Below are 115,343 nucleotides of genomic sequence, written 5' to 3'. Positions count from 1 at the left end.
TTCGCCGGCGAGGAGGTCAAATCAATTATGATTTGGGACGCCAACCTCTTAAAGCAAATAATCAATGACCGCGACAATTCGGAAGAGGCGGTTGATGTTTTGGCTCGTGTAACAGATACTATCACAAAAAAAGAGGCTGCGGATAAACATTATTTCAAGGTTATTCTTGAGAATGTAACTTCTGACGAATTACTCAATGTTGAGCGCGTCAAGAATTATCTCTCTATGGTCGCACCAGTTGATATATCTTCGCAATTCATATATCGCTCTCAGATCAATAAATTCATAAAAGACAATGGATTAAAAGTTGATACATATAATATATACGTTAACGAAGAACAGATTTATAAGCCATATACAACACATATATACAAAGAAATTCCAGGAAGCAAAAAAGCGGTCGATGACATACTTGGAGTCGATTTCTTACTATCAAAAGATAGTGATGGCAATATAGTCTATTGGGGCTGGTATTCACTATCTCATTTGGGTGGACAAATGGAGCGAATAAATATTGCACGAGGTATTCGTTTGCGGAAAGAAAATATTCAGATTGGTGATGAGGAAATCTGTAAGAAATTTTTTGCAACAACTGATCAAAGATTCTCTTTTTACTATTTTGGCGAAATTCACGCCACAAGCAAATATCTTATTCCAAATTCTCGTCGAGATTATTTTGGAGAGAACACATATCTCTATGAGTTCGAGAAGCGCGTGAGATATGATTTTATGCATCTTAAAGATATGTGTTATGATGCATCTGACATAAGAAACAACCTGAAAATTATTGACAAGGCAGAGGAACTTGAAGAGAGATTAAAAGACAAGAGTGATTATATTTCAAAAAAAGAGCATGTTGATTTAATGCAACAGCTCGAAGAATATAAGAAGAAGTCCGAAAAAGCTATAAAGCAATTAGAGAAAAGACGCGCTAAAATTGAAGATTCAGATTCTCCGTTGGGGAAAATTATCGACAAGTTAATACCTACTTCTGATAAATTGCATAACGGATTATCTTCAACAAAAGCATCACAAGCAAACGAGCCTGAAACAGCTCCTAAAACAAAATACAGAACAGATAGTCCTATTTACTCAAAGTATAGTAAGGCTGAACGGAAACTCATTGGACGAATATATGCGTCTATTGCAAACGCTATACCTGATGAACGTCAGAGAGAGGCTATGATAAAAGTTATCGAGGAGGATTTGACGCGATGAGTCGCCGGGTATTACTGCTTGAGCCCAACTACAAGAATAAATTCCCGCCAATTGGGCTAATGAAACTCGCAACCTATTTTAGGTTGCGAGGAGATGATGTTGTCTTTTACAAAGGAGATTTGAAAGAGTTTGTTATCCATCAAATCACCGAGGAATGCGTGGCAAAACTGTCATATCTTGACGGCTCCATAAACTGGAAACTACGCTCAGACAAAATCGCTCTATACATTAGGTATAGGAAGCATGAATATTTAAAACAAGTGGGCATTGAGGATTCTGAGATTGCACCGATATTAGAGCCTTGGGTCGAATATTATAAGAAATTCTATCATTCAGGAGAGTATAAGAAATACCCTCGTTGGGATTGGGTTGGAGTAACAACGTTATTTACTTTCTATTGGGATATCACCATTGAGACTATTGAGTTTGCAAAATTGATGGCGAAAGATCCGAAAAACATTATGGTTGGAGGTGTAATGGCATCTATCCAACCCGATGAGATTGAAAAGGCGACAGGTATTCGTCCTCATATCGGCACACTCCATACACCATATAAAGACATTGACAAGGACAATCCTTATATCATTGATGAACTACCTTTGGATTATTCTATTCTTGACGAGATAGATTATGCTTATCCCGATAGTGGCGCATATTACAGTTACTCTACAAGAGGGTGTATACGAAAATGCTCCTTTTGTGCCGTTTGGCGAATCGAGCCGGAATATCAAGAATATTTACCTTTACGGAAACGTATCGACCGAACACGAAAGTTATATGGCGAGCAGCAGAATCTTTTGCTGATGGATAATAATGTGTTAGCCTCTAACAGATTAGAAGACATCATTGAAGATATCAAATCTTGCGGATTTACCAAAGGTGCTAAATATTATGAGCCAAACTGGTATACAATTGCTACCAGAAATCTTCGTTTGGGAATCAATAACCGTGCATATATTCGCAAATCATTCAAGTTACTCCAAGAACTGAATAACTATAAATCGTTCAACGAGAAAACAAGGACTGAAATATACGCATTACGGGAAAAGAATGGTTTCCTGCATCCCGAAACCTGCACGCGAGAAGCTTTGATCGCCACATACAAAGATTTTGCACCCTATTTCGATGTCAAGTTCAAGAAGCGGTTAGGTCGTCTGCGTTTCGTGGACTTTAACCAAGGTGTTGATGCAAGATTATTCAGTCGTCGCATTGTTAAACTATTAGCAGAGATCCCAGTTCGTCCTCTTCGTATCGCTTTCGATAACATTAAAACGGAGCCGGAATATACTAAAGCGCTTACGATGAGCGAGGAGTATGGAATGAAAGATTTTTCCAATTACCTTCTCTACAATTTTACCGATAAGCCGGAAGAGTTGTATCATCGTATGCGAATAAATGTGGATTTATGTGAGAACCTGAATGTTAGCATATACTCATTCCCGATGAAGTATCACCCGATTACAGGTGAACATAGCCACGACAGAGATTACATAGGCAAATATTGGAATCGTAAGTATATTCGCGCAGTTCAGGCTATTCTCAATGCTACAAAAGGGAAAATAGGCAGAGGTGTTTCGTTCTTCGAGAAAGCTTTCGGTCGAAATGAAAGGGAATATATGGAGTTGCTCATTATGCCTGAAACATTCCTGTTGTTCCGATTTTTCTTTGAGCATTTGGGATATACACAGGAATGGCGCAAAGCCATGTTGGAATTGACTGATGAAGAACGAACGGAGCTATATCCGATAATTTTCAAGAATGATTTCAATCATATAGAAGAATTGACAGACAATAAGAAATATCTGCATATATTACAGTTCTATAAGAATTATCGAGGCGATATTGCAGACCCTAAATCAGAGTTATACAAACTTAAAAAAGAATTTGATGAATCAATGAAGCATAATTCATATAAAGATTCTAAGTAAAGAGGGTTATTAATTATGAAAATAAAAGATTTTTCTGATGCAATGATTAAAGTCGCATCAATTAATGATGACCGCATAAAGGCATGGGATGATTTTAGGAAAGGAATGGAGTTGTATGATAAAATACGACGTATACTGAGTATTAGGAACCAATATCAGGCAATCGCTAATTGGCTCTTTTGGAATGAACTTACCAAAGGCTATTACACGTCGGAAGATAGTGCATTAGGAAGGAGTTGCCTTGACGGAATTTCTGTTTGCGACCAAGAATTAAATTCAATATGTGGCAAAGCTATCACAGACAAAGTGCAGTCAGAAATTTTATCAATATTATTCCATCGTTAAGATGTAGAGTAAACTGAGTAGAGAATCTGGGGGCATTAAAAGAATGGTCATTATTTCATATCAAAAATTGTCTGGCAGAATTGTGAATGGAACTTTCGTATTTCTGATCTTATGCTATAGAAACGATATATAACCTTTGTTGCCTTGAGTTGGAGCTTGCCACTCTCGCTTCGAGATTCAACGGCCACAAAAGACTTTCTCTGCTTGCAGAGGATAGGCAATTTGCCCGATGGCGCAAGCCGACTGGGGTATTAGGCTACCCCGAAAAGATTTCAGTGGACAATGGGCTTGCCCGTTGTGCTTATATAATCGGCAAAGATGCTAACCAAAATCGGAAGAAATTGCACTTACAGTGAAGAAGTTGTCATTGTACTTGCAGTGCCCCCAAAACCGGCAATGGCCGATATATAAAGAGGGTTGGAGAATTGCGCATTCCCCAATCCTCTTTTCAATTCTAAGAAGACCTACTGTTTCTCGCTTAACTCCTTATAAAGTTCGAGCCTTAGTCCAGCTCAACCCTCGATATGTGGATGATTCCATGAAAATATGGAGTATCGTTAACAAGATTGCAGCGAAAAGAGAAAATACGCAGAAATATTGTCTTCTCTTTTGGCTGTGCGTTTTCAGAAAGCAGAGAGGAAAGAAGCCGGAAATTCGGTTTAGTTTGGTCGGTTAGCCATATATATGCTAAACTGAAGTAAACTATATTTAGAAAGGCATATTTGTTTTTCGGTATGCCTATGCCGTAAAAAGCAATCATAGCCGAGAACAAGATGATGTGGAGAATCCGAGATGAAATAGCGCTTTGTCTCCTTTCTCTTTTGGATGCAATAATAGGCTATGCGATTTTGCAGTCGTAGCCATGAAACGAAAATGAGCGTATGCAAGTCGAGCATCATTGCTAAAAAAGTCTGCGAATGCCAACAAGTGAAAAGACAGAAAACAACTGCAAAGTAAAAAAGCAATTAATCGCTTAAATCCTTAATTTTGTGTCTGTATTGTTGCTTATTAGAGCGATATTTCGATTTAAATTTCTGAATATTAACAGATTAACAAACCGTCATCTAAGACTTCCTACATTTACGCAAACAGCAACGCGATTCACGCCTTTACAGCGGATCGCTTGTCCCAAAGGTAGCACAAAAAATTCGAATCCGCAATATGTTGCGGGCACTTTTTGTGCCGTAGGGTTTATGCCGCCCGAATAGCCCATGTTCTGGCTTTAACGGAATACGCCGTCCTAAAACAACAACGGGACGGCCTTTTGGTTCCGTCCCGCTCGTGGTTACATCTTCATCCCGCGCCTTTGCTCCGTTTGTTCGATGTCAATTCCTATCCGCTCGTAAAACTCCTTTCGTTGCTGTCTGAACCACTCGTCGCAGTCCTTTCCGTTTATGGTGAACTGGAACCCGCTCGGCCCGTCCTTGTCGGGTTTGAATTGGAGAATGACATCGTTCGCCCGAAACGTATGATTATACCTTATCGAATGCAGCTCGCCCGTATATCTGTAAGGTTGCATCGTAAACAACGCTTTGGTCCGCTCCTTGTCCAACCCGACATCCTTGCAGTAATTTTCCCATTTCAACAGCCCCTTTACATAGGGACACAACTCATCGACACGCATCAAGGCTTTTATGACTTGTTGTGCTTCCTGTTTAAGGTTGGCCACCTCTTTATCGTGTCCGGCCTGCATGGTCTTGATCTCTTGTTGCAGTTGCCCGATGCACTTATCCTTGTCGGCAATTACCCCTTGCAAATCTGCAATCTGTTTTTCATACCTCGCGGGCTTGGGGTCGTGGAATAACGCTCCGATCCTTTCTACGGCTTTCGTCGTGGCATCCACGGCCACGCCTTTGAGTTTGTCGGTCTTGATCTCCCGCCGCGTCTGTGCCAACTCCGTTTCGGCTTTCTCCAATTCTTCTTTCTTCTTCCTCCGCTGTTCGTCGATAATGTTGCAGTCTGTCTGCGCGGCTCGTTGCTGTGCTTGGAGTGCGGCAATATCTACCGTGAGCGTCTTTTGCTGTTCTTTCAGATTCTCGATCTGTTCGGCCATTTCATTTTTCCGGACGAACACCTCGCGGTAATACTGCTGCGTGGAAATATGTTTTGCTTCCGATCCCTCGACGCCGCGTTGCAGTCCGTATTTGGCCATCGCTTCGGCATAGGTGGTCTGGTAGGCTTTGAGTTTGTCCCGTGCCATCACATCGTCGGCACATAGACGCGGGCGGTCTTTCTTAGTGCGATAGGTTCTCTTTCCGCTTTGGGCGTTCTTCTCCCGCTCCAGCTTGGCTTTTCTGCGTTCGCCCCGTGTGATCGGCACGACGGTCGCGTGTATATGTGGTGTTTTCTCGTCCAGATGCAGGACTGCCGACACAACGTTTTCCTTTCCGAAGGTCTTTTGCAGCCAGCCGCAGGAATCCTTGGCCCAAGCATCCAACTGTCCGGCCTGCCGGATACGCTTCATATCTTCGGGGCTTCCGGAGAGCATGACACGCAACGCCCTTACTTGGTTCTTTCCGATCTTGCGTTCCAGTCCTGCATTGTCCAGCCGGTGCTGGATCGCTTCGGTACGGTTGGTAACTCCTTTGGGGAACTCTACTAATTCTTCGTTCAGGTAGGTAAGTGTCGTTATGACGTTGGCGGGTGTTATTCTCCGCTCGACGTGTCCCGACATGGCGGCGTCCGTTCCGGCTGCCTTCTCGATATGCAATACGACATAGCCCATAGCGGTATAGTTTCAGGTGGTTTGGATAATCTGTTCTCGGCGGCATCGGAGCGAAGCGGATAAGGATTCGGAGTTGTCCCGGCCGTCCGGCTTGCGGAGTTGCCGCCGCAAGGGGTGTCCAGAGGGGCGCCGCCCCTTTGGCCTAATGGGGCATTTTCAGCGTTGCGGAGCAATGCGGAAAGAAAATGCCCTAATAGGCTATGCCTTTTGTAAAAAGGCGCGGGCGCGAAGCGGCCGATGGGTGGGCGACGGTGCCGCCGTCATGTCCGTCAGCAGGGGAAGCCGATGAAAGCGAACCGACGGCCCGGAAGCCCGTGCCCCTGTGCGCCCGGAGGGATCCTCCGTAAATCCCGAAGGGCGCACAAGGGCGGAAGGGCTGTTACTCCGCCAGACGGTATTTGTCGCCGAGGCGTTCGGTGAGCGCCGACATGTCGCGGCTTATCTTTTCATTGGTGATCTTCGCGTAGATTTGGGTGGTCTTGATGTTCGTATGCCCCAACAGGCAGCTGACGGTTTCGATAGGCATACCCTGCGAGAGCGTGATGGTTGTGGCGAAGGTATGCCGCCCGACGTGGAAGGTCAGTTTGTTTTTAATGCCGCATTGCTTGCCGATCTCGCGCAGGATGTCGTTGCAATGGCAGTTGCACGGCATATAAAAGACATGGTTGTCGAGCCGCTGATCCGCGTATTTCTCGATGATGCGTTTGGGAATATCCAGCAGGCGGATACGGCTTTCGGTATTGGTTTTCTTACGTCGCGTGATGATCCACAGGTTACCGTCGAACATAGTTTGAAGGTTGTCCGTGGTCAGCCCTTTCACGTCGGCATAAGCCAGCCCCGTGAAGATGGAGAAGACGAACAGATCGCGGATGCGGGCATGCGCCTTGTTGGCCGTTTTATAGTTCATCACGGCCTTGATCTCCTCTTGCGAGAGATAACCCCTGTCCACGCTTTCGGGAGAGTTGATATAGCCCGAAAACGGGTTGAACGGCAGGCGCCCGTCGTTGCGGGCAATGGCGACGATATGTTTCAAGACGATCATGTAGCCCCACACGGTATTTGTGCGGCATTTCTTCTCCGTGCGCAGGAAATACTCGAAATCGTTGATAAAGGTAAGGTTCAGTTCTTTCAGCGGGATGTCCTCCCGGTGGTAGGTATGGGCGAGGAACTCCCGCACGCGCTTACACACGCAGCAGTACTTTTTCCACGTGGCGATCTCACGACTGAAACCTACCTTTTTCCGGTATTCGACATTGTGCTGTTCGAAGAGTTTCAACAGCGTTTCCTGCTTTACTCCGATACCGAGGTAGGCATCCCGCAGTTTGGCGGCCGTGACATAGCCGTCCGACTGCATCAACTCCTGATAGCGGCGGTTCACCTCGACGCGGATTTTATCGACGGCAAGATTGATTTGCATGGCCTCGACGCTCTTGCCCGTCGCCCGGCCGTTCTTGACATCCCATAAACGCGGAGGAACGTCCATTTTGCAACTGAATTGTTTGACCTCGCCATCTACTGTAAGACGGCACATCAAAGGCAGATCGCCGTTGGGGCGGGCGCTGCCTTTCTTCACGTAAAATAAGACCCGAAACGTGCTTCGCATAATAAACCCGATTTTTGGTTACAAAGTTAATACCTGTCGGGCCGTTTGTCAAGATGTAAAATTGTGCAAAACACAGAAAAAGAATGTGTTACGCTTCAATAGCGAAGTAAATTCCGCGTAATGATCTGGTAACGATTCTTTGTCGGCGATAGGCTGTAAAACCGTATCGAACCAATTTCCGCATAACGCAAATTAACGCGCTATTAATTACAAGCCAACACTTTACACCTCTCGTTGCGCTATCCTGCTAATCCGCTGAAAGTTTATTTATACCTTGGGTTTCCTACGACCTGTTTGACTAAATAAGTTTTCGGCACCACGCTTTCTGTTTCATTAAATCCAAAAATTAATCGTCGCATAGGTGCAAGAGCGACAACCTAAACTTATTGCAACTATGAAAAAGTTGTTTCTTATTGTGGCCGCTATGTTTGTGGCTGTTTCTTTCTCGGCTTGTTCCGATGATAAGGATGAAGCGTCCATTGTCGGAGAATGGCAATTAACCCATTCTGTCGGTTACGTAATTGAGGCAGGAGAACAGTATGATTTCGACAAGACATTTCCCGACGATGGTTACTACACAGGGTACATTTTCAATGAAGATGGCAAGGGAACGTATTATGCAACATATACCAATTCCACCACTCCCGAAGAATCAACCCCTATTACCTACTCTATTTCGGGAAAGACGTTAACAATAACTGCATCGGGCGATACACAGACCTTTGAAATTAAAGAACTATCCTCTGCAAAACTCGTTTTATATGAGAATAATTTAGATGCAGAATATGTTGAAACAAACACCTATAAAAGGGTAAAGTAAAGTATTCGCATAATTAGGGACAGACTTGTGCAGACGGTCTATATTATACCGTTCTGCCCAAGTTTGTCCTTTTTATATTACTTGCATATTTCATAAATTTTTTGTATATTTACATCATAATCAAACATTTAATAACAATATAAATTTTAGCTAAAATGAAAAGAAAAACACCAAGCATTAATTGAAAAACGGGCACAGAGACTATCGACGATGTTCAAATATCGTATATCTCCAAAGGGGTATCTTATGATAATATTTACGGCGTCTGTCTGTTCGTAGGACGTAGAACTGATGACCCCACACCACGAGAATTTCACTATATCTTTGAACTCGACATCGACCCTGCGAAAGATATGACCATCTGTTTTCAGAAACGAGGTCGTTATATGGCAGGATTCTCCTATCTGCTAAATCCAAAAGCCGTAGAGGAGGGTTGTTTCGCCATTGTATTGCCCAACATGGTAGATATTCCCAAGTCCAATTGTATGCTCAATCTCTTTGAAGCCCATATAAAGAGTGATACGGTCATATTCGACTATACGACAAAGGAGGGCAAACAGAATGTATTCAAATTCCCGCTGACTGGATTCAACGAGAAATATTTAGAGCAGTTTATATAAAAGATAAGAGGACAGACTTTGACAAGGGGTCTATAATTAGACCGTTTGACAATGTTTGTCCTTACTTTTTCAACTAATAACAAAGCAACATACACTCTCTTAAAAGGAGAGAGCAGGGGAAAATTTTCCCGCGCGTTTTTCTCCACGAGTTACGAGGACAGACTTTGCAGTTTTGCAAGGTTTGTCCTTTTTCTTTTTCAAACAGATGTCGGGGTCTATGAACATCTAAAAATCATCACAAATAACTAAAAACGAATCAATTATGACAAACCACAAGGGTAAAACACATTGAACAATGTAGAGCCATGCTCTTAATTAAATGACAATTAACAAATTACAATTCTATGTTATTCACTCGCAGTTGGCAAAAGGCTCTCCATAGGGTACACATTAAAGGGAAAATCAATCGCACTATCATTCGTAACTACCTGATATAACGATTGATGCCTCTTTAGCTCAGTTGGTAGAGCACGACACTCTTAATGTTGGGGTCCAGGGTTCGAGCCCCTGAGGGGGTACAAAGCAAAAGACTGATAATCAATGATTATCGGTCTTTTTGTTTTTGTGTTCCGGCCCTGTCGTCGGGCATTTTCGGGCGGGAAAGAGGGCCTTTTCGGGGAAATGTTTAACACTTTGTTTAACACTAAATCGGTCGGTTAAACTTGTTTGCGCAAAACAATGCAAACAAATGAATATCAGCATCAGCGCCGTCTTTCGCAAAGACAGACTGAACAGCCAAAACGCCGCGCCCGTTCACCTGCGTTTAACACAAAACCGAAAACTTAAACACATCAGCACAGGTGTAACACTCAACATTAACGAGTGGGATTTTGAAAATCAGCGTGTTAAGGGCCAAACTCCCGAATTGCAGGCGTTACAACTCCGCATCGACACCAAAATCGACGCACTCCGCCGCAAAATCAAACGCTTGGAAGCATTAGAGGTAAAGGTTACTCTCGACAATCTTTTAGAAACCAACGGACGGAAAATAAACTGCACGGTCGGTGAATATCTGAAACAGACCATCGAACGGCTGGAAACACTCGGCAAATACGGCTCGGCCTCCAAACACCGCTCGTTGTTATCCCGTTTGTCGCAATTTCGGTCGCTGAATATCCGATTTGACGAAATAGACCTTGCATATCTTCACGACTTTGAACTGTTCCTGCGTAAAGAGGGCAACACAAACAACAGCATAACAACATAAATTTTAGCTAAAATGAACAGAATACCAAAAACAGAATGACGGCAGAGCAGCGATGAACAGCGCATGATGATTTGAAAAGTCGTTGCCTATGATAACTTTTACGGGATGTGCTTGGCTATATCACGCAAACCCGATGAATTTACGCCCGCGATTTATGTATACATGCCTGACGATACAGATAGAGATATACAACTTTTCAGCGCAAAGGGCAGATAACAGTACAGATGCAATGTACATTGACTGAATCCAACGCAGAAATATTGCTCCTTATGCCGAATATCCTTGAATGGGGACACGATAAGATAAACCTATTCGAATTGCATATAAAAAGCGATACGGTTATTATCAACTATACGACAACAGAGGGGAAGCAAAGAGATTTTAAATTCCCGCTGGCTGGGTTTAAGGAGAAATATTTGGAACAATTTATATAAATTATCTATCTTTGCTCATACGATATGCCGAAACTATATATCATAGCGGGTTGTAACGGTGCAGGGAAAACGACTGCATCCTACACCGTATTGCCCGAAATGCTCGGTTGCAAAGAGTTCGTCAATGCCGATGAAATTGCAAAAGGGCTGTCGCCGTTCAATCCCGAAAGCGTGGCAATCGAAGCAGGGCGGCTGATGTTGCAACGTATGGATGACTTACTTGCCGAGGGCGCGGATTTTGCATTTGAAACGACGCTGGCAACTCGTTCCTATGTGAAATTTATCGAACGGGCAGATGCGAAAGGCTACTTTGTAACTCTACTTTATTTTTGGCTACCGACTCCTGAACAAGCTATCGAGCGTGTTGCAACACGCGTGAGCGAGGGCGGCCATAATATCCCGTCGGATGTCATTCGCCGTCGTTATGCGAACGGGATTAGGAATCTTGTAACACTTTACACGCCGATTTGTAATTTCTGGACGATATACGACAATAGTTCGGCGGACGCAGAAATTAAAATCATCGCGTCGGGAGAGAAAAACACAACAATCCAAATAGAAGATACGTTATCCTACAAAACAATTGCAGACTATGAGCGAGATTGAAATAAAACAAATGCAGGAGAAAATCAATGCAGGGATTTTACTTGCCCGAAAGCGTCTGATTGAGAAAACAAAAAAAGAGGACGGCGAATTGGTGGTTGTGCGAGATGGAAAGGTCGTACGCATCAAAGCCAAAGACCTTAAATAATTCTGTCTAATTGAGAAATATATCCTCGGCCATACGGTCGGGGATTTTTTATATAGAAATCAAAGCTACTGAAAATTGCCGAAAACAGACGAACGGCGAGAGGGTGATTCATCTTTAAATCAGTTGGTTACGGACAAAAACTTCGTTTTTGTCCGCGAAGTAGACACAACACTCTCAATGTTGGGGTTCAGGGTTTGAGCCCCTGAGGGGGGGGCAGAAAAGCAGTTGAAAGATACTGCAACAAACAGAAAAAACCTTGGCTAAATCTTTCTTAATCTTTGATTGAGCACATGCACTTCTATGCCCGGTATCGATTCGATAAACCGGCTTCCCAACAACATGGAGGGCGTGTAATATCCGCCCGGGCCGGTATAATCCAGACAATATTGCGCGATCCGGATGCCGACCGTGGCGGTCAGAGCGTAGACATTGGGGGTGGACATCGTCATCTCCAGCTTTTCGCCGTCCGGAGCCTCGGCCTCGCCCCAGAATTGTCCCCGCTCGGCCTCCAGCGCTTTGGCGTCAGGCCCTTTTTTCATCAACCAGCCAGCCAGACGCTTCGTGATCTTCTGCCCGAGCTGGGTATTCAGAATCCCTTTGACCGGGTTGGTCAATCGTATCATATAGATGCTCATTCTCGGCATAGCCATATAGACTGCGCCATCGGGAACTCCGGTAGATATTCCGGAGGTGAAAACATCCCCCCAGGGGATCGTCATTGCCCACTGGGGCTTATTCTGAAACGGGATTTTCCGCATCTGAAAGGCATTCGAAACGACTTTCAGCATACCGCCCTCGCGGATCAACCCGCCTTTGCCGAAACTCTCGATCATGGTGTTGACCGTGCCGATACTCGGATTGGTGCCGAACGAGAGAGCCAGATCGATGCGCGTGGCGACGGGCAGTTTCTCCTTAAGCATCGCCGCCAGACAGTCGGTTGGCACGATGTCGGTTCCGGCACCTGGCAAAATGAGGACGTTTTGCTGCCGCGCCTCTTCATCCAGCGCATGGCATTTCCGGAAGATGTCGATCTCGCCCGTAATGTCGAGGTAGTGGATCTGTTGCGCAAGACATGCTCGCGCCAGCGGCTCCGCCGTGGCGGAAAACGGCCCCGCACAGTTGAGTAGTACGCTTATATCCTGTAAATTGCTTCCGGTATTCCGTACACCGAAAGCCCGGCATTCGAGGCTCAGTTCCGTAGCGATAGGTTTCAGCTTTTCGGCATCTCGCCCGGCGATAATAGGGCGGAGCCTCTGTGCCACAGCCTCGCGCACCATCAGCTCTCCGGCATAGCCGTAGGCCCCGTAGATCATCAACTGGTTATTTTTCATCGGATCTCCCTTTTAGTCAGGTGATTCAATACGACTTTCGCCATTTCCTTGGAGCTGAGCGGATTCTGGCCAGTGATCAGGGTTCCGTCGACAACGACTTTCGAAGTCATCGGAATCCATGCTTTCCGGTAATCGGCACCCCGTTCTTTCAGCACCGCTTCGAGGTCGAAAGGAACAACCTTTTTGCGCCGGGCAAGGGTTTCCTCGAACCAGCTGAATCCGGTGATCTTTTTACCGGCTACCAGCAACTGCCCGTCGGACAGCCCGACGTTCAGCAATCCACATACGCCGTGACAAATCGCCGACACGATTTTGCCGCTTTCAAAATGCATTTTGAGAATTGCCTGCAGGACGGCATTGTCCGGGAAATCGTACATGCTACCATGTCCTCCAGCCAGATAAACACAGTCGAACCGTCGCCCCGCAACTTCATCGAGACTTTGGGCATGATGCAACAGCTCCCGAAATTCGGGGTCGTTCCAATATGCTTTGGACATCTTATCGAGGGTGAACGGCTTCAAACTCTCGGGATCGACCGGTATCTCACCGCCTTTCGGACTCGCGATCGTTATCTTGCAGCCCAGCCCTTTCGCTCGGTGATAGATGTGTGTCAGTTCGCTGAGCCATAATCCGGTGGGTAGAATTGCATTGGCATAGGCTCCGATTCCGGTCGCTACGATCAAAATTTTCGGCATAATCATGGTGGTGGTTTTTGATAGGTAATGCTGCAAAAACTACTCCGTATTGCGATTCGATCTTCTTCCAAATCACCGACCGTTTCGCCCACACCGAAGAGCCTTTTATGGACATATCCGTTGATTTAAAGAATGGCCTTCGGCCCAACATATTCCGCTGCCGTTTCACTTGGCGTATCTCGCGGAGCATTTCGTGAACCATTCGCCGGATTTCGATTATCACTGCACTGTTCTCGCTTTCGTTCATAACCGTCAGGATTACTGACTGCAAAGGTCGGATCGGTCTTTTGCTTCGCAGGATAGATACCGGCACGCATTTTAGGGTATGCGTGGCCCCAAAAGGCAATTCCGGTTATTCCCTGCCCTGGCGGTCAGGGCTGTCGGAACCTTTGCGGCCTGCCTTTTTCAGGGGAAGCCGCGGGAAAAGTTTTCTGAACCGCACTATGTAAGCCGCAACCCGGTTCCCCGCGACGATCAGGCTCACGGCGATGATAATCAACAGGATGCCGCAGCATATCCGCAGCGTGAGGGTCTCCCCAAAGATCATCACCCCGAAGAAGACGGCCGTGACGGGCTCCAGGGCGCCGAGGATTGCCGTCGGCGTCGAACCGATGTACTGGATGGCGCTGGTAGTACACAAAAACGAGATCGCCGTCGGGAAAACGGCCAGTGCGAGCAGGTTCCCCCAAAGGTACCATTTATCGGGCACATGGACTGCCATGCCGAAGTCCAGCCGGACAACGTAAAGCAGCAACCCGAAAAGCAGGACGTAGAACGTCACCTTGAGCGTCGCAACGGATTTCAGCACCGGGCGGTTCACGCCGACGATATAAATTGCGTAGGACAAAGCCGAAACCATCACCAGAACCGTTCCCGTGATATTGAGCGTCGAACCATCGCTGCCTTTGAACAACAGCCCGATACCGGCCAATGCCAGCAAGATGCACAGCGCTGTCTGCGGAGAGAGTTTTTCCCGGAAGCCGAAAGCCATGATCAACGCCACGAAAATAGGATATACGAACAGTAGCGTCGAGGCGATACCGGCGTCCATGTAATTGTAGCTCAAGAACAAGGACAGCGACGAGAGGGCAACCAGCAAACCCAGGAGCACCAGCGGCACGATCTCACGGCGGTGCAGCTTGAAATCCCGGCCGCGCGCCTTGAGCATGGTACCCAACAACGGGATGGCGAAAAGGTACCGGAAGAACAATACCGAATCGGGATCCATCCCCGCCTTGTAGAGCGGAAGGGCAAAGAGCGGATTCATGCCGTACGTGGCGGCGGCGACAGCTCCCAGGAGGTAACCTTTGGCTTTTGTATTCATACGGTCGGATTTTGCGGCAAAAATAGCATTTATTTCGGCTGCAAATGCAGACCGGACAAAATTATCACGCAATCGTTAACCGGTAGCGCACACGTCCCGCACCGGCACATCCCCTCCTACGGGTGAAGCTCCTGAATATTGCCGACCGTTCGATGCGAAACGATCCCTACCGGGGCAAGGCAGCCGGTACGACTTCCCTGCGGATCAAAGCCGCACGGACGAAATATTCGGGGATGCAGGCCTCGTCCAGCAGCCACTTGGGCGTGGCCGATTCGTCTTTCTTCCCCGACCAGTCGTTGTAAAACAACCCGGCGGCATCCCGTGCGTTCCGGCGCGCCCAATCCATCCAGCGGATGAATATATCCACGTATTTCGGATCGCCGTCGAGGTCGTAAAGCGCCTGGTAGCCCCGCAACAACACCAGATAGAACCACGGCAAATCACGGTTCGCGGCCGCGCCGTCCGGCGTCTCCGGCAAATAGAATTTCCGGGCTCCTTCGGCCAGCCGGCGGGCATTGTCCAGATAAACACGATCGCCGGTATACCCATACAACGCGACGGCACCCTGCAGCAGCAACCCCGTATTATAGGAATAGACCGCCTTGTCCAGACGCGCTTCGGGCTGCGTGAGCCAGGAGTTCCAAACGATATCCAGTTCCGGATCGTGCAGGTAGGCATCCATCCAGTCGTAGAAACGGCGCCCGGCAGTCAGGTAATAGGGGTCTCCCGTCGCCCCGTACAGGTTGAGCGCCAGCAGCATCGCCTTACCGTTGGCGCACCCCGGCTTCTGGTTCTCTACCCCTTCGAGCCACGACACGGCGCCGTCGTGGTCGGGGCGCCAGCCGCTCAGGATGAAGGTCATCACCTGCTTGGCTTTTTCCAGGTGCGCGGGATTGCGGGTCACGCCGTAGGCCGCGACGTAGGCCAGGCCGAGCAGCCCGTTGTCGTCGTAATAACGGTCGACCTTGCCCATCCTGACAGGATAGGCCTGATACCCGGCGGGCATGCGCCCGTCGTCGTAATACTGCTCAACAGCCATCACCATCGAATCAACATAGCTGCCGTATTTCACCGGATCAACTTCGGCCAGCGCGACCGCCGAGGTGAACACCCCGTCCATGGGCCACAGGAAGGAAACCTCCTGCGTGCTTTTCGCCCCGTCGTCGAAATAATTTACATCGGGACGGTAGCTATTGGGGTAATATTCCGAAAACAGGCCGTATTCCGGCACCCGGTACATGTCCCACACCTTGCGGAACATCTCTTCGGCAAACGCATAATGCTCCCCCGTTGCGGGGGTCGCTGCCTCCTGACGGCATCCCGACAGGCAACACGCAGCACCGAAGAATGCGGCAAAAAATACATTTTTCATCTTATCGTTACATTTGAATCAGTCCCTGCCGGAACAACCTCCTCAGAATTCGAGCCGCACGACGACCGGGAAATGATCCGACGGCGTCCGCGCCTCATAGCTGTGCAACGACACCTCCTTGGGGAATGCTCCGGACTTGATCTCCTCGTCGCTGCGGGTGGTCTGCGAACGGTAGGTGTCCGTCAGCACCCCGTAATCGTGCACACGCACCGAAGGCGACACGAAAATATGGTCGATACGGCTGTCGGTTTTCAGCGTGGGGTTGAAATTGTTGAACGTCCCGTTCGGGGCATAGCGTCTGGCCGCGGTTTGATACGAATCGGCCAGTATCCCCGAGGTGGTGAAGGTCGTATAGATGGGGTTGTTCTGGTCGACGTTGAAATCGCCCGAGAGGATCACGAACTCCCTGGGGCCGCACATTTCGCGGATCTTCGCGACGACCAGTTTGGCGCTCTCCTCGCGCGCCCGGACACCGACGTGATCCATATGCAGGTTGAAGAACCAGAACCGGCGCCTGGTCTGCCTGTCCAGGAAATGCCCCCATGTGCAAATGCGGGGCAGCGCGGCGTCCCACCCCTTGTTGGGACGGCCGGTAACTTCCGAGAGCCAGAAATGGCCTTCGTCCAGCAACCGGAAACGCTTCTTTTTATAGAATATGGGGGAATATTCGCCTTTGGCCTTGCCGTCGTCGCGCCCCACGCCGATATAGGCATAGTCGGGAAGCTGCGCCAGCATATCGTGCAACTGCCCGTCGAGCACCTCCTGGCTGCCGAAAATATCGAACCCCTGGAATTCGATCAGCCCGCATACCCAGGGGCAGCGGCGTTCCCAGCCGTTGCCTCGTTCGGCGTCGCCTTTATTGGCGTTACGGATATTGTAGGTGGCTACGGTCAGTTCCTGCGCAACGGCAGGGAGCAGCAGCACGGCGAACAGGGCGAGGGTCAGCAATCTTTTCATAGTAATGTTTTCGGGTTAACGGAATAATTATTTCGTTGTGCAAAGATATAAAAACGGGACTGGAATTCCTCAGTCAGGATCGGTGGTATAGCAATCCGGCAGGGAGAGGATGCCGTCGATCCGGTAGCCGTCCTCCCCGTGCCTGAGCAGCAATTCGGCTTTCCGGTATTTCCGGTTGAAATTATCCCACAGCAAGATCCGGTAAACATCCGTCCGAACGGAATCCTTTTCGATACGGAGATTTTCCAGCACACTTTCATCGCAGTCCTGCGCCTCCAGGAACGGATCGTAATCCAGCTCCATTTCCGCATACATCCGCTGCAACCGGCCGAACAACCGCGGGGTCAGGTATCGCCGCAGGATCGCCAGGCCTTCTTCATTATCACCATTCCGCAACCACGCGGCTATGTATTCCGCGTAAAACCGCCGCAGCATCCCCAGGGCGGAATCCGGCATGTTTTCCCCCGCATGCACGCCGTGCACCTTGTCCGCGGAATATCCCGTCCGGACAGCATTGCCGGCCCGTATCATCCCCGCAGGGCAAGGCGGACGGACGGATTCCCGGCTGCTGCTCCGGGCGCTTATTTCCGCGCCGACAGCCAACAGAGCCACCGTGGCTAAGAACATCATTATCTTGATTTTCATAATATTACGATTTAATTCCGGAATACGGCGCCCGGTGCCGCGCGGCTACCCCACATCGAACTCCCTGTGGCCGGGCACTACCGTGCGTAAAGGTAATAAAAACACCCGGAAAACAGCAAGGTTGACAGCCGGAAAAACAGCCGGCAGGCACAAAGGCCCGGATATTCGCGCCCGCAACACAAAAAATCGCACCAGACATGCATACTTTCAGGCCGCAGGCCGCATCGTTCGGTTATTTTTACTATCTTTGCTGGGCTAAATACCGGTACCGAATGCAACCAGTGAACCGAACCTCCGACTCCCAAGGGCAGCCAGTCAGCACGAACCTGTCCGCAACCGGATTCCGGGAGCCGGGGTTCCGCAACCGGGTGCAACCGCAGGATCGGGGAAGGGCTCGCACCGCATGAACCGCACGCACCGCATGGCCGATTCCTGCGCAGAAAAATGCTGAAACCAACAAATAAATAGCAACCATGTACAGATACGACAACCGGGTGGTCATCACTCTCGATGCCGGAGGTACGAACCTCGTGTTCGGAGCCATGCAGGCCAACAAATTCATCGTCGAACCCATCACCATGCCGTCGAATGCGGACGACCTCGACAAATGCCTGGCAACGATGGTCGAAGGCTTCCAGGCCGTGATCGACAAACTGGAGGCCAAACCCGTCGCCATCAGCTTCGCATTCCCGGGCCCGGCCGATTATCCCAACGGCATCATCGGCGGTTACCTGCCCAATTTCCCCTCGTTCCGCGAAGGCGTGGCGCTGGGGCCCTTCCTCGAATACAAATTCGGCATTCCGGTATTCATCAACAACGACGGCGACCTGTTCGCCTATGGCGAAGCACTGGGCGGCGCCCTGCCCGAGGTAAACGCCAAGCTCGAAGCCCTGGGCTGCCCGAAACGCTACAAAAACCTGGTGGGCTACACCTTCGGCACGGGCTTCGGCATCGGTGTGGTGGTCAACAATCAACTCAACCGCGGCGACAACTCGTGTGTCGAGACCTTCTGCCTCAAACACAAGAAGATGCCCGACATCATCGTCGAGGACGGCGTGGCAGTACGCGCCATCAAGCGGGTCTACGGCGAGGTCTCGGGCGACGTAAAACACGCGTTCGAGCCGAAGGACATCTGCGAGATCGCCGACGGCAAACGTCCCGGCGATGTCGAAGCGGCCAAACAGGCCTTCGCCGAGTTGGGCGAGATCGCCGGCGACGCCATGGCAACGGCCGTGACGCTGGTGGACGGGCTCATCGTCATCGGCGGCGGCATCACCGCAGCCCGCAAGTACATCATGCCCAGTCTGCTGAAAGAACTGCGCGGCAAGATGCACACCATCACGGGCGAGGAGTTGAACCGCGTGCAGATGAAGGTCTACGACCTGGACAACGAGGAAGAATTCAAGGAGTTCGCCAAGGGCGACCAGCGTGCGCTGAAGGTTTACGGCACGGATCGTTACGTGGCATACGACCCCCAGAAACGCATCGGAGTCATGATCTCGAAACTCGGGGCGAGCAATGCCATCTCGGTGGGTGCCTACGCATTCGCCCTGAGCCAGCTCGACGCACAGAAACAACAATAATTCTTTACAGCATCAGGGAATAAAAAATTATGTATAAGTTCCAACCCATTCTCAAATCGACAATCTGGGGCGGCGAAAAGATCGTCCCCTACAAGCACATCGCCTCCGACCAGAAGCAGGTCGGCGAAAGCTGGGAACTTTCGGGCGTCAAGGGTAACGAATCGGTCGTAGCGGGAGGCCCCGAGGCGGGCACCACCCTGCCCGGGCTGATCGCACGCCACGGCGCGGCATTGCTCGGCAAGGCCAATGCAGCACGCTTCGGGCAGGAGTTCCCGCTGCTGATCAAGTTCATCGACGCACGGCAGGATCTCTCGATCCAGGTGCACCCGAACGACGCACTGGCATGGGAGCGCCACAAATCGAAAGGCAAGACCGAGATGTGGTACGTCGTGGACGCCGACAAAGGCGCACGCCTGCGCTCGGGATTCGCCAAGCAGGTGACGCCTGCCCAGTACGAAGCCAGCGTCGCGGACAACACCATCACCGACCTGCTCGCCGAATATGAAATACACCCCGGCGACCTCTTTTTCCTGCCGGCCGGACGCGTTCACAGCATCGGAGCCGGGGCGTTTATCGCCGAGATACAGCAGACCTCAGACATCACCTACCGCATCTACGATTTCAACCGCAAGGATGCCGACGGCAACACCCGCGAGCTGCACACCGAACTGGCGAAGGGCGCCATCGACTACACCGTACTGCCCGATTACCGGACGCATTACCAGAAGGCGCAGGATCGCGAAGTGGAACTGGTGTCGTGCCCCTATTTCACCACCTCGCTCTACGACCTGACCGAAGCGCAGACCATCGACTATTCGGCATTGGATTCGTTCGTCGTCGTGATCTGCGTCGAAGGCAAGGGAACACTCTGCGACGACTCGGGCAACGAAATGCCGATCCACCAGGGAGAGACCGTGCTGCTCCCCGCCACGGTAAAATCGCTCCGCGTGATTCCAGGGGGAAACCTGAAAATGCTGACCAGCTACATCAAATAAACAGGCAACACCCGTCGTCGAAAAATCCCCGGCAGCCGATAATTGCCGGGGATTTTATTTTCGGTCAAGCGGCATAGTTGTAAATTCAATGAGCAACAAAACATCCGATCGTAAAAATACTTACTAAAAACCTCATCAAAAGAAAAAAGTTTTATTTTTACGCGATTCCGTTGCAGGACTGCGTTCTTTTTAGTACCTTTGGGGTGTGCAACCGTAATAGCGCGGAAACAGCAGAAAATCGTACGCCATGAAGGAGAATTTAAGAGAGATCGCATCGCATTTCGCCTTGGAAGGCCCCGTCACGGCCATCGACTCACTGGGCGAAGGATTCATCAACGACACATTCATCGTCCGCACCGAAGCAGATGCCCCCGACTACATCCTCCAACGCAAGAACAAGGCCGTTTTCCCCGACGTGCCGGCCATGATGGACAACATCCGCCGGGTCACGGAACACATCCGCCGCGGCGTCATTGCGGCCGGAGGCGACCCGCGGCGCGAGGTGATGACCGTCGTCCCGGCAAAGGACGGGCACCTGTACCACGTCGACGCGGAAGGCGAATACTGGGCCGCGACGGTCTTCATCGACGACACGATAGCTTACAACAAGGCCGACTCCCCGGAGCTGGCCCGCAAGGGCGGCGAAGGCATCGGGAAATTCCAGTCCCAGCTGGACGATTTCACCGAACCGCTGGCGGAGACGATCAAAGGGTTCCATAACATCCGCCACCGTTTCGGACAATGGGACGCCGCCCTGGCCCGCGATGCCGCAGGGCGCAGAATACACCTCGCGGAGGAGATCGGCTGGATCGAGTCGCGGCGCGCCGAGATGCTCTCTTTCTGGTCGAAGGTCAAGGACGGTACGATCCCTACGCGCGTGACGCACAACGACACGAAGATCAACAACATCCTGTTCGACAAACAGGGCGAGGTGCTCTGCGCCATCGACCTCGACACGGTGATGGCCTCCACGTCGCTCAACGATTTCGGCGACGCGATCCGCTCTTACGCCAACACGGGCGACGAGGACGACCGCGACCTGTCGCGCGTCGGCATTTCGCCCGAAATGTTCAGCGCCTACACCGACGGATACCTCTCGCAACGTGCGGCGCAGCTCACCGAGACGGAAATCGGCCACCTGGCTTTCTCGGCACGGTATATCACGTTCGAACAGGTATTGCGCTTCCTGATGGACTACATCGACGGCGACACCTATTACAAGATAAAATACCCCGACCACAACCTCGTACGCACCCACGCCCAGTACCGCCTGCTGCAAAGCATGGAGGAACACTACGGCGAAATGTGCCGCATCGTGGACGGGATCGCGGCGAAATACCGCAACGCATAAAAACGCATAAACCGGAAAAGACGATGCAGCAAAAGAGGGAGGGGAAAACAATCATGGAGATACGGAAAATAACAGGCGTCGTCCCGGCCGACAAACGGGCCGTCGAGACCGCTTTCGGCAGCATCGAACCGCAGCCGGTAGCTTGCTGCAACTGGCCGGAGCAATATCCCTATGCACCGGAGGTTTCGTTCCGCATGTTCCACACGGGCGCCTATCTGATGCTGCGCTTCGACGTCAGGGAACAATGGACGATGGCCCGCGTCACGGAGGATAACGGGGAAGTTTGGACTGATTCGTGCGTGGAGTTCTTCATCGCCCCCGACGACAGCGGCTACTACTACAATTTCGAATGCACCTGCATCGGGCGTCTGCTCGCGGGGTTCCGCAGAGAGCGCGAACACGCCACACATGCCACGCCCCGGGTCATGGAAAGCATCCTGCGCAACCCGAGCCTCGGGCCGCGCCCCTTCCCCGAACACGAGGGCGACAACCGCTGGTCGGTAGTGCTGGCCATCCCGCCGCAGGCGTTGTTCATGCACTCGCTGACGGACTGGAGCGGACTGAAGGCGAAGGTGAACCTCTACAAATGCGGGGACAAACTCTCGCAGCCCCATTTCCTGTCGTGGAAGCCGATCGCGGCTCCGAAGCCCGACTTCCACCTGCCGGAATTTTTCGAACAAATTAAATTTTCAAAGATATGAACAACAAATATTCACTTCCCAAAGACGGGGGCCTGATCGAAGTATCGGCTCCGCGCGACATCATCCACCGTTACGAAAAGATCCACACGACGGTTTATGAAAACGAGTACCTGGGCGTGCAATACGTCGCCGACACCATCGTGAAGGCAATCCGCACGTATAACGAAATCCACTGCTCGAACGAGGTTTACGAGGAGTCGCAGCCGTTTGTGCTGGGGCTCACGACCGGGCGCACCCCGCTCGGGCTGTACCGCGAACTGGTCAAACGCCACGAGGAGGGGATCGTCAGCTTCCGCAACGTGGCGGTATTCAGCCTCGACGAGTTCTACCCGATCCGCTCGACCGAACAGCAGAGCCGCAATTTCCGCATCCACGAGGATTTCCTCAACCATATCGACATCCTGCCCGAAAATATCCACATCCCCGACGGCACGGTACCCGAAGCCAGGATTTCCGAATACTGCGCATCGTACGACCACTCGGTGCGCAAGATCGACCTGATGATCATCGGCGTCGGCGAGGACGGGCAGATCGGCTTCAACGAACCGGGATCGTATGCCAAATCGCGCACGCGGCTGGTTCAGCTGACCCACAACACGCGCAAAATCCAGTCCGGGGCGTTCTTCGGCCTGGAAAACACGCCGAAGATGGCCATCACGATGGGTATCGACACGATCATGCGCGCCGAGAAGATCATCCTGATGGCGTGGGGCGAGGAGAAAGCCAAGATCGTCCAGAAGGTCGTCGAAGGCGAAGTCACCAGCCAGGTGCCTGCCTCGAACCTGCAGATGCACCCCAATATCGAGGTGGTGATCGACGAAAATGCCGCACAGATGCTTACGCGCGAGCAGACACCGTGGCTGGTAGGCCCCTGCAAATGGACGCCCAAGTTCACGCGCAAGGCCGTAGTATGGCTGTGCGGCGTGGTACAGAAGCCGATCCTGAAACTCACCTACAAGGATTATATCGAAAACTCGCTGGGCGAGCTGCTCGAACAGGGACGCGCCTACGACCAGATCAACATCGACGTGTTCAACGACCTGCAGCACACCATCACGGGCTGGCCGGGCGGCAAGCCCAACGCCGACGATTCGACACGCCCCGTACCGTCGGAACCGTTCCCCAAGCGCGTGGTGGTATTCTCGCCCCACCCCGACGACGACGTCATCTCGATGGGCGGTACCTTTATCCGCCTCGTGCAGCAGGGACACGACGTACACGTAGCCTACGAAACTTCGGGCAACGTGGCCGTACACGACGACGTCGTGCTGCAGAACATCGACACGGCCCGCGAACTGGGCTTCGGAGACCACTACGCCGAGGTCGAGAAGATCATCGCCGGCAAGAAGAAGGGCGAACCCGAACCGCGTCCGCTGCTCGACCTCAAGGGTGCCATCCGCCGCGCCGAAGCACGCGCCGCCGTCCGCTCGTTCGGCCTGAACCCCGACACGAACGCCCACTTCCTCAACCTGCCGTTCTACGAAACGGGCGGCATCAAGAAGGGACAGCTTACGGAGAAGGACATCGACATCATCGTCAAGCTGCTGCGCGAGGTGAAACCCCACCAGATTTATGCCGCAGGCGACCTGGCCGACCCGCACGGGACACACCGCACGGCCATGGAGGCCGTACTCGGCGCCCTGGACGTAGTCAGGGACGACGAATGGCTCAAGGAATGCCACCTGTGGCTCTACCGCGGTGCATGGATGGAATGGGATCTGGGCATGGTCGACATGGCGGTGCCGCTGTCGCCCGACGAGCTGATCATGAAGCGCCACGCCATCTACCGCCACCTCTCGCAGAAGGACATCATGCCCTTCCCGGGCAGCGACCCGCGCGAGTTCTGGCAGCGCGCCGAAGAGCGTACGCAGAACACGGCGCAGCTTTACGACAAGCTCGGCATGGCCGAATACCAGGCGATCGAGGTGTTCGTCAAGATGTTCTGACGCCCCGTCCGAATGAAGAATGAACAGACAAACCGATAAACCGAAAAATTTATGCGACTCATTATCGAAGACACACAGGAAAATGCCAGCCGTTGGGCGGCGCATTACATCGTCGGGCAGATCAACAAGAAGCAGGCTGCCGGAGGCACGTTCGTGCTGGGCCTGCCGACGGGTTCAACCCCTCTGACGACGTACAAGGAGCTGATCGCCCTGAACAAAGCCGGGAAAGTATCGTTCAAGGATGTCGTCACGTTCAACATGGACGAATACGTCGGGCTCCCGGAAGAGCATCCCGAAAGCTACCATTCGTTCATGTGGAACACCTTTTTCAACCACGTTGACATCACCCCGACCAATGTCAACATCCTCAACGGCAACGCCCCCGACCTGCAGAAGGAATGCGACGAATACGAGGAGAAAATCCGCCGCGCAGGGGGCATCGACCTCTTCCTGGGCGGTATCGGCGAAGACGGGCACCTGGCCTTCAACGAACCGTTCTCGTCGCTCAACTCGCGCACCCGCGTCAAGACGCTGACCTACGACACGCTGGTCGTGAACTCGCGTTTCTTCGACAACGACGTGAACAAGGTACCCAAGCAGGCCATGTCGGTAGGCGTAGCCACCGTGCTCGATGCGAAACAGGTATTGATCCTCGCCCTCGGGCATAAGAAAGCCCGTGCCCTGCAGCAGTGTGTGGAAGGCCCTTACTCGCACGTCTGCACGATCTCGGCCATGCAGGTACACCCCCACGGGATCGTCGTATGCGACGAACCCGCGACCGCGGAACTGAAGGTCGGCACCTACCGTTATTTCAAGGACATCGAAAAAGACAACCTGATCTGAATCCGGACTGACTCTGAATAACGAATCCCCGCGGGCATCGGCCTGCGGGGATTTTTTTCGGTTCCCGACGGCGGCCCCGGCCTGCTGCTGCTATTGCGCCGGACGTCCCCCGGCAAGCCCGGCCGACAAGCACCCGGACAGCAAGCACCGATCCGGTAACAGCCCACCGAACAACAGTTCCGGCCGGCAACCGCCCGGTCAGCAAACACCCGTCCGGCAACCGCCCCGGCCGAAATCAGACACCGGCGAAGCGGCAAAAAATTCCCCGCACGGCAGGCAGGCCGTACGGGGAATTGCCAGAGCCATACTAATCTCCAAATAGCCGGGCCCAAATTACATGGCATCGGGTTTCAGCAACCCGATCTCGTCGACACAGAAATAGGTCGGATCTGCCAGATAGTCGCAGACCGCCTTGAATACCAGCTTGTCCACCGCACCCAGCGACGACAGGTCGACTTTGCGCCATCCGCTCAGCTTCGATTTCCCGGCGACGAGCGTTTCCGTGATGCTCCCCTTTTCCACACCGCCGAGCGACCCCGTGATCTTCACCTGGAAACTGTCGGTATCCGCCCCCGTGAAATAATTGTATACCCAGGTCGAATTGGCGATGTATAGGTGGGCGACGATGCGCGGCTCCACCAGGTCGATGGTCGGATAACCCGACTCACTCAGGTATTCGGGATACATTTCCGTCGGCGAGTTGGAATCGTAAAATACGGCATAGGTTTCCGTACCGTTGGCACCGCCGTCCGCCCACACGGAGAACTGCTGCTTGCTGGAGGGAGCGGCCGCATTCCGGTCGGGCATCCGCGAAAGCCCGATGCCGCCCCACCCGTCGTATAGCGATGAATAATAGGCGTTGAAAACCAGATTCTGGTCTGCCGTCGAAAAGAGCATGCCGTCGAAATCCGCACCCACAGCGTATTGCTTCGCACAAAAAGCGTTCGCATAGGTATAATCCCCCATTCCCATCAGGGACATCGTAACGGGGCCGAGCTTCACGTCGTCGCCGGTCATGGCGTCGAGCAGATGTTCGGAGGCCTCGAATGATACTACTTCGCCGTCAAAGGGTTTCTCGCACGGGCCGTCGTCGTCCGAGCAGGCTACAAAGGCAAATGCAGCCGCAATAATCCAAAAAATATTTTTCATCTCAAAATAGTTATTCGGTATAAGCGAAATCATCAATACAGAAATAAGTCGGCGCCATCACATCATCGCACTCAACAGAGAAAACAATTTTGGTCACGGCTCCCAATTTATCCAGCCCTACGTTCTTCCAATCAGCTACGACCTTGTTGTCCGATGCCAACGGCACCTCAATCATCCCCGTTTCGGTTTCACCGTTGAAACCGATAATCGCAACACTGAAGTCGCTGTATTTAGTATCGGTGAGGTAAAGATATGTCCACGTATTATTGGCAATACGAAGCGACACGGGAGTAATAACCGTCGAAAACTCGATGGCCGGGCTGAACGAATAACCCGGGCCCATACCTTTCATATCGTATGCAACGGCGAACTTGTTCTGGCCGTCATCAGCCGTCGTATAAACGCTGAACTGGTTATCCGTCCCGAAAGTCGTTTTGTCATGACAGGCAGACATCGCGAATTTGCACCACGTGTCCCAGACACCGCCGAAATCCGAGAAATAAGAGAGGAACGAAGCAGTTCCTTCTTTGTAAATCACGCCTTCGAACTCCAACGAGCCGTCTACATCCGTTGCCAGAGTTTTACCCCACAGGTATCCGTCGGCACCAAGTTCCACCTCACTGAAAGATATTGTTTCGAGCTGGGGGGGGGTCGGCATCTTGTCGTCGTCCGAGCAGGCGGCTAAAGCCGAAGCCGCAAAGGCTAAAAGGAGAAGTTTTTTCATCTTTCGTTTGTTTTATGTGCATAAAATAAAAAAATCCGGTTCCGAACCCCGGGAATCGAATCCACCATTTTACGCAACCGGACTGCACATATATATAATATGCCTGTCCTCACAACAAACGTCCGGCACTGCCGTGCCTCCGTCCGAAGCGCTCCGTTCTCCGCAGAGCCAGCCCGAAAATAAGGATCCTCCCACCGGGAGATGCAAGGCAGGTCTTCTGGCTCGTTCCAGCCGCAACGCCTTCCCGGCCGAAGCCAGTGGCTAAAGAGTGTGCGGCAATAGACGGAACTTACAGCAGCGGGAACTGCTGCCGAATTTCACGGCATTCCCATTTAATCACACGGGGCCTTGCCCGGCCCTTTGTGAACCATTGCGGTGCAAAGTTAAAAAATAAATTCGTATCTTTGCCGGCGCTAACAAAAATTCAGCAAAAAATTATGAAGCACGCATACGTATTTCCCGGACAGGGTGCACAGGCGGTCGGTATGGGCAAAGACCTCTACGACAACGTCCCCGAAGCAAAGGAACTTTTCGAAAAAGCCAACGAAATCCTCGGTTTCCGTATCACGGACATCATGTTCGCCGGCACAGACGACGAACTCAAGCAAACCAAAGTGACGCAGCCCGCCGTATTCCTTCACTCGGTAATCATGGCCAAGGCGCTCGGCGTGAAACCCGACGCTGCCGCAGGACACTCGCTGGGTGAGTTCTCGGCCCTGGTCGTGGCCGGTGCCCTCTCGTTCGAAGACGGCCTGAAGCTCGTCTCGAAGCGTGCCATGGCCATGCAGGCCGCCTGCGAGGCACAGCCCGGTACGATGGCCGCCATCCTCGGCCTGGAAGACCACGTAGTCGAAGAAATCTGCGCATCGGTCGACGGCATCGTCGTAGCGGCCAATTACAACTGCCCCGGCCAGCTCGTGATCTCGGGTGCCGTGGAAGCCGTCGACGCAGCCTGCGAAAAAGCCAAGGCCGCCGGTGCGCGCCGCGCCCTGCGCCTGCCCGTAGGCGGCGCATTCCACTCGCCGCTGATGGAGCCTGCCAAGCAGGAACTGGAAAAGGCGATCAGCGAGGCTCCGTTCCAGACACCCGTATGCCCGATCTACCAGAATGTCGACGCGAAGCCCTACACGGATCCCGCCCAGATCAAGGCCAACCTGATCGCACAGCTGACCGCCCCGGTACGCTGGACATACATCGTAAAGAACATGCTCGCCGACGGCGTGACGGAATTCACCGAGCTCGGCCCCGGCACCGTATTGCAGGGCCTTATCAGGAAGGTAAACCCCGAAGCCGTCGTAGAATCGAAATCGGCATTATAGTCTAAAAAGCCGCAAAACAAAAAGGAACGGACTGAAAATCAGTCCGTTCCTTTTATTTTAATGTGTTTTGAAACAAAATTTATTAAATTTTATTAAAAACATGTTGCGTTTTTTAAATATACTTATTATATTTGCAAAGGTTTAGTTAAAAATGAGACAGGACGGATGACATCACTCACCGAATTTTTCAACAAACACGAAGACGATGCCCTGAAGGGTATTTCGCACAAGAACAGTATCATCAAGCGCAACATCATCGCCTACATGGCGGTGAACGGCGAATGTACGCTCTCGGAACTGACCAAAGAGCTGCATATCAGCGTCCCGACCATTACCAAGCTGGTGCAGGAACTGGTCGATGAGAACATCGTAACGGATCTGGGCAAGGTGGAGACCCCGGGCGGACGCAGGCCGAACATATTCGGCCTGGCCAATTCGGCAATCTATTTCGCAGGCATCAACGTCGGGCGCGACAACATGACGTTCCTGATCACCGACCTGCAGAACAACATCATCAAGGAGGAATACGACTACACCTTCGAGTTGCAGGATCGCCCGCAGTGTTTCGAGCGCATCTGTTCCAACATAGAGAACTTCATCGCCACCTGCGGCATCGACCGGGGCAAGATCCTCGGGCTGGGCGTCTGCATGACGGGGCGCGTGAATCCCGACACGGGCCGCAGCTACAAATATTTCACCTCCAGCGAACAGTCGCTGCGCGAAGTGCTCGAAGAGCGCGTCGGGCTGCGCGTGCTGCTCGAAAACGACACCCGCGCCCGCTGCTATGCGGAGTACACGTGCGGCAAGTCGAAGGATGAGAGCAACGTGCTCTACCTGCACATGGGGCGCGGCGTGGCAATCGGAATCGTTGTGGACGGGCAGCTCTACTACGGGAAAAGCGGGTTCGCCGGTGAATTCGGACACATCCCGTTTTTCGACAACGAGATCATCTGCTCGTGCGGCAAAAAGGGCTGCCTCGAAACCGAGGTTTCGGGTATCGCCATCGAGGACAAGATGTGCCACCTGATCGAGAAAGGCGTCAATACGATCCTCAAGGAGAAGTACGACCAGCAGAAGAGCATCCATATCGACGACATCATCGCCGCGGCGAAGAACGACGACAACCTCTCGATCGAGCTGATCGAGGAGGCCGGCGAAAAAGTCGGCAAGGCCGTGGCCTTCCTCATCAACACGTTCAACCCCGAGACGGTCATCGTCGGCGGCAACATGGCCGCCGCAGGCGACTACATCATGCTCCCCCTCAAGTCTGCAACCAACAAATATTCGCTCAACCTCGTATACAAGGACACCAAATTCCGCGTATCGAAGATGACCGAGAACGCGAACGCATGGGGTGTGGCAATGCTCATCCGCAACAAGATCATCGGCATCTGATGAACCTCGAAGGCCGGACAACGCGGCTGCGAGCCCTCGAACCGGGAGACATCGAGCTGATGTACGCCTGGGAAAACGACACCCAGATATGGGGCGTCAGCGGTACGCTGGCGCCTTTTTCCCGCCATACGTTGGAACGGTTCATCGAAGGGCAGCAATTCGACATTTTCCAAACCCGCCAGCAGCGGCTTATCATCGAAACCCCGGAAGGCCTCCCCGTCGGGGCGCTCGACCTGTTCGACCTGGATCCGGTGAATCTCCGTGCGGGCGTCGGCATCCTGATCCACGATACGGCACAACGCGGCAAAGGCTATGCCGCCGATGCGGTGGAGACCGTATGCAGCTATGCCCGCGACATGCTGCACCTGCACCAGTTATGGTGCAGCGTCGAAGCCGGAAATGCGGCGAGCCTCGCACTTTTCCGCAACGCCGGGTTTTCAGAAACGGGGGTCAGGAAGGAGTGGCTGCGGCTTGCCGACGGATTCCACGACGAGGTTTTCCTGCAAAAAATATTATGACCTGCGCCGGTTCCTGCGGCACCACAAAACAAATCCGCCGCCGATAAACACCAACAGCTCCGGAAAATGCTCCGAAGCCAGTCCCCGGCTGCCGATGTGCCAAATACGCATTTTCTCAACCGTAGAGACAGGCACTACCCTGCCCGAAGAGGTAGCGTACACCCGGATCGTATCCCCGATGGCATAACGTGAATACGCATCGTATCCGACACGCATATCCGCATTGCGGATTTCAGGATACAACGTCCCGTACAGCCGATAGGTATGCACCTGGGAACGCCAACGCTTCGGTTCGGTATTACGGTGGTAAATTTTAAAATCGGCCGGATCGCAAAGATCCAGCCGATTGTACAAAAAGGTATCGCGCGCGCACAGGAAAACTCCCCGCAGGACATACGCCGCAATAAGAAGTACGAATCCTGTCCACACGGGATGCAGAAACCTGCGAAACTTTTCCATAACGATTATTCCAGACGGCGCGAACCGTCAGAAATCACGACCTCGTACACCTTGGGTTCATGGCCGTACTTCTCGTTGAACCTCTTTTTCGCCGTGGCGATGAAGTTGTCGTAAAGTTCGTCCTTCACCAGGTTGATCGTACAGCCGCCGAAGCCGCCGCCCATGATGCGCGAACCCGTCACACCGCACTCCTCGGCAACCTCGGCCAGGAAATCCAGTTCCTCGCACGACACTTCGTAATCCTTCGACATGCCCCAATGGGTTTCGTACATCCGCTTGCCGACCGTCTCGTAGTCGCCCTTTTCGAGCGCATCGCAGACATCGAGCACACGTTTCTCCTCGCCGATCACGTAGCGGGCACGCTTGTAGTCCTCGTCCGAGATCTTATCCTTGATGGCATCGAGCTGCTCCATCGTAGCGCCGCGCAGGAACTCCTGCCCGAGCATCTTGGCCACCCGCTCGCACGAAGCCCGGCGGTCGTTGTAGGGCGAACCCACCAGCTCGTGCTTCACGCGCGAATCGAGCAGGACGAGTTTGTAACCCTTGGGGTCGAACGGGAAATAGGCATACTCCAGCGAACGGCAGTCCAGGCGGATCAGGTTGCCCTTCTTGCCGAAAACCGAAGCGAACTGATCCATGATGCCGCAGTTCACGCCGCAATAGTTATGCTCGGTGGACTGGCCGATCTTAGCCAGTTCGAATTTGTCGATGCCCAGCGAATAGAGGTCGTTCAGCGCAAAGGCGTAGGTCGACTCCAGCGCTGCCGACGACGACATGCCGGCACCCAGGGGCACGTCGCCCGCAAATACTGTATCGAAACCGCCGATCTTACCGCCCCGCTTCTGAATCTCGCGGCATACGCCGAAGATATAGCAAGCCCAGCTTTGGGCGGGTTTATCGGCTTCGTTCAGCCCGAACTCCGCGCTTTCACCCAAGTCGAGCGCATAGGCCCGCACCTTGTCCGTGCCGTTGAGTTTGATGGCCGCCACGATTCCTTTGTCAACCGCCCCCGGGAAAACGAAGCCCCCGTTGTAATCGGTATGTTCCCCGATCAGGTTGATACGCCCCGGCGAGGCGAACAGGATAGCCCCGGAGCCGTAAATCTCCTGGAACTTTTTGCTGACTTTTTCTTTCATGGTCTATTCTGGTTTTAAGTTAAGGATTCCATTTCCACATCATACGAAGATAGGAAAAAATCCCGAAACTCCGATATATTTCGCCGGGAAATCGTACATATCGTTCCGCTCCGTGTTTCGTTTCAAAATCACAAACCCTTCCCGTATGATGACATCATCCTGAAAAAACACCTTTTGCACCCCACGGGGCTTGTTATTCCGGAAATGTTTACTAACTTTGTTGAAGTTTCGATTTATAAGCACTCAACCAACATTTCAAACGATATGACAAAAAAGCTCATCTTCGCCGCCGCCCTGCTCTTCGCAGGAACTGCCGCGGCTTTCGCTCAGCCCAAAGTTATCGCGCACCGCGGCTACTGGACGGCGCCCAATTCGGCGCAGAACTCCCTGGCTTCGTTCTCCAAAGCCGATTCGGTCGGGGCCTTCGGCTCGGAAATGGACGTATGGCTGACTGCCGACGACAAGCTGATCGTAAACCACGACCGTATATACAAAGGTACCGAGATCGACATGGAGAAAAGCACGCTGAAGGAGATCACCTCGATCGTGCTTCCCAACGGCGAGAACATCCCGACGCTGGACGCCTATCTGCGCCTGGTGGCCGGCAAACCCGACACCCGGCTGGTGCTGGAAATGAAATCGCTCTCCGACCTTCGGCGCGAAGACCTCGCGGCCGAGAAGATCGTCAAGGCGTTGCGCAAGTACAACCTGCTCGACCGCACCGACATCATCGCCTTCTCGATCAATGCCTGCCTGGCGTTCAAGAAACTGCTGCCCGACGGGCGTATCTTCTACCTGAACGGAGACCTCTCCCCGCGCAGCATCAAGGGGCTCGGCCTCACCGGCATCGACTACTCGATGCGCGTGCTGCGCAAGCACCCCGAATGGGTGGAACAGGCAAAAAAGCTGGGACTGGAGGTGAACGTATGGACGGTCGACGAGGAAGAGGACATGCGCTATTTCATCGACCTGGGCGTGGACTACATCACGACGGATTACCCCGAGCGGTTGCAGGCCTTGCTGAAATAACAGCGGCAATATAAATGGCTTGCCGTTTAATTCAAGCCGTCCGATTATTATAGGCAGTCCGGATTTCCGGGCTGCTTTTCTGTTACAGCCTGTCTATCGGCGGCCATATCCGTCCAAGACACTGAGCGCTTGCTGCTGCGCAATGAAATTCACCTAAATATTACACTGACTTCCGTAAAAACAAGTAACTTTGTAAAAATTCGGGCTACCCGAACATAAATACAGAAATATGAACATAAAAATTCTTTTAATGCTTGTGTTGTTGATTTTCAGCCCCTTCAATGGCATCGAAGCACAAATAAAACAGAAAACCCACGCAGAATCCCCCAAAAAGCGCCTTACCATGGAAGCTATAAAAAACATACCGGAAGAATTCTGGAAATCGGGATTCGTCCTCAACGGCTGCAAAATCACATTTCCATGCAAACTTATAGATTTGATGCAGGCCGGGAACTACAAAAGCCGTGCTGGCGTCGCAATGATCCCTCCCACTGCCAAAGATGAATACTGGGGAACAACGGTAAAAAACGAAAAGGGAGAAATCATCAACGCGGTGATATTTAACCCCACGGCCCAAGCCCTCCCTGAAACCGATTGCATTGTGAACAGCATCAGTATTACGCCGCGATCCGATAACTGGCATAATATTTCCGACTTCGCTGTTTTTGGATTGGCAAGCAAAATAGCCACACGAGAAGAAGTCGTAGAAACGGTTGGAAAATATTGCGGAGCCCCGGCGCAAGTCATTGATTTGCCGATAATAGATTACTATGATTTTTACGACAAGAAACCTTCGGAAACGAATCCGCCCCATTACGGCAATATAAAAATCAGTATAACAATCTCCAAAATGGACAGTATCTATAATGAACGAATGATCGGATTTGAATTTAAACATGCAGGCGATTTTTACCGCAGGCAGAAATAAATATTTGCAAGCATCTTCCGACTGGGTTCTCCTTCAAAACCTCCGGCATTCGCATCTCCGCAAAACACAAGTCCAGCTGCAAACGCAACGTACGGAATTACCTTTCGAACTGGAGGGGGAGGGTATAATAAAGGCGACGGTGAAAATCACCGTCGCCTTTATTTGACCGGCACCTCACAAGAGTCTGATCGCAATCGGGCTGAAAGAGTCCCTATATTTAAGGTATATCATGCATCGACGACGATCACCTCGATGCCGCGCTCGCGCAGCCGGTCGAGGTAAAGGGGCTGGATGCCATTGTCGGTAATGATGCGGTCGACAGCCTCCAGGTCGCAGATCTTGCTGAAGCCGCGGCGTCCGAATTTCGAACTGTCGGCCAGTACGATAACCTTCTGCGCGGCGTTCATCATCACACGGTTCAGCGCCGCTTCGAGCATGTTGGTCGTCGTAAGCCCGAATTCGAGGTCGATGCCGTCGACACCGACGAACAGCTTGCTGCAATTGAAGTTGCCGAGCATTTGTTCGGCAAAGGGCCCCACGACCGACACCGAACTGCTGCGGGTAATGCCCCCCAGCTGGATCACGTCGACGTTGGCGTCCTGCGAAAGGATCGATGTCACGGGAACGGCCGCCGTGATGACCGTCAGGTGCCCGACGGGCTTGATTTCGCGCGCGAGGAAGGCCATGGTCGTGCCCGACGCGATGATGATCGAATCGTCCTGCGCGACAAGGCTTGCGGCCTTGGCCCCGATGGCCCGTTTCTCCGCCACGTTTTTCTTCTCCTTCTCGTTGACGTGGCGGTCGCTGATATAGGGGCTGATAAGGATCGCACTGCCGTGCGTGCGGTAGAGTTTCTTCTGTTGTTCGAGGAAAGAGAGGTCTTTGCGGATCGTGACCTCCGAAACCTTGAACAACTCGGCCAGCTGCACGACGGATATGGAGCCGTTCTGCTGCAACAGTGCCAGGATCCGGTTATGACGCTCCGGAAGGCTCAAAATAGTCTCTTCGCCGGATTTATTCATAGGTCGATTAAAAATTTGGTTTTATAATGCAAGATACGAAAATAATCCGAAATTAGATCGAAACCTTCCGGAGAAATATTTTTTTCGGCAATATATTGTGCTCCGAAACGAAATATTATGAAATAAAACATATTTTATTTTGAAATACAAAAAATCATATGTAATTTTGTTGCGAAACGAAATTCATGAATTTATGGAAAGACTTGCACAGATCAAAAAACTATCCGAGAAAGACAAGGTTTGGGATATCGTAGTGGTAGGCGGGGGCGCCACGGGCCTCGGCGTGGCGGTCGACGCAGCGACCCGCGGGCTGAGCGTAGCGCTGCTCGAAAAGACCGACTTCGCCAAATGCACATCGAGCCGCAGTACGAAGCTCGTGCACGGCGGCGTACGTTACCTGCAGAAGGGCGACGTCATGCTGGTGCTCGAAGCCCTGCGCGAACGCGGCCGCATGAAAGCCAACGCCCCGCACCTGGTCAAAGACCAGGCATTCGTGATCTCGAATTACAGTTACTGGGATAATTTCCTCTATTTTTGCGGTCTGACCTTCTACGACATGCTTTCGTTCGGTTTCGGTTACGGCCGTTCGAAATTCATCTCGGCAAAAAAAGTAATGAAATACATCCCCACTTCGGTCGAAAAGGGACTCAAGGGCGGCGTCGTATACCACGACGGGCAGTTCGACGACTCGCGCATGGCGATCAACCTCGCGCAGACGTGCATCGAAAACGGCGGCACGGTCGTGAACCAGGCGAGCGTTACGGGGATCGTACACGACGATGCGGGACGTGCCGCCGGCGTGAAATTCGTGGACAACCTCACGGGCGAAGAACACACAATCAAGGCCCGCAGCGTGGTGAACGCCGCAGGGTGCTTCGTGGACGACATCATGCACATGGACAGCCCTACGCACCGCAAGATGGTCACTCCGAGCCAGGGCGTGCACCTGGTGCTCGACATGAAATTCCTGCAGAGCGACTACGCCATCATGGTACCCAAGACCTCGGACGGCCGCGTGCTGTTCGCCGTGCCCTGGCACGACAAGGTCGTGGTCGGCACCACGGACATCGTACGTCCCAAGGCTGAAGAAGACCCGCGCCCGCTCAAAGAAGAGATCGACTTCATCCTCGGCACGGCAGGACTCTACATGAACCCCGCGCCGACCTACAAGGACATCCTTTCGGTCTTCGCAGGGCAACGTCCGCTGGCGGCGCCCAAGAAGGAGGGCAAAAACACCAAGGAAATTTCGCGCAGCCACAAGATCATCGTTTCGGACAACGGGCTGGTGACGATCACGGGCGGCAAATGGACGTCCTACCGTCTGATGGCCGAGGATACGGTGGACAAGGCGATCGAGGTCGCCAAGTTGCCCGACCGCAAGTGCGTGACCAAGAAACTGCGTATCCACGGCTACCGCAAGAATCCCAACCTGGCGGATCACATGTACGTCTACGGCAGCGACGAGCCCAAGATCCTCGACCTTATCAAGCAGCAGCCCGAGCTGGGCGAGAAACTCTCGCCCAAATACGGCTATACCTATGCCGAGGTGCTGTGGGCTGTACGCGAGGAGATGGCCATGACGGTCGAGGACGTGCTTTCGCGCCGTGTGCGCCTGCTTTTCGTCGATGCCCGCGAAGCCATCGCGGCGGCGCCGAAGGTAGCCGCGATGATGGCCAGGGAGCTGGGTCACGACCAGGCCTGGATCGATACACAGGTAAAGGATTTCACGGATTTGGCGAAAACGTATATCTTTGAACAAAACTGATCGCTGAACCATGTGGAAAATACTACGACCCCCTAAACACAAACCGCCCGTCGCTGCGGAAAAAATAGACAAAGAGTACAAGCGGCTGCGGTTGCAGGTATTCATCGGCATCTTCATCGGATATGCCGGTTACTACCTCGTGCGCAAGAACTTCACGCTGGCCATGCCCCACCTTGTCGAAATGGGATTCGACAAGGGCGACCTGGGCATCGCGCTCTCGGCGAACGCCATCGCCTACGGGCTTTCGAAGTTCCTGATGGGCGGCGTCTCCGACCGCAGCAACGCCCGTGTCTTCCTGCCGCTGGGACTGGTGTTGTCGGCGCTGGTGACGATGTTCCTCGGGACATCGGCCGGTATCTCGTCGATCGTCATGATGTTCATCACGCAGTTCCTCATCGGCTGGTTCCAGGGCATGGGCTGGCCCCCGTGCGGACGCGTCATGACCCACTGGTTCTCGCAGAACGAACGCGGCACGAAAATGTCGGTCTGGAACGTCGCCCACAACGTCGGCGGCGGCATGATCGGCCCGATGGCGGCCTACGGACTGTTGTGGTTCGGGTCGTGGCAGATCGGTACGTTCTGGTTCCCCGCCGTGGTGGCCATCGTGGTCGCGATGCTTGCATTCCTGCTGATCCGCGACACGCCCCAGTCGACCGGGCTCCCGCCCATCGAGAAATACCGCAACGACTACCCGAAAAATTACAGCGAGAAGTCGGAGCAGGAGCTTACGACGAAGGAAATCTTTTTCAAATACGTACTCAACAACAAGATACTCTGGTATATCGCCTTCGCCAATGCGTTCGTGTACCTGGTGCGTTACGGCGTACTGGACTGGGCGCCGACCTACCTGAAGGACATCAAGGGTTATGACATCAAGGATGTGGGCTGGGCCTACTCGGCATACGAATGGGCAGCCATCCCCGGCACGATCATCTGCGGATGGTTGTCGGACAAGGTCTTCAAAGGACGCCGGGCCATCACGACCATGATCTACATGGCACTCGTCGCGGTCTTCGTCGTGATCTACTGGAAAAACATGGACAGCGTACTGCTGGACAACATATCGCTGATCGCCATCGGATTCCTGATCTACGGCCCCGTGATGCTGATCGGCGTTCAGGCCCTCGACCTCGCACCCAAGAAGGCCGCCGGGACAGCCGCCGGGCTGACCGGATTCTTCGGATACTTCTTCGGCACGGCCATCCTCGCCAACATCGCCATGGGTTCGATCGTACAGCACCTGGGCTGGGACTGGGGATTCATCATGCTGCTCGCGGCGTGCGCCCTGGCCTTCCTCTTCATCAGTTTCACCTACCGGGAAGAACAATATCTGGTTAAACAACGGAAATAGCAAGGCTTCACGGCGGCCCGGACGGCCGCTGCGGAGCGAGGGGTTCCTTTTATAGGATTGTTATGTTTGGGTGGGGCGTCAGCCCCGAATCGAAAAAGCCTTTAACTCCCGGTTAAGGGCTTTTTCATTGCCCCCGACCAGCCGGTCGACCAACGCATGGAACTTCGGGGAATGGTCGTGGTGAACGGTATGGCACAACTCGTGGACGATGACGAAATCGCGCAAATGCTCCGGAAGCGTCATCAGGAAAAGGCTCAGCGAAATATTGTTCGTCCCGGTACAGCTCCCCCACTTCGTACGCGAGGCACGGATCGTCAGCTTGTTGTACTTCAGCCCCGTGATGCGGGAGATCCGCCCGATACGGTCGGGCAGGTCGGCTTTGGCGGCGCGCCGCAGCTCTTCGACGCGGGCTTTTTCCGCGGCAGGCGGCAACTGCGGCGGGAGTGCCGCACGCCGCTGCGCAAGCCGTGCCCGGGCCGCCTCGACCCATCCGGCTTTGCACTCGAGAAACTCCATCGCTCGCCGTGCGGAAACCCCGCAAGGAAACGACAGGCGGACACACCCCGTCCCGCGCACGCTGATCGAAATACGGCGTGCGCGGCGCGACTGGGAGAGGACGACCTCACCCAACCGGGGATGTTCGACGGTCGTAATCATGCCTAACGGGCCATAATGGCCGAGATATCCACATCGTCGAGGCGAAGCGCAGAATCCCGCCGTTCGATGCTCATACTGAAAAAAAGGATCAACAACTCTTCATCCGAATAGGTCAGGAGTTCATTGGCAGCGTTCTCCAGCTCAGAGGGCAGGGGATAATCCCCCTTGCCCGCACGCCGCAGTTGCCGCTGCAACAGGGCGGGTGCGGAAATTACGAATTCGGAGCGTTCCGTGCCGAAGTCGATCCGCAGCGTATCGTCCGCGAACCGGTAATACGGCCTGCGGCTCCGGTCGTAACGATTGTACGAAAGGTTGGCATACAGCACCCGATACCCTTGGGCAAGGTCGATGCGTCGCACCCCGTCCGGGTACACCGACACCCAGTTGTCGTTGGTACGGTAATCGTAGCCGTAGACCACATAATCGCGGAACAGATCCGGCACGGCCTCCCGGACTTTGCCGATCTCCACCCCGAACCGGGCGAAGGCCAGCGTATCATGGTCGGCAACATAATCGAGCGCCTCGTAAAGGCGGCGGTAATCCCGGCGCAGCAGGGTGTCGGGGACAAAGGCGTCCAGTTGCAGCCGGCCCTCGCCGTCGAGCATGTTAAGCTGTTTTGCCACACGGACAGCACGGCGCACCTGCGAGCCGGTCGCTATGCGTTGCGGTTCGAGCACAGGCAGGTAGGCCAAAGCCGCAAAGCAGACGAACCCCGCTAGGCCGACGTACAGGTAGCGCCCGGTACGGCGCGAGAGGAACAACAGCACGCAGAGCGTCATCAGCCCGCCGCAGACAAGCAGGTATACGCGCGGTTCGGTAAGCCCGTATTCGTTCGTACGACGCAGGACGCCGATCCAGAACAGCAACTGCGTAGGCAACGACACCAGGCTGAAGCGGTCGAAGAACCAGTCGTACATGCGTTTCTGCAACAACGGCTGCAACGCCTTGACCGCGATGGCCAGCAGTGTGAACCCGAATACCAGATAGGCCACCCCACCCTCGGGCAAAGACCACGTAACGAGGATCTTGACCATGTAAAGGCAGAGTATGGCGGTGTAGATCAGCAGTGCGGGCGTCACGATATAGTTCAGCAACACGTCGAGGATGCGAGTGCCGCGGCATTCGGCACCGGCCCAACGGTCGTACATCATCAGGAAAAGCACCGGGCCGACGAAGGTCTCGAAAAGGATCAGCGCATATATCCAGACATGCTCGATCCAACTCCCTTCGAGCCCGAAGATATAGGTCGTGGAGAAGAGGATGGCAGAGAACAACCCCAGCGCCACATTGGCGAAGAGCGCAGCGAGGATGCCCGAACGCAGCCACACCATGATGTCGTCGACGAACCGCTTGTTGCACGCGGCACGGCGGCAGAGCAGCAGCGCCAGGGGCGCCAGGATGCCGAAGGTGATGAACGACGGCTCGCTGGCGAGCCAGTCCTCCAGACCTCCCCAGAACGCGAACGGCACGAAAGGCGCCCAGCATACCCAGTAGACTTTCCGCCACGGCCCCGTCCCCGCAAGGTTATTGAAGGCCAGCGCAACAGCGAAGGCCAGCGGCACGAGCGCCAGCCTGACCAGGGTGTCGTCGCTGTCCGTCTCGTAGGCGACGAGGCAGCCGATACAGCCGAGGGCAATCAATCCCGCCTCCACAGGGTGCAGGCGCAGCATTTGCAGGAACCCCTCCCGAAGCCACTGCACGTAATGTCCGAGTTTCGCTTTCATGGTTTTCGTTTATTGTCCGATACGCTGGCGCACGACCTCGAAAAGCATCACGGCCGCTGCGGCCGAGACGTTCAGCGATTCGATATGCCCGATCAGGGGGATTGCCAGCTGTTCGTCGCAGAGTTTGAGCACCTCTTTCGAGATGCCCGTATCCTCGGCACCCATCACCAGGGCCGTAGGCTTGCGGAAATCGGCATCGTAGAGCAGTTTGCGGCTCTTCTCGGTCGCGGCGACGATCTGAAACCCTTCGGTCTGGAGCAGTTTTATCGTATTGCGGATCGACCCCACGCGGCAGACCGGGATCGTCGCCAGCGCCCCGGCCGACGAGCGGATCGCCTCGGCATTCACGGGGGCCGAGTTCTTCAGCGGCGTCACCAGGCCGTGCGCCCCGGCGCACTCGGCCGAGCGGGCGATGGCGCCGAAATTGCGGACGTCGGTCACCCCGTCGAAGATCACCACCAGCGGCGTCTCGTCCTCGGGCACCCGTTCCAGGATGTCGGCCAACTCGACATATTCGATGGCCGAAATCTGCGCCACGACGCCCTGGTGGTTGCCGCGCGTGAGGCGGTTGAGCTTTTCGACCGGCACCTCCTGCATCCGCACGCGGTGACGGATGCAGAGGTCTTTCAGCTCCGTCATCAACTGCCCTTCGGCACCTTTGCGGATGTAAAGTTTCTCGATCTGGCGTCCAGCCTCGATGGCTTCGGCCACGGGACGTATCCCGAAAATAATGTTGTCCATAGCAGCTTATTTTTCATTTGCCCCGGGGCGGGCGGCACAAGGTTCAGCCGGGTTTCCCGGAAATCACTGTTCCTCGGTTAATTCGAGTTCGTACGATGCCTTCTCCCACTCGTGCATCTGGTGGTCGTAACGGGCTTTCAGGTCGTTGTAGGCCTTGTAGTCGGCTTCGTCGTAGGTGGTCGCCACAGCGAATTTCGCATCGTAAGCGGCGATCTGTTTTTCGATCGCGGCAAGTTCCGCCTCAATTCCCTCGACCGCCCGGCGCAGCTTGCGCAGCTGTTTCTCCTGCTCCTTGCGCTGCTCGTAGGTGAGTTTGCCGCAAACGGCCGCCCCGGGGTTCGGGGCTGCCTGCACGGCGGGTTTCTGCGGGGCCTCCCTGCGTTCGATCTCCCGGAGCGACTCCAGCTTCCGCTTTTCGAGGAAATAGTAGATCCCTCCGAGGTACTCCTTCACCCCGCCGTCGCGGAACTCATAGACCTTCTGCACCATGCCGTCGAGGAATTCGCGGTCGTGCGACACGACGACGACCGTGCCGTCGTACTTCATGATGGCATTCTTGAGGATGTCCTTCGAACGCATGTCCATGTGGTTGGTCGGCTCGTCCAGTACCAGCAGGTTGCGCGGTTCGAGCATCATGCGGGCCATGGCCAGACGTGCCCGCTCGCCGCCCGAAAGCACCTTGACCTTCTTGTCGATATCCTCGCCGCGGAACAGGAACGCCCCGAGAATATCGCGCAGGCGGGTACGGATGTCCCCCACCGCCACGCGGTCGAGCGTATCGTACACCGTGAATTCGCCGTCCATCAGGTCGTCCTGGTTCTGGGCATAGTAGCCGATATTGACGTTGGCACCGAGCCGCACCGAACCTTCGGTCGGCGTCAGCTGCCCGACGAGCATCCGCGCCAGCGTGGTCTTGCCTTCGCCGTTACGGCCGACAAGGGCGATTTTGTCGCCCTTCCCGATGATGAAATTCGCGCCGCTGAAGACATGCTTCGCCCCGAACGACATCCCGGCTTCGTTGATCTCGGCCACGATCTGTCCCGAGCGGGGTGCGGGCGGGAACTTGATATTGAGCGTCGCCAGGTCTTCCTCCTCGACCTCGAGCCGTTCGAGGCGTTCGAGCTGCTTGATGCGCGACTGCACCTGGTTCGACTTGGTGGGTTTGTAGCGGAACTTCTCGATGAACTCCTCGGTCTTTTCGATCATGCGCTGCTGGTTTTCATAGGCAGCCATCTGCTGCGCCCTGCGTTCGGCGCGCAGCACGACGTATTTCGAATAGGAAACCTTGTAATCGGTCGCTTTGCCCAGCGAGAGTTCGACCGTGCGGTTGGTGACGTTGTCGAGGAAAGCTCGGTCGTGAGAGATCAGCAGCACGGCGCCGCTGTAATTCTTCAGGTAATCCTCGAGCCACTGGATCGACTCGATGTCGAGGTGGTTCGTCGGCTCGTCGAGCAGGAAGATCGAGGGACGGCGCAACAGTAGTTTCGCCAGCTCGATACGCATGCGCCAGCCGCCCGAGAATTCGCTCGTCGGGCGTCCGAAATCCCCGCGTTTAAACCCGAGCCCCAGCAACGTCTTTTCGATATCCGCTTCGCGGGTCTCGCCGCCGAGGATATGGTAGTGATCCTGCGCATCGTTCAGGCGGTGCAACAGCTGCGCATAACCGTCGCTTTCGTAGTCGGTACGCTCCGCGATCTCGCGCGTCAGATGCTCGATCTCGGCCTCGAGGCGCAGCACCTCCTCGAACGCCTTGGCGGTCTCCTCGACGAGCGTCGTCGTATCGGCCACACGCATGGTCTGCGGCAGGTAGCCGATCGTACAGTCGCCGTTCAGGGTCACGCTGCCCGAGGTCGGTTGCTGCTCGCCCGTAATGATGCGCAGCAGCGTGGTTTTGCCCGCCCCGTTCCGGCCGACGAGGCCGATGCGGTCTTTGGGGTTTATCAGGAACGATATGTTGTCGAAGAGCGTCCAGCCCCCGTAACTTACTGTAAGGTTGTCAAGAGATATCATGGTCTGTCTAAAATCACGGCAAAGTTAGTGATTTAATCCGACATATGGTATCTTTGGAGTTCGAAACAAACACTGCCATGGAAAAGTCGGAACGCCACCTGCGGTTCATCCGCGAGGCCGAACGCAGGTTCAGGCGTTGAGCATCCGCACGATTTCGGCCTGCGGGTCTGCGGCACCGAAAACGGCATTGCCGGCAACCAGCACGTCGGCACCCGCCTGATAAACCTCGCGGGCATTGTGCGACGAGATGCCGCCGTCGACCTCGATGACGGTCTGCAAGCCCAGCTCCCGGGCCATCGCCCGCAGGGCTTCGATCTTCCCGATCGAAGCCGGGATGAACGACTGCCCGCCGAAACCGGGTTCGACGCTCATCACCAGCACCAGGTCGACCAGCGGGAGGATATCGCGCAGCACCTCGACCGAAGTCGCCGGCTTGATCGACACCCCGGCCTTCGCACCGGCCTTGCGGATCATTTCGATGCACCCCCTGGGATCGTACGTGGCTTCGTAATGGAAGGTCACGATGTCGGCGCCCGCCTCGGCGAAACGCGCTACGTAACGCTCCGGCTCGACGATCATCAGGTGCACGTCGAGGCACTTTGCGGTCACCTTGCGGATGGCCTTCAGCACCGGAAACCCGAAGGAAATATTGGGGACGAACACGCCGTCCATCACGTCGATATGTACCCACTCGGCCGCACTGCGGTCGACCATCTGCGTGTCGCGTTCCAGGTGGCCGAAATCGGCCGAAAGCATCGAAGGTGCTACGATTCTGTTCATGGTTCGAATATTACTTACGACAAATATAGTCATTTCCCGGCAGTTTCCCACGCTTCGGAGCGGGATTCCGTCCCCGCAAACCCGGGTTTTGGGGTTCGGGGTTGCAGTTCGGGATTCCGAATGCCGGTTCCCTGTCGCACGGTCTTTCCGGGGATTCCGTCCCGAAAGAACTGCCGGTCAGGATCTTTTCCGGTTCAGGGTGTCGATCCTCCGGCGTATCGCAATGCCGTTGGACAGCGAAAGCAGCAATGCAAGCCCTATGCCGCATACCCATGTAACGCCGACCCCGGAGGGGGCATACCCCTCCTGCAATGCCGCCAGTTCGGGCAGGTACCACATACGCACCAGCCACGACAGCACCACGGCCACGACGAGGACACCCAGGTTGAGCCACAGGGTCAGCAACCAATACGGCCGTGCCACACGCCCCGGTGCATAACCCAGCAGAAGCAGGGTCTCCAGTTTCGCGCTGTTCTTCTGCAAAAGCAGGAAAATGCTCAGCATCAGAATGTAGAAAGACATCACGCTGAACACCAGTCCCACCCCTCCGAGCCCTCCGGCCGCAAGTTGCAGGAAATAGGCAGCCTTCCCACTGTCACGGCGGTCGCCTTCTGCCTCATAGCCCTTGCCGTCGAGGTAAGCCGAAATCGCGGCATCGACAGGGCGGTCGGTCTCGACGATGACCCGCGATGCCTGTTTCTCCCCGCCCTGGCCGAACCGCCCGTTCGACCAGCGGATGAAAGACTCCGGGACGAGGATCGTATTGAGGCGGTTCGACAACCCGACGATACGGCCCCGGAACTGTTCCGTGCGCCCGTTGCCGGCGACCTCGATGCCGAGCGAAACCCGCTGGAATATCCCCTCCGAAATCTGCGGCAGCCCCTGCGACTTGGCAAACCCGTAATTGTAGAGGTTCAGGTAATTGCGCGGGATGATGATGGGGATATCCCCGTCGCCGGGTTCGTATTTCCACTTCCCGGAGGCGACATCGAGAAAACGGTCGGGCACCGCCTCAAAAAAGAGGTAGGTAGAGAGCTGTACGCCGCCCATGCCCACCGTCCCCTTCACCCGGTAGTCCGCCGGCGTGAAAGCCCCGACGTCCCGGACGAAAGGCTGTTCCTTCAACTCCTCCAGCTCCGCGGGGGTAAAGTCGCTGCTCCCCAGCCCGATCGTCTGGAGTGCGCCGACCCGTTTCGAAAGCACCAAATAATCGCCCCGCATGAACGAATCGGGGGCATCGAAGACCGGCATGACATCGCGGTAAGCCTGCACCGAGGTGAGCACGATGGTCATGCCCACGACCCCGGCGAGGGCGAAACCTACGGTCTGCGCGACGCTCAGATGGCTGCGCAACAATTTCCAAAGCAGCGTCATAGCGTAAGGGTTTTATGGTAGGGAAGCCCGAGCCGGCTGCCCACCGAGGTGACGACGATGCCCGCCCCCTGCGCCTGCGCCTCTTCCAGCAGCATCCCGCTGAGCAACTCCCCGTTAGCGGCATCGAGGTGGCTGACAGGCTCGTCGAGCAGGATGAAATCGAACGGCTGGCACATGCAGCGGATGAAGGCCACGCGCTGCTGCTGTCCGAAGGAGAGCTTATCGACCGGGGCATCCCGCTTGTCGGCGATACCCGCAGTCTCGAGCATTCGCCCGATCTGCTCCTGCGTCTTGAAATGCGTGAGCTCGTTTTTCAGGGCGATATTCTCCGCGACGGTCAGTTCGCCGAAAAGGCGCAGATCCTGGAAAAGCATACTCAGCGACCTGCGGCGCAGGGCACTCCACGCCGCGGCGGAAAAGCCGCGGCAATCCGCCCCGTCGAAGAGTATCCGCCCCGCGTAATCCTCCCGGATGCCGTAGAGAAAGTGGCACAGCGAAGTTTTCCCCGTTCCCGAAGCAGCCTCGAGCAGGCAGTACTCCCCCTTGCGGAAGGTCACCTCCTGCGACCAGACCCCCGAATCCCGCGGAGCCGCTTCCCCCGCGAACACGCAGGGCAGCACCCGTTGCAAAGTTATCGATTCCATACCTTCTTTATTTCAAGGTAAACGGCCGTTCGAATCCCGGACGGCCGTTTACCATAAACCCCGAAGGTTATTACAAATTGACCTCCGGTACGTACCGGCGGATCAGTTCGCCAATTTTGTCGCAGACAGTCTTAAAGGAATTCTGCTCCTTGTCCGTCATATTGATTACGGCAGTCCCGCCCTTCATCGTACCATAGGCTTCCAGGTCTTCGAACATGGCCAGCACGGAGAGCGCGGCCTCGACCTGCGGGTCGACATTACCGCCGACAAGCTGCGCGGTCAGCGCGGTCACACCCTCGAAATCGACGTAGAAGCTTCCCGACTGGCCCTTGAATATCTTGCTCATCGAAGCCAGCGATTCGATGTCCGCACCGTCGAGCGCCGATTTCACGACCGCATCGGTCGTACAGTAAAACACATCGCCCTTCACGCCGAACAGCACCGTGACACCGCCCATGCTGATCGTATATTCGCCTTCGCCTGCCTTCTGGATGGGCATACCGGAGAGGTTGGAGACGATCGTCTGCAACACGGCGGGATCCTTCACCTGGGCCAGCAGCGACGCCACGGGATACTGGCCGTCGGCTGTCATCCCTGAGAACGAGATCACGCAGTCGCCGCTGAAAGCATCCATCACTTGCTTGACCATCGGGTTGGCCATCAGCATCCCGTAACCGGGCATTGCGGAGAATACCGAGTACATCTTCTCGCCGTCGAGGCCGTAGGCCATCGCACCGATCGTATTCCGGGGTACGTAGCGCAACAGGGCGCCTGTCTGGGGCTTCACGTAGGCGTAGAAATCCATCATCTTCTGTTCGCTCTCCTTGTCCTTGTACGACACGGCGGCATCGCAAACGATCCGTCCCTTCTCGAAATTGACGGAACTTGCCAGCGTGGCACCCTTGAGGGCTTCCATCATCGGCATCGAACTCATCATCGGGTTGCTATCCATTATCGACACCAGTGCCGAATAGACCATCACCATGTTGATGTCGTTCTTCTCGGAGAGCTGCCCGGCAACGACTTTGTCACCCATCAGGCTCTCGCCGCTCTTCTGGGCAAAGAGTTTCTTAACGGCATCGAGTCCGCTTTGCGACGAACCCTGCGCGAAATAGAGCATGACAGCCACATCGTTGTAGGCGCACAACCCGCTCACGGAGCTGTCCTCGCCCAATGCGATGACCGAGATACCGCCCTCGTTCCGGGGTGCAATGCCGCTTTTCTCGTTGATACGGGCGAGCAGCGCGTCCAGTTTCGCCTTATCGCCGATAGGCAGCAACACACCGCCCCGGACATTCGGGGACTGCATCGCGCCATCCATCGAGATGAAGAAGAACAGGTCTTTTTTCAGGTCGATACCCGATTCACAGGGGTTCTTCAGCAGGGCCAGCAGGTATTCCTTCTCTTCGGCAGTGATGCCATCGGCCTTGTCGAGCTCGGCCTTGAGCCGGATGAAGAGCGGATGCTGCTCGATATCGCCGGCATCGCTCTTCTGCAGAAGCGAAGCGGGGTTGACCGACATCGTCATAAAGGAATCGGCAGGCAGGAAGTTGCGGTAATCGGCACTTCCGCCGCAGGAAACAACCAGCATGGACACTGCAGCGAGGCAGGCCAGCTTCAGGGATCGTAACGTTTTTTTCATATTCGAAATTATTTGAATCCGTATTTGGAACAAACAAAGCTATAAAAAAATACGTAACAACCTGCGACATCGGGACTAAAAATTGCGTTGCGGGGCTAAATTAACGCACATGCCCCGGTACGGGGTGTTTTTCCGGGAATAAATTGCTATTTTTGCATGGAAACAGACACAAAAACACACGATGACTCCTACCACCCTTTTCATATTGGCCGCTACGTGCAGCCTGGCAGTGCCCGTCGCCCTGTTCCTCGTACTCTGGCGCAGGGACACCCGGCGGCTTGCCGCTGATAACCAAGCCTCCGAAGCCCGCGAGCGCGATGCCACGTCACGGCTGGCGGCGGCCGAAGCCCGGCTGGCCGCCGCGGAACAAGCCTTGTCCGCGGAAAAAGAGTTGCGGCAGCGCTACGAAGGACAGGTGCAGGCGCTGACCGAGCAGCGGACGCGTACCGAAGCGGAACTGGCGGCACTCCGCGCCTCGTCCGAGTCCGAGATCGCATCGCTGCGCGCGAAGAACGCCGAGGATCGCGCGGCCGAAAAAGCCGAGCGCGAAAAGCTGGAGGAGACTTTCCGGGCCCAGTTCCGCAACCTTGCGACCGAGATCCTGGGCGAGCAGTCCAAGCATTTCAAGGAGACCAACAAGGAGTCGCTCGACGTGCTGCTCAAACCCTTCCGAGACAACATCGCCGAATTCCGCAAGCGCGTCGAGGACATCTACACCACGCAGACGGCTCAGCGCGGCGAACTGAAGGCCGAACTGAAAAACCTGATGGAGCTCAACCGGCGCATCACGACCGAGACCACGAACCTGACGAACGCACTGAAAGGCAATTCGAAAGTGCAGGGCGACTGGGGAGAAATGCTGCTGGAAACGATCCTGGACAGTTCGGCGCTCATCAAGGGCATCCACTACGAAACGCAATACAACATCAAGGACGCCGAGGGACACAACCTGCGCCCCGACGTCGTGCTGCACCTGCCCGAGAAGAAAGACATCGTCATCGACTCGAAGGTTTCGCTCACGGCTTTCGTAGGCTACACCTCGGCCGAGACCGAAGAGGAGCGCCGCCGCTACCTCGCAGCGCACACGGCCTCCGTCCGCCAGCACGTCAACGAACTGGGACGCAAGGAGTACCAGCGCCTGCTCAACTCGCCCGACTTCGTCATCATGTTCATCCCCAACGAGCCGGCCTTCCTCGCCGCATTGCAGAACGACGCGGCCATTTGGTCGGACGCCTACGACAAGAAGGTCATCATCTCGTCGCCGACGAACCTTTTCGCCCTGCTCAAACTGGTCGCCGACCTGTGGAAATACAACGACCAGGACAAGAACACCAGAGACATCGCCGCATGCGGGCTGAAACTCTATGAACAACTGGTGGCCTTCACCGGTTCGCTCGAAGGGGTCGGCACGGCACTGGACAAGGCACGCGACGCCTATGACGACGCCTACAAACGGCTCTGCACGGGCAACGACAACATCATCCGCGTCGGGGAACGGCTGCGCAGGACGGCGCGCCTGCAAACCAAGAAACAGCACTCCGCGCGCACGCTCGAAACCGCCGGGGAGGACGACCTCCCGGGCATCCCCGCCGCCGAAACCGGGGGCGGGAATCCGGTTCCCGGAGCCGGAGGCGAAGAATAACCGAAATGCCCGGCGCGCCAGCCCGGATACCCGGGCACAGAGGAACACGGGAGGAGGCAAAGCCCCCTGTAACATGCAAAAGCCCGCCGATGTTCGGCGGACTTTTACTTATTCCGGCAGGATGATATTTCCCATGTCGTGCACAAAATCCGGCTCACGGTCTGCGGGGTTCCCTCCAGTTTTTGCGCATCCGCACTTCGATCCCGGGCGTTGCGTCGTGCGCCATCGTCTCCACGATGTCGTCCCACACCTCCTGAACCCAGCCGACACGTCGCCGGCAATGCTTCAGCACCTCGACCGCCCAAATCTTCACGGCGACCTTCGCCCCCGGCTCGACCGCCCATCGGGCGGCGGCCTCCGCAATCCGCTCCACATCCCGCCTCCCGGGCGAGTAACGCCCCAGCAGGTCGGCCATGACCTTTGCGAAGTGACGCCGGGCACTGGGATCGGCGCAGGCCGGGAAATCCGTCCCGCAAAACTTACCGGCATAGGGCAAGAACGAATCCGGGGCGTCGAAATAGATTTTCTCGAGTACATACGCACCCCGGAAAGCCACCTTGTGCCTCACGGCACGCGGCAACCCCTCGTAGCGGGAGGTCACCACCTCATACAGCAGCCCCACGGCACCCGCATCGCGCACGCGCCGGGCCACCGTGTCGGCAAAATCGGAATAAAACCGCTCCGACAGGTATTTTATCAACTCCGCTTCCGTCATACCGGTATACTCCCGCCGAACCCCCGATTCTGAAGGTTCGCCATACAGCAACCCCGAAAAGCCCGGGGCCTTACGGCCATGCCGGACGCCACAGCATGAAGAACGCCGTCAGAACAACTTTTTCTTCGACGTCGTAACGACAAAATCCTTCAGGTAGAAAGGTTCGAAATAGGCGATATCTTCCGTGCATCCCGCATCGAGCGCACGCTGGGCCAGCCGCGCAAGCCCGCGTGCGGAAGGGGCTACCTCGACAAGCACGGCGTCGGGCAGTATCCCGGCGCATTTGCGGGCCCCGCTGCCGAAGATCACGAACGGCCTCCCCTGCGAACGGAAGTGCGCAAAGCTCTCCCCGTCGACGACCTCGGCCGAAACTTCGTTCAGGGGCTTGCCAGTTGTATCGAATACCTGCGCATAGACCTCCATGCGGCGGGCATCGACCATCGGGCAAAGGCAGGCATGTTCCCAGTCGGGGACGGAAAGAATTCCGGCTTCGTAGTCTTCGAGCGCCACTTCGGCCAGCGCATCGAGCGACCCGACGGCCACCAGCGGCTTACGCACCCCGTAGCACAGCCCCTTGGCGAACGAAACGCCGATCCGCAGCCCCGTATAGGAGCCGGGGCCCTTGCCCACGGCCACGGCATCCAGTTCATCGGGCGCAATGCCCGTTTCGCGCAAAAGCTCGTCGACGAACACGCCGACCTTGCGGGCATGGTCGCGCCCCTCGTCGCTCTCGCGCAGCGAAAGCAGCTCCCCGTCCTTTGCAATACCGACCGAACAAACGTCCGTACCGGTCTCGATACATAGAATCAAGCTCATATCTTCGATAAATTCAAACTCAATCGTCCAAAATACCCAGGTGCTCCAGCGCCCGGGCAATGCCGTCGTCGTCGACCGTAGCGGTCACGTAGTCGGCGGCGTTCAGCGCCTCGTCGCAGGCATTGCCCATGGCAATCCCCACCCCCGCGGCAGACAACATCGCCACGTCGTTGCCGCCGTCGCCGAAGGCCGCGACCTCCGAAGCCCGTAATCCGCAGGCGGACATAAATTCCCTCATACCCGTGGCCTTGTCGATGCCTGCGACATTGATGTCGGCGAAAATCGGGCACCACCGGCTCGCCGCAAGCCCGGGCAACTGCGCCATGACGCGCCGTTCGGTCTCCGTATCCAGATAGAAACACATCTGGCAGCACTCGCTCCGGCCGAAAAGCGCACGGAGGTCGGTCTGCTCGGGCACGGGATGCGCGACCATATGCGCCAGCCGTTCCACCTCGGGGGTCACACGGTTGACGAATACGCCGCTCTCCAGTTCCAGCGCCAGCGGGAATCCCATCTGCGAGGAGAGCTCCATGGCGCGTTCGAAATCGGCCCGCGGGATCGGGTGCTGGCTTACCACACGCCCGTCGGCAGCCACACACCGTGCGCCGTTGAGCGACACCACGCCGTCGTAGGGAATCCCCTCGAGCGGAGCGAGGTCGTTCGCCGCACGCCCCGTAGCGATAAAGAGCCGGATGCCCCGCGCATGCGCCCGCACCAGGGCATCGCGTGCCGAAGCGGGTATTTCATGGGTCTTGAAACTGATCAGCGTACCGTCCACATCGAGGAAAACAGCTCGTATCATCGTTTGTAATTTTTCATCGCCTTGTCGATCTCACGCTTGGCATCGTTTTCCTTCAGGTATTCGCGCTTGTCATAGGTCTTCCGGCCCCGGGCCAGCCCGACCACGACCTTGGCCAGCCCCCGTTCGTTCAGGAACAGGCGCAGCCCCACGATCGTGAGGCCCTTGTCCTGCCCCGCGCGCTGGAGCTTGTCCAGCTCGCGGCGGTTGAGCAGCAGTTTCCGGTCGCGGCGCGGCGCATGGTTGTTGCAGGTGCCCCACCCGTATTCGGCGATGTTGACACCCCGTATCCACAGCTCACCCTTGTCGAAATAACAGAACGAATCGGTCAGCGAAGCCTTGCCCGCACGGATGGACTTGATCTCGGTACCGACGAGCACGATGCCCGCAACGTACTCTTCCAGAATCTCATAGTCGAACGTCGCGCGCTTGTTACGGATATTTATCTTTTTCTGTTCACTCATATATTCGGAATCGGCACAATAATTGCCTATTTATTCGCAGGGGTGGGAATCGGTCAAGGTAACTAATTCTTTTATCTTTGATATGTTTTACACATCTTTCTGTTTATTTTCTGTTTGCACACGGTATGCGTAGTGATACGTGTACGACCCGAGACCCGCCCCTTTTTTCTTTTAATATTCAAACCCCGGCATATCCCCGCCCGGCACTCCGCCGGGCGCGGGTCATAATATCAACCGCTGCAATTTCTTTGCAATCGTCACTTTCACCTTGTTGAACCCGGCCAGCCGCTGGATCACCTCGCCGACTTGCTCGTCCGTCAGGCTCTCGTCCGCGAGCTTGGCCTGCCACTCCTTGATATAGCTTTCGATCACCTTCGACTTGTAGAGCGTCACGGCCTTCGGCACCCCTACGGCCAGCATCTCGGCATCGCTTTCGACATGGATGTCCTTGCGCCGCCACAGCTGGCTGGCCACGTAATTGTCGTCCGACGTAAGGATGTCGACCGAGGCATTGCACACCTCCGGGTCGGGATGGTTCAGGAAAAAGTGCGCCGGGACTTCCACCCCCGTACCGAGAATCTTCCACTGCTCACGGTAAGTAGCCAAAATACTGTTGTATAACGGATTGCGGAACGCGAGCCCGTCGCTGTCCAGCTCCAGGAAGATCACCTCCGCGACGTTGCAGGGCACCATCGTGCGCCCCTCCTTGAATTCGAACGAACAATGGCCGTATTTGAGCAGGTATTTCACCAATTCGCGTTCGAGCGCCTCGCTGCTGCTCCCGGCCTCGACCTGCTTCACGAATTCCACCTCGGGCTGCGGAGGCTCCGCATGCCGCAATGCCGTCTGGCGGCGTACGAACTCGTCGGCCTCGCGGTCGCCGGTCGTCGCCATGCGCTTGCGCGCCACCTCCGAGATCAGGATGTTCTCGTCGATGTCCATGATCCGCGCGCACTCCTTGATGTAGACCGACCGCTGGATCGGATCGGGAATCTGTGCGATCGACTGCACCATGTCGGCGATCAGCGCCGCCTTCCGGATCGGGTCGCCCTGGGCGGCCTCCAACAGCAATTTCGCTTTGAAGGCCAGGAAATCCTGTTCGTTGGCCCGGATATATTCCTGCACCTCGGCCGCAGTGTGCGCCCGGGCGAAGGAGTCGGGATCCTCGGGTTCGGGCAGCAGCACCACGCGCACGTTCATCCCCTCCCGGAGGATCATGTCGATCCCGCGCAGCGAAGCGTGGATACCCGCCGAGTCTCCGTCGTAAATGACCGTGATATTTTTCGTAAAACGGTTCAGCAGGCGTATCTGCTCGGTCGTGAGCGATGTCCCGGACGACGAAACGACGTTCTCGACACCCGCCTGGTGCATCGAAATCACATCGGTATAGCCTTCGACCATGATGGCGAAGTCGAGCTGCTGGATCGCCTTCTTGGCGAAATAGAGTCCGTACAGCTCACGTTTCTTGCTGTATATCTCGCTCTCAGGCGAATTCTGGTACTTGGCAACGGTCTTGTCGGTACGCAGCGTACGGCCGCCGAAAGCGACGATGCGCCCCGAAATGTTATGTACGGGGAAAATCACCCGGTCGCGGAAGCGGTCGTAGAGCGAACCGTCGCTCTCGCGTTCGAGCGAAAGGCCGGTAGAGACCAAGAACTCCTTTTTATATCCCGCCGCCAGCGCATCCTTCGACATCCGGTCGCCGCGCGCGGGGCAGAACCCGAGGCCGAACTTCTTGATCGTGGCGTCGGTCATGCCGCGTTTCTGGCGGAAGTAAGCCATACCCACGCTCATCCCCTCGGTCTCGTGATGGAGGTAGTTGGCAAAATAATCGGCCGCCCAGCCGTTGAGCGCGAACATCGATTCGCGGTCGTCGTTGCGGCGTACCTCTTCCTCGGACATCTCCTTCTCCTTGACCTCGATGCCGTATCGTTTGGCCACCATCTTCAGCGCTTCGGGATAGGTGATGTTCTCATGCTCCATCAGGAAGGTGACGGCATTGCCGCCTTTGCCGCAGCCGAAGCATTTATATACCCCCTTCGAGGGCGACACGACGAACGACGGGGTTTTCTCGTTGTGGAACGGGCAGCAGGCCTGATAGTTCACGCCCTTGCGCTTGAGCGTGACGTACTCGCCGATAATATCCACGATATTGGCGGCTGCATAAATGCGGTCTACTGTTTCCCTGTCGATCATGTCTGCAAAGATAGCAATAATTCCCCAACCCTTAGCGGGGTGCAAAAAGTTTTTGCCGGGCGGAGAAGATCAGTACCCAACCGTCCTGATGTCTTCCAGCTCGGCGCGGATGGCCTCGTTCAATCCGCAGGCAGGCACCAAGCCTCGGGTGATGAACCCGGAACCGAGCGTGTCATCCATCTGGCAGCGGAAGCAGCACTCCTGATTTTCCCGTGCACGGAGAAAAACAAGCTCAGGGCGCAGCGGAGCGTATCTTCGTGCACCTTGTCCAACTCCCCGCGGCCGGATGCGGCGGCACATTGCCGCATGGCATACATCTCGGTCGTAAAATCGGCGATCACCCCTTCCGACATATCGAGGTGGCGCAGCACATCGGACTTGAACAGCCCGACAATCTCCCGGGCATCCTGCCGTTTCTGGCAGTTCGTAATAAGCCGCCCGCCCCCGAACGTAATGACGACACCCAGGATCACGGCCAGGGAATTGAGCCGGAACGACTTCCAGCCTTCGCTTTCGAACAGCTTCATACGTTGCACACGATCTATCGGCACAAAGCTATACATTATTACCAGGGATATGGCGTGGCGGGACAATTTTAACTGTCCCCGGTACGTTTCAAAACAGACGCTCCGCCTTGGCCAAACCGGGGCGACATTTCACCATACCGTTTTTTTTACCTACTTTTGCACCATGGATTTCAAGTTGGTATCGGATTACGCCCCGATGGGCGACCAGCCGGAAGCGATCGCACAGCTCGTCGGCTCGATCCGGCACGGCTCCAAACATAACACCCTGCTGGGGGTGACAGGCTCGGGAAAGACCTTCACCGTGGCCAACGTCATCGCGCAGCTGAACCGCCCGACGCTCGTCCTGAGCCACAACAAGACGCTCGCGGCGCAGCTTTACGGCGAGTTCCGCAATTTCTTCCCGGAGAACGCCGTGGAGTATTTCGTCTCCTACTACGACTATTACCAGCCGGAGGCCTACCTCCCCTCGACGGACACCTTCATCGAAAAAGACCTTTCGATCAACGCCGAGATCGAGAAACTGCGCCTGCGCACCGTAGCCACGCTGCTGTCGGGGCGCCGCGACGTGATCGTCGTATCGAGCGTATCGTGCCTCTACGGCGCCGGCAACCCGGCGGATTTCCATGCCACGGCCATCAACATCCGGGTCGGGCAGGTCGTCAGCTACAAGCATTTCCTCTACAAGCTGGTCGAAGCGCTCTACACGCGCACCGAACGCGACCTGGAACCGGCGACGTTCCGCGTCAACGGCGACACGGTGGACATCATGGCGGCCTTCGGCGAATTCGGCAGCCAGTGCTTCCGCGTAATGTTCTACGACAACGAGGTCGAGGCCATCCAGACCATCGACCCCGCGACGGGGCAGCGTATCCACTCGCTCGACAACCTGACGCTCTACCCCACGAGCCTCTTCGTAACCACCAAGGAGCGCATCAACTGCGCCGTACAACAGATATACCTGGATCTGGGCAGGCAGATCGAATTCTTCGAGCGTGCCGGACGCACGACGGAGGCGCAGCGCATCAAGCAGCGCGTGGAATACGACGTCGAGATGATCAAGGAGTTGGGGTACTGCCCCGGCATCGAGAACTACTCGCGTTATTTCGACGGCCGCGCCGAGGGCACGCGCCCTTTCTGCCTGATTGACTATTTCCCGAAGGATTACATGCTCGTCGTAGACGAAAGCCACGTCACGCTGCCGCAGGTACACGCCATGTACGGCGGCGACCGCGCCCGCAAGGAAAACCTCGTGGAGTACGGATTCCGACTCCCGGCGGCCAAGGACAACCGTCCGGTGACCTTCGCCGAGTTCGAGCAGTTGCAGGGCACGTCGATCTACGTGAGCGCCACGCCCGCCGACTACGAACTGATGAAGAGCGAAGGCGTGATCGTCGAACAGCTGATCCGCCCCACGGGGCTGGTCGACCCGCCGCTCGAGGTGCGCGTCACAGCCAACCAGATCGACGACCTGCTGGAGGAGATCGACAAGCGCGTGAAAGACGACGACAAGGTGCTCGTGACGACCATCACCAAACGCATGGCCGAGGAACTTTCGAAATATTTCGACCGGGTGGGCGTGCGCAACCGTTACATCCACTCGGACGTGGATACGCTGGAACGCATCCAGATTCTGGAAGACCTGCGGGCCGGAATGTTCGACGTGCTGGTGGGCGTGAACCTGCTGCGCGAAGGCCTCGACCTGCCCGAAGTGGCGCTGGTGGCGATCCTCGACGCCGACAAGGAGGGTTTCCTGCGCAACGTGCGGTCGCTGACGCAGATCGCGGGACGCGCCGCGCGCCATTCACAGGGCAACGTGATCCTCTATGCCGACACCTGCACCGACTCCATGCGCTTCGCCATCGAGCAGAGCAACCGCCGGCGCGAGAAACAGGTGCGCTACAACATGGAGCACGGCATGCTGCCGCGCCGGGCGCAGAAGAGCGGCACGGGGCAAAGCACCCTGCTCTCCGCGCGCACCGACGTCCCGGAAATAGCGGCGAGCTACCCGCTCGCCGAAGACCACTACATGGCCGCCGCGGACGTACAGAGAACCTATGCCGCAAGCGAGAACATCGACACGCTGATCGACAAGGCGCGCGAAGACATGGAACGTGCGGCCAAATCGCTCGACTTCCTCGCCGCCGCGAAATTCCGCGACAGGATGTACGAACTGCAGAAACTCAAGGAGGAGAACCGGAAAGGCTGACACGCCCGGCCCCGCGGTTATTCGCGGACGGCGTTGCGAAAGGTGAAATACTTGGCAGCCAGATAGCTGTACACCATCGTCCCCAGCGAGGCCATCATTTGCGAAGGCGTCGCCCAAAACCCGCACAACTCGACGAAGAATTTCAGGAAGAGATAATTGACCACCACCGAGCCGGCGACGGAGAGGAGGTAGCGGAAAAGCTGCGTCCCCGTGGCAAGCGGCGAACGGCGGAAAGCCACGTGGCGGTTCAGCCAAAACCCGGTGAAAAAGGTCAGCGGAAAAACAATCAGCATCGCCGCGACATGCGGGGAAACCGCGATGAACCCGAGGTCGAGCAGCTCCTTGTCGAGCACGAAATTATAGAGCAGGAAATAGCACCCCCAGCCGAAAACCACGTTCGCGCCGCCGCAAACGGCATAACGGAACGTCTGGCGCGGCAATAACGCAGAAACAGGCCGGCGGTAGAACCAGTCGATGAAACGGATTATCAGCTCGGAAAGACGCATCAACGGGCAGTGTAAGTCCACAGCCCGGGGAAACGGTCGCTATAATTACGGATGAACAACGTACATGCCTCCGCATCGGGCGCCTCGAAAGGTGAAACCATGAATTTATTGCCGAAACGGTAGACCCCGCAGCGTACCGATGCATCCCTGGCTTCGGCATCCGCGGCGGCACGGGCCGCATTTTCCGGCGTACTGAAAACCCCCAACACGACATACCGGTGTCCCGAAACGAGCGATGCAGGCTCCGTGGAGACCCGTGCCGCCGACCCGGGACGCAGTCCGGCAGGTTTGGCATCCGCACGGTCACCGGCGCTATCCGCCGTCCCGGCCGCACCCGCAGCACTGCTCCCGGCAACGTCGGTTTCCGCAGCCTTCGTTCCCGCAACTGCCGTCGCAGTCCCGTCGTCCGTCACACCGGCCGTCGCGGACGAATCGGCGGGAATCCCCGCATCCGCGGCGGGCACGGTCTGCGCTACTTCGGCGGCCGTACCGGGTTCCGGAATATCGGAAGAGTTGGTGCGCAGGAATTCGGCACCGCCGAAACCTGCCGCAATCACGATCGCCGCAACGCCGATCCACAATGCCCAGTCGAATTGACGGGCGGGCTTGATCCGCACGGGTTCGTGCCCCTGCGGGTTCAGCAGCCGGTCGAAAGCGGGTGCAAGCGTAAAATTCTTGAATTTGAGCACGCCGACGCCCTCCATGGTCAGCACGTCGCCCTCGCGCGTACGGGAAAGCCAACGGTCGTAAACATCCTGCGCACCGGCAGCGTCGCAGTGGAGCGTACGCGCCAGTTCATCGACAAGCGATACCCCCTGCTGCTGCGAAGAGAAGGATACTACGCGGCAGGGAGGAAGGACTGTGCGTTTGGAAAGTCGCCTGGCACCGCGCCGCTCGACAAAGAGCGACCCTACGCCGGGCAGGAACACCCCGCTTCCGCCGGCAAGCAGGTTGCCGACAAGGCGGTTCACTTCATCGACCATCGGGTAATTGCTCATCGTTTCTTCTTTTTTGGGGTTGCTGCCGGGGCTTTCGGCAGCGGGACGGGGGTAACCTCGGGCTCGGACAGTCCCCGGTAAATCATGTAAATACCCAGCACAATAAACGGAATGCTCAGCCATTGCCCCATATCGAGCACCCATCCCTGTTCGAACGCCTCCTGCTCGGTCTTGATGAACTCGATGAAGAAACGCGTCAGGAAAATCCCGATCAGCCCGATGCCGAACAGGATGCCCGGACGGCGACGGGCGATGTCCTTCGCATAATAGAGCCAGCAAAGGATGCCGAAGGTGATCAGGTAGCAGAGCGCCTCGTAAATCTGGGTCGGGTGCACCGCCGCGGGGGCGAACTCGTTCACCCACTTGGCCGAGCGGACGAATTCGAAGCCCCACGGCAGGGTCGTGGCCATGCCGAAGATCTCCGAATTGAAAAGGTTGCCCAGCCGGACGACGGCACCGCCGATGCCCACCGCGATCATGATGCGGTCGAGCGACCAGATATAGGGCAGCTTGTTCTTGCGCGAAAAAAGCCAAAGGCCGATCAAGAGGCCGATGGCGGCGCCGTGGCTGGCCATGCCGCCGTCCCGGAAACCCGTGATGATCGTCCACGGCTTGCTGAGGTATTCCATCGGATCGTAGAAGAGGCAGTGCCCCAGCCGCGCCCCGATGATCGTCGCCAGCGTACCATAGATAAAAATCGACTCGGAGACCTTCGACGGAAGCCCCTCGCGCTTGCAGAAATTATCGAAAAACTTGGCGCCGATCAGGATTGCCAGCGCCCACATCAATCCGTAATAGCGGATGTCGAGCGACCCGATGGAGAAGAACACCGGATCGAAATTCCAAACGATGCTTAACGGTCGTATCATTTATTCAGTTCTTGCAGGTTGACTTTTTTGAGCGTAAACGAGAAGGTACTCCCCACGCCCGGTTCGCTGCGCACGCTGATGCGTTCGCCGTGCGCTTCGATGATATGCTTCACGATCGCCAGGCCGAGCCCCGTACCGCCCTGTTCGCGCGAGCGGCCCTTGTCGGTGCGGTAGAATCGCTCGAAGACGCGGGGCAGATCCTCCTTGCTGATTCCCAATCCGTTATCCTCCACCTCGACGAGTATCTTGTCGAGCATGTCGCGGAAATGGACGCGCGTCAGGCCGCCCTCCTTCCCGTAGCGGATCGAGTTGATGACGAGGTTCACGATGACCTGGCCGATGTAATGTTTGTCGGCCAGCACCCAGAACGGCGAGGGAAGGTTGTCGGCACCCTTGATCGAAATCCGGATGCCTTTTTTGTCGGCCTCCATCTCGGCCTGCTCGGCGATCTCCTTCGTCAGCGCCACGATGTCGAACTTCTCCATTTCGAGGCGGTTCATGTTGCTCTCCAGCTTTGAGATGGTATCCAGGTCGTTGACGATATTGATCAGGCGGTCGATGCTCTTCTCGGCTCGTTCGAGGTATTTGCGGTTGATGAGCTCGTCCTCCAGGCCTCCGTCGAGCAGTGTCGAGATATACCCCTGGATATTGAAGATCGGGGTTTTGAGCTCGTGCGCCACGTTGCCCAGGTACTGTTTGCGGAACTGCTCGGTCTCCTTGAGGCGGGCGATCTCCTTGTCGTTCGTATCCGCCCACGCCGTGAGTTCCTCGCCGATATTCTCGACGTGCTTGTCCTTCAGCTCGGAGAAAATCTCGTGCGTATGCACGTCGCGCGAAAGCACGATGGAATAGATCGGTTTGAGCTTGTAAGCCACATACTTGCGGATGATGAACAGCGCCACGAGCGCCACGACGACAAAGATGGCGCCGCAGACGCACAGCGTCACCCACCACACCGCATCGAGCAGCGTCATCGTCCCGGCCACAATGGCCGTTGCGAGGAGCGCGATCCACAGCGATGCGCCCTCTTTTGTTTTGATGTATACCATAAGGCTTACTTCGTATAATTTTGCATGAGACGGGCGATGTACTTGCCCACGATGTCGAATTCGAGGTTCACGACCGAACCCACGCCGATGCGGCAGAAATTCGTATGCTCGAACGTATAGGGAATGATCGCCACGCGGAACGACGACTCCTTCGAGTCGCAGACCGTCAGGCTCACGCCGTTGACCGTCACCGACCCTTTCTCCACGGTACAGAGCCCACCGCCCTGCGGTTCGTAGGCGAACGTATAGTACCAGCTGCCGTCGGCGTCCTCGCGGGCCGTGCATACGGCCGTCTGGTCGACATGCCCCTGGACGATATGCCCGTCGAGCAGCGCATCGGGTTTCATCGAGCGTTCGAGGTTCACCAGATCGCCCACAGCCAGCAGGCCGAGGTTGCTCCTGTCGAGCGTCTCCTTCATCGCCGTGACCGTATACGTATCATCGCGGATGTCCACAACTGTCAAACATACGCCGTTATGTGCTATGCTCTGGTCGATTTTCAACTCGCGGCAAAAGTCCGCGCGCAGCGTAAAATCCTTATTCTGACGGTCGGTACGGATGTCCACGACCTCCGCCATGCGTTCCACGATCCCTGAAAACATATTCTCAACTGTTTATTATCAATTTGCCTTTAACTTTATATACCGAGCTTATATCACTGACATTCAGAATTATGTCATCGTAATTTTCCCGGTCGCCGGCCACCAGGCGGAGTTTGTCCTCCCCGTCGGCGAGCCGAACTATTCGCAAAGTTACAATTTTTCGGCTGACAATCACATATTCTCCCCCGGGAATAATTGCATCCCGGTCGACAGCCTTCAGCAAGACCACCGCCCCCGGCGGCAGGGCGTCCCCCATGGCACGTCCCATGTAACACATGGCAAGGTCGCACTCGCCCGCCTGAGGGATGACCAGGCTGCTCTCGGCCTCGAGGTGGGCGACGTGCGCGATGGCCTGTTCGGCATCCACATTATAAAAAGGTATCTGGGCGCCGCGCAGTTTCTCGTCCGCAAACATCTGCCCTTCTCCCGTCAGCAGCCACAATTTATCCACCTGCGGGAATTTGGAGACGATGCGGTCGGCCACATCGAGCGAAATGCCGTTATTACCGCGTTTAATCTGGTAGAGGTTTTCGCCGCGTGCAAGCCCGATATGACGGGCGAAGTAGTTGGTCGACATGTTCGCCCATTTGATTACGGCTTCGATCCTCTGCCAATTATTCTGCTTTTCTCGCATTTTATTAGTAAAAATTAAAAAAAATTTGCATCTTTGCACTCCCGGTCCCGTAGTTCAATGGATAGAATATAAGATTCCGGTTCTTACGATATGGGTTCGATTCCCGTCGGGACTACAAAGGCACAAGCGCACAGATTGCTGCGCTTGTGCTTTTTTGTTAGCGTCAATTCACAATCATTTATTCAACAAAAATAAGAACAAATTTTCATTAGTCAATAAAAAATAGCACAATTAAGCCACAAAATAATACATTCGGACATAATACCGGAAAGTCCGTACCCGAAGCGATACGGACTTTACCAAGACGTATTTCACGCCCCCGGGGACGTGCAGGTATGGGATATCAGCTGAGCGTCAGAATGAAAGGCGTACTCCGAGGCGGAGGGTCAGCGACAAGGAAGAATCGGTGCGCGAAGTGCGCAGGGTGGTTTCCGTAAAGTAGTGCGAAACCTCGGGCTCAAAGTAAAGCCCGACATAATTGCCGAGGCGGTACTGTGCCCCGACGGCCCCGGCCACCGACCACTGGACTTTGGGTTCGTCGACGGATTTGGTGCCGAACTTGGCGGACACGCATTTCTCGAGCATACCGCCCGCGCCCACGTACATCGAGAAACGCCCGGTTTCGAGGAACTGCCAGTTCAGGCGCAGGGGAACCCCGATGAAGTGGAGCTTCTGGCTGATATCCTCGCCGCCGGACTGCATGCTCACGTCCGACCATAACAACGTATAGTTCACACCGCTTTCGAGCGACAACCCGTACGCGAACTCCTTGCGCACCGAAAGGCCGAAGCTGAGCGGCTGGTGGTGGCGGAACGAATAATCCTCGTAATTGTATTTCAGCTGCGCCATCGTACCGTTGGTGCCGCCGACCAATACGTCGGACATCACCAGGTGGGAACCGACGCCGCCCGACGCCCCCGATGAGCCGGTCACGCCGCCTGCGGCGAAGAGCGAAACCGAAGTCCTGCGCCGGGGCCGCCTGTGTTCCTGCATGTCATCGGCCAGGTAATCGTACGTGCCCGGGTATTTGCGGGACTGTACGGTCTGCCCCGCACCGTCCTTACCCCGGGTTCCGTCCGTGGCGGACGCCTGCCCTGCGACAGCCGCACGCACGGCCGACCGTGTGCCGGCCGAAGCGGCATCCCCGGCTCCGGCAGCCGCTGCGGAACCGTTTCCGGCGGCCTCGTTCCCTGCCACTGCATTTTCCGCGGCCACACTACCGGCAGCCGCATTTTCAACAGCCGCATTCCCGGCGGGCGCAGCTCCGGACGTCAAAGCCGCGGCGCGGCCGTCCTCGAAGCCCCGCATATCGGCGGCGGCAAGGGCATCCCGTCCCGGTGCAATCCCGGGAGCCGTCCCCGCACCGGGCTCCTCGCCCGGCAGCGCCGCAGCCCGCACGGCCTCTTCGGTCGGAACGGCTGCGCGGAGCGTCCCCGCGAGAGTCCCGTCACCGGCTCCCGCCGGTGTCCCTTCGACCTGTGTCATGTCCGCAGCAGAGCTGCCGCTGTCCGTCGCTGTTGCAATAACAAACCCTTTATCCCCTAAATCCCGGTTTTCATGCAGCAGGTATCCCCCGCCACCCAGGAAAATCAGCACAGCGGCGGCAGCGGCAGCAATCCGCGGCCACTGGCTACGCAACACGGAGATACGCGGAGCAGGCCCGAGCTCGCGCTCCAGCCGCGCCCAGCCGTCGGCCGGGGGTGTCACCTTGGTGTCCCGGAGCGCACTCCGCATTACGTCTGTCCAGTCTTTATTTTGTTTCATAATTTAATGTGTCTCCATATAGGCCCCTATTCTGCGGGCCAGCAGTGCCCGCGCGCGGAATAACTGCGACGAGGAACTTTTTTCGTTGATCCCCAGCATCTGCGCGATGTCGCGGTGCGAATAGCCTTCGATGCAGTAGAGGTTGAACACCGTACGGTAACCGTCAGGCAATTCGCTGACGAACCCCATCAGCACGTCGCGCGGAATACGCGCCACTTCCGACGGGTCGGGCTCCGGGATGTCGGGCAACTGCCTTCCTTCGTCGAGCACCGTCATGCTCAGTTTGTTCCGGCTGCGGAGCCATTCGAGCGCCACGTTCACCGTGATCCGTTCCATCCAGGCACGCAGGGAACCGGGGCCGCGGTAGGAAAAACGGTCGAAAGCACCGTAAATCTTCAGGAACGCATCGTGCATCAGGTCTTCGGCGATAGACCGGTCGCCCGAATAGCGGAGGCAGACGGCCAACAGACGGCCTGCATAATGGTCATACAGCTCACGGCGGGCCGCATTATCCCCTTTTCTGCACCCCTCGGCCAGTATCTGCTCCTCCATTCCCATATTTGCGTTCATCTTATAAACGGTGTAGCCACCAAAAGACTGCACGGCACCCGAAAATTTTTATGCCCGTGCAGTATTCCGCCCCGCCCTGCATTTAATTAGTGAAGATAACGCAAAAATAATTATAAATATGAAAAGATTCGGATTATTTCTTCTCGTGACCATGGCTGCGGCCATTTTCACCTCCTGCAACGATTCGGACGGGGACTACCCCAGGCTTTCGGCTTTCGCTTCGGTAAAGCCGCTCGAAAATAACGATTTCTATGTCGTTCTCGACGATGGCAAGACGGTGTACCCGGGCGACAAAAGCCGCATAGGCAGCTATAAGGCCGAGGAAGACCAGCGCGTCGTCATATATTTCAACCTGCTGAATAACAAAGTGGAAGGATACGATTACAACATGGCGCTCTATTACATACAGGACATCTACTCGGGCGGCACGAAAGTCGTGACCACCCAAGAGGAACTCGACGCGCTGGAAGACGACAAAACCAGCTTCAAGGAGGCATTCCTCAACAGCAATTACCTCAATGTCTGGGTCGGGTTCAATGCCTGTGACCTCACGAAACACACCTTCCTGCTGGTACGCAACAACGTGACGGAGATCGCTCCTGAATACACGGAAGAGGGGTACCTGAACCTCGAACTGCGCCGCGACGCCCACGGCGACGAAGGCGGATACAACTACGACCGTTATGTCTCGTTCAAGCTGGATTCCTTCAAGGAGGATCTCGAAGGCAAGAAAGGTATCATCCTGCGTGTGAACACCCGCATGAACGGGGTGAAATACATAAAGATCGGGCTGCCGCGTGAGCAATAGCCGGAGCTTCCGGCAGCGACCCCGGCCCGCATATCCTGCGGGCCGGATTTTTTTTCGCCCCGCCGCGGCAAAGTAGCACAAAATCGTTATCTTTGCAACATGTCAATCGTACGCAACACAGAGAGCGATCTCGAATTCGAAAACAAGATACGTCCGCAGGAGTTGGAAACCTTCTCCGGGCAGGACAAGATCGTCGACAACCTCCATATTTTCATCAAGGCGGCGCTCATGCGCGGCGATTCGCTCGACCACGTACTGCTGCACGGCCCCCCGGGACTGGGCAAGACGACCCTTGCCAACATCATCGCCAACGAAATGCACGCGCAGCTGCGCGTCACATCGGGTCCCGTGCTGGACAAGCCGGGCGACCTGGCCGGACTGCTGACCAACCTCAACCCCGGCGACGTGCTTTTCATCGACGAGATACACCGCCTGAGCCCGATCGTCGAGGAGTACCTCTACTCGGCGATGGAGGACTACAAGATCGACATCGTACTCGACAAAGGCCCTTCGGCACGTTCGATCCAGATCGAGCTGGCGCCTTTCACGCTGATCGGCGCCACGACCCGCAGCGGGCTTCTCACATCGCCCCTGCGCGCACGCTTCGGCATCCAGTGCCATCTGGAATATTACGACGCCCCGGTACTGGCCGGCATCGTCAGGCGTTCGGCACGCATCCTCGACGTCTCGATCGACGACGATGCGGCGCACGAGGTGGCCCTGCGCTCGCGCGGCACGCCCCGCATCGCCAACGCCCTGCTGCGCCGCGTGCGCGACTTCGCAATGGTCAAGGGCGAAGGGCACATCGACCTGGAAATCACCAGAATCGGGCTTTCGGCGCTCAACATCGACTCGCGCGGCCTCGACCAGATGGACAACAAGATACTCGGCACCATCATCGAAAAGTTCGGCGGGGGCCCCGTCGGGCTGAATACCATCGCCACGGCCGTCGGCGAAGACGCCGGCACGATCGAGGAGGTCTACGAACCGTTCCTCATCAAGGAAGGGTTCCTCAAACGCACGCCCCGGGGGCGTGAAGCCACCGAACTGGCCTACCGGCACTTGGGGTTCACCCCACCCGGCAACCCCGAAACCCTGCTGTTTTGAGGCATCCGCCCGAACCGGCCGGCAGCCGTCACCGCCGCACTCCCCGATTCCGAACCAGACATTTTTAAAATATGACCCGCATTCGTCCATACCTGCTCACGTGCTGTTGCACCGCATCGCTGTTACTGGCTTCTGGCAGAGCCACGCAACTCAGGGCGGAGACGCCCGGGGCGGAACCCGCGGTACAGGAAGCGCCTTGCGCTGCATTGGGCGGCCCGTTCGCCGCCATACCCGGGGAAACGGCACCATCGGCCGGGAAGCAGGTCGCGCAGCGGGGCAGGGCGCAGTCCCTCCGGGCGCAGCACCTCGCCCCGCGCAACCGCTCGCAGCACACGTTCTTTGCCAACGCGGCGTATACGGCCGTCATCTCGACGCTTTACCTGGCCGAAAGCACCTCCGGCTCGCTGAACGAAGGCTACGACATCAGTGCCGGGTACAACTGGACGTCGCGCCGGGGCTTCGGCGCCGGAATCGTCTACTCGGGCGGATTCATCTCGGCCGAACGCAACGGGATCCGGCGCACGAGCCGTATCCACTACATCGCGCCGGAGTTCGTCGCCCGGCAGCGGGCCGGGCGCAGATGGCTCTTCCGGGAAAGCGCGGGCATCGGCTACGGCCGCTACATCCGCAGCTACGGCGATACATCGGGCAGCAGGGGCGGCGTAGGCATCCATGAATCGGCCTCGGTGGAGTTCATGCTGGGACGCCACATCGGCCTGGGTGCGGGGATCAGCGGGCAATGGCTGATCGTCGACTCGCCGGACGTGGACGACGGCGCCGAACTGAGCCTGTTCGGCATCTTCCGCTTCCAGTTCGGGGGAGGGTTGCGGGTTTATTTTTAACTCCGCCCCGTACGATGCCCGCTCCGGGACGGAAGGGCGCAATAATTGCAGGTTTTTTCACGTTGTGTCTTGTAGACACAAGCAAAACAGTTAGGATAATGAGAAAAGGTAAAATGGATCAGGAGGCTCTGCGCTATCACAGCGAAGGCCGCCCAGGGAAAATCGCGGTCGTACCGACGAAGCCCTATCACACGCAGCACGACCTGTCGCTGGCCTATTCGCCCGGCGTCGCAGCTCCGTGCCGCGAAATCGAAGCTAACCCCGAAGAGGTTTACCGTTACACGAACAAAGGCAATCTGGTAGCAGTCATTTCGAACGGCACGGCCGTCCTGGGACTGGGCAATATCGGAGCTCTGGCAGGCAAGCCCGTCATGGAAGGTAAAAGCATGCTCTTCAAAACTTACGCCGACATCGACGCCTTCGACATCGAAGTCGACGAAACCGATCCCGAGGCATTCATCCGCACGGTGAAAGCGATAGCCCCGACATTCGGGGGCATCAACCTCGAGGACATCAAAGCCCCGGAATGCTTCGAAATCGACCGGAGGCTGAGCGAAGAACTGGATATTCCCGTGATGCACGACGACCAGCACGGCACGGCCGTCATCTCGACCGCCGCGATGCTCAATGCCGTAAAGATCGCCGGCAAGACGCTCGACAAACTCCGCGTGGTGGTCAACGGCGCCGGGGCCGCGGCCATCGCCTGCGCACGGCTGTTCATCGCCGTAGGCGTCCGCCGTGAGAACATGGTCTTCTGCGACAGCCGCGGCGTGGTCACGACTTACCGTACGGATATCAACGAAATCAAACGTGAATTCGCCACCACGCGCCGCATCACCACGCTGGCCGAGGCGCTGCACGGCGCCGACCTCTTCCTCGGGGTTTCGACGGCCGACGTGCTGACGCCCGAAATGCTGCGTACGATGTCGACCGACCCGATCGTCATGGCACTCGCCAACCCCGACCCCGAAATCGCCTACGACAAAGCCGTCGTATCGCGTCCGGACATCATCTTCGCCACGGGGCGCTCGGACTACCCCAACCAGGTCAACAACGTGCTGGGCTTCCCCTACATTTTCCGCGGGGCGCTCGATGTCCGGGCCACGAAAATCAACGAAGCGATGAAACTCGCCGCGGCACATGCGCTCGCCGGGCTGGCCCAGGAACCGGTGCCGACAATGGTGCTGCGGGCCTATGCGCTCGAAAAACTCGAATTCGGCCGCGACTATCTGATTCCCAAGCCGTTCGACCCGAGGCTGCTATGTACCGTAGCGCCTGCCGTGGCACGCGCCGCGATCGAATCGGGCGTCGCACGGCAGCCCATCGCCGATTGGGACGCCTACACGGAAAAACTCCGCAATCAATATCAGTCGGAATAACAAAAAAACGATCTCCAATGATATGCACCCCGAAAGTTTTTTTGTCGAACTTTCGGGGTGCAGGTCATAAAAGGAGTAGGTTTTTCTGCGTCCAGATGCCGTCTTGCGCAGTAGCGTACGATCAAACGACTCTTCAAAGCATTATACACCCAGCAACTTTATCCGTAAATATTGACAATCCGGATTTTTCTCGTAAAAGAGTTGAGTGTGAATGACTTTCAGGTAGAAACAGCCGTCCGAAGCCCAAAACATGTCTGCATGCCCGGCATCAACCGGCATCCAGTTCATATAAGTCGCGGTCATAATTCTTTCTATCTTTCCTCCGTCCGTTATTCCATACAGTTCCGCATTGGATTCGGGGTCATAGGGATTGCCCGAAATACAAATGATATATTTCCGATTGGGCGAGAGGTACGGAAATCCATCGAAATCCCAGCCCGGAAGCGATGCCTCGCCCGTGGTTTTATCATAGAAATCATATCCCCACCATTCATTGCCTTGTATATAAATCACATACTGGTTCAGGATTTCATATTGCCCTAAATAGCTGAATTCGTTTCCTCCATCGCCAACGATCGGCCTATCGACGAGCCGCACCTCTTTTTCTTCGGCTTTCAGGGTAATCACACCATCGACCTTTCGAAAGGTCGCCGTATCCGCGACGAAATAATCGACTCTGTTATTGGCCAGGCTGTCGAACGTCTCTTTGTCGATCAATTCCACGTCCAAATACCTGTCAAGGATTTTTGAACTTTCATTATTGTTCTCATCCAGACAACTGACTACGTTCAAATCGTCAGGAATGAGTTTTATCTCCGAAAGGCCGCCCGCGGCGCTCTTTTTCACGAAAACCTTTTCCCATCTCGAACCCTCTATCCAAGACCGTTCGTCCTGCCACTTCCGTGCGACTAAACTCCTGATACCATAAAAATCGGCCGCAGTATCGATGACCTCCAGGCGGTCGCCGTAGTTGTAATGTAACAGGCTCTTTGCATTTTCATCGGGTTCCTGCCTGGCATCGACGCCCCGCCTGTCGGTAACATAAACCGTCTCGATGACTTTAACCGAATGATAGTCTATCGGATAACCTTCCAGTTCTGACTCCGTCGGTAACGTGTCCTTCTCGGCCGTCCCGCTGTCAGCAGCCTGCGTTGTATCCGTTGTCGGTTTGTCGCTTTTTCTGTTCAGGCAGCTTACCGCCAGGAAACAGAGCGCTAAAAGAATTACTGTTTTCTTCATTGTTTCTCGGGTTCTTGTTTTCAAAATCAGCTCCGCCCTCCTTGCATTCCATGCTCAAAAAGCAGCAAAGACGCGTATTGACGATTCAAAACAGAGACTCAAAACAGCGCTGCAAAAGCATCCATTTTCATCGGCCGCACGTCGCAATCGCCAATGCCTATAGGCACCACGATACGCAGCATGCCGTCCTCATTCTTCTTGTCCTTGCCCACCTCTTTGAGCAGCCGCTTCACATCGACGGGCGGCGTGAGGTCGAACCCCAGTTTTTTCAGCACCCCGGCGATCCGGTCGCGGTCTTCCGCCGTCAGTACGCCGAGCTTCACCGAGGCATCGGCGATCAGCGCCGTGCCCACCGCCACGGCCTCGCCGTGGTTCAGGCGGTTGGTACACTTCTCGATGGCGTGCGCCAGCGTATGCCCGAGGTTGAGCTTGCGGCGGTCGCCCGACTCGCGCTCGTCGCGTTCGACAATGTCGGCCTTCACGCGGATCGACGCCGAGACGGCATCCGTAAGCAGGTCGGTATTGGAACGCAGGTCGTCGAAGGTCGTGGCTTCGATCCGCGCGAAGAGGTCGGCATCGGCGATGATGGCCGCCTTGACGACTTCGGCCAGCCCGGCGCGGAACTCCCGGTCGGAGAGCGTGCGCAGCATCCCGGGGTCGCAGATCACGAACCTGGGCTGCGAGAATGTCCCCGCCATATTCTTGTAGCCGTCGACATTCACACCGTTCTTGCCGCCCACGCTGGCGTCGACCTGTCCCAGCAGAGTCGTCGAGACGAACCCGAAATCGAGGCCGCGCATGTAGGTCGCGGCGGCGAAACCCGCCACGTCGGTCACGATACCGCCCCCGATCCCCAGCACGAAAGTCGACCGGTCGACGCCCAGTTCGATGAAGCGGCGGTAGATCGATTCGACGGTTTGCAGGGTCTTGATACTCTCCCCGAGGCCGATCAGCACCGTATCGTAAGGAGCCAGCATCGGATGGTAGAGCCGGTCTATCGTGGCATCGGACACGACGACCACGCGCCCCCCGGGCAGTACTCCCGACAGGATGTCGGACGTGGGCCCGATATAAATCTCGCTCTGCTGCCGGACATTGAAGATGGGTTCCATAATAATTAAACTTTTTTAATAAGCCAACAAATTTAGTATATTTTCCCGAGAAATTGTTACCTTTGCACCACAAATTCTTTTCACATGCAAAAACTACGCAATATTGCAATTATTGCACACGTGGATCACGGCAAGACCACGCTCGTAGACAAGATGATCCTGGCCGGCAACATCCTGCGCGACAACGCCAAGCAAACCGGCGAGCTGATCCTCGACAACAACGACCTCGAACGCGAACGCGGTATCACGATCCTCTCGAAGAACGTCTCGGTAATTTACAAGGATTATAAAATCAACATCATCGACACCCCGGGCCACGCCGACTTCGGCGGCGAGGTCGAGCGCGTGCTGAACATGTGCGACGGCGTACTGCTGCTGGTCGACGCCTTCGAAGGCACCATGCCCCAGACCCGCTTCGTGCTGCAAAAGGCGCTGGCGCTGGGCAAGAAGCCCATCGTGGTAATCAACAAGGTCGACAAGCCCAACTGCCGTCCCGAAGTGGTCAACGAACAGGTTTTCGACCTGATGTTCACGCTCGACGCCACCGAGGAGCAGCTCGACTACAAGACTATCTACGGCTCGGCCAAACAGGGCTGGATGTCGCACAAATGGAACGAGCCGACCGACTCGCTCGTCCCGCTGCTGGACGCCATCATCGACGAGATACCCGAACCGGCCGTGGTAGAAGGCACGCCCCAGATGCTCATCACCTCGCTCGAATACTCCTCCTACACGGGGCGTATCGCCGTGGGCAAGGTGACGCGCGGCTCGCTCCGGGCGGGACAGAACGTCACGCTGGCCAAGCGCGACGGCACAACGATGCAGAAGACCAGGATCAAAGACCTGATGGTCTTCGAAGGTCTCGGCAAAAAGAAGGTCGACGAAGTGCCGTGCGGCGAGATTTGCGCCATCATGGGCATCGAAGGGTTCGAGATCGGCGACACGATCTGCGACTACGAGAACCCCGAACCGCTGCCCCCCATCGCCATCGACGAACCGACGATGTCGATGCTCTTCACGATCAACAACTCGCCGTTTTTCGGCAAGGACGGCAAATACGTCACCTCGCGCCACATCAAGGAGCGCCTCGACCGCGAACTGGAGAAGAACCTCGCGCTGCGCGTGACGCCCGGCCCCTCGGCCGACAGTTTCAACGTATTCGGCCGCGGCGTATTGCACCTCTCGGTGCTGATCGAGACCATGCGCCGCGAAGGATACGAATTGCAGGTCGGACAGCCCCGCGTGATCGTCAAGGAGATCGACGGCAAGAAATGCGAACCGGTCGAGGAACTGACCGTCGACTGCCCCGAAACCTGTTCGGGCACGGTGATCGAACTGGCCACCAAACGCAAAGGCACGCTCAGGAACATGACGTCGAACGGCGACCGCGTGCGGCTGGAGTTCGACATCCCCTCGCGCGGCATCATCGGCCTGAGGTCGAACATGCTCACGGCAACGGCCGGCGAGGCGATCATGACACACCGCCTGAAGGATTTCGAACCGTGGGTCGGCGAAATCGAGATGCGCACCAACGGCTCGATCATCTCGGGCGAGACCGGCACGGCCTTCGCCTACTCGATCGACAAGCTGCAGGATCGCGGACGCTTCTTCATCAGCCCGATGGATCAGGTCTACGAGGGGCAGGTGATCGGCGAGCACACGCGCCAGAACGACATCACGGTCAATGTCACCAAGGCCAAGCAGCTCACCAACATGCGCGCTTCGGGGTCGGATGACAAGACCTCGATCGCCCCGCCGAAGGTCTTTACGCTCGAAGAGGCATTGGAATACATCCAGGCGGACGAATACGTCGAGGTTACGCCCCACGCCATGCGCCTGCGCAAGATATTGCTGCACGAGGTAGACCGCAAACGCGCTTCGAAGTAAACGGCCGCCGCATAACGCATAAACCGAACCCGGAAAATGGATCATTTCACCTTATCGCTGGCCGTCGGCGCCGTCGCAGGGACACTGGACATCATCCCGATGATTTTCCAGCGGCTGCCGTTGCGTTCGTGCCTGTCGGCATTCTTCATCTACTTCTTTGCGGCGGTCATCGTCTTTTACAGCAACCTGCCCTACCTGCCTTGGTGGGCAGACGGCATGGCCGTCACGCTGATGCTGATGCTCCCCGTACTCTTCACCTTCTCGGGCAAGGAGCGCAAAGCCATCCCGGTGGTGCTGTTCAACGCCCTGCTGTTCGGGTTCCTGATCAGCGCCGCGGAAAAATACCTGGCCTGAGGCATCCGTTTTTTCACCTATCACATGCAGTATCAGGCAATTTCTCCGTTTATAGAAAAGAACGCAAACGGAAAGGGACAGACATGAAAAGATATATACTGACACTCCTGCTGGCGGCCTTCGCATGCACGGCATGCGATAAAGACGACGAATATGAAATTCGCGAATGGACGGTCGCCTCGCAACTGGGCATCGCCCACGGGCCGCATACGCTGCAACCCGTGCTGCTGGTCAAGGCCAACGACGACACGTCGTGGCGCGCCGTATATCAGGGCATCGAGGGATTCGACTTCGAGGCGGGTTACGAATACCGGCTCCGCATAAAGGCCGAACAACTGCCCGACACGCCCCAGGACGGCTCTTCGATCCGCTACACCCTGCTGGAGCAAATTTCGAAGACCCCGGCGACCTCGGTCATCCCCGACCAGTTCTTCCCGGTCTTCACGATGGAGGTCGCCCCGCAGCCGATGAATTACCGGGGACAGCGATTCCTGGGCGTACGGTTCCCCGAGTCCGGACTGAACGAATGGCAGCCGTGGCCGTTCCGCATCGAAGGGTTCGAATACGAACCGGGATACGTCTACCGGCTCCGCATCGGGACTTCGGTCGTCCCGGCACCGGACAGCCCCGCGGGCTATTACTCCGTTCGCTACTCGATGCTCGACATGGACAGGCAGCCCGCAGAGGACTAAACGCAAGGGAAACCGGACGAAAAATGCCGACGATTCTGAACACACAAACGACCCTTCCGGGTCGTTTTTTCATGCGGGCAATCGTTCCTCTCTCGTGAGCCCCCTTCAGCCGCGTTGCCACCCCTTGCGGCGGAGGTTATTCCCCTTCGGGGTCTTCCTGCACCGGCACCCCCTTTTTCAGGGTGGCGAACGAAAGGATATGCCACGTCACGCCAATGGCGACGGCAAGCAAGGCCGCCTGCGCCCACCACCAGGCGGTAAGCAGCGCGAAAATGCAGTAAAGCATCGTCCCCCACATGAGCGTCAGGGAAATGATCTTGGCACGGAGCGGTATGGCGCGATTTTCGCGGAAGTTCCGTACATACTCGCCGAAACAGGGGTGTGCGAGCAGCCAACCGTAAAGCCGGGGCGAAGAACGCACCCAAAAGGCCGCCGATAGCAACAGGAACGGCGTGGTAGGCAGCAGGGGGACGAATATGCCGACGATGCCCAGCACGCACGAGATGCATCCCAATACGACGAGAAGAATTTTCATGGGGCAAAAATAGCACAAATTCGGGAGCCGGAAGCACGGCGACGGTTATTTTTCCTTATATTTGTAGAATAGAAACCGTATACGATACAAAACCAAAATACGATGAATAAAATAGGTATTGCCAGCGACCACGCAGGCTATGAAATGAAAGAATTCCTGGTAGGTTACCTCGACGCCATGGGTTACGAGGTGCTCGATTTCGGCACGCATTCGCCCGACAGCGTCGACTATGCCGACTTCGCGCATCCGCTGGCCAAGGCGATCGAAAACGGCGAACTCGAACGCGGCATCGCCCTCTGCGGCTCGGGCGAAGGGATGACAATGACCCTCAACAAGCATCAGGGCATCCGCGCCGGCCTGGCCTGGGAGCCCGAAATCGCGTCGCTCATCCGCCGCCACAACAATGCCAACATCATCGTCTTCCCGGCGCGTTTTATCACCAACGACGAAGCCGTGGCAATGCTCGACGCATATTTCGCAGCCCAGTTCGAAGGCGGACGCCACGAACACCGCATCGAAAAGATGGCGATCCCTTGCGGCGCAGCCGGGGATGCGGCAAAATAAGGGACAAAACCTGCGGGCGCGGATTATTCCGCGCCCGTCGCATGCCAGGTCGGGCAATGACCGGTCCCAAACATCCCCGACGGATAAAGGAAATCGTATGTCCCGACTGCGGGCGCACGGTCAGTACGGCTTATTGCCCGTACTGCGGACAGCGTTGCGGCACGGCACCCCTCCCGGGGCACAGCTCCCGGGAAGCAGCATAACAAAACGAACATGCCCAAACACCAACTCTGCCGCAACTGCGGCCACGAAATCGACCACAACTACTGTCCGGCATGCGGACAACGCACGACGACCGACCGGCTGACCTGGGCGTCGCTGGTGGACAGCGTCTCTTCGACCTTCATCGGCGACGAAGCGTACGGCCTGCGGGGCATCAACATGCGCAAGGGCGCCGTGATGACATGGCTGGCGATCCTGATACGCCCCTACGTTTCGGTCTCGGAGTTCATCCTCGGGCACCGCCGCAAATATTTCAACCCGGTGGCGATCCTGCTCATGCTCTCGACCTTCTACGCCGTAGTGTTCGCCCTCGTGGGCAAGGAGTTCACCCCTACGGCCCGGGCCGACTCCCCTCTGTTCCGATGGCTTATCTGCTCCTACTACGACTACGCCACGCTGCACCCCGCGGCCAACATGCTGCTGATGCTGCCGTTCTATGCACTGGCGATGAAAACCGTGTTCCGCAGGCGCTCCGACCTCAAATATGTGGAATACCTCTACATAGGCATCTTCCTGTCGGTGTTCGAAATCACGCTGATGATCCTCGCACTGCCTGCCGAACTGTTCATCCCGTGGTACAGCTCCTTCTACATGCAGATGCTGCCCGTCTTCATCTATACGGGATTCGTATTCCGGAAACTGTTCGGGCTGAAGAAGAAAGGCGCCGTCCTGCGCACGCTGCTGGTCGACATGCTGCAATATGTCTATGCCTTTTTCGCAGCCCTGGGCTTGTTGACGCTGTCGCTGGGCATCTATTATCTGGTCGCCCCCGAAAAATTCAAGGAGGAGCTCAATATCCTCGACAGGAATGCGAAGAGCGGACAGACCGAAAGATTGTACCAAGGAGAAGGTGCGCTGAACGACATCCTGAACGGGATCATGGATGTGGTCTACCGGGAGGACGAAACGGATAAAAGCTCCGGAAAGGACGGGAAGGACACCGCAGGCACAAGAGATGAACCACAAAAAGATGTCCCGGAAAACAGACCGGAAACGGGAAAAACCGCAGCAGCCGGGGACAATCCCCCTGCGGGAAACACCGCAGGTCGTCAGGGCGGCGGGAAGACCTTGCCTGGAAAGTAAGTTGCGGGGAGCACCCCGAAGCGGCGATGCGGCAAAGCGGTAGCCCGGGAAAGCGGCGAATTGCTAAACGCGCGCAAGCTCAGACGGGCCCCGGGATGAAGGAAAACCGAGATGCGGAAAAGGGCGGAAAACCAAGCTAACAAAGGGGTTGTCCCTCGCTACAACATATAGACAAAGGGGGTCTGCAGCCGCAGGCTCCCTGCTTTTTGCGCATCGTCGAAAAGTCCGAACACGGCCGAGCCGCTGCCCGACATCGAGGCATAGACCGCTCCGGCCGCAAGCAGGCTGTCACGGGCTTCGCGGATGGCAGGATGCGCCGCGAAGATATGCGGTTCGAAATCGTTGGTCACCAAACCCTGCCACTCCACCACAGGCCGCCGCAAGCGCTCCGCGAGGGGCACTTCGGGCACATGCGGACGTACCCCTGCGTAAGCCTCGCGCGTCGAAACGCCCACGTCGGGTTTTACGACAACGAGCGTCATTCCCGCCAGGCAGAGCGGGTAAGGCTCCATGATCTCGCCCCTCCCGGTGCAAAGCTGCGGGGTATTGCGCACGAAAAAAGCCGTGTCGCTACCCAGCTCGGCGGCAAGGGCGACCAGCTCCGCCTCGGCAAGCCGCAGGCCGAAAAGCCCGTCGAGCGCCAGCAGTACGGCGGTGCCGTCGGACGAACCGCCCCCGAGCCCGGCACCGAAAGGCACCCGTTTGTCGAGGCGTATCTCCACGCCGTCCACGCCGTAGCGCTCCCGCATCAGCTGGAATGCCTTGACGCAGATGTTCTCCCCGGGGGCGCAATCCACCGCCAGCCCTTCGGAGAGGAACCGCACGCCGGGCACGGCCGTGCGCGTCACCCCGACCACGTCGTACAGTCCCCGCACGGGGAACATCACGGTCGACAACTCGTGGTAGCCGTCCTCACGGCGGCGCAGGACATCCAGCCCCAGATTTATTTTGCAGTTTGCATGCAGGATCATACGGCAAAGATATAAAATTTGTACTTTTGCGGTATGAAATTCCGCACCGAAATCGACATTGCGCCCCTCGGGGTGAAAATCGGATACGGGAACCGCATCCTGGCCCTCGGTTCCTGCTTCGCCGAACACATCGCGGGACGGCTCGCCGAAGCCCGGTTCCGCATCGTCACAAACCCCACGGGCATCCTGTTCAACCCGCTCTCCATCGCCGCCGCGCTGCGCAGCTATGCGGACGAGGCGCCCGTACAGCATTCCGAGCTGGACTTCGACGGCGAACTGTGGTTCCACTACGGGTTCCACGGCTCTCTTTCGGCCGCGTCGCCCGACGAGGCGCTGGCTGCGATGAACGCCGCCCGCAAGGCAGGTGCCGAAGCCCTGCGCCGTGCCGACCGGGTATTGCTGACCCTGGGCACGGCATGGGTCTACGAACACAACGGGCAGGTGGTGGCCAACTGCCACCGGCAGCCCGCGACCGAATTCGTACGGCGCAGGCTGGGCGTCGCGGAGATCACCGGGGCATTTTCAGCCCTGCTCGCAGGGCCGCTCGCAGGGAAAGAGGTCATCCTCACAGTCAGCCCCGTGCGGCACCTCGGCGACGGGCTGGAGGGCAACGCCGTAAGCAAGGCCACGCTCCGCCTGGCAGCCGAAGAGCTGGCCGCGGCGCACGCCGCCGTCCACTACTTCCCGGCCTACGAAGTGCTCAACGACGACCTGCGCGACTACCGTTTCTACGCCGACGACCTGGTGCACCCCTCGGCGCAGGCCATACAATACGTCTGGGAAAAATTCATCCCCGCAGTGCTCTCGGACGAGGCACGACGCCTGCTCCCCGACGTGCGGCACATCGTCGTCGCGGCGGCGCACCGTCCCCGCAACCCCCGCAGCGAGGCCTACCGGGAGTTCTGCCGCCGCAGGATAGGCGAGATCGCGGCACTGCCGCAGGTCGATTTTCAGGCCGAGGAGGAATATTTCCGCAGATGTATCGAAATAAATTCGTAAATTTGCGGCCAATCACACACACGCAATGAAGCACAGGATCATTTTACTCGCCATAGCCGCCCTGGCGGCATTCGAAGCCGCGGCGGCACGCCCCCGCCTGGTCGTCAACATCGTCGTAGGCTCGATGCGCGCCGAAGACCTCGGCCGGTATGCCGGCAACTACGGCGAAGGCGGGCTCAGGCGCCTGCTGGACGGGGGCACGGTCTTCGCCGACAGCCGCTACGACTACCAGCAGACCACGACGCCCGTATCGCTCGCCACGCTCACCACGGGCGCCATGCCTTCGACGCACGGCGTAATCGGCGCCCGCTGGCGCGACTACGTCGAAAACGACGCCGTGGAACTGATCGCCGGGCGCAAGGGCCCGGGGCCCTACAACCTGATAGCCCCGACGCTCGCCGAGGCGCTCCTGCAACACGAGCCCGGAGCCAAAGCCGTCTCGGTTGCCACCGAGGCGATGTCGGCGGTCATCATGGCCGGGCACGGCGGCGAGGCCTTCTGGCTCGATTCGGCGCGCTGCGGCTGGGAAACGTCGCCCTATTACGCCCCCGAAGTACCCGAATGGGTAGCCCGCAGCAACCGCGAACGCTACAACCTCTCATACATCACCCCCGAGTGGCGCACGCTCTACGAAAAGGGACGCTACCTCAACACCCGCAACTGGGACATCGTTCTCACAGGCAAAAGCAGGAAAGACAAGGACGAGCCGGGGGAAGGGCGCCTGAAACTCACGTCGGACTACGACAAAATGCTCTACACCCCGGCGGGCAACACCGCCGTGCTGGGCTTTGCCAAGCAGGCCATCGCCCAGTTCAAACTCGGCGACGACGCGACGCCCGACCTGCTGAACATCTGCCTCGACACGCCGCGCCGCATCAGCGAGGCCTACGGCCCCGAGTCGGTCGAGGTCGAGGACATGTACTACCGCCTGGATCGCGACCTGGCCGATTTCCTGACCTTCGTCTTCGCCCAGGTCAGAAACGGCGAGGTGCTCGTCGTCTTCACCTCCGACCACGGCACCAGCCCTTCTTTCGACACGGGGCACGAAGAGAGCGACCGGTTCAACACCCGCCAGTTCGAGGTGATCGTCAACGGCTTCCTCAACGTCCGCTACGGCATGGGCGACTGGGTGCTGGAGTACGAGGACAAATGCGTCTACCTGAACCACAACCTGATCTACGAGCGGGGACTCGACCTGGCCGAGGTGCAGAACGAGGTGGCGATCTTCGCCATGCAGTTCCGGGGCGTGTCGCACGCCCTCTCGGCGACGGCCATGCGGACGAGCTACTTCGGGAGCGGCTATGCCCGCAAGATGCAGAACAGCTTCTACCCCCGCCGTTCGGGCGACGTCATCCTGAACCTGATGCCCGGCTGGATCGAGGAACAGGAGCGCTGCTGGTCGTCGTCGGGATCGATGTACGGCTACGACACGCAGGTGCCGCTGGTATTCTACGGCGTCGGCGTCGGGCCGCAGCGCATAAAGCGCCGCGTGGACATGACAGCCGTGGCCCCGACCGTGGCACGTATGCTGGAGATCACCGAGCCTGCGGCATCGGAAGGCGAAGTACTGCCGGAAATAATAGATTTGTAAGGTTTTAAAGCAAAAGATATGGACAAGATACAGGAGGAGATCATCGGGGAGTTCTCGGTATTCGACGACTGGCTCGACAAATACGACTACCTCATCGGCCTGAGCGACTCGCTCCCGGCCATCGCAGCCGAGCACCGCACGGAACAGTACCTGATCGACGGCTGCCAGTCGCGCGTGTGGGTAGACGCACGCCTGGAGGACGGCAAGGTCTACTATGCCGCCGACAGCGACGCCATAATAACCAAGGGCATCATCGCGTTATTGATACGCGTGCTGAACGGGCGCACGCCGCAGGAGATCCTCGACACCGACCTCTATTTCATCGACGCCATCGGCCTGAGCGCCAACCTCTCGCCCACGCGCTCGAACGGCCTGCTGTCGATGGTCAAGCAGATGCGGCTCTATGCGCTCGCGTTCGCAAGCAAAAGCGAAAAATAACAGACAGCCATGACACCCGAAGACATACTGAAGGTAGAGAAGGACATAGTCCTTACGCTCAAGAACATATACGATCCCGAAATCCCGGTCAACATCTACGACCTGGGATTGATCTACGAAATAGACTACACGCCCGACGGCGTGGCGAACATCCGCATGACCCTCACGGCGCCCAACTGCCCCATGGCCGACATGCTCGTGGAGGATGTCAACCAGCAGGTTGCCAAGGTCGACGGCGTAAAGGCGGTGAACGTCATCCTCACGTTCGACCCCGTATGGGACAAGAGCATGATGTCGGAGGAGGCGCTGCTCGAACTCAACATGTTCTGACATGGGCGCGGAACAGGAGCATCGGATGCTGAACCGGCTGCAGGCCGGGGCCGGGACGTACGCCTGCGGCGGGTACCTCGCCGGGCTGGGCTCCCTGCAGCGCAGCGAAATATGCACGGCACTGCTCTTCAGCCGGCTGGAACGCAAGATGCGCATGGTCGACGCCCTGCGGGAAGAGGCTTCCGAGAACTGGAACCAGACCTTCTACCTGCTCTATTTCCGCACGCTGGGCGACCGCCGGAACCAGGAGGCGTACCTCTCGCTGGCACGCCGCGTCCCCTACAAGGTTGTCCTGCGCGAACGGCTGGCGCCGCGGGCCGTCGAAGCCATGTTCTTCGGGGCTTCGGGGCTGCTGACGCTCTATCCGCACGACGCATACACGCTCGACCTGGCGCGCGACTTCGAATACCTGGCGGCCAAATACGACATCGAACCGCTGGAGGCCGGAGTCTGGGAACTGGACGAAGTTCGCCCCGCCAACCATCCCGTACTGCGTCTGGCACAGGCGGCGGAGTTCTTCATACAGGACGAATTCGTAATGGAACGCGCCATGTCATGCCGCACGGAGGAGGATATCCGGCGGCTGTTCTGCATCGAAGCGTCGGCTTACTGGCGCACGCACCACATCCCGGGGATCGCAAGCGACGAACACCCCAAGCGTTTGGGAGCATTCAAGGCCAATATCATCGGCATCAACCTCGTTTCCGTCCTGCAATTCGCCTATGGCAGCGTCACCGGGCGCGAAACGCTGCGCGACAGCGCCCTCACGCTGCTCGAACGCCTGCCAGCCGAGGACAACCGTTACATGCGCAACTGGCGCAACACGGGCGTTTCGATCCGCAACGCGTTCGAATCGCAGGCGCTGCTGCAACTCGCCACGGAATACTGCCCTGCAAAACGCTGTACGGAATGCCCCGTCGGACGGCGCATCCTGCAAAGCATAAGTTCAACCGAATAACAGGCAACGATGGAAAAGCAATCCCCCCTCATAAGCGTCATCATGCCGCTCTACAACGCAGAGCGGTTCGTCGGCGAAAGCATCGGCAACATCCTCGGGCAGACCGTCGGGGATTTCGAGCTGATCGTTATCGACGACGCCTCGACGGACTCCTCGTACGACATCGCAAGCCGTTATGCCGCGCAAGACGCACGGATCGTCCTGATGCGCAACGACGCGAACCACGGCGCCGCCTATACCCGCAACCGGGGGCTGGAGACAGCGCGCGGGAGTTTCATTACGTTCATGGATGCCGACGACCGCTGTTCGCCGGAACGTTTCGCCCGCCAGACAACATTCTTCGGACAGCACCCGCAGATCGACCTGTGCGGCAGTTACTATACGATGTTCGGGCCGGACGATGCCCGAGAACAGAAGATACAGGATCCCACCACGCACGAAGGAATCCGGATCCAGATGCTTTTCGGCTGCCCGTTCGCAATGTCGGCGGTCATGATGCGCAGCGAGGCGTTCCGATGTTCGGGAGTGCAGTTCCGGGATACCATGGCAGAAGATTACCAATTCTGGGTAGACCTTTCCGACCACATGCACATGGCGAATATTCCGGAACATCTGTTTTTCTACCGCAGGTGGGAAAACCAACTTTCGACCAGCCAGTTAGACCGGCAGACCCTCAGCGCGCAAGCTATCCAGCGGGATCTGCTGCGCACAACCCTCGGCATGACGCTCACCGACGAGGAATCGCGGATATACACGCAGATGAACCTCCGGGTCGGGACACTGCGGCGCGACGAACTTACGACCTACCGCGGCCTGCTCAAACGACTCTACCGCGCGAACTCCGAACGCAGGGCCTACGATCCGAAACTGCTGCGCAAACGGTTGGTTTACCGTTACAAGCTCGCCTGCAAATGTTTCTATCCCTCGTGGATCGTAAAAATCAGGAAACGCCTGCTGTGGCTCGAACTCCGGTGATATGAAAAAAGTCAGCATCATAATCCCGTTGTACAACCTCGAAAAACTGATCGGGAAATGCATCGCTTCGGCCCTCGGGCAGGATTTATCTCCCGAGGAGTACGAAATTCTGGTCATCGACGACGGGTCGACGGACGGGTCGCTCGCAGCCGCCGAAAAGGCGGCGCAGGGGCACCCCAACGTACATGTATATACCAAACCCAACGAGGGGCTGAGCCGCACGCGCAACTACGGCACCGACCGCGCCGCTGGCAGGTACGTCATGTATCTCGACGCAGACGATTACCTCGAACCGAATGTCCTCGGCCGCCTGGTGGAAACCATGGAGTGCGGAGGGCTCGACATGCTGTGCTTCGAAATAGCTGGAATCGACGAAAACGGCAACGACGTCCCACTCTGGAGCGACGGGATTTCCGCAGGAAACGGCTCCGACGTGCAGCGCGGAGTCGATTTCCTGCAACGCGACCGGTTCCTGCCGATGGTATACGCCTACCTCTACTCGCAGGAGATGCTCGACGCCAACTCACTGCGGATGGCTCCGATCTGGCACGAGGACGAAGAGTTCACACCCCGCGCGTTGTATTACGCACGGCGGATCCAATACCTCCCCGTCCGGGTTTACAACTACCTGCAACGCAGCGATTCGTTCATGGGCAATTATAAGCCGCAAAGTCGCTTAGACCTCGTACGCGCCATGAAAAGCCTGACCTGTTTCGCCTCCCGCATCGGGGCGGAAGACCCCTCAGGCGCCCGCCTGATGCGCCTGCATGTGGGCAAGACCCTAAGCCTGGCATGCAAACAGACCGTGGTGAGGCAACTCGGCAACGCTCGCGAAATGCTCCGGGAAGCCCGCCGGCAAGGCATCATGCCGCTCGAATTCCGCCGCCGGGACTTCCGGCATTTCCTGATAAACCGCCTGCCGGGCCTGTACGTCCTCTACTACAAGCTGCACAAGCGCCAAAAATAACTGCAAACTATTGCCGGGACGGCAGTTCCGCAGATGAAAAAATATTGCGGCGGGGAGTGATGTCCCCGCCGCAATATTTTGCGGTTTTGAAAGAAATCATTACTTTTGTAAGATTTACGTACACAACCCCGAAATAACTGAAATCACATATGGAAATAGTTGCAAGTTTAATCAAACTTTTCTTCGGCTCGAAAGCCGACAAAGACCGCAAGCAGATCGAGCCTTACCTCCAGAAGATCAAAGCGGTGTACCCTTCGATAGAAACCCTTTCGAACGACGAACTGCGTGACAGGAGCGAAGCGCTGAAGAAACAGATCGCCGATTTCATCGCCCGGGACGAGGCCGACATCGTGGAACTGAAGGCCAAGCTTGAACTGCCCGAAACCTCGCTGGAGGAGAAGGAGCGTATCTCGAAGCAGATCGACGAGACGACCAAACGCATCGACGAGAAGATCGAGGAGAAACTCGACGAGATACTGCCCGAAGCCTTCGCCATCATGAAGGATACGGCACGCCGCTTCGCGCAGAACGACGAGGTGGTCGTCACGGCCAACGATTTCGACCGGGATCTGGCCGCCGAGAAGGATTTCGTCCGTATCGAGGGCGATAAGGCCATCTACGCCAACCACTGGATGGCGGGCGGCAACGACACGAAGTGGGACATGATCCATTACGACGTACAGTTGTTCGGCGGCGTGGTGCTCCACAAGGGCAAGATCGCCGAGATGGCGACGGGTGAAGGAAAGACACTCGTGGCGACACTCCCCGTATTCCTCAACGCACTGGCCAAGAAGGGCGTGCACCTGGTCACGGTGAACAACTACCTGGCCAAGCGAGACTCGGAGTGGATGGGCCCGATGTACCAGTTCCACGGGCTTTCGGTAGCCTGCATCGACGACACGCAGCCCAACTCCGACGCCCGCCGCAAGGCATACATGGCCGACATCACGTTCGGTACGAACAACGAATACGGCTTCGACTACCTGCGTGACAACATGGCCTCGTCGCCGGCCGATCTGGTGCAGCGCAAGCACCACTTCGCCATCGTCGACGAGGTCGACTCGGTGCTGATCGACGACGCCCGTACGCCGCTCATCATCTCCGGCCCGGTACCCAAAGGCGACGACCAGCTCTTCGAGCAGTACTGCCCGGCCATCGACCATCTCTACAACCTGCAGAAAAACCTCGTGACGGGCCTGCTGGCCGAGGCACGCCGGCTTATCTCGGAGGGCAAGAACGACGAGGGCGGCGTGAAGCTCTACCGCGCCCACAAGGGCCTGCCCAAGTACAAGCCGCTGATCAAATACCTCTCGGAAACGGGCGTCAAGGCACTGATGCAGAAGACCGAGAACACCTACATGCAGGACAACAACCGCCGTATGCCGGAGATCACCGACGACCTGTTCTTCGTCATCGACGAAAAACTCAATTCGGTGGAACTGACCGACAAGGGACACGAGGTGCTGTCGAAATATTTCAACGAGGACGGGTTCTTCGTGCTGCCCGACATCGGCGCCGAGGTGGCCGAGCTGGAGAAGAGCAACCTCTCGGACGAGGAGCGTGCGCAGAAGCGCGACCAGGTGGTCAACGACTATTCGATCAAGTCGGAGCGCGTGCACACGATCCACCAGCTGCTGAAAGCCTACGCCATGTTCGAGAAAGACGTCGAATACGTGGTGATGGACAACAAGGTGAAAATCGTCGACGAGCAGACGGGGCGTATCCTCGACGGGCGCCGCTATTCGGACGGCCTGCACCAGGCCATCGAGGCCAAGGAGCACGTGAAGGTCGAGGCTGCGACGCAGACCTTCGCAACGATCACGCTGCAGAACTATTTCCGCATGTACCACAAGCTGGCCGGTATGACCGGTACGGCCGAAACCGAGGCTTCGGAGTTCTGGAGCATCTACAAACTCGACGTCGTGGTGATCCCGACGAACCGCCCGGTGATCCGCGACGACCGCCAGGATTTGATTTACAAGACCAAGCGTGAGAAATACAACGCCGTGATCGAGGAGATCGTGAAGCTGGTCGAGGCGGGACGCCCCGTACTGGTGGGCACCACCTCGGTCGAGATTTCGGAGTTGCTGAGCCGCATGCTCAAGCTCCGCGGCATCAAGCATAACGTCCTCAATGCCAAGCAGCACCAACTGGAGGCGCAGGTCGTGGCCGAGGCGGGCCGCTCGGGACAGGTGACCATCGCCACCAACATGGCCGGCCGTGGTACCGACATCAAACTGACGCCCGAGGTCAAGGCAGCCGGAGGTCTTGCGATCATCGGCACCGAACGCCACGAAAGCCGCCGCGTCGACCGCCAGCTGCGCGGACGTGCCGGACGTCAGGGCGACCCCGGATCGTCGCAGTTCTTCGTATCGCTCGAAGACGACCTGATGCGCCTGTTCGGGTCGGGCCGCATCGCCTCGATGATGGATCGCATGGGGCTGAAAGAGGGCGAGGTGATTCAGGCCGGCATGATGACGCGGGCCATCGAGCGCGCCCAGAAGAAGGTCGAGGAGAACAACTTCGGCATCCGCAAACGCCTGCTGGAGTACGACGACGTGATGAACTCGCAGCGCGAGGTGATCTACACGCGCCGCCGCCACGCGCTCTACGGCGAGCGGATCGAAATCGACCTGAACAACATCATGTACGACTACGCGGACAACTTCGTGGAGGTCAACCGCGGCATCGAATTCGAGGATTTCCGGTTCGAGCTGATCCGCGAAGTGGCCATCGAGCCCTCGTTCGACGAGGCGACCTACGGCTCGGCGAAACCTGCCGAGCTGGCCGAACTGATCGTAAAAGACCTCAAGGATGCCTATGCACGCCGCGCGAAATCCGTGGCCGACACGGTACGCCCCGTGATGGAGCGCATCTACGAGGATCGGAAAGAGCAGTTGGATTCGAACATCTATTTCCCGATCACCGACGGCCACCTGGGTTACAACGTCCCGGTAAACCTGCTGAAATGCAAGAATTCGGACGGGGCGGAGATCTTCAGGGTATTCTCGAAGGTGGTGATGTTCACCTCGATCGACGACGCATGGCGCGAGCACCTGCGCGAGATGGACGACCTGCGCCAGAGCGTGCAGAATGCCACCTACGAGCAGAAAGACCCGCTGCTGATCTACAAGTTCGAATCGTTCGGGCTGTTCTCGAAGATGATCGTCAAGGTCAACCGCGACGTGCTGGCCATCCTCAACAAAGCCTACATCCCGGTGCGCGACCAGAACGCCGAGGCCGTACAGCGGGAGCGTCAGGAGCGTGCCAAAGTCGACGTCAACAAGTTGCAGGCCTCGCGCATGCAGGCTGCGGCTCAGGCCGGGCAGCAGGACAAACAGAAACCGATGCCCCTGCATGTCGAGAAGAAGGTCGGCCGCAACGACCCGTGCCCCTGCGGAAGCGGCAAGAAATACAAGCAGTGCCACGGAAAAGGAATTTAACCAAATTTAACCACCTGCAAACAAGTTCGCCCGTACGGTGAAAACCCTGGTAAAATACAGCATAACGGCCGCGGCATTCTGCCTTGCCTGCGGGGCGGGCCGCGCAGCTGCGCAGCAACAAGGCAAAGCCCCGAAGCAATACGACGTGGCGGCCTATGTCTACCCCGCCTATGCATCGGACGACCCGCGCCTGCGGCCTTTCTGGCCGATGGGGATCGGGGAATGGGAAACCGTTATGACCATGCAGCAACGCAATCCGGGGCACTACTGGGATCGCAAACCGCTGTGGGGCTATGTCAACGAAGCCGACCCGGCGGTGATGTCGATGGAGATCGACCAGGCGACCCGCCACGGCGTGAACGTCTTTATTTTCGACTGGTACTGGTACGACGGACGGCCTTTCATGGAGACCACGCTCGACAACGGGTTCCTGAAGGCCGGCAACGTGGATAAAATGCGGTTTTACCTCATGTGGGCCAACCACGACGTACTCAACCACTGGGATACGCGCCTGGCACGGGTACACGAGCAGAATGTGATCTGGACGGGAAAGGTCGACCGCGAGGAGTTCGAAAAGATATGCCGGCGGAACATCGAAAAGTATTTCAAGCACCCGCAATACTACAAGATCGACGGCAAGCCGGTCTTCATGGTCTACGACCTGCCGCAACTGATCGCGGGACTGGGCGGCGTAGAGCAGACGGCCGATGCCCTGAAATGGTTCAAGAAGGAGGTGAAGAAAGCCGGGTTCCCGGGGCTGGAACTCCAGTTTGCCATGTGGTCGATCAACCTCAATTACAGCGGGTTCGATGGCAGCAAGACGGAAAACCCGGCAAACGATTTTATCCGGACGCTGGGATTCACCGGCACCACACACTACCAGTTCGCGCATTTCGCCAATGTCGACCAGGACTACCTGACCATCCTGGAGCAGGTGCGCGACGAATGGGCGAGGATTGACGCCACGTACGATTTCACCTACTATCCGCATATCAGCGTCGGCTGGGACAACAGTCCCCGCATGGGGCATAGCGCCGTGGTGAAGAACAACACGCCGGAAAATTTCGCCAGGGGGCTCCGCATGGCGCGTGAGTACATCGACGCACATCCCGACCGGGCACCGCTGATTACGGTCAACAGCTGGAACGAATGGACGGAGACCAGCTACCTGATGCCCTGCAACGTATTCGGGTACGGGTATCTCGAAGCCGTCAAAAAGGTATTCATCGACATGCAATAAGCCTCCCGCACGGAGGGCGACAACGGATTATGGGTTACAACGAGGAAAAACAACGCCAGCTGGACATGCGTTACCTGCGCATGGCCCGCATCTGGGCTGAAAATTCGTACTGCGTACGGCGCAAGGTCGGGGCGCTGATCGTCAAGGACAAGATGATCATTTCCGACGGTTACAACGGCACGCCCTCGGGCTTCGAGAATGTCTGCGAGGACGAGAACGGCAAGACCAAACCCTACGTACTCCATGCCGAAGCGAACGCCATCACGAAGGTCGCCAAAAGCGCCAACAACTGCGACGGCTCGACGCTCTACATCACCGCGGCGCCCTGCATCGAATGTTCGAAACTCATCATCCAGGCAGGTATCAAGCGAGTGGTTTACTGCGAGGAGTACCGCTCGGAAGAGGGGCTCGACCTGCTACGCAAGGTCGGCATCGAATGCATACAGCGCGAAATCGACGAACGCTGACATCCGGCCTGTGAAACGGATACCCCTGTTGCTCACCACCCTGCCCTGCATATCCGGCGGGCTCATCTCCTCGCGGGGTCAGGAGCCTTCCGCACAGCACCCTGCAAGCATTGAGGCGCTCAACTACATGATCGGCCGGGGCTGGTAATTCGTACAGGCCTACGTTTCGGTGAATGAGCACCAAACCACGCATTTCCTGCTGCGACGTGCCTCCTCGTGCCTGTCTGACACGGAAAAACGGCTGTTGCTTGCTGAACCCCGCACGCATAAGGAGGCGCCCGAAAAGAGAAAAAAGGGAAAACGACAGGAAAAGAGCCGAATCACGGTTCTTTTTTACTTTCCTCATTCCCGGATGCGCAACGGAGAGTTATTTGCATTTCCCGAATAAAGCCTTTATCTTTAAAAGGTGAATCATCTAAAACCGACCGGTATGAAACGTATCGTCATCGTAGGCGCCACATCGGGCATAGGGCTCGAAGTGGCGAAATTGTGCATCCGCGAAGGATGGCGCGTAGGCGCAGCAGGAAGGCGTGAAGAGGCGCTCGAGGCACTCCGCGCCACAGCCCCCGAACAGGTTGAGACCGAACCGCTGGACATCACGCGCGACGACGCACCCGGACAGCTCGCCCGCCTGATCGACAAGCTGGGCGGCATGGACATCTACCTGCATTGCTCGGGCATCGGCAAGCGGAACACCGGCCTGCTGCCGGAGATCGAACTCGACACCCTGCGCACCAACGGCGAAGGGTTCGTGCGCATGGTTACGGCGGCTTTCGGCTATTTCCGGGCCAACGGAGGCGGGCACCTGGCCGTCATCAGTTCGATCGCAGGCACGAAGGGACTCGGCAGCGCCCCGGCCTACTCGGCTACCAAGCGCATGCAGAACACCTATATCGACGCGCTGGCGCAGCTCGCGCACATGGAGAAACTCGGCATCCGCTTTACGGACATCCGCCCGGGTTTCGTCGCCACCCCGTTGCTTGCGAGCGACGGGCACTACCCGATGCTGATGAAGACCGAAAAGGTCGCAGCACGCATCATGCGGGTATTGAAACGCCGGCGCCGCAGGGTGGTCATCGACCGCCGCTACGCGGTCATGGTATTTTTCTGGAAACTGATCCCCGAATGGCTGTGGGAGCGGCTCAACATCCGCAAAAACGAGTGACCGCAAACAGCCCCAGGCCGTGCAGACAGCAACGGGTCAAACGGCAACAGGTCGCTAATGGCAACAGGCCGTGTTAACGGCGAACGGTTGTGCAAATTACAAGTCGTGCAAACAGCCTGCCGCCCATCGCATCATTCCCGCCACCGGCCGCCGCCCGTAAAAAACTATCGCTCCGGACGCCATCGCCGCACCAGCCTGCCACATAGCCCCCGGGTCATGGCGACAAGTACGAGACAGGTTACCCGACCAAACCGGGAACCTTCCGACGCACCCGCGTGATACGGGCGGGAAGAAGCACGGTTCGACACATAATCGAATGACACGAAAAAGGTTGTCTAACAAGTCTAATTTTAACGATTTCACCCCTGTCAGAATAAACTCTGGCAGGGGTGATTTTCGATTTTCGAGACTGGTTAGACAGCCCATTCTTTCCGAAACCCTCAGAACGGCAAGTCGTCGGGATCGTCCGCCGGAACGGCCGGCGCCGCGGGTTGCTGCGCCGCAGGCTGCTGGAAACCGCCCGCAGCAGGTTGTCCTCCGTAAGCCGGGGCCTGCTGCTGCGAACCGTACCCCGAAGAGGCACTGTCCGAAGCCGGGTTGTCACTGCGCCGCCCCAGCAGGTTCATCACGTCGGCCATGATCTCGGTCGTATAACGTTTGTTGTTGTCCTTGTCCATCCACTCGCGGGTACGCAGGCGCCCCTCGACATAGATCTGCGTCCCCTTACGGACATATCTGTCGACCACGTCGGCAAGGCCGCGCCACAGCGTGATGGTGTGCCACTCGGTATGCTCCTTGGCCTCGTTGGCCTGACGGTCGAACAAGCGCTCGGTCGTCGCCAGGCGGATGCGGGCGACCTTCACGCCGCTCTCGGTGGTGCGGACTTCGGGGTCTATACCCACGTTGCCCACCAGAATCACTTTGTTTACCATATCTTACAGCTGTTTTATCATACGTTTGAAGAGTACCTCCATCTTGATGCCGGCCTTCTTGCCCTGCCGCTGCACATCCTCGTGGTCACCCACCTCGTCCGAAAGGCCGCAGTTAGTGATGACCGAGACACCGAAGACCGGGATCGACATGTGGCGCGCCACGATCACCTCGGGCACGGTCGACATGCCGGCCGCATCGCCGCCGATGTTCTTGAAATAACGGTACTCGGCCTGCGTTTCGAACGTCGGGCCCGTGCCGCCGACATAAACGCCGTACTGGAGTTTGATGTTCTCCTCCTCGGCGATGGCCGTGGCCTTGGCGATCAGCGCCTTGTCGTAACAGTTGTGCATATCCGGGAAACGGGGGCCCAGCTCGGCGATGTTACGGCCGATCAGCGGGTTGGGCATCAGGTTGATATGGTCGGTGATGACCATCAGGTCGCCCACGCGGAACGAGGTATTGATCCCGCCCGAAGCGTTCGACACGAAGAGGTATTTGATGCCCAGCAGCTGCATGACGCGCACCGGGAAAGTCACCTGCTGCATCGTGTAGCCCTCGTAGTAGTGGAAGCGCCCCTGCATGGCCACGACCTTGCGGCCCTCGACCGTGCCGAAGATCATACGCCCCTTGTGCCCCTCGACGGTCGAAACGGGGAAACCCGGGATATCTTTGTATTCGATGGCGAATGCAGTGTCGATCTTATCGGCGAAACCGCCCAGGCCCGTGCCGAGGATGATGCCCACCTCCGGGGCGAAAGAACTCGTGGCGGCGTCGATAAAAGCCGCTGTTTTTTTAATTTCCTCTAACATCTTCTTCCAGTTTTTGCAGAAAATCCGTCGCCGAATCCTCTATGAATGAAATATTTATCGGTAAATAGTATATCCTGCGCTGTATCTCTTGGGGGATCTTCGCGCGGTTGGTCAGTTTTACGGCATCCTTTTCCGTGGTCACGATGACCGCCCCGGGGAACCTGTCCAGCAATTCGCGCAGGCGGTTCAGGTCGCGTACCTTGTAGACGTGATGGTCGTCGAGCGTCATCTCGGCCACCACCTCGTAGCTTTCCCGCAACGCCGCGAGGAACGGCTTGGGACTCCCGATGCCCGAAAGCGCGATCACCCGCTGTCCCTGCACGAGCGGTTCGCCGGGCGCGGCATCCGGGAAGAGCGGCTGCGGCATGAAACTCTCGAAACGGGTGAAATAGACCCGCTGGTAGGCGACCTGTATGAGCACCTTGCGCAGGATACGCCGGTCGATGGGCGCCATCTTCTCGGGGCACTTCGTCACGACGAAATAGTGGGCGCGGTGCAGTTCTTCGGGCAGGTCGCGCAGAGTTCCGAGCGGCAGCATCCTGTCGTGCTGCACGGGGCGCGTGGCGTCGATCATCACGATATTCACCTTCGGCTCTACATAGCGGTGCTGGAACCCGTCGTCCATGACGACGAGGTCGACGTCGGGGTGCTCGGCACAAATGCGGCGGATCCCGTCGGCGCGCTTCTCGCACACGGCCACCACCGTATCGGGGAATTTGAGTTTGATCTGCAACGGCTCATCGCCCACATCCCGGTAACGGGAGTTGGCCTTCACTTCCAGATACCCCTTGGTACGGCGGCCGTACCCGCGCGACAGCAGGGCGACGCGATGCATCTGCGACATATAGGCGATCACCATCTCGGCCATCGGGGTTTTGCCCGTACCGCCGACGGTGATGTTGCCGATACAGATGACCGGGATGTCGAACTTCTCGCTTTTGAGGATACCCCAGTCGAAGAGACGGTGACGGAAAGTCACCCCCGCCTTATAGAGGAGAGCCGCAGGAGCAAGCAAGCATTTCAACATTTCGGGTCGGTTTATCCATACAATTTTTCAAAGGTAGCAATAAATCTCCGGAACACAAAACAAAAAAAGCAAATCCCGGGCCTGAATGACAAAGGAATAATAAAATTGGGGATTCCTGCGTTTTTTTCATATCTTTGCTTGCGTCTATGAGAAGTTTTAAATTACCGATATGCGCCCTGCTGCTCGTAGCCGCCGGGGCATGCAACAGAACCACACAACAAGCCGCGGCCGAAAAGGAAGAAGCCGCGCCGCAGAATATCGTTTACGGCATCAATGCCGACGACTACCGCACCGAAACGGGCGAGGTGGGCAGCGGTGAAACGCTGGGGAAAATCCTGAACGGGTACGGCGTTTCAGCCCTTACGGTCGACAGGCTCGACAAAGCCTCGAAAGAGATTTTCCCGCTGCGCAACATCCGCGCCGGGCATAAATACACCGTCTTCATCCACGAGGATTCGCTCTATGCCCCCCACCTGGACTACCTGGTCTACGAACGCAACATGTCTCAATACGTGGTGTTCGGGTTCCATGAGGATTCGGTCAGCGTCCAGACAGGCGAAAAGGAGTTCTCGGTGCGCCGCACCAAGAAGAGCGCCACGATCAATTCGTCGCTGTGGGGTGCGATCATGGAGGAGCACCTGCCCTATGCGCTGGCCGCGGAAATGGAGGACATTTACCAGTGGACGGTCGATTTCTTCGGCATCCAGAAGGGTGACAATTTCACGGTGATCTATGACGAGCGCTTCATCGACGACAGCATTTCGGCCGGCATCGGCCGCATCTGGGGCGCCAAATTCTGCCAGGGCGGCAAGGAGTACTACGCCATCCCCTTCCGGCAGGGCGGCAAAATCCAGTATTGGGAATACGACGGCGGCAGCCTGCGCAAGCAGATGCTCAAGGCGCCGCTGAAATACACACGCATCAGCTCGAAGTTCACCTATGCGCGCAAGCATCCGATCTACAAGGTATACCGGCCGCATACGGGCGTCGATTACGCGGCGCCGAAAGGCACGCCCGTACATGCCGTAGCCGACGGTGTAGTGACCTTCAAGGGCTGGGGCGGCGGCGGTGGCAACACGCTCAAAATCAAACATGCCGGCAACCTGATGACGGGTTACCTGCACCTGAGCGGCTATGCCAAGGGCATCTCGAAGGGCTCGCGCGTTTCGCAGGGGCAGCTGATCGGCTACGTCGGTTCGACGGGCGCCTCGACCGGTCCCCACCTCGACTACCGCATCTGGAAAAACGGCACGCCGATCAATCCGCTGAAAATCCCCCAGGAACCGGCCGAACCGATCTCGAACGAGAACCGCGCGACGTTCGAATTCGTGCGCGACCGTATCGTGGCCGAACTGAACGGCGAGGTGAAGGAGGGGGAGCGCATCACGCAGCTCGATTCGCTCGTCATCCCGCAGCCGGCAGCACCGGAGGCAGCGAAATAACGGGGAAAATGACCGCAACGACAGACAAGGGACATCTGCCGGCCGACATGCCGGAAGACCGGGATCAGGAACCGTTCGATAAAAGGCCTGGCGGCAGGACGAGGACGGAAGCCATCCGGGAAACGGACAGTACACCCGGCAAAGCCGGGGAACAAACGGGAACACCCCGGCAAAAGACCGGGGCGCCGGGGCAAACCGGAAATCCGGGGGATGCAGCGGAAAACACCGGGACGCAGGAAGCCGGGCATAAAGCCGGCGTCGATACGCGGATCGTACGGTTTCTGAAGAAACACCATGTGCTGACGCTGGCGACGAGCAGCGAGGGAGCGCCCTATTGCAGCAACGCATTTTACTGCTACGATGCAGAACGCAATTTGCTGATCTTCACGTCGGACATGACTACGCGCCATGCACAGCAGATGGCCAGCAACCCGTGTGTCGCAGCCTCGGTAGTCCTCGAAACGAAGGTCGTGGGACGCGTCCAGGGGCTGCAATTGTGCGGTAAAGCCGAAAGGGCCGACGAGGCGGCGCGGCGGGCATACCTCAGGCGGTTTCCCTATGCCGTACTGGCAGAACTGACCCTGTGGGCGATCGCGCCCGACTTTATGAAATTCACCGACAACACGCTCGGATTCGGAAAAAAACTGATATGGAACAACAGATAGGAGTCATCATCGTAGCAGGCGGGGGCGGAACCCGCATGGGAGGTTCGCGCCCCAAGCAATTCACGATGCTGGGCGGCCTGCCCGTCCTGGCACATACGATCAACAATTTCGCCGGGGCGCTGCCCGGGGCGGAGATCGTCGTGGTACTGCCCGCGGCGCACGCCGATTTCTGGAAGGACTTCGCAGCACGCTTCGACATCGCGGCACACACGGTTACGACGGGAGGCGACGAACGGTTCCATTCGGTGAAAAACGGGCTGAAAGCCCTGAAGCGCGATCCGGAATTGATCGCCGTACAGGACGGCGTACGACCGCTGGCCTCACACGGCATGATCCGCCGTGCGGTGGCCGCTGCCGCCGAACACGGCACTGCGATCCCGGTCGTCGAAGCCGTGGATTCGTACCGCGAAACGGACGGCACGGCTTCGCGCATCGCCGACCGCCGCCGCCTGCGCATCGTACAGACCCCGCAGGTATTCCGCGCCGACCTACTGCGCCGCGCCTACGAGGCAGAGTACCGCCCAGAATTTACGGACGACGCATCGGTCGTGGAACAGGCCGGCGAGGCCGTATTCCTGTGCGAAGGCGAGCGTACGAACCTGAAGATCACGACCCCCGAAGATATGGTCATCGCCGAAGCACTGCTGGCCGGGCGCGAAAAGACGGAGGAAAGCGCGGATGGAGAAAACCTATAAATACCGTTTCAGCCGCCGGGCGATCTACTGGACGCTGGTCTATCTGGTGGTCTTCGTACTGCTGGGCTGGTTGTTGTACCACCTCTACGAAGGGGGCTACCTCTCGGCCTGGTTCACCTCGTTCATCGTGGCGCTCATCGCCCTGATGTCGCTGTCGATCCCCCGCAGGATCGTGGTCACCGACGAAAAGGTCGAGGTGCGCTGCCTGCTGGACATCACCGAAATCCGCCGCGACGAGATCGCCTCGGTTCGCCGGGTCGACCCTCGGCGGATGAAATGGTTCTTTCCGGTATTCGGGGGCTGCGGGTTCTTCGGTTATTACGGACATTTCCTCGACCTCAGGCGGTTCGAACGCGTAAAACTCTACGCCTCGGAGTGGAAAAACTTCGTGGAGATCACCGACATCTACGAAGACCGCCTGTACGTCTCGTGTTCGGATGCCGACCGCCTCGTGGAGGAGCTTATGCCCCCCGGAGGCAACCGCCCGGCGGAAGACGACGAAGAGGAAGAGCAGGCGCAATAGTATCGGGATCCGGCCAAAAAGTCGACAGAAGACGCCCGGGGATTGCGTATTTCCGGAAAATGATCTTATATTTGCAACCGAGGCCGGAACGGCCCGTAAAAACGAAAAATAACAAACAACGCATTAAAAACCAGAAGAAATGAAAAAGTACCGTTGCACCGTTTGTGAGTGGGTATACGACCCCGCAGTGGGCGATCCCGACGGAGGCATCGCCCCCGGAACGCAGTTCGAAGAGATTCCCGAAGACTGGGTTTGCCCCGTCTGCGGCGTCGGCAAAGACATGTTCGAAGAGGTTGCGGAATAATCCCGTCCCTCCCCGAAGAAACGGCAAGGCGCACCCCGCAGGGTGCGCCTTGCCGTTTGTAACCGCAGGAGCCCGGACGCAGGCCGTCTCATCCGAATAAGGGCAAACATATGTAATTCCGATGTATTTCCCACCCGAAATTTTGTGTATATTTGTCGGCAGAACTGCCCCTCACACCTAAAATTTCATGCAGATGAAACATCTATTGCTTTTAGCCTCGCTCCTGACCTGCATGGGCGCCGGCGCCCAGCAGGCGACCTTCCGCAACCCGGTCATTGCGGGCGACATGGCCGACCCGACGGTCATCCGGGTAGACAACACCTATTATGCGACGGGCACCTCGTCGGAATGGGCCCCCTACTACCCGCTGTTCCGCTCCAAAGACCTGGTCAACTGGCGGCAGATCGGGCACCTGTTCGAGCAGCAGCCCGCATGGACGAGATCCTCGTTCTGGGCCCCGGAACTTTTCCACCGCAACGGCAAAACATACGCTTATTATACGGCACGCCGGAAAACCGACGGGACGTCGTATATCGGCGTCGCCACGGCCGACAAACCCGAAGGCCCCTATACCGACCACGGCCCAATCGTCGAGTACGGCACCGAGGCGATCGACGCATTCGTGCTGGAAGACGCCGGCGAGCTGTATATCTCGTGGAAAGCCTACGGACTCGACCCAAGACCGATCGAACTCCTGGCCTGCAAAATCTCGGACGACGGGCTGCGCATGGCGGGGGAACCCTTCACGCTGCTGCGCGACGACAAACGGCAGGGCATGGAAGGGCAGCACTGGCTGAAAATCGGCGATTACTATTACATCGTCTACTCCATAAACGGCTGCTGCGGCCCTGGGAGCGACTACGCCGTGGCGGTCGCCCGCTCGAAAAACCTGCGGGGCCCCTACGAGCGTTACGCCGGGAACCCGATCCTGCACGGCGGCGGCGATGTCCAGTCCATCGGGCACGGCACCATCACGACGACGCCCGACGGGAGGATGTTCTACCTCTGCCACGCCTATCTGGCCGGTGAGAATTTCTTTCTGGGACGCCAGCCGATGTTGCAGCAGATCGTCCTGGGCGATGACCTGTGGCTTCATTTCCGGGGCGGGGAAACAGCATCCCTGACGCAGCCGATGCCTTTTGCCGGCATGGCACAGCAGCCCGTATTCGATTTCGCAGATGACTTCACGGCCGACCGGCTCCGACCCGAATGGACGTGGAACTATCCTTACGCGACGCCCGAGATCGAGCTTGCCGACGGGCGCCTCTACCTGGGCGGCCGGCCCAAAGAGGGCGTAAAAACCGGCACGGCGCTCTGCCTGAGGGCCGTAAGTCCCGACTATACGCTCGAAACGGCACTCTCCGACCGCAACGCAGGATGGAGCGGGCTCACCGTTTACGGGGATGCAGCGAACCTCCTCGTATGGGGATTGCAGGGCGACGAGGTATTGTTGAAGCTCTACAAGGACGGCAGGGAAACGCTGCTAGGCAGCTCCGGGCAGATCGGGTCGCATCTGCCGGTCTACCTGCGCATCGAAGTACGGGGGAATGCCCCCGCGGCATTCGGGTACAGCACCGACGGACACGCCTGGAAACAAGTGGAGAACCTGCCCGTAGGTGCCGAAGACCTGCTACAATGGGATCGCGTAGCACGCCCGGGATTGTATTACCAGGGGCCGGAAGGCCAGGCGGCCGAATTCGAATACATGCGGATGACCAACCGCTGAGAGAAATTGCAGCCCCCTTCCGCAAGGCAAGCCCTCTGCGGAAGCACGGCAGAATCCCGGCTGGAACTTTCCGATAAAAAGAGCCGCCCCGAATTGTTCGGGGCGGCTTTCTCTTCCGGGACTGCGCCCGTCAATTGATATTGGGCAGGAAAGAATAATTCTTCGAATAGCCGAGCATCTGCTCGACGTAGTTCGCCGGATAGGAAATTTTCACATCGACCACCCTGCCGTCCTTTTCGACAAGTTCGAACTCGGGGTTCACGAAGCCGCCGTAAGGTTCGATGCCGAGTGCATAGTAACGGTCGCGCACCTCCCGGTGCAGCTGGGGATCGACCTGGACGGCATACCGCTCGACAAGCGCCTTGCCGGCCTCGTAGTCGCCTTCGGACTTGATGCGCTGCACCTCGCGGAGCATGTCGCCGAACAGTCGGCGCAGTTTTTCGTAATCGTTGACCACGACATAGGTTTTGCCGTTTTCCCGGATCATTTCGATCACGTTGTCGGCCTTGCCGCGCTCATAGCACCACTCGCAGATCAGCTTGCGGTTGCGCATGTGCGACTCCTCGACGTTCTTGCCCGGCTCGATACGCGCCAGCTGGGTCATCATGCCGTTCAGGATATATTTCGCATAGCCGGCCTTCGCCACGTCGAACGAGGGCACCAGCCCCAGTTCCACCATCTTCGGGTCACCCAGGTAGTAGAGGCCGAAGAGGTCGGCACGGGTCTCTTCGAGCGTTGAGCTGTAACTCTTCAGCTCGTTGCCCTTCACACCCGGTGCCAGCTGTCCCGAACCGTGCCCCAGACACTCGTGCAGGTCGGTATGCAGGTCGTCGGCCAGTTTGCCGTACTTGTCCATCACCTCACGATCCCCGGCACGCAGCACGAACTCCTCGTTGAAGCCGTTGCCGTGGGCGGCCATGTCGTAGGCATAGGTGATGTTGTCGATCGTGACCGACTTCGAACCGTATTCCTTGCGGATCCAGTCGGCATTGGGCAGGTTGATGCCGATGGGCGTGGCGGGATAGCAGTCGCCGCCCAGCATCGCCACCGTGATGACCTTGGCCGAAACGCCCTTCACCTTCTCCTTGCGGTAGGCGGGAGCAACGGGCGAATGGTCTTCGAACCACTGCGCGTTATCCGAAATCACCTCCGTACGGTGGCAGGCCTCCTTGTCCATGAAATTCACGATGCCCTCCCACGAAGCCTTGCGGCCGAGCGGATCGCCGTAATCCTCGATAAAGCCATTCACGAAGTCGACGTTCGACACGGTGTCCTTCACCCAGCCGATATTATAGCGGTCGAACTCGCGCAGGTCGCCGGTCTTGTAATATTCGATCAGCGCAGCAATATTGCTTTTCTGCGGTTCGGCGGCTACGGCCTGCGCTTTTTCGAGCCAGTAGACGATCTTCTCGATGGCGGGCGAATACATGCCGCCGACCTTCCATACGCGCTCCTTTAGGACGCCGTTCTCCTTCACCAGCTTGGAGTTCAGGCCGTAGGAGATCGGTTCCGGGTCGTTGTGATCGACCATGTCGGCGTAGAATTTCTCGACCTCGGCCTGCGTCACGCCCTCGTAGTAGTTGTTCGACGAGGTGGCGATCAGGTCTTCGCCCGCCGTCTGGTTCAGGCGCGTTTTATAGAGCGCCGGATCGAAGATAGCCTTGCAGACCTCGCCGCGCAGCGGGTTCATGTCGCCGAACTTCTCCTCGGGGATCGTCTCTATCACGTCGAGCAAGTAACCTTCGGTGAACCCGGGGACGAACTTGTCGTTCGAATAGTGGTGATGAATGCCGTTGGCGAACCACACCTTTTTCAGGTATTTCTCCAAGGCCTTCCATTCGGCCGCCGAGCGATCGCCCCGGTAGTTCTCGTAAACCGTTTCGAGCGTACGGCGCACGGCGAGGTTGTATTTGAAATTCTGGTCGAAAAGGATGTCCCGGCCGCACTTGGCAGCCTCGGCGAGGTAATAGACCAGTTCCTTCTCCGCAAGCGGAAGTTGCTCGAAACCGGGGACTTCGTAACGGATGACCTTGATGTCGTCGAAACGGTCGACGATCCACGGGGCTTCGCTCTTCGATGCCCCGCAGCACGAAGTCAGTGCAACAGCGGTAACAGTCATAGATGTCAGTGTAACTAAATTTTTCATGTCGTTCGGGTTTGAATTTCCCCGAAATATACGGTTTTTTTGCGAAAAAGCCGCATACGGACGAATATACGCATGGACACATATACAATATGTGCCGGCAAACGCACCTCCCCGCCACACCCGGCGGCGCCCGTTGTGCGGACATTAGCCTTCAAAAAAACATACCAGTTCGTACCAGTATGACGGATTTTTTATTTATATTTGCCACAAGGCAGGCACTATGCCGGATAAATTCGGAAAAACAACATAAACCCACATCGATGAAACCTATCAAAACCGCACTTCTGGCCTTGCCGCTTCTGGCCGCAGGGTGCAACCGGGACTCCGGGACTGCAAAAATCCGGCCGCTGGAGGCCGGAAGCGTCCGGGTCGAAGACGCCTTCTGGAGCCCCCGCTATGAAAAATGGGAACACGTCACCGTCGGCGACATGCTCGACAAGTTCGAAGGGAACGACCCGGCGCATTTCGCGTGCGGCGTCGACGCCTTCGAAAATTTCGACCTCGTAGCCTCGGGCGCCCGCGATATCGGCCGCCACGCGGGGCCGCCGTGGTACGACGGGCTGGTGTACGAGACGATCCGGGGGATCTCCGACCTGCTGGCACAACGTCCCGACCCGGCGCTCAAAGCCCGTGTAGACGGTTACATCGCCCGCATCGAAGCGGCACAAAAGAGCGATCCGGACGGGTTCGTCGGCACCAACACCCAGCTAACGGAGGACAACCACCGCTGGGGCGCGAACGGCGGGTTTCTGCGCATGCAGCACGACGTCTACAACGCCGGCATGCTCATCGAAGCCGGGGTACACTATTACCAAGCCACGGGGGACGACAGGCTGCTGAAAGTCGCCACGCGCCTGGCGGACTACATGGTGCGGACGATGGGGCCCGCACCGAAAAAGAACATCGTCCCGGCGCACTCGGGCCCCGAGGAGGCCCTGGTAAAACTCTACAAGCTCTACCGTGACCGCCCCGGCCTGCGCGCGCAAACCGGGGCGCAGTCCGCAGCCGGCGACTATCTCCGGCTGGCCGAGTTCTGGATCGGCAACCGCGGCGTGCACTGCGGCTATCCGCTGTGGGGCACGTGGGGCAACGACAGCGCGGAGCGGTGGATCCACGAGGAGCTCTACACCGCGGAATTCGGCCCCGAAGCGCGGCCCGCATGGGGCGATTACGCGCAGGATTCGATCCGCGTATTCGACCAGCCCGCCATCGTCGGGCACGCCGTGAGGGCCACCCTGCTGGCGACGGGCATCGCCGCGGCGGCCTGTGAGAACGGCAATGCGGACTACATCGCCACGGCGAAACGCTGGTGGGACGACATGGCCGGGAAAAAACTCTTCGTCACGGGCGGTGTCGGGGCAGTGCATTTCGACGAAAAGTTCGGCCACGACTACTACCTGCCCACCGACGCCTATCTGGAAACCTGCGCCGCCGTAGGCGTGGGGTTCTTCAGCCAGGCGATGAACCAGCTCACGGGCGACGCGAAATACATGGATGAATTCGAACGCGCGCTATACAACAACGTGCTGGCTGGCGTCGCCGCCTCGGGCAGGCAGTATACCTACCAGAACCCGCTCAACACCGACCGCAGCGAACGCTGGGAATGGCACCCCTGCCCCTGCTGCCCGCCGATGTTCCTCAAGATAGTCTCGGCGACCCCCGAATTCATTTACGCCCGGGACGACAGGACGGTCTATGTCAACCTGTTCATCGGCAGCGATGCCGACATCGCGCTCGGCGACACGCAGGTGCATGTCCGGCAGCAGACCCGATACCCCGTGGACGGAAAGGTCGTCCTCACGCTTACGCCCGAAAAGGCGGCACGCTTCACCGTGAAGGTACGTATCCCGGGCTGGGCCCGCGGCGAGGAAAACCCGTTCGGGTTGTACGTATCCGAAAGCCCGGCCGCGCCGGTGCTCTCGGTGAACGGCACCCCGGTCGAAATCCGCCTCGACAAAGGGTACGCCCTCCTCGACCGGATCTGGAACCCCGCAGACCGCATCGTGCTGGAACTTCCCGTCGCGCCGCGCCTCGTCCGGGCATATAAAGCCGCCCGGGAGCTGGACGGCATGGCCGCCATCGCGGCCGGGCCGCTGGTATACTGCATCGAGCAGGCGGACAACGCGGATTACGCCCGGCTGAGGCTCGACACGGCCGGCAGCATGGAACTCGGATACCGCAGCGACCTGATGGACGGCACGCCGGTCATCACGGGAACGGCCATCGACGGCAAGGGCGCGAAGAGCACCTTCACGGCCATCCCCTACTACGCCTTCGGCAACCGGGGAAACGGCGGCTACCGCGTCTGGCTGCCGACCCGCTGACAACCCGAACAGCGCGGGCACAAAAAAGCACCGGAAAGGTTCGACGCCTTCCGGTGCTTTTTATTTCCGGCCGCCATCCGGCCGCCCGTTCCCGGGATCAGAAGTTGTAACCCAGCGAAACGAAGAAGCTGCCGTTCTTGGCCTTGACCTCGTCGGCATCCTTCAGGATGTTCAGCAGGCCCAGGTCATACCCGAGGCTGACATTGTAATGCTTTTTGAACGTCACGTTGGCACCGAAGCGCAGGCCCAGGTCGGAGCGTTTGAACATCGCTTCCTCCTCGGCGCCATCCCCCAGGTCGGTGGACTTGAACAGGTCGGCCTTCTCGCCCTTGAACTTCGCCTTGCCATGGATACCGAACCCATAGAAGACACCCGCCAGGGGCTGTATCGAAACGCTCCTGACGTTGAAATGCCAGCTGACCACGACGGGCACCTGCAAATAGAGCATATTGAACTTCACCTTCCCGGACAACTCCTCGTCGAACCCGAAGCCGAAATCGGCCACATTGACCGCTCCGCCGCGCCCCGTCAGATAAAGGCCCGTTTCCAGATAAAGCGGAAGCGCCCGCAGCAGCGGCTGTTGGTAGGCAAAGCCCACATTGTACGACGCACGCGAGTCGAACGAGAAGCTGTTACTGCCCGCGCTCAGGTCGATACTGGTCACATTCAGTCCGGCGCGCACTCCCATCACGCGGCCCTGGCCGAATGCTGACATGCCGGCGGCAACGGCCAGCAAACAAAGAATAAATTTCTTCATAACTTTAAAATTGTGCCCCGGCTCCCGTGAGGCGTTTAAGTTTGGATTGCCGGAATAGGGAACCGCCGCGCCCGTTTCCATTCCGGAACGGGAAGCGGGTACCCCGCCATTGTTTCACCGGTTGTAAATATAGGCGCATTATGCGATATCCGGAAATAAAATCAATGAATTTCATCCCTTTTCACACGGAAACCGCATTTTACAGAACCGCATCCGCATCCGAGGCCGGAAAACCGGGATTTCGGAACGGCATGGTGCGCATAAGAAAAAGATACGGCTTATTTTTCCGACTTTTTTCTTCGTTATGTCTGATGGAATTTCTACCTTTGCCCGCACAACTCGCATCAAGAAAGGATGAAAGTATTTGAAAGTGTCAAGGAGCTCCGTGCAGAGCTGGACAAGGCGGAGCAGTCGGGAATCGGCTTCGTACCGACGATGGGCGCCCTGCATGCAGGACACCGCTCGCTCGTGGAGCGTGCCCGGCGGGAAAACAACACCGTCGTGGTGAGCGTCTTCGTAAACCCCACGCAGTTCAACGACAAAAACGACCTGAAGCATTACCCCCGCACGCCGGAGGCCGATGCCCGCCTGCTGGAAGAGGCCGGGGCGGATTTCGTGCTGATGCCCTCGGTCGAGGAGATATATCCCCAGCCCGACAGCAGGCAGTTCGATTTCGGACTGATCGACAAGGTGATGGAGGGCGCCACGCGCCCCGGCCATTTCAACGGCGTAGCGCAGGTCGTCAGCCGCCTGTTCGACATCGTGCGCCCCGCACGCGCCTATTTCGGGGAAAAGGATTTCCAGCAGATCGCCGTCATCAAGTCGATGGTGGCCCAGCTGGCGCTCCCCATCGAGATCGTCGAATGCGCGATCATCCGCGGCGAAGACGGGCTGGCCCTCTCGTCGCGCAACACGCTGCTCGATGCAGCGCACCGGGCCGCAGCGCCGCACATCTACGCCACGCTGCGCGCCGCAGTGACCCAATCGCAGGAGATGGCTCCCGCACGACTCAAGGCGTGGGTCACGGCCGAGGTGGAGCGCAACCCGTTGCTGAAGGTCATCTATTACCAGTCGGTCGACGCACGGACGATGCAGGAGGTCGCCGCTTGGGACGACTCCCCCCGCATCCAGGGCTGCATCGCAGTACAGGCAGGAGATATTCGTTTAATCGACAACATCCGTATCCGATAATGAAATTCCAGATTGAAGTCATCAAATCCAAAATCCACCGCGTGACGGTCACACAGGCCGACCTGAATTACGTGGGGAGCATCACCATCGACGAGGCGCTGTTGGAAGCCGCCAACATCATCGAGGGCGAGAAAGTCCAGATCATGGACATCAACAACGGAGAGCGTTTCGAAACCTATGTCATCAAGGGCGAACGCGCAAGCGGCTGTATCTGCCTCAACGGCGCCGCCGCACGCAAAGTACAGGTGGGCGACGTCATCATCATCGCATCCTATGCGCTGATGGATTTCGAGGATGCCAAGCAGTTCAAACCCTGGGTCATCTTCCCCGACACGGCTACCAACCATCTGATCGGATAATGCATCCGGAGCTGCCGGACGTAAAAAATCTCCCCTAAAGGGAGATTTTTTTGCTATAAATGTTTATATTTGTCGAAGTTAACGCTCTTTTTTTCATCCCGGATAATATGGACATAGCGCTTTCCGTACTCGCATTCCTGTTCTCGATCGTCGGCATCATCGGCTGTATCGTCCCGGCCCTGCCGGGCGTGGTGCTCAGTTACGCAGGGCTTCTGTGCGCCTACTTCACCTCCTATTCGCACATGTCGGCTTCAGCCATATGGATATGGCTGGCCATCACCGTGGCCGTCAGCGTGGCCGATTATTTCCTGCCCGCATGGATGACCCGCAGGTTCGGCGGTTCGCGGGCGGGCGCCATCGGGGCCACGGTCGGCGTATTCGCCGGGTTTTTCATCTTCCCGCCCATAGGCATCATCCTGGGGCCGTTCGTCGGCGCCGTGGCGGGGGAATTGCTCAACGACCGCGGGGACTTCCCGAAGGCAATCCTCGTAGGCTTCGGTTCCTTCCTCTCGTTCGTCGTCGGCACGGGGCTCAAGGTCGTGGCTGCCGTCGGGATGCTCATACACGTCACGGCCGACACATACCCCGCCGTACGGGACTGGTTCGCAACTCTATTTTAACCCTTTCGATAATGAAAAAACTCCTACTCTTTGCGGCAGTCATCGCAGCGATGCTGGCCGCGGCTTGTTCTAATTCTAAGTACAAGTACGAAACAGTGAAGGGCGATCCGTTGAACACCAAAATCTACACCCTGGACAACGGGCTGAAAGTCTATATGAGCGTCAACAAGGAGACGCCGCGCATCCAGACCTACATCGCCGTGAACGTGGGCGGCAAGAACGACCCGGCCGAGACCACCGGACTGGCGCACTATTTCGAACACCTGATGTTCAAGGGGACGCAGCAGTTCGGCACATCGGACTTCGCAGCCGAGAAACCGATGCTCGATGAGATCGAAAACCTCTTCGAAGTTTACCGCAAGACCACCGACGAGGCCGAGCGTGCGGCGATCTACCACCGCATCGACTCGATCAGCTACGAGGCTTCGAAAATCGCCATCCCCAACGAGTACGACAAACTGATGTCGGCCATCGGCGCCAACGGCACCAATGCTTTTACGTCGCAGGACATGACCGTATACGTCGAGGACATCCCTTCGAACGAGATCGACAACTGGGCCAGGATCCAGGCCGACCGGTTTAAGAACCCCGTGATCCGCGGCTTCCACACCGAGCTGGAGACTATTTACGAGGAGAAGAACATGTCCCTGACGCAGGACAGCCGCAAAGTCTGGGAGGCCATGGACGCCGCCCTCTTCCCCCACCACCCCTACGGCACGCAGACCGTACTGGGCACGCAGGAACACCTGAAGAATCCCTCGATCACCAATGTCAGGAATTACCACAAGACCTATTACGTGCCCAACAACATGGCCGTCTGCGTATCGGGTGATTTCGATCCCGACGAAATGGTCGCTACGATCGAAAAATATTTCGGCGACATGCAGCCGAACCCCAACCTGCCGAAGCTGCACTTCGAGCCCGAACAGCCGATCACGGCTCCCGTCGTGAAGGAAGTATACGGGCTGGAAGCCGCCAATGTGATGCTGGGCTGGCGCCTGCCTGGCGCGAACGACAAGTCGACCGATATCAGCGACATCGTGGGTTCGATCCTCTACAACGGCCAGGCCGGCCTGATCGACCTCGACCTCAACCAGCAGCAGAAGGTGCTCTCGGCTTACGGCTACGCCTCGACGCAACCCGATTACAGCTCGTTCCTCGTAGCCGGACGCCCCAAGACCGGGCAGTCGCTCGACGAAGTACGCGACCTGCTTCTGGCGGAAGTAGCAAAACTGCGGGACGGGGACTTCGATGAAAACCTGATCGAAGCGACCATCAACAACTACAAAATGCAGCTGATGCGCTCGTTCGAGGAGAACGACAGCCGCGCGATACTCTATGTCTATTCGTTCATCAGCGGAACCGACTGGGCAGACGAAGTCGCACGGATCGACCGCATGTCGAAGATCACCAAGCAGGACATCGTGGACTGGGCCAACAAGTACCTCGGCCCCGAGAGTTACGCCATCGTCTACAAGCGCGAGGGCAAAGATCCCAACGAGCAGAAGATCGCCGCCCCGAAGATCACCCCGATCGTGACCAACCGAGACTCGCAGAGCGAGTTCCTCACCGAGATACAGAACTCGAAGGTCGAGCCTATCGAGCCGGTATTCGTGGACTACAAGAAGGACATGTCGCAGTTCGAGGCGCAGAAGGGCGTCAACGTGCTGTATAAGAAGAACGAAACCAACGACATCTTCACGCTGATCTACGTATTCAACACGGGTACGGAGAACGACCCGGCACTCAACCTGGCCTTCGACTACCTGAGCTACCTCGGAACGGACAAGATGAGCGCCGAGCAGATCGCATCGGAGATGTACGCCATCGCCTGCTCGTTCGGCCTGAGCGCCGGAGCCAACCAGAGCTGGATCGAGGTATCGGGCCTGAGTGAGAACATGGGCAAGGCGATGGAGATCGTCGAAGGGCTGATCGCCGGGGCGCAGCCCAACGAGGAGATCCTGCAAAACCTCAAGGGCGACATGATAAAGAGCCGCGCCGACGCCAAGCTCAACCAGAGCCGTTGCTTCGGAGCGCTCCAGCGTTACATGATCTACGGCAGCGATTTCATCCGCCGCACCACGCTCACCGACCCGGCATTGCAGGGGCTGACCTCGGAACAGCTGCTTGCAAAGATCGGCGACCTGATGGGCAAGCAGCACGAGGTGCTCTACTACGGCCCGCAGGACGAGGCCGAAGTGAAAGCCGCCCTGGCCGCACACCACAAGGTGGCAGCCGACCTCCAGCCGCTGGAAAAAAAGTTCAGCACGCTGCAACCCACCGATGAAAACAAGGTCATGCTTGCCCAGTACGACGCCAAGCAGCTCTACTACATGCAGTATTCGAACCGCGGCGAGAAATTCGACCTCGCAGCCGACCCGCAGATCACCCTCTACAACGAGTATTTCGGCGGGGGCATGAACACCATCGTCTTTCAGGAGATGCGCGAAGCCCGCGGTCTGGCTTACTCGGCATGGGCCAACCTCGCCATCCCGACCAACGCCAAGGGCGACTATTACTACATGGCCTTCATCGCCACGCAGAACGACAAGATGCAGAAGGCCATCGAGGCATTCGACGAGATCATCAACAACATGCCTGAATCGGAAAAGGCGTTCAGCATCGCCAAGGAGGCCCTTATCTCGCGCCTGCGCACCGAGCGCACGGTGAAGGACGGCGTACTGTGGAGCTACATCCGCATGCGCGACCTCGGCCTGACGGAGCCGCGCGGAAAGCAAATCTTCGAGAAAGCGCAGCAGATGACGCTCGCCGACGTCAAGGCCGCACAGGAAAAATGGGTGAAAGGACGCAAATACGTCTACGGCATTCTGGGCGACATCCAGGATCTCGACCTGAACTACCTCAAGACCCTCGGCCCGATCCAGACCGTGACACAGGAGGAGATTTTCGGGTACTAAACCACCCTGCTTCCCAATAACGAAAGCCGCCGGTTCCCCGGCGGCTTTTTCGTGCCCGCTCCCGGCCAAAGTACTAAATGGGCAGTCCGGCAAGCCGGCGGGAAATAAAACATCCTGAGCGGAAACGCCGGGAACGGAAAACGCCGGGAACGCAAGCCACTGGGAAAGGAAAACACCCCTGCCGAAGGTTTTTCCGACAGGGGTGGAATCATAAAACAGGTCTTGACTTCCCGCCCGGCCAGAAACCGGACGGGCGCAGGAAACTTCCCGTTTCGCCGGGGAAGAGCCCCGAAGCCCACGCAGCCTCCTGCCGCTAATAGCGGTAGTGCTCGGCTTTGTAAGGGCCGTCGGGATTTACGCCGATATAGTCGGCCTGTTTCCCGGTGAGGTGCGTGAGTTCCACGCCGAGGTTGTCCAGATGCAGGCGTGCCACCTCCTCGTCGAGGTGCTTGGGCAGGCGGTACACGCCCACTTCGAGGTTCTCCTGCCACAGCTCCATCTGCGCAAGGCACTGGTTCGTAAAGGAGTTCGACATCACGAACGAGGGGTGCCCCGTCGCACAACCGAGGTTCACCAGACGGCCTTCGGCCAGCACGAAGATCGAGTGTCCGTCGGGGAAGGTGAACTTGTCGACCTGCGGCTTGATATTGGTCTTGACGGCCCCCGATATTTCGAGACGCGCCATCTGGATTTCATTGTCGAAGTGGCCGATGTTGCAAACGATCGCCTGGTCGCGCATCTTCTCCATGTGCTCCAGCGTGATGATGTCGCAGTTGCCCGTGCAGGTGACGTAAATATTGCCTTCGGGGAGTGCGCTCTCGACGGTCTTGACCTCGAAGCCTTCCATGGCGGCCTGCAGGGCGCAGATCGGGTCGATCTCGGTCACGATGACACGTGCGCCGTACGAGCGCATCGAACGGGCGCAGCCCTTGCCCACGTCGCCGTAGCCGCAGACCACGACCACCTTCCCGGCGATCATCACGTCCGTGGCGCGCTTGATACCGTCGGCCAGCGACTCGCGGCAGCCGTAGAGGTTGTCGAACTTCGACTTGGTGCAGGAGTCGTTGACATTGATGGCCGGGACGAGCAGCTCGCCGGCCTCCTGCATCTGATAGAGGCGGTGTACGCCCGTCGTGGTCTCCTCGCTCACACCCTTCCACTCGGCCACCGTGCGGTGCCATTTGTCCTTGTCTTCGGCAAGGATCGTCCTGAGCGTACCGAGTATCACCTCCTCCTCGTAGGACGAAGGCTCATAGTCGAGTGTCGAAGCATCGTTCTCGGCCTTGTACCCTTTGTGGATCAGCAGCGTGGCATCGCCGCCGTCGTCCACGATCAGCTGCGGGCCCTTGCCGCCGGGGAACGAGAGCGCCATGGCGGTGCACCACCAGTATTCGGGCAGGGTTTCGCCTTTCCAGGCGAAAACGGGAACCCCGGCCTCGGCGATGGCTGCGGCGGCATGATCCTGCGTCGAGAAGATGTTGCACGAGCACCAGCGCACGTCTGCGCCCAACTCGACGAGCGTCTCGATGAGCACGGCAGTTTGGATGGTCATGTGCAGCGACCCCATCACGCGCACGCCTTCCAGCGGCTTCTGCGGGCCGTATTTGCGGCGCACGGCCATCAGTCCCGGCATCTCGTGCTCGGCGATCTCAATCTCTTTACGCCCCCACTCGGCCAGCGACATGTCGGCCACCTTGTAGGGCATTGTCAAATCCAAATACATAGTATTATCTTTTAATTCCAATATATATTCCTTGTCCCTGGCGATCTGCGCCCGAAGCTCCCCGATCGTCGCGAAACGACGTTCGTCACGAATCTTACGCACCAGTTCTACGCGCAGGGTACGGCCGTAGAGCGAACCTCCGAACCCGAAGATATGGGTTTCCAGATGGCGGACGGCTCCGCCGACCGAAGGGTTGCTGCCCAGGTTGGACATCGCGTCGTAAAGCGTCCCGTCCACCTCCGCGCGGGAATAATAGACCCCGTCCGCGGCCGTCACGGAATCAGGCACGGCCATGTTTGCCGTCGGGAATCCCAACTCGCGCCCGAGCCGGCGTCCGTGTTCCACTACGCCCTCTATCGTCACCCCGGCCATCAGATTTTCTCGGTCAGTTTACGCACCAGCCGGAACTGCGAGAAGAACTCCTTAGCAAAGACACGCAGTACGGTATAGGAAGGGATTGCCAGCAGCATGCCGAGGATTCCGGCCATCGACCCGGCGATGAGGATTACAAGGAAGATTTCGAGCGGATGGGCCTTGACACGCTCGGAATAGAGCGTCGGCTGCACCACAAAATCGTCGATCCCCTTGAGGATCAGCAGCGAACCTGCGATTATAAAAGCAGTATGCCCCACGGTCATCCCCCCGATCGGGGTTACGATACCCACGAAGACGGAAACGATACCGCCGATCAGCGGCCCGGCATAGGGCACCACGTTCATCACGCCCATCACAAGGCCGATGAACGCAGCGTCAGCCGCCTTCATGCCGAAGGCCATCATCGTGAGCGACACGGCGACCATCAGCATCAGGCTTTCCGAGAGAATACCCGTGAAGTAGCGGGCCAGCAGCAGCGTGACGGAATCGAGTGCGCGGGTGATATTCTCGTGGTAACGCTCGGGGAACATGGCCGTCACCATGGCATAGAACAACCCTTCGTCCCGGAGGAAAAAGAAGGTGATGAACGTAATGGAGAAAATGGCGATAACCGACGAGAGCACCACGTTGACGATCGAGGAGAACACCGAGTTGAGCGATTCGATGTCGATAATCTGCTTGAGCGCCGATGCGAGCGCCTCCGAGAGGGAGAACGTGCTTTCGGGCACAGCGAAGAACTCATGCAGGTATCCCTGTGCTTGGGCTATCGGCTCCTCGATGCTTTGCACGACGGCGGCGAAATCGAGGTTCGACAGCTGGTAAATCTTATTGAACACAAGCGGCACGAACAGCGAGCACAGCGTGGCCAGCACCACCCAGATGACGATCAGCGTCACCAGCGCAGCCAGCCAGCGGGGCACTTTCCAGCCCTTGATATGCAGCGCCGCGAGGCGTTTCACGAGCGGATTGCCCACGACGGCCAGCACGGCGGATATGAGTATGTATACGACGATCGAACTGAAATACCAGACCAGAAAGAGGACGGCCGCAGCTACGGCCGCGCCCGCGATGAACTTCAGGAAGGTCTGGGGAGTCGTTTTCATCCTTCGGGAGTGGGGTTAAATCTTATGCAGGCGTGCGATGGGGGTCTGCGAACCCACGACGGGATCGCCGATCTCGACCAGCAGTTCGCTGTCCTTGGGTATCAGGACGTCGACGCGCGAGCCGAATTTGATGAAGCCGCAGACGCTGTTCTGCTCCACGGGCTCACCGACTTTCATGTAGGAGATGATACGGCGTGCAATCAGGCCCGCAATCTGGCGGAAAAGCACCTTCCGGCCGGAGGCCATCCTCACGACAGTCGTCGTGCGTTCGTTCTCGGTCGACGACTTGGGATGCCATGCCACCAGAAAACGCCCCGGATGGTATTTGAAATACTCGACCGTGCCCCCGACCGGCACCCAGTTCATATGGACATTGGTCACGGACATGAAGATCGAGATCTGCAACATCTCCTCGTTCAGGTATTCGGTTTCCTTCACAACCTCCGTCACGACCACGCGGCCGTCGCAGGGAGAGAAAACCAGGTCGGCATCGTGTATCCGCACACGGCGGGGTTCCCGGAAAAACGCGACGATAAAGAACCAGAACAACAGCAAAAGCACGGCGCTCACCCACAACAGCGAAATATTCGAATCGCTGACCAGCAGGTGATAGATCAGCCAAAATATAAATACACAGACGGCACCCGAGATACAGATAATCTTGTAGCCTTCCTTATTTATCCTCATAACTCTTTTTTAGGTTTGCAGTTACATCACAAAAAGCATATAGACGAATACGAACGGCGCCGAGAGCAGCATGGCGTCGAAACGGTCGAGCACCCCGCCGTGGCCGGGGATCAGCCGCCCCGAATCCTTAACGCCGGCAGCCCGCTTGAACATCGACTCCACCAGGTCGCCCAGCACGCCCGAAACGGCGGCGACCAGTGCCAGACCGGCCCAAACCCACATATTCCCGTCCAGCACCCGTGCGGCCACGATGCCCATGACGACGGCACCGGCGATCCCGCCGAAGAACCCCTCCCAGGATTTCTTGGGCGAAAGGCGTTCGCAAAGGCGGTGGCGTCCGACGGACATCCCCACCAGGTAGGCGAAGACGTCGTTGGCCCAGATGATGAAGATATAGGCGACCATGATCCACGGGTTCCAGGTATCGCTGCCGACGATCGGGATATAGCACATCAGCGACAGGGGCAATGCCACGTAGCAGATTCCCATGAGCGTCGTGCCGATCCCGGAGGCCGGGTTTTCACCCCTGCGGTAGAGTTCGCAGATGAACATGGCGGGCAGGAGCAGCAACAGGAACGCCAGCCCGCAGCCGAAGGCCTGCCGGGCAACGCCGAGAATCTCGCGGATGTCGTCCGAGACGAACGCGAAATTGAGCGCGAAAAGCACGATACCCGCAACAAGCCCTACGACTCTCTGCGGCGCATTGCCTTGTTTCCCGGCCAGCGTATAGAACTCGTACATGCCGCCCACGAGCAGCGCCGCGAGCAACGCGCCGAAGCTCCACTGCGACCAGACGATCGCCCCCAGTACCACCGCTGCCAGGACAAGGCCGCTCAGCGTGCGTACCACGAGGTTTTTCATAGTTTCATTCATCAGTTAATGCGGGTTAGGTGTCTTATTCGGTCTTGGAAATCGCGGCGGCCGTATTGCCGTCGGCAGGGGCTTCGGGCGTCTCCGTCTGTACAACCGCGGGAGCGCCCTCTTCCGGGGCGGGCTTCGCCGCCAGGGCTGCAGAAGCCTCGGGCTCCCCCTTCGCGGCGGCTCCGTCAGCCTTGGCTTTGGCCTCGGCCTCCTTCCGCTCACGCAGGATGTCTTTCTTGCGGCGGCCGAAGATACGCTCCACGTCCTCGGTGAAGACCACTTCGCGCTCCAACAACAGTTCGGCCAGCTCTTTCAGGCCGTCGGCATGCTCACGGAGCACTTTCTCGGCCATCTCGTAAGCCTTCCCGATGACGAGTTTGGCCTCGGCGTCGATCTGCTGCGCGGTCAGTTCCGAATAGGGCTTCGTGAACGCCATGTCGCTCTGCCCCGTGGAATCGTAATAGCTCAGCGTCCCGACATTTTCACTCATGCCATAATAGGCTACCATGGCATAGGCCTGTTTGGTGACACGTTCCAGGTCATTGAGCGCCCCGGTCGATATTTCGCCGAAGGTCAGCTGCTCCGAAACACGTCCGCCGAGCGTGGCGGCCAGCTCGTCCATCATCTGCTCGCGCGTGGTGATCTGCCGCTCTTCGGGCAGGTACCAGGCTGCGCCGAGCGCCTTGCCGCGCGGGATGATCGTCACCTTGATAAGCGGGCTGGCATTCTCGAGTATCCAGCTCACCGTGGCGTGGCCCGCCTCGTGGTAGGCGATCACACGCTTTTCCTCGTCGGTGATGATCTTATTCTTGCGTTCGAGGCCGCCCACGATGCGGTCGATGGCTGCCAGGAAGTCCTCCTTCGAAATGAATTTCTTGTTGTGGCGCGCGGCGATCAGCGCAGCTTCGTTGCAGACATTTGCAATGTCGGCACCCGAGAATCCGGGGGTCTGGCGGGCCAGGAACGACCGGTCGAGCTGAGGATCGAGCTTCAGCGGACGCAGGTGGACGTTGAAAATCTCCTCACGTTCCTTGACGTCGGGCAATCCCACCTCGATCTGGCGGTCGAAACGGCCGGCGCGCATCAGCGCCTTGTCGAGGATGTCGGCACGGTTCGTGGCCGCAAGGACGATCACGCCCGTATTGGTCTGGAAGCCGTCCATCTCCGTGAGGAGCTGGTTGAGCGTATTCTCCCGCTCATCGTTGCCCGAGAACCCGGCATTCTTGCCGCGGGCGCGGCCGATGGCGTCGATCTCGTCGATGAAGACGATGCACGGCGCCTTCTGCTTGGCCTGCTCGAAAAGGTCGCGGACACGCGAGGCGCCCACGCCGACGAACATCTCCACGAAGTCGGAACCCGAAATCGAGAGGAACGGCACGTTGGCTTCGCCTGCGACGGCCTTCGCCAACAGGGTCTTACCCGTCCCCGGAGGGCCTACGAGCAGCGCTCCCTTGGGAATTTTGGCTCCCAACTCCTTATATTTGTCGGACTTCTTGAGGAAATCCACGATCTCCATGATCTCGACCTTGGCCTCCTCCAGCCCGGCCACATCCTTGAACGTGACGCGTTTGGAGTTATCCTTGTCGAACACCTGCGCCTTGGCCTTGCCCACGTTCATGATGCCGCCGCCCGCACCGCCTCCGGCACCGCGCGACATCGAACGCATGACGAAAATCCACACGCCGATAATCAGCACCCACGGCAGCAGGTTGATCAGCACGTTCGTCCAGTCGTTGGCCTTGTTTTCATAGACCACGGGAACGACTTGCCCGGACTGCTGCTCGGCGGCTTTCAGGTCTTCACGGAACGAGTCGACCGACCCGATCGTGAAGAGGAGCTGCACACCCGTCTCGGGGAGCCGGCGAAAGCGTTTGTCCACCGTATCCCTGCGGTACTGCTCGACCGCTTCTTTTTTCAGGAATACCTGCGCCTGGTCGCGGTTGACGACCTGGATCTTCTCCACCTCGCCCTTTTCGACCATCCGTTCGACGGTAGCCCAGTCGCTGGGCACGGGCGTGTCGTTGACATCCCCGAAGACGTAGTAGCCGATAATGAACGCGCCGATCAGACCGTAGAGCCACAGCATCGACGGTCGCGACATGTTCATATTCATCTTATTATTGTTCTTGCGTTGATTTGCCATATTTAAAATTACTCTTCGTATTCATATTTGGTCATCGGCGCATCGGCCCACAACTCTTCAAGCCGGTAAAACCCGCGCAGTTCGGTCTGGAAAATGTGCACCACCACGTCCACATAGTCCATGGCGATCCACACGGCATTCTGCTGCCCCTCAATACGCCAGACCTTTTCGCCCAGCACTTCGAGCACCTTCTCTTCGATGCCCGCGGCGATGGCCCCTACCTGCGTCGTGGAATCGGCGTTGCACACAATGAAACGGGAACATATCGCCCCGTCGAACCCCGAAAGGTCGAGCGATACAATATTCTTACCCTTTTTATCTTCAATCGCACCAACGATAGTTTCGATCAGTTTATCCATAAATAGTCAATAGGTGTCTATAACCTTGCAAAGGTACGAAAAGAGAATGATATTTGAAAATTAAGCCCCGTAAAAAAAGCAGCCGGACGGGCGACAATCGCAGAAGTCCGCACTTTTATCCGCCACAGCGCCGTTACAGCGGATTAATTCTTAATTATATGCCCGAG

General features: G+C 57.3%; 105 protein-coding genes, 2 tRNA genes, 1 pseudogene and 1 riboswitch (1 of these 109 only partly in view). Of the genes and pseudogenes, 57 read left to right on the top strand and 51 right to left on the bottom strand.

Annotated elements, in window-relative coordinates:
• The 3 genes in view from DW189_RS00945 to DW189_RS00935 are tightly spaced (at most 59 nt apart) and all read left to right on the top strand, a layout consistent with a single transcriptional unit that may run on beyond the window.
• A protein-coding gene (locus DW189_RS00945) for an ATP-binding protein (protein ID WP_117506552.1) crosses the window boundary here: on the top strand, positions 1 to 1,218 show its 3' portion. 357 nt of this gene lie to the left of the window's left edge; 1,218 of the gene's 1,575 nt are visible here — the last part of the coding sequence; the start codon falls outside the window, past its left edge; its stop codon occupies positions 1,216 to 1,218.
• Positions 1,219 to 1,277: 59 nt separating this feature from the next.
• Positions 1,278 to 3,146 carry a cobalamin B12-binding domain-containing protein gene (locus DW189_RS00940; RefSeq protein WP_232045482.1) on the top strand — a complete coding sequence of 623 codons (1,869 nt, stop codon included), beginning with the start codon at positions 1,278 to 1,280 and terminating at the stop codon, positions 3,144 to 3,146.
• A 15-nt stretch (positions 3,147 to 3,161) separates the two neighbouring features.
• The gene (locus DW189_RS00935) at positions 3,162 to 3,491 is read left to right on the top strand and encodes a hypothetical protein (RefSeq protein WP_141417879.1); all 330 of its coding nucleotides are present in this window, start codon (positions 3,162 to 3,164) and stop codon (positions 3,489 to 3,491) included.
• 1,285 nt (positions 3,492 to 4,776) lie between these two features.
• Here the strand turns inward: DW189_RS00935 and mobV are convergent.
• A complete protein-coding gene (mobV, locus tag DW189_RS00925) occupies positions 4,777 to 6,216 on the bottom strand; it encodes a MobV family relaxase (protein WP_009599016.1) in 1,440 nt (479 codons plus the stop codon).
• 379 nt (positions 6,217 to 6,595) lie between these two features.
• Positions 6,596 to 7,819 (bottom strand): site-specific integrase, encoded by a 1,224-nt coding sequence (locus DW189_RS00920; RefSeq protein ID WP_117506548.1) that lies wholly within the window; start codon positions 7,817 to 7,819, stop codon positions 6,596 to 6,598.
• Between the two features lie 394 nt (positions 7,820 to 8,213).
• Here DW189_RS00920 and DW189_RS00915 point away from each other — a divergent pair, with 394 nt between their 5' ends.
• From DW189_RS00915 to DW189_RS14330, 6 genes are all read left to right on the top strand, one after another.
• Positions 8,214 to 8,639, top strand: a complete 426-nt coding sequence (locus DW189_RS00915; protein ID WP_117506547.1) for a lipocalin family protein — start codon at positions 8,214 to 8,216, stop codon at positions 8,637 to 8,639.
• 386 nt (positions 8,640 to 9,025) lie between these two features.
• On the top strand, positions 9,026 to 9,259 hold the full coding sequence (locus tag DW189_RS00910; protein ID WP_117506546.1) for a hypothetical protein: 234 nt from the start codon (positions 9,026 to 9,028) through the stop codon (positions 9,257 to 9,259).
• Between the two features lie 445 nt (positions 9,260 to 9,704).
• Positions 9,705 to 9,777, top strand: a tRNA-Lys gene (locus tag DW189_RS00905).
• 170 nt (positions 9,778 to 9,947) lie between these two features.
• Complete coding sequence (locus DW189_RS00900; protein ID WP_232045601.1) at positions 9,948 to 10,466, top strand: phage integrase SAM-like domain-containing protein; 519 nt, start codon at positions 9,948 to 9,950, stop codon at positions 10,464 to 10,466.
• Positions 10,467 to 10,924: 458 nt separating this feature from the next.
• The gene (locus DW189_RS00890) at positions 10,925 to 11,506 is read left to right on the top strand and encodes a zeta toxin family protein (RefSeq protein WP_117506544.1); all 582 of its coding nucleotides are present in this window, start codon (positions 10,925 to 10,927) and stop codon (positions 11,504 to 11,506) included.
• The gene (locus DW189_RS14330) at positions 11,493 to 11,651 is read left to right on the top strand and encodes a hypothetical protein (protein ID WP_022333564.1); all 159 of its coding nucleotides are present in this window, start codon (positions 11,493 to 11,495) and stop codon (positions 11,649 to 11,651) included. The genes DW189_RS00890 and DW189_RS14330 overlap by 14 nt, the downstream gene beginning before the upstream one ends.
• 260 nt (positions 11,652 to 11,911) lie before the next feature.
• Here DW189_RS14330 and DW189_RS00885 read toward each other — a convergent pair whose 3' ends face one another.
• The 6 genes from DW189_RS00885 to DW189_RS00860 form a co-directional block, all read right to left on the bottom strand.
• Positions 11,912 to 12,982: a saccharopine dehydrogenase family protein gene (locus tag DW189_RS00885; RefSeq protein ID WP_117506543.1), complete on the bottom strand. Its 1,071-nt coding sequence runs from the start codon at positions 12,980 to 12,982 to the stop codon at positions 11,912 to 11,914.
• Positions 12,979 to 13,683, bottom strand: a complete 705-nt coding sequence (locus tag DW189_RS00880; protein WP_117506542.1) for a type 1 glutamine amidotransferase domain-containing protein — start codon at positions 13,681 to 13,683, stop codon at positions 12,979 to 12,981. Before DW189_RS00880 ends, DW189_RS00885 begins: the two co-directional genes overlap by 4 nt.
• A gap of 346 nt (positions 13,684 to 14,029) precedes the next feature.
• Complete coding sequence (locus tag DW189_RS00875) at positions 14,030 to 15,001, bottom strand: DMT family transporter (protein ID WP_117506541.1); 972 nt, start codon at positions 14,999 to 15,001, stop codon at positions 14,030 to 14,032.
• Between the two features lie 166 nt (positions 15,002 to 15,167).
• Positions 15,168 to 16,373, bottom strand: coding sequence for a glycoside hydrolase family 76 protein (locus DW189_RS00870; protein WP_117506540.1), 1,206 nt, complete (start codon positions 16,371 to 16,373; stop codon positions 15,168 to 15,170).
• Between the two features lie 42 nt (positions 16,374 to 16,415).
• The gene (locus tag DW189_RS00865) at positions 16,416 to 17,330 is read right to left on the bottom strand and encodes an endonuclease/exonuclease/phosphatase family protein (protein ID WP_117506539.1); all 915 of its coding nucleotides are present in this window, start codon (positions 17,328 to 17,330) and stop codon (positions 16,416 to 16,418) included.
• 69 nt (positions 17,331 to 17,399) lie between these two features.
• Positions 17,400 to 17,975: a DUF3828 domain-containing protein gene (locus tag DW189_RS00860; protein ID WP_117506538.1), complete on the bottom strand. Its 576-nt coding sequence runs from the start codon at positions 17,973 to 17,975 to the stop codon at positions 17,400 to 17,402.
• A gap of 473 nt (positions 17,976 to 18,448) precedes the next feature.
• On the opposite strand from DW189_RS00860, the gene DW189_RS00855 reads away from it, so the two are divergent.
• The 6 genes from DW189_RS00855 to nagB all read left to right on the top strand — a co-directional run bounded on the left by DW189_RS00855 (position 18,449) and on the right by nagB (position 25,394).
• Positions 18,449 to 19,558 (top strand): ROK family protein, encoded by a 1,110-nt coding sequence (locus DW189_RS00855; protein ID WP_022333557.1) that lies wholly within the window; start codon positions 18,449 to 18,451, stop codon positions 19,556 to 19,558.
• Between the two features lie 29 nt (positions 19,559 to 19,587).
• Positions 19,588 to 20,553: a type I phosphomannose isomerase catalytic subunit gene (locus DW189_RS00850; RefSeq protein WP_117506537.1), complete on the top strand. Its 966-nt coding sequence runs from the start codon at positions 19,588 to 19,590 to the stop codon at positions 20,551 to 20,553.
• A 247-nt stretch (positions 20,554 to 20,800) separates the two neighbouring features.
• On the top strand, positions 20,801 to 21,904 hold the full coding sequence (locus DW189_RS00845) for a phosphotransferase enzyme family protein (RefSeq protein ID WP_117506536.1): 1,104 nt from the start codon (positions 20,801 to 20,803) through the stop codon (positions 21,902 to 21,904).
• Between the two features lie 53 nt (positions 21,905 to 21,957).
• Positions 21,958 to 22,605, top strand: coding sequence for a carbohydrate-binding family 9-like protein (locus DW189_RS00840; RefSeq protein ID WP_174760559.1), 648 nt, complete (start codon positions 21,958 to 21,960; stop codon positions 22,603 to 22,605).
• On the top strand, positions 22,602 to 24,551 hold the full coding sequence (locus tag DW189_RS00835) for a 6-phosphogluconolactonase (RefSeq protein ID WP_018695309.1): 1,950 nt from the start codon (positions 22,602 to 22,604) through the stop codon (positions 24,549 to 24,551). Before DW189_RS00840 ends, DW189_RS00835 begins: the two co-directional genes overlap by 4 nt.
• A 51-nt stretch (positions 24,552 to 24,602) precedes the next feature.
• The gene (gene nagB / locus DW189_RS00830; protein ID WP_117506535.1) at positions 24,603 to 25,394 is read left to right on the top strand and encodes a glucosamine-6-phosphate deaminase; all 792 of its coding nucleotides are present in this window, start codon (positions 24,603 to 24,605) and stop codon (positions 25,392 to 25,394) included.
• A gap of 333 nt (positions 25,395 to 25,727) precedes the next feature.
• Here the strand turns inward: nagB and DW189_RS00825 are convergent, their stop codons facing one another.
• Both DW189_RS00825 and DW189_RS00820 read right to left on the bottom strand, forming a co-directional pair.
• Positions 25,728 to 26,543 carry a DUF4465 domain-containing protein gene (locus DW189_RS00825; RefSeq protein WP_181969284.1) on the bottom strand — a complete coding sequence of 272 codons (816 nt, stop codon included), beginning with the start codon at positions 26,541 to 26,543 and terminating at the stop codon, positions 25,728 to 25,730.
• A gap of 10 nt (positions 26,544 to 26,553) precedes the next feature.
• The gene (locus tag DW189_RS00820) at positions 26,554 to 27,267 is read right to left on the bottom strand and encodes a DUF4465 domain-containing protein (RefSeq protein ID WP_117506533.1); all 714 of its coding nucleotides are present in this window, start codon (positions 27,265 to 27,267) and stop codon (positions 26,554 to 26,556) included.
• Positions 27,268 to 27,456: 189 nt separating this feature from the next.
• A riboswitch (cobalamin riboswitch) is annotated at positions 27,457 to 27,654 on the bottom strand.
• Positions 27,655 to 27,704: 50 nt separating this feature from the next.
• Here DW189_RS00820 and fabD point away from each other — a divergent pair.
• The 3 genes from fabD (at position 27,705) to DW189_RS00805 (ending at position 30,499) form a co-directional block, all read left to right on the top strand.
• Positions 27,705 to 28,586 (top strand): ACP S-malonyltransferase, encoded by an 882-nt coding sequence (gene fabD, locus DW189_RS00815; RefSeq protein WP_117506532.1) that lies wholly within the window; start codon positions 27,705 to 27,707, stop codon positions 28,584 to 28,586.
• 165 nt (positions 28,587 to 28,751) lie between these two features.
• Positions 28,752 to 29,981, top strand: a complete 1,230-nt coding sequence (locus tag DW189_RS00810) for an ROK family transcriptional regulator (protein ID WP_022333550.1) — start codon at positions 28,752 to 28,754, stop codon at positions 29,979 to 29,981.
• Positions 29,981 to 30,499 (top strand): GNAT family N-acetyltransferase, encoded by a 519-nt coding sequence (locus tag DW189_RS00805; RefSeq protein ID WP_022333549.1) that lies wholly within the window; start codon positions 29,981 to 29,983, stop codon positions 30,497 to 30,499. The genes DW189_RS00810 and DW189_RS00805 overlap by 1 nt, the downstream gene beginning before the upstream one ends.
• Here DW189_RS00805 and DW189_RS00800 read toward each other — a convergent pair.
• Together DW189_RS00800 and galK are read right to left on the bottom strand one after the other, a co-directional pair.
• Positions 30,494 to 30,958 (bottom strand): hypothetical protein, encoded by a 465-nt coding sequence (locus DW189_RS00800; RefSeq protein WP_022333548.1) that lies wholly within the window; start codon positions 30,956 to 30,958, stop codon positions 30,494 to 30,496. The genes DW189_RS00805 and DW189_RS00800 overlap by 6 nt on opposite strands.
• A gap of 5 nt (positions 30,959 to 30,963) precedes the next feature.
• On the bottom strand, positions 30,964 to 32,094 hold the full coding sequence (gene galK / locus DW189_RS00795) for a galactokinase (RefSeq protein ID WP_022333547.1): 1,131 nt from the start codon (positions 32,092 to 32,094) through the stop codon (positions 30,964 to 30,966).
• Positions 32,095 to 32,358: 264 nt separating this feature from the next.
• On the opposite strand from galK, the gene DW189_RS00790 reads away from it, so the two are divergent.
• Both DW189_RS00790 and DW189_RS00785 read left to right on the top strand, forming a co-directional pair.
• Positions 32,359 to 33,123: a glycerophosphodiester phosphodiesterase family protein gene (locus DW189_RS00790; protein WP_117506531.1), complete on the top strand. Its 765-nt coding sequence runs from the start codon at positions 32,359 to 32,361 to the stop codon at positions 33,121 to 33,123.
• A gap of 229 nt (positions 33,124 to 33,352) precedes the next feature.
• Complete coding sequence (locus tag DW189_RS00785; protein WP_117506530.1) at positions 33,353 to 34,051, top strand: hypothetical protein; 699 nt, start codon at positions 33,353 to 33,355, stop codon at positions 34,049 to 34,051.
• Positions 34,052 to 34,278: 227 nt separating this feature from the next.
• Here the strand turns inward: DW189_RS00785 and DW189_RS00780 are convergent, their stop codons facing one another.
• Positions 34,279 to 35,073 carry a DeoR/GlpR family DNA-binding transcription regulator gene (locus tag DW189_RS00780; RefSeq protein ID WP_117506529.1) on the bottom strand — a complete coding sequence of 265 codons (795 nt, stop codon included), beginning with the start codon at positions 35,071 to 35,073 and terminating at the stop codon, positions 34,279 to 34,281.
• A gap of 193 nt (positions 35,074 to 35,266) precedes the next feature.
• On the opposite strand from DW189_RS00780, the gene DW189_RS00775 reads away from it, so the two are divergent.
• Both DW189_RS00775 and glpT read left to right on the top strand, forming a co-directional pair.
• The gene (locus tag DW189_RS00775) at positions 35,267 to 36,838 is read left to right on the top strand and encodes a glycerol-3-phosphate dehydrogenase/oxidase (RefSeq protein WP_117506528.1); all 1,572 of its coding nucleotides are present in this window, start codon (positions 35,267 to 35,269) and stop codon (positions 36,836 to 36,838) included.
• A gap of 10 nt (positions 36,839 to 36,848) precedes the next feature.
• Positions 36,849 to 38,189, top strand: a complete 1,341-nt coding sequence (glpT, locus tag DW189_RS00770; RefSeq protein ID WP_117506527.1) for a glycerol-3-phosphate transporter — start codon at positions 36,849 to 36,851, stop codon at positions 38,187 to 38,189.
• 78 nt (positions 38,190 to 38,267) lie between these two features.
• Here the strand turns inward: glpT and DW189_RS00765 are convergent, their stop codons facing one another.
• From DW189_RS00765 to DW189_RS00730, 8 genes are all read right to left on the bottom strand, one after another.
• Entirely contained in the window at positions 38,268 to 38,846 is a 579-nt protein-coding gene (locus DW189_RS00765) for a M48 family metallopeptidase (protein ID WP_117506526.1), read from the bottom strand.
• 2 nt (positions 38,847 to 38,848) lie between these two features.
• The gene (locus DW189_RS00760) at positions 38,849 to 40,570 is read right to left on the bottom strand and encodes a DUF4153 domain-containing protein (protein ID WP_117506525.1); all 1,722 of its coding nucleotides are present in this window, start codon (positions 40,568 to 40,570) and stop codon (positions 38,849 to 38,851) included.
• A gap of 9 nt (positions 40,571 to 40,579) precedes the next feature.
• Positions 40,580 to 41,311 (bottom strand): 23S rRNA (guanosine(2251)-2'-O)-methyltransferase RlmB, encoded by a 732-nt coding sequence (rlmB, locus tag DW189_RS00755; RefSeq protein WP_032135948.1) that lies wholly within the window; start codon positions 41,309 to 41,311, stop codon positions 40,580 to 40,582.
• A gap of 63 nt (positions 41,312 to 41,374) precedes the next feature.
• On the bottom strand, positions 41,375 to 43,321 hold the full coding sequence (abc-f, locus tag DW189_RS00750) for a ribosomal protection-like ABC-F family protein (RefSeq protein WP_117506524.1): 1,947 nt from the start codon (positions 43,319 to 43,321) through the stop codon (positions 41,375 to 41,377).
• Positions 43,322 to 43,450: 129 nt separating this feature from the next.
• The gene (gene rpe, locus DW189_RS00745) at positions 43,451 to 44,101 is read right to left on the bottom strand and encodes a ribulose-phosphate 3-epimerase (protein WP_081918763.1); all 651 of its coding nucleotides are present in this window, start codon (positions 44,099 to 44,101) and stop codon (positions 43,451 to 43,453) included.
• 177 nt (positions 44,102 to 44,278) lie between these two features.
• Positions 44,279 to 45,475, bottom strand: coding sequence for an ABC transporter permease (locus DW189_RS00740; protein ID WP_117506523.1), 1,197 nt, complete (start codon positions 45,473 to 45,475; stop codon positions 44,279 to 44,281).
• Positions 45,472 to 46,119: an ATP-binding cassette domain-containing protein gene (locus DW189_RS00735; protein ID WP_117506522.1), complete on the bottom strand. Its 648-nt coding sequence runs from the start codon at positions 46,117 to 46,119 to the stop codon at positions 45,472 to 45,474. Before DW189_RS00735 ends, DW189_RS00740 begins: the two co-directional genes overlap by 4 nt.
• Positions 46,120 to 46,189: 70 nt before the next feature.
• Complete coding sequence (locus DW189_RS00730; protein WP_117506521.1) at positions 46,190 to 47,761, bottom strand: DUF4836 family protein; 1,572 nt, start codon at positions 47,759 to 47,761, stop codon at positions 46,190 to 46,192.
• A 181-nt stretch (positions 47,762 to 47,942) separates the two neighbouring features.
• Between DW189_RS00730 and rmuC the strand changes: the two genes are divergently transcribed.
• A complete protein-coding gene (gene rmuC, locus DW189_RS00725; RefSeq protein WP_117506520.1) occupies positions 47,943 to 49,403 on the top strand; it encodes a DNA recombination protein RmuC in 1,461 nt (486 codons plus the stop codon).
• Between the two features lie 154 nt (positions 49,404 to 49,557).
• Here the strand turns inward: rmuC and DW189_RS00720 are convergent, their stop codons facing one another.
• The 6 genes from DW189_RS00720 to DW189_RS00695 form a co-directional block, all read right to left on the bottom strand.
• The gene (locus DW189_RS00720) at positions 49,558 to 50,118 is read right to left on the bottom strand and encodes a hypothetical protein (protein WP_117506519.1); all 561 of its coding nucleotides are present in this window, start codon (positions 50,116 to 50,118) and stop codon (positions 49,558 to 49,560) included.
• A gap of 108 nt (positions 50,119 to 50,226) precedes the next feature.
• Positions 50,227 to 50,934, bottom strand: coding sequence for a tRNA (adenosine(37)-N6)-threonylcarbamoyltransferase complex dimerization subunit type 1 TsaB (gene tsaB / locus DW189_RS00715; protein ID WP_055211232.1), 708 nt, complete (start codon positions 50,932 to 50,934; stop codon positions 50,227 to 50,229).
• 19 nt (positions 50,935 to 50,953) lie between these two features.
• Positions 50,954 to 51,736, bottom strand: a complete 783-nt coding sequence (locus DW189_RS00710; RefSeq protein WP_117506518.1) for a Cof-type HAD-IIB family hydrolase — start codon at positions 51,734 to 51,736, stop codon at positions 50,954 to 50,956.
• Complete coding sequence (smpB, locus tag DW189_RS00705) at positions 51,733 to 52,197, bottom strand: SsrA-binding protein SmpB (protein ID WP_018695282.1); 465 nt, start codon at positions 52,195 to 52,197, stop codon at positions 51,733 to 51,735. The genes DW189_RS00710 and smpB overlap by 4 nt, the downstream gene beginning before the upstream one ends.
• Positions 52,198 to 52,419: 222 nt before the next feature.
• A complete protein-coding gene (gene dnaG / locus DW189_RS00700; RefSeq protein ID WP_117506517.1) occupies positions 52,420 to 54,393 on the bottom strand; it encodes a DNA primase in 1,974 nt (657 codons plus the stop codon).
• Positions 54,394 to 54,512: 119 nt separating this feature from the next.
• Positions 54,513 to 54,920 (bottom strand): hypothetical protein, encoded by a 408-nt coding sequence (locus DW189_RS00695; RefSeq protein ID WP_055204314.1) that lies wholly within the window; start codon positions 54,918 to 54,920, stop codon positions 54,513 to 54,515.
• A 163-nt stretch (positions 54,921 to 55,083) separates the two neighbouring features.
• On the opposite strand from DW189_RS00695, the gene uvrB reads away from it, so the two are divergent.
• Positions 55,084 to 57,126, top strand: coding sequence for an excinuclease ABC subunit UvrB (uvrB, locus tag DW189_RS00690; protein WP_055204316.1), 2,043 nt, complete (start codon positions 55,084 to 55,086; stop codon positions 57,124 to 57,126).
• Positions 57,127 to 57,143: 17 nt separating this feature from the next.
• On the opposite strand, the gene DW189_RS00685 is transcribed toward uvrB, so the two are convergent.
• Genes DW189_RS00685 through DW189_RS00660 form a run of 6 tightly spaced genes read right to left on the bottom strand, consistent with a single transcriptional unit; the run spans position 57,144 to position 61,784 of the window.
• Positions 57,144 to 57,632, bottom strand: coding sequence for a GtrA family protein (locus DW189_RS00685; RefSeq protein ID WP_018695278.1), 489 nt, complete (start codon positions 57,630 to 57,632; stop codon positions 57,144 to 57,146).
• Positions 57,632 to 58,630, bottom strand: coding sequence for a hypothetical protein (locus tag DW189_RS00680; protein ID WP_117506516.1), 999 nt, complete (start codon positions 58,628 to 58,630; stop codon positions 57,632 to 57,634). The genes DW189_RS00685 and DW189_RS00680 overlap by 1 nt, the downstream gene beginning before the upstream one ends.
• Positions 58,627 to 59,499, bottom strand: coding sequence for a prolipoprotein diacylglyceryl transferase (lgt, locus tag DW189_RS00675; protein WP_117506515.1), 873 nt, complete (start codon positions 59,497 to 59,499; stop codon positions 58,627 to 58,629). Before lgt ends, DW189_RS00680 begins: the two co-directional genes overlap by 4 nt.
• A complete protein-coding gene (locus DW189_RS00670; protein ID WP_117506514.1) occupies positions 59,496 to 60,548 on the bottom strand; it encodes an ATP-binding protein in 1,053 nt (350 codons plus the stop codon). The genes lgt and DW189_RS00670 overlap by 4 nt, the downstream gene beginning before the upstream one ends.
• A 5-nt stretch (positions 60,549 to 60,553) precedes the next feature.
• Entirely contained in the window at positions 60,554 to 61,150 is a 597-nt protein-coding gene (locus DW189_RS00665; RefSeq protein ID WP_018695274.1) for a riboflavin synthase, read from the bottom strand.
• 4 nt (positions 61,151 to 61,154) lie between these two features.
• The gene (locus tag DW189_RS00660) at positions 61,155 to 61,784 is read right to left on the bottom strand and encodes a hypothetical protein (RefSeq protein ID WP_018695273.1); all 630 of its coding nucleotides are present in this window, start codon (positions 61,782 to 61,784) and stop codon (positions 61,155 to 61,157) included.
• A 43-nt stretch (positions 61,785 to 61,827) separates the two neighbouring features.
• Between DW189_RS00660 and DW189_RS00655 the strand changes: the two genes are divergently transcribed.
• Positions 61,828 to 61,899, top strand: a tRNA-Arg gene (locus DW189_RS00655).
• 239 nt (positions 61,900 to 62,138) lie between these two features.
• Here DW189_RS00655 and DW189_RS00650 read toward each other — a convergent pair.
• The gene (locus DW189_RS00650; protein WP_259295419.1) at positions 62,139 to 63,548 is read right to left on the bottom strand and encodes a hypothetical protein; all 1,410 of its coding nucleotides are present in this window, start codon (positions 63,546 to 63,548) and stop codon (positions 62,139 to 62,141) included.
• A 3-nt stretch (positions 63,549 to 63,551) separates the two neighbouring features.
• Complete coding sequence (locus DW189_RS00645; RefSeq protein ID WP_117506512.1) at positions 63,552 to 64,100, bottom strand: RNA polymerase sigma factor; 549 nt, start codon at positions 64,098 to 64,100, stop codon at positions 63,552 to 63,554.
• Positions 64,101 to 64,236: 136 nt separating this feature from the next.
• Here DW189_RS00645 and DW189_RS00640 point away from each other — a divergent pair, with 136 nt between their 5' ends.
• The 4 genes from DW189_RS00640 (at position 64,237) to DW189_RS00625 (ending at position 68,254) form a co-directional block, all read left to right on the top strand.
• Positions 64,237 to 64,926, top strand: coding sequence for a hypothetical protein (locus tag DW189_RS00640; protein WP_022333519.1), 690 nt, complete (start codon positions 64,237 to 64,239; stop codon positions 64,924 to 64,926).
• A 99-nt stretch (positions 64,927 to 65,025) separates the two neighbouring features.
• On the top strand, positions 65,026 to 66,033 hold the full coding sequence (gene ruvB, locus DW189_RS00635; RefSeq protein WP_117506511.1) for a Holliday junction branch migration DNA helicase RuvB: 1,008 nt from the start codon (positions 65,026 to 65,028) through the stop codon (positions 66,031 to 66,033).
• A 71-nt stretch (positions 66,034 to 66,104) separates the two neighbouring features.
• Positions 66,105 to 66,875, top strand: coding sequence for a hypothetical protein (locus DW189_RS00630; protein ID WP_022333517.1), 771 nt, complete (start codon positions 66,105 to 66,107; stop codon positions 66,873 to 66,875).
• 98 nt (positions 66,876 to 66,973) lie between these two features.
• Complete coding sequence (locus tag DW189_RS00625; protein WP_022333516.1) at positions 66,974 to 68,254, top strand: malic enzyme-like NAD(P)-binding protein; 1,281 nt, start codon at positions 66,974 to 66,976, stop codon at positions 68,252 to 68,254.
• Between the two features lie 141 nt (positions 68,255 to 68,395).
• Here the strand turns inward: DW189_RS00625 and DW189_RS00620 are convergent, their stop codons facing one another.
• A complete protein-coding gene (locus tag DW189_RS00620) occupies positions 68,396 to 69,493 on the bottom strand; it encodes a hypothetical protein (protein WP_022333515.1) in 1,098 nt (365 codons plus the stop codon).
• 98 nt (positions 69,494 to 69,591) lie between these two features.
• On the bottom strand, positions 69,592 to 70,605 hold the full coding sequence (gene aroB / locus DW189_RS00615) for a 3-dehydroquinate synthase (protein ID WP_117506510.1): 1,014 nt from the start codon (positions 70,603 to 70,605) through the stop codon (positions 69,592 to 69,594).
• An 84-nt stretch (positions 70,606 to 70,689) separates the two neighbouring features.
• Between aroB and typA the strand changes: the two genes are divergently transcribed.
• From typA to DW189_RS00600, 3 genes are all read left to right on the top strand, one after another.
• On the top strand, positions 70,690 to 72,492 hold the full coding sequence (gene typA / locus DW189_RS00610) for a translational GTPase TypA (protein WP_055204326.1): 1,803 nt from the start codon (positions 70,690 to 70,692) through the stop codon (positions 72,490 to 72,492).
• 36 nt (positions 72,493 to 72,528) lie between these two features.
• Positions 72,529 to 72,846: a hypothetical protein gene (locus DW189_RS00605; protein ID WP_018695263.1), complete on the top strand. Its 318-nt coding sequence runs from the start codon at positions 72,529 to 72,531 to the stop codon at positions 72,844 to 72,846.
• A gap of 83 nt (positions 72,847 to 72,929) precedes the next feature.
• Complete coding sequence (locus tag DW189_RS00600; RefSeq protein ID WP_117506509.1) at positions 72,930 to 73,538, top strand: DUF4377 domain-containing protein; 609 nt, start codon at positions 72,930 to 72,932, stop codon at positions 73,536 to 73,538.
• A 136-nt stretch (positions 73,539 to 73,674) separates the two neighbouring features.
• On the opposite strand, the gene DW189_RS00595 is transcribed toward DW189_RS00600, so the two are convergent.
• A complete protein-coding gene (locus DW189_RS00595) occupies positions 73,675 to 74,073 on the bottom strand; it encodes a YbaN family protein (protein ID WP_117506849.1) in 399 nt (132 codons plus the stop codon).
• A 102-nt stretch (positions 74,074 to 74,175) separates the two neighbouring features.
• Between DW189_RS00595 and DW189_RS00590 the strand changes: the two genes are divergently transcribed.
• On the top strand, positions 74,176 to 74,637 hold the full coding sequence (locus DW189_RS00590; protein ID WP_117506508.1) for an RpiB/LacA/LacB family sugar-phosphate isomerase: 462 nt from the start codon (positions 74,176 to 74,178) through the stop codon (positions 74,635 to 74,637).
• Positions 74,638 to 74,850: 213 nt separating this feature from the next.
• Positions 74,851 to 75,942 carry a DUF3667 domain-containing protein gene (locus tag DW189_RS00585; RefSeq protein WP_117506507.1) on the top strand — a complete coding sequence of 364 codons (1,092 nt, stop codon included), beginning with the start codon at positions 74,851 to 74,853 and terminating at the stop codon, positions 75,940 to 75,942.
• Positions 75,943 to 76,100: 158 nt separating this feature from the next.
• Here DW189_RS00585 and ispE read toward each other — a convergent pair whose 3' ends face one another.
• On the bottom strand, positions 76,101 to 76,913 hold the full coding sequence (ispE, locus tag DW189_RS00580) for a 4-(cytidine 5'-diphospho)-2-C-methyl-D-erythritol kinase (protein WP_117506506.1): 813 nt from the start codon (positions 76,911 to 76,913) through the stop codon (positions 76,101 to 76,103).
• A 33-nt stretch (positions 76,914 to 76,946) separates the two neighbouring features.
• Here ispE and DW189_RS00575 point away from each other — a divergent pair, with 33 nt between their 5' ends.
• The 12 genes from DW189_RS00575 to DW189_RS00525 all read left to right on the top strand — a co-directional run bounded on the left by DW189_RS00575 (position 76,947) and on the right by DW189_RS00525 (position 89,486).
• Positions 76,947 to 77,912 (top strand): GSCFA domain-containing protein, encoded by a 966-nt coding sequence (locus DW189_RS00575; protein WP_032135974.1) that lies wholly within the window; start codon positions 76,947 to 76,949, stop codon positions 77,910 to 77,912.
• Positions 77,913 to 77,937: 25 nt separating this feature from the next.
• Complete coding sequence (locus tag DW189_RS00570; RefSeq protein ID WP_055211257.1) at positions 77,938 to 79,503, top strand: alkaline phosphatase family protein; 1,566 nt, start codon at positions 77,938 to 77,940, stop codon at positions 79,501 to 79,503.
• 18 nt (positions 79,504 to 79,521) lie between these two features.
• On the top strand, positions 79,522 to 79,941 hold the full coding sequence (locus DW189_RS00565; protein ID WP_018695255.1) for a SufE family protein: 420 nt from the start codon (positions 79,522 to 79,524) through the stop codon (positions 79,939 to 79,941).
• Between the two features lie 9 nt (positions 79,942 to 79,950).
• Positions 79,951 to 80,271, top strand: a complete 321-nt coding sequence (locus DW189_RS00560) for a metal-sulfur cluster assembly factor (RefSeq protein ID WP_018695254.1) — start codon at positions 79,951 to 79,953, stop codon at positions 80,269 to 80,271.
• 1 nt (position 80,272) lies between these two features.
• Positions 80,273 to 81,229, top strand: a complete 957-nt coding sequence (locus tag DW189_RS00555) for a DUF2851 family protein (RefSeq protein WP_055204342.1) — start codon at positions 80,273 to 80,275, stop codon at positions 81,227 to 81,229.
• 9 nt (positions 81,230 to 81,238) lie between these two features.
• Positions 81,239 to 82,204, top strand: coding sequence for a glycosyltransferase family 2 protein (locus DW189_RS00550; RefSeq protein WP_117506505.1), 966 nt, complete (start codon positions 81,239 to 81,241; stop codon positions 82,202 to 82,204).
• Between the two features lies 1 nt (position 82,205).
• Positions 82,206 to 83,171 (top strand): glycosyltransferase, encoded by a 966-nt coding sequence (locus DW189_RS00545; protein WP_117506504.1) that lies wholly within the window; start codon positions 82,206 to 82,208, stop codon positions 83,169 to 83,171.
• A gap of 149 nt (positions 83,172 to 83,320) precedes the next feature.
• Positions 83,321 to 86,614, top strand: coding sequence for a preprotein translocase subunit SecA (gene secA, locus DW189_RS00540; protein ID WP_117506503.1), 3,294 nt, complete (start codon positions 83,321 to 83,323; stop codon positions 86,612 to 86,614).
• Positions 86,615 to 86,651: 37 nt separating this feature from the next.
• Positions 86,652 to 87,854 (top strand): glycoside hydrolase family 99-like domain-containing protein, encoded by a 1,203-nt coding sequence (locus DW189_RS00535; protein WP_117506502.1) that lies wholly within the window; start codon positions 86,652 to 86,654, stop codon positions 87,852 to 87,854.
• A 29-nt stretch (positions 87,855 to 87,883) separates the two neighbouring features.
• A complete protein-coding gene (locus tag DW189_RS00530) occupies positions 87,884 to 88,321 on the top strand; it encodes a deoxycytidylate deaminase (protein ID WP_055211264.1) in 438 nt (145 codons plus the stop codon).
• A 10-nt stretch (positions 88,322 to 88,331) separates the two neighbouring features.
• Positions 88,332 to 88,469, top strand: coding sequence for a hypothetical protein (locus DW189_RS14325; protein ID WP_162508114.1), 138 nt, complete (start codon positions 88,332 to 88,334; stop codon positions 88,467 to 88,469).
• Between the two features lie 282 nt (positions 88,470 to 88,751).
• Positions 88,752 to 89,486 carry an SDR family NAD(P)-dependent oxidoreductase gene (locus DW189_RS00525; protein WP_117506501.1) on the top strand — a complete coding sequence of 245 codons (735 nt, stop codon included), beginning with the start codon at positions 88,752 to 88,754 and terminating at the stop codon, positions 89,484 to 89,486.
• A 440-nt stretch (positions 89,487 to 89,926) separates the two neighbouring features.
• Here DW189_RS00525 and DW189_RS00520 read toward each other — a convergent pair whose 3' ends face one another.
• From DW189_RS00520 to lpxK, 3 genes are read right to left on the bottom strand one after another with little or no spacing between them, the layout of a single operon-like run.
• On the bottom strand, positions 89,927 to 90,418 hold the full coding sequence (locus tag DW189_RS00520; RefSeq protein ID WP_055204354.1) for a single-stranded DNA-binding protein: 492 nt from the start codon (positions 90,416 to 90,418) through the stop codon (positions 89,927 to 89,929).
• A 3-nt stretch (positions 90,419 to 90,421) separates the two neighbouring features.
• Complete coding sequence (locus DW189_RS00515) at positions 90,422 to 91,228, bottom strand: purine-nucleoside phosphorylase (RefSeq protein WP_117506500.1); 807 nt, start codon at positions 91,226 to 91,228, stop codon at positions 90,422 to 90,424.
• Positions 91,212 to 92,255: a tetraacyldisaccharide 4'-kinase gene (lpxK, locus tag DW189_RS00510; protein ID WP_117506848.1), complete on the bottom strand. Its 1,044-nt coding sequence runs from the start codon at positions 92,253 to 92,255 to the stop codon at positions 91,212 to 91,214. The genes DW189_RS00515 and lpxK overlap by 17 nt, the downstream gene beginning before the upstream one ends.
• Positions 92,256 to 92,401: 146 nt before the next feature.
• Here lpxK and DW189_RS00505 point away from each other — a divergent pair, with 146 nt between their 5' ends.
• The 6 genes from DW189_RS00505 to DW189_RS00480 all read left to right on the top strand — a co-directional run bounded on the left by DW189_RS00505 (position 92,402) and on the right by DW189_RS00480 (position 97,610).
• Positions 92,402 to 93,697 (top strand): M23 family metallopeptidase, encoded by a 1,296-nt coding sequence (locus tag DW189_RS00505; protein WP_117506499.1) that lies wholly within the window; start codon positions 92,402 to 92,404, stop codon positions 93,695 to 93,697.
• 8 nt (positions 93,698 to 93,705) lie between these two features.
• On the top strand, positions 93,706 to 94,362 hold the full coding sequence (locus DW189_RS00500; RefSeq protein ID WP_117506498.1) for a pyridoxamine 5'-phosphate oxidase family protein: 657 nt from the start codon (positions 93,706 to 93,708) through the stop codon (positions 94,360 to 94,362).
• Positions 94,347 to 95,057 carry a 2-C-methyl-D-erythritol 4-phosphate cytidylyltransferase gene (locus tag DW189_RS00495; protein ID WP_055204358.1) on the top strand — a complete coding sequence of 237 codons (711 nt, stop codon included), beginning with the start codon at positions 94,347 to 94,349 and terminating at the stop codon, positions 95,055 to 95,057. The genes DW189_RS00500 and DW189_RS00495 overlap by 16 nt, the downstream gene beginning before the upstream one ends.
• The gene (locus DW189_RS00490; RefSeq protein ID WP_022333419.1) at positions 95,041 to 95,580 is read left to right on the top strand and encodes a PH domain-containing protein; all 540 of its coding nucleotides are present in this window, start codon (positions 95,041 to 95,043) and stop codon (positions 95,578 to 95,580) included. The genes DW189_RS00495 and DW189_RS00490 overlap by 17 nt, the downstream gene beginning before the upstream one ends.
• Positions 95,581 to 95,719: 139 nt before the next feature.
• Positions 95,720 to 95,884, top strand: a complete 165-nt coding sequence (rd, locus tag DW189_RS00485) for a rubredoxin (RefSeq protein ID WP_018695235.1) — start codon at positions 95,720 to 95,722, stop codon at positions 95,882 to 95,884.
• Between the two features lie 187 nt (positions 95,885 to 96,071).
• Positions 96,072 to 97,610, top strand: coding sequence for a family 43 glycosylhydrolase (locus DW189_RS00480; protein ID WP_162851416.1), 1,539 nt, complete (start codon positions 96,072 to 96,074; stop codon positions 97,608 to 97,610).
• 130 nt (positions 97,611 to 97,740) lie between these two features.
• On the opposite strand, the gene DW189_RS00475 is transcribed toward DW189_RS00480, so the two are convergent.
• Positions 97,741 to 99,756: a dipeptidyl-peptidase 3 family protein gene (locus DW189_RS00475; RefSeq protein WP_409012324.1), complete on the bottom strand. Its 2,016-nt coding sequence runs from the start codon at positions 99,754 to 99,756 to the stop codon at positions 97,741 to 97,743.
• Positions 99,757 to 100,016: 260 nt separating this feature from the next.
• On the opposite strand from DW189_RS00475, the gene DW189_RS00470 reads away from it, so the two are divergent.
• Positions 100,017 to 102,080: a glycoside hydrolase family 127 protein gene (locus DW189_RS00470; protein WP_117506495.1), complete on the top strand. Its 2,064-nt coding sequence runs from the start codon at positions 100,017 to 100,019 to the stop codon at positions 102,078 to 102,080.
• A 97-nt stretch (positions 102,081 to 102,177) separates the two neighbouring features.
• On the opposite strand, the gene DW189_RS00465 is transcribed toward DW189_RS00470, so the two are convergent.
• Positions 102,178 to 102,837, bottom strand: a complete 660-nt coding sequence (locus tag DW189_RS00465) for a porin family protein (RefSeq protein ID WP_117506494.1) — start codon at positions 102,835 to 102,837, stop codon at positions 102,178 to 102,180.
• 354 nt (positions 102,838 to 103,191) lie between these two features.
• Here DW189_RS00465 and panC point away from each other — a divergent pair, with 354 nt between their 5' ends.
• From panC to DW189_RS00445, 4 genes are all read left to right on the top strand, one after another.
• Positions 103,192 to 104,028 (top strand): pantoate--beta-alanine ligase, encoded by an 837-nt coding sequence (panC, locus tag DW189_RS00460; RefSeq protein WP_117506493.1) that lies wholly within the window; start codon positions 103,192 to 103,194, stop codon positions 104,026 to 104,028.
• Positions 104,028 to 104,387 (top strand): aspartate 1-decarboxylase, encoded by a 360-nt coding sequence (panD, locus tag DW189_RS00455; protein ID WP_018695229.1) that lies wholly within the window; start codon positions 104,028 to 104,030, stop codon positions 104,385 to 104,387. Before panC ends, panD begins: the two co-directional genes overlap by 1 nt.
• Positions 104,388 to 104,494: 107 nt before the next feature.
• Complete coding sequence (locus tag DW189_RS00450; protein WP_055204645.1) at positions 104,495 to 105,007, top strand: DUF456 domain-containing protein; 513 nt, start codon at positions 104,495 to 104,497, stop codon at positions 105,005 to 105,007.
• An 11-nt stretch (positions 105,008 to 105,018) separates the two neighbouring features.
• Positions 105,019 to 107,925, top strand: coding sequence for a M16 family metallopeptidase (locus DW189_RS00445; RefSeq protein ID WP_390613179.1), 2,907 nt, complete (start codon positions 105,019 to 105,021; stop codon positions 107,923 to 107,925).
• A 313-nt stretch (positions 107,926 to 108,238) separates the two neighbouring features.
• Here the strand turns inward: DW189_RS00445 and ahcY are convergent, their stop codons facing one another.
• The 7 genes and pseudogenes from ahcY to rsfS form a co-directional block, all read right to left on the bottom strand.
• Positions 108,239 to 109,648, bottom strand: coding sequence for an adenosylhomocysteinase (gene ahcY / locus DW189_RS00440; RefSeq protein ID WP_232045728.1), 1,410 nt, complete (start codon positions 109,646 to 109,648; stop codon positions 108,239 to 108,241).
• An 81-nt stretch (positions 109,649 to 109,729) separates the two neighbouring features.
• Positions 109,730 to 110,020: pseudogene (locus DW189_RS14550) on the bottom strand (riboflavin kinase); the annotation flags it as partial.
• Entirely contained in the window at positions 110,020 to 111,126 is a 1,107-nt protein-coding gene (locus tag DW189_RS00435; RefSeq protein WP_022333410.1) for an AI-2E family transporter, read from the bottom strand. The pseudogene DW189_RS14550 and the gene DW189_RS00435, both read right to left, overlap by 1 nt.
• A gap of 15 nt (positions 111,127 to 111,141) precedes the next feature.
• Positions 111,142 to 111,813, bottom strand: coding sequence for a phosphatidylserine decarboxylase family protein (locus DW189_RS00430; RefSeq protein WP_055211279.1), 672 nt, complete (start codon positions 111,811 to 111,813; stop codon positions 111,142 to 111,144).
• Between the two features lie 21 nt (positions 111,814 to 111,834).
• On the bottom strand, positions 111,835 to 112,686 hold the full coding sequence (locus tag DW189_RS00425) for a phosphatidate cytidylyltransferase (RefSeq protein WP_259295418.1): 852 nt from the start codon (positions 112,684 to 112,686) through the stop codon (positions 111,835 to 111,837).
• A gap of 22 nt (positions 112,687 to 112,708) precedes the next feature.
• On the bottom strand, positions 112,709 to 114,817 hold the full coding sequence (ftsH, locus tag DW189_RS00420) for an ATP-dependent zinc metalloprotease FtsH (protein ID WP_259295417.1): 2,109 nt from the start codon (positions 114,815 to 114,817) through the stop codon (positions 112,709 to 112,711).
• An 8-nt stretch (positions 114,818 to 114,825) separates the two neighbouring features.
• The gene (gene rsfS / locus DW189_RS00415; RefSeq protein WP_018695221.1) at positions 114,826 to 115,176 is read right to left on the bottom strand and encodes a ribosome silencing factor; all 351 of its coding nucleotides are present in this window, start codon (positions 115,174 to 115,176) and stop codon (positions 114,826 to 114,828) included.
• Positions 115,177 to 115,343 lie beyond the last annotated feature (167 nt).

The organism is Alistipes sp. AM16-43 (assembly GCF_003435745.1).
GTDB classification, from domain to species: Bacteria; Bacteroidota; Bacteroidia; order Bacteroidales; family Rikenellaceae; genus Alistipes; species Alistipes onderdonkii.
The sequence above is the reverse complement of the archived record's forward strand: the minus strand, read 5'-3'. Positions and strand labels throughout refer to the sequence as shown.

Bases quoted from the DNA above. Each gene is read 5' to 3' on its own strand.
- aroB (WP_117506510.1), bottom strand. From the start codon at position 70,605: ATGGAACCCATCTTCAATGTCCGGCAGCAGAGCGAGATTTATATCGGG.
- DW189_RS00450 (WP_055204645.1), top strand. From the start codon at position 104,495: ATGGACATAGCGCTTTCCGTACTCGCATTCCTGTTCTCGATCGTCGGC.
- DW189_RS00525 (WP_117506501.1), top strand. From the start codon at position 88,752: ATGAAACGTATCGTCATCGTAGGCGCCACATCGGGCATAGGGCTCGAA.
- rd (WP_018695235.1), top strand. From the start codon at position 95,720: ATGAAAAAGTACCGTTGCACCGTTTGTGAGTGGGTATACGACCCCGCA.
- abc-f (WP_117506524.1), bottom strand. From the start codon at position 43,321: ATGATATCTCTTGACAACCTTACAGTAAGTTACGGGGGCTGGACGCTC.
- DW189_RS00765 (WP_117506526.1), bottom strand. From the start codon at position 38,846: ATGATTACGACCGTCGAACATCCCCGGTTGGGTGAGGTCGTCCTCTCC.
- DW189_RS00685 (WP_018695278.1), bottom strand. From the start codon at position 57,632: ATGCGTCTTTCCGAGCTGATAATCCGTTTCATCGACTGGTTCTACCGC.
- DW189_RS00465 (WP_117506494.1), bottom strand. From the start codon at position 102,837: ATGAAGAAATTTATTCTTTGTTTGCTGGCCGTTGCCGCCGGCATGTCA.
- glpT (WP_117506527.1), top strand. From the start codon at position 36,849: ATGTGGAAAATACTACGACCCCCTAAACACAAACCGCCCGTCGCTGCG.
- DW189_RS00555 (WP_055204342.1), top strand. From the start codon at position 80,273: ATGGGCGCGGAACAGGAGCATCGGATGCTGAACCGGCTGCAGGCCGGG.
- DW189_RS00600 (WP_117506509.1), top strand. From the start codon at position 72,930: ATGAAAAGATATATACTGACACTCCTGCTGGCGGCCTTCGCATGCACG.
- DW189_RS00775 (WP_117506528.1), top strand. From the start codon at position 35,267: ATGGAAAGACTTGCACAGATCAAAAAACTATCCGAGAAAGACAAGGTT.
- typA (WP_055204326.1), top strand. From the start codon at position 70,690: ATGCAAAAACTACGCAATATTGCAATTATTGCACACGTGGATCACGGC.
- galK (WP_022333547.1), bottom strand. From the start codon at position 32,094: ATGAAAGAAAAAGTCAGCAAAAAGTTCCAGGAGATTTACGGCTCCGGG.
- DW189_RS00865 (WP_117506539.1), bottom strand. From the start codon at position 17,330: ATGAAAAGATTGCTGACCCTCGCCCTGTTCGCCGTGCTGCTGCTCCCT.
- rpe (WP_081918763.1), bottom strand. From the start codon at position 44,101: ATGAACAGAATCGTAGCACCTTCGATGCTTTCGGCCGATTTCGGCCAC.
- DW189_RS00845 (WP_117506536.1), top strand. From the start codon at position 20,801: ATGAAGGAGAATTTAAGAGAGATCGCATCGCATTTCGCCTTGGAAGGC.
- DW189_RS00590 (WP_117506508.1), top strand. From the start codon at position 74,176: ATGAATAAAATAGGTATTGCCAGCGACCACGCAGGCTATGAAATGAAA.
- DW189_RS00490 (WP_022333419.1), top strand. From the start codon at position 95,041: ATGGAGAAAACCTATAAATACCGTTTCAGCCGCCGGGCGATCTACTGG.
- dnaG (WP_117506517.1), bottom strand. From the start codon at position 54,393: ATGATCGACAGGGAAACAGTAGACCGCATTTATGCAGCCGCCAATATC.
- DW189_RS00475 (WP_409012324.1), bottom strand. From the start codon at position 99,756: ATGAAAAATTTAGTTACACTGACATCTATGACTGTTACCGCTGTTGCA.
- DW189_RS00695 (WP_055204314.1), bottom strand. From the start codon at position 54,920: ATGAAGCTGTTCGAAAGCGAAGGCTGGAAGTCGTTCCGGCTCAATTCC.
- DW189_RS00430 (WP_055211279.1), bottom strand. From the start codon at position 111,813: ATGAGGATAAATAAGGAAGGCTACAAGATTATCTGTATCTCGGGTGCC.
- DW189_RS00665 (WP_018695274.1), bottom strand. From the start codon at position 61,150: ATGTTTTCAGGGATCGTGGAACGCATGGCGGAGGTCGTGGACATCCGT.
- DW189_RS00800 (WP_022333548.1), bottom strand. From the start codon at position 30,958: ATGGAAAAGTTTCGCAGGTTTCTGCATCCCGTGTGGACAGGATTCGTA.
- panC (WP_117506493.1), top strand. From the start codon at position 103,192: ATGAAAGTATTTGAAAGTGTCAAGGAGCTCCGTGCAGAGCTGGACAAG.
- DW189_RS00620 (WP_022333515.1), bottom strand. From the start codon at position 69,493: ATGAAGAAAACAGTAATTCTTTTAGCGCTCTGTTTCCTGGCGGTAAGC.
- DW189_RS00870 (WP_117506540.1), bottom strand. From the start codon at position 16,373: ATGAAAAATGTATTTTTTGCCGCATTCTTCGGTGCTGCGTGTTGCCTG.
- DW189_RS00625 (WP_022333516.1), top strand. From the start codon at position 66,974: ATGAGAAAAGGTAAAATGGATCAGGAGGCTCTGCGCTATCACAGCGAA.
- DW189_RS00720 (WP_117506519.1), bottom strand. From the start codon at position 50,118: ATGACGGAAGCGGAGTTGATAAAATACCTGTCGGAGCGGTTTTATTCC.
- DW189_RS00875 (WP_117506541.1), bottom strand. From the start codon at position 15,001: ATGAATACAAAAGCCAAAGGTTACCTCCTGGGAGCTGTCGCCGCCGCC.
- panD (WP_018695229.1), top strand. From the start codon at position 104,028: ATGAAATTCCAGATTGAAGTCATCAAATCCAAAATCCACCGCGTGACG.
- DW189_RS00630 (WP_022333517.1), top strand. From the start codon at position 66,105: ATGACCCGCATTCGTCCATACCTGCTCACGTGCTGTTGCACCGCATCG.
- DW189_RS00740 (WP_117506523.1), bottom strand. From the start codon at position 45,475: ATGACGCTGCTTTGGAAATTGTTGCGCAGCCATCTGAGCGTCGCGCAG.
- DW189_RS00910 (WP_117506546.1), top strand. From the start codon at position 9,026: ATGGCAGGATTCTCCTATCTGCTAAATCCAAAAGCCGTAGAGGAGGGT.
- DW189_RS00435 (WP_022333410.1), bottom strand. From the start codon at position 111,126: ATGAAAACGACTCCCCAGACCTTCCTGAAGTTCATCGCGGGCGCGGCC.
- DW189_RS00570 (WP_055211257.1), top strand. From the start codon at position 77,938: ATGAAGCACAGGATCATTTTACTCGCCATAGCCGCCCTGGCGGCATTC.
- DW189_RS14330 (WP_022333564.1), top strand. From the start codon at position 11,493: ATGAGCGAGATTGAAATAAAACAAATGCAGGAGAAAATCAATGCAGGG.
- DW189_RS00855 (WP_022333557.1), top strand. From the start codon at position 18,449: ATGTACAGATACGACAACCGGGTGGTCATCACTCTCGATGCCGGAGGT.
- DW189_RS00425 (WP_259295418.1), bottom strand. From the start codon at position 112,686: ATGAATGAAACTATGAAAAACCTCGTGGTACGCACGCTGAGCGGCCTT.
- DW189_RS00645 (WP_117506512.1), bottom strand. From the start codon at position 64,100: ATGGAGGAGCAGATACTGGCCGAGGGGTGCAGAAAAGGGGATAATGCG.
- DW189_RS00900 (WP_232045601.1), top strand. From the start codon at position 9,948: ATGAATATCAGCATCAGCGCCGTCTTTCGCAAAGACAGACTGAACAGC.
- DW189_RS00825 (WP_181969284.1), bottom strand. From the start codon at position 26,543: ATGAAAAATATTTTTTGGATTATTGCGGCTGCATTTGCCTTTGTAGCC.
- DW189_RS00935 (WP_141417879.1), top strand. From the start codon at position 3,162: ATGAAAATAAAAGATTTTTCTGATGCAATGATTAAAGTCGCATCAATT.
- DW189_RS00880 (WP_117506542.1), bottom strand. From the start codon at position 13,683: ATGATTATGCCGAAAATTTTGATCGTAGCGACCGGAATCGGAGCCTAT.
- DW189_RS00480 (WP_162851416.1), top strand. From the start codon at position 96,072: ATGCAGATGAAACATCTATTGCTTTTAGCCTCGCTCCTGACCTGCATG.
- uvrB (WP_055204316.1), top strand. From the start codon at position 55,084: ATGGATTTCAAGTTGGTATCGGATTACGCCCCGATGGGCGACCAGCCG.
- DW189_RS00920 (WP_117506548.1), bottom strand. From the start codon at position 7,819: ATGCGAAGCACGTTTCGGGTCTTATTTTACGTGAAGAAAGGCAGCGCC.
- DW189_RS00785 (WP_117506530.1), top strand. From the start codon at position 33,353: ATGAACATAAAAATTCTTTTAATGCTTGTGTTGTTGATTTTCAGCCCC.
- lpxK (WP_117506848.1), bottom strand. From the start codon at position 92,255: ATGTTGAAATGCTTGCTTGCTCCTGCGGCTCTCCTCTATAAGGCGGGG.
- DW189_RS00840 (WP_174760559.1), top strand. From the start codon at position 21,958: ATGGAGATACGGAAAATAACAGGCGTCGTCCCGGCCGACAAACGGGCC.
- DW189_RS00760 (WP_117506525.1), bottom strand. From the start codon at position 40,570: ATGAAAGCGAAACTCGGACATTACGTGCAGTGGCTTCGGGAGGGGTTC.
- DW189_RS00605 (WP_018695263.1), top strand. From the start codon at position 72,529: ATGGATCATTTCACCTTATCGCTGGCCGTCGGCGCCGTCGCAGGGACA.
- DW189_RS00810 (WP_022333550.1), top strand. From the start codon at position 28,752: ATGACATCACTCACCGAATTTTTCAACAAACACGAAGACGATGCCCTG.
- DW189_RS00640 (WP_022333519.1), top strand. From the start codon at position 64,237: ATGAAAAGATTCGGATTATTTCTTCTCGTGACCATGGCTGCGGCCATT.
- DW189_RS00890 (WP_117506544.1), top strand. From the start codon at position 10,925: ATGCCGAAACTATATATCATAGCGGGTTGTAACGGTGCAGGGAAAACG.
- mobV (WP_009599016.1), bottom strand. From the start codon at position 6,216: ATGGGCTATGTCGTATTGCATATCGAGAAGGCAGCCGGAACGGACGCC.
- DW189_RS00805 (WP_022333549.1), top strand. From the start codon at position 29,981: ATGAACCTCGAAGGCCGGACAACGCGGCTGCGAGCCCTCGAACCGGGA.
- DW189_RS00550 (WP_117506505.1), top strand. From the start codon at position 81,239: ATGGAAAAGCAATCCCCCCTCATAAGCGTCATCATGCCGCTCTACAAC.
- ahcY (WP_232045728.1), bottom strand. From the start codon at position 109,648: ATGTATTTGGATTTGACAATGCCCTACAAGGTGGCCGACATGTCGCTG.
- DW189_RS00500 (WP_117506498.1), top strand. From the start codon at position 93,706: ATGACCGCAACGACAGACAAGGGACATCTGCCGGCCGACATGCCGGAA.
- DW189_RS00735 (WP_117506522.1), bottom strand. From the start codon at position 46,119: ATGGAATCGATAACTTTGCAACGGGTGCTGCCCTGCGTGTTCGCGGGG.
- DW189_RS00505 (WP_117506499.1), top strand. From the start codon at position 92,402: ATGAGAAGTTTTAAATTACCGATATGCGCCCTGCTGCTCGTAGCCGCC.
- rsfS (WP_018695221.1), bottom strand. From the start codon at position 115,176: ATGGATAAACTGATCGAAACTATCGTTGGTGCGATTGAAGATAAAAAG.
- DW189_RS00595 (WP_117506849.1), bottom strand. From the start codon at position 74,073: ATGAAAATTCTTCTCGTCGTATTGGGATGCATCTCGTGCGTGCTGGGC.
- DW189_RS00470 (WP_117506495.1), top strand. From the start codon at position 100,017: ATGAAACCTATCAAAACCGCACTTCTGGCCTTGCCGCTTCTGGCCGCA.
- DW189_RS00515 (WP_117506500.1), bottom strand. From the start codon at position 91,228: ATGTTAGAGGAAATTAAAAAAACAGCGGCTTTTATCGACGCCGCCACG.
- fabD (WP_117506532.1), top strand. From the start codon at position 27,705: ATGAAGCACGCATACGTATTTCCCGGACAGGGTGCACAGGCGGTCGGT.
- DW189_RS00790 (WP_117506531.1), top strand. From the start codon at position 32,359: ATGACAAAAAAGCTCATCTTCGCCGCCGCCCTGCTCTTCGCAGGAACT.
- smpB (WP_018695282.1), bottom strand. From the start codon at position 52,197: ATGAGTGAACAGAAAAAGATAAATATCCGTAACAAGCGCGCGACGTTC.
- secA (WP_117506503.1), top strand. From the start codon at position 83,321: ATGGAAATAGTTGCAAGTTTAATCAAACTTTTCTTCGGCTCGAAAGCC.
- lgt (WP_117506515.1), bottom strand. From the start codon at position 59,499: ATGATACGACCGTTAAGCATCGTTTGGAATTTCGATCCGGTGTTCTTC.
- DW189_RS00660 (WP_018695273.1), bottom strand. From the start codon at position 61,784: ATGCGAGAAAAGCAGAATAATTGGCAGAGGATCGAAGCCGTAATCAAA.
- DW189_RS00575 (WP_032135974.1), top strand. From the start codon at position 76,947: ATGAAATTCCGCACCGAAATCGACATTGCGCCCCTCGGGGTGAAAATC.
- DW189_RS00565 (WP_018695255.1), top strand. From the start codon at position 79,522: ATGGACAAGATACAGGAGGAGATCATCGGGGAGTTCTCGGTATTCGAC.
- DW189_RS00860 (WP_117506538.1), bottom strand. From the start codon at position 17,975: ATGAAAATCAAGATAATGATGTTCTTAGCCACGGTGGCTCTGTTGGCT.
- DW189_RS00835 (WP_018695309.1), top strand. From the start codon at position 22,602: ATGAACAACAAATATTCACTTCCCAAAGACGGGGGCCTGATCGAAGTA.
- DW189_RS00560 (WP_018695254.1), top strand. From the start codon at position 79,951: ATGACACCCGAAGACATACTGAAGGTAGAGAAGGACATAGTCCTTACG.
- ftsH (WP_259295417.1), bottom strand. From the start codon at position 114,817: ATGGCAAATCAACGCAAGAACAATAATAAGATGAATATGAACATGTCG.
- DW189_RS00940 (WP_232045482.1), top strand. From the start codon at position 1,278: ATGAAACTCGCAACCTATTTTAGGTTGCGAGGAGATGATGTTGTCTTT.
- ruvB (WP_117506511.1), top strand. From the start codon at position 65,026: ATGTCAATCGTACGCAACACAGAGAGCGATCTCGAATTCGAAAACAAG.
- tsaB (WP_055211232.1), bottom strand. From the start codon at position 50,934: ATGAGCTTGATTCTATGTATCGAGACCGGTACGGACGTTTGTTCGGTC.
- ispE (WP_117506506.1), bottom strand. From the start codon at position 76,913: ATGATCCTGCATGCAAACTGCAAAATAAATCTGGGGCTGGATGTCCTG.
- rlmB (WP_032135948.1), bottom strand. From the start codon at position 41,311: ATGGACAACATTATTTTCGGGATACGTCCCGTGGCCGAAGCCATCGAG.
- DW189_RS00710 (WP_117506518.1), bottom strand. From the start codon at position 51,736: ATGATACGAGCTGTTTTCCTCGATGTGGACGGTACGCTGATCAGTTTC.
- DW189_RS00585 (WP_117506507.1), top strand. From the start codon at position 74,851: ATGCCCAAACACCAACTCTGCCGCAACTGCGGCCACGAAATCGACCAC.
- nagB (WP_117506535.1), top strand. From the start codon at position 24,603: ATGCGACTCATTATCGAAGACACACAGGAAAATGCCAGCCGTTGGGCG.
- DW189_RS00650 (WP_259295419.1), bottom strand. From the start codon at position 63,548: ATGAAACAAAATAAAGACTGGACAGACGTAATGCGGAGTGCGCTCCGG.
- rmuC (WP_117506520.1), top strand. From the start codon at position 47,943: ATGACTCCTACCACCCTTTTCATATTGGCCGCTACGTGCAGCCTGGCA.
- DW189_RS00545 (WP_117506504.1), top strand. From the start codon at position 82,206: ATGAAAAAAGTCAGCATCATAATCCCGTTGTACAACCTCGAAAAACTG.
- DW189_RS00885 (WP_117506543.1), bottom strand. From the start codon at position 12,982: ATGAAAAATAACCAGTTGATGATCTACGGGGCCTACGGCTATGCCGGA.
- DW189_RS00780 (WP_117506529.1), bottom strand. From the start codon at position 35,073: ATGAATAAATCCGGCGAAGAGACTATTTTGAGCCTTCCGGAGCGTCAT.
- DW189_RS00445 (WP_390613179.1), top strand. From the start codon at position 105,019: ATGAAAAAACTCCTACTCTTTGCGGCAGTCATCGCAGCGATGCTGGCC.
- DW189_RS00670 (WP_117506514.1), bottom strand. From the start codon at position 60,548: ATGGTATACATCAAAACAAAAGAGGGCGCATCGCTGTGGATCGCGCTC.
- DW189_RS00730 (WP_117506521.1), bottom strand. From the start codon at position 47,761: ATGAAAAAAACGTTACGATCCCTGAAGCTGGCCTGCCTCGCTGCAGTG.
- DW189_RS00850 (WP_117506537.1), top strand. From the start codon at position 19,588: ATGTATAAGTTCCAACCCATTCTCAAATCGACAATCTGGGGCGGCGAA.
- DW189_RS00820 (WP_117506533.1), bottom strand. From the start codon at position 27,267: ATGAAAAAACTTCTCCTTTTAGCCTTTGCGGCTTCGGCTTTAGCCGCC.
- DW189_RS00915 (WP_117506547.1), top strand. From the start codon at position 8,214: ATGAAAAAGTTGTTTCTTATTGTGGCCGCTATGTTTGTGGCTGTTTCT.
- DW189_RS00495 (WP_055204358.1), top strand. From the start codon at position 94,347: ATGGAACAACAGATAGGAGTCATCATCGTAGCAGGCGGGGGCGGAACC.
- DW189_RS00680 (WP_117506516.1), bottom strand. From the start codon at position 58,630: ATGAGCAATTACCCGATGGTCGATGAAGTGAACCGCCTTGTCGGCAAC.
- DW189_RS00520 (WP_055204354.1), bottom strand. From the start codon at position 90,418: ATGGTAAACAAAGTGATTCTGGTGGGCAACGTGGGTATAGACCCCGAA.
- DW189_RS00530 (WP_055211264.1), top strand. From the start codon at position 87,884: ATGGGTTACAACGAGGAAAAACAACGCCAGCTGGACATGCGTTACCTG.